The 95,000-nt window shown below is 45.0% G+C and carries 90 protein-coding genes, 4 tRNA genes and 1 other RNA gene (1 of these 95 running past the window's edge); 8 read left to right on the top strand and 87 right to left on the bottom strand.

Annotation, left to right across the window (positions count from 1 at the left end; translation table 11 throughout):
* The 34 genes from lysS to DESDI_RS00305 all read right to left on the bottom strand — a co-directional run.
* Positions 1-236, bottom strand: partial view of a lysine--tRNA ligase gene (gene lysS, locus DESDI_RS00465; RefSeq protein WP_015260675.1) — the 5' portion only. The gene continues 1,231 nt to the left of window position 1, outside the view; 236 of the gene's 1,467 nt are visible here — the first part of the coding sequence; the start codon lies at positions 234-236; its stop codon lies beyond the left edge, outside the window.
* Between the two features lie 326 nt (positions 237-562).
* Positions 563-1,033, bottom strand: coding sequence for a transcription elongation factor GreA (gene greA, locus DESDI_RS00460; RefSeq protein ID WP_015260674.1), 471 nt, complete (start codon positions 1,031-1,033; stop codon positions 563-565).
* A 216-nt stretch (positions 1,034-1,249) separates the two neighbouring features.
* Positions 1,250-2,215: a tRNA dihydrouridine synthase DusB gene (dusB, locus tag DESDI_RS00455; RefSeq protein ID WP_015260673.1), complete on the bottom strand. Its 966-nt coding sequence runs from the start codon at positions 2,213-2,215 to the stop codon at positions 1,250-1,252.
* Between the two features lie 18 nt (positions 2,216-2,233).
* On the bottom strand, positions 2,234-3,010 hold the full coding sequence (locus tag DESDI_RS00450; protein ID WP_015260672.1) for a type III pantothenate kinase: 777 nt from the start codon (positions 3,008-3,010) through the stop codon (positions 2,234-2,236).
* A 93-nt stretch (positions 3,011-3,103) separates the two neighbouring features.
* Positions 3,104-4,084, bottom strand: a complete 981-nt coding sequence (locus DESDI_RS00445; protein ID WP_015260671.1) for a biotin--[acetyl-CoA-carboxylase] ligase — start codon at positions 4,082-4,084, stop codon at positions 3,104-3,106.
* Complete coding sequence (gene nadC / locus DESDI_RS00440) at positions 4,074-4,958, bottom strand: carboxylating nicotinate-nucleotide diphosphorylase (RefSeq protein ID WP_015260670.1); 885 nt, start codon at positions 4,956-4,958, stop codon at positions 4,074-4,076. Before nadC ends, DESDI_RS00445 begins: the two co-directional genes overlap by 11 nt.
* Positions 4,924-6,543, bottom strand: coding sequence for an L-aspartate oxidase (nadB, locus tag DESDI_RS00435; protein WP_015260669.1), 1,620 nt, complete (start codon positions 6,541-6,543; stop codon positions 4,924-4,926). Before nadB ends, nadC begins: the two co-directional genes overlap by 35 nt.
* A gap of 197 nt (positions 6,544-6,740) precedes the next feature.
* Entirely contained in the window at positions 6,741-7,124 is a 384-nt protein-coding gene (gene panD / locus DESDI_RS00430) for an aspartate 1-decarboxylase (RefSeq protein WP_015260668.1), read from the bottom strand.
* Positions 7,125-7,973 (bottom strand): pantoate--beta-alanine ligase, encoded by an 849-nt coding sequence (panC, locus tag DESDI_RS00425; RefSeq protein WP_015260667.1) that lies wholly within the window; start codon positions 7,971-7,973, stop codon positions 7,125-7,127.
* A 21-nt stretch (positions 7,974-7,994) separates the two neighbouring features.
* Positions 7,995-8,873 (bottom strand): Rossmann-like and DUF2520 domain-containing protein, encoded by an 879-nt coding sequence (locus DESDI_RS00420; protein WP_015260666.1) that lies wholly within the window; start codon positions 8,871-8,873, stop codon positions 7,995-7,997.
* Between the two features lie 210 nt (positions 8,874-9,083).
* The gene (folK, locus tag DESDI_RS00415) at positions 9,084-9,566 is read right to left on the bottom strand and encodes a 2-amino-4-hydroxy-6-hydroxymethyldihydropteridine diphosphokinase (protein ID WP_015260665.1); all 483 of its coding nucleotides are present in this window, start codon (positions 9,564-9,566) and stop codon (positions 9,084-9,086) included.
* Positions 9,563-9,931, bottom strand: coding sequence for a dihydroneopterin aldolase (gene folB / locus DESDI_RS00410; RefSeq protein WP_015260664.1), 369 nt, complete (start codon positions 9,929-9,931; stop codon positions 9,563-9,565). The genes folK and folB overlap by 4 nt, the downstream gene beginning before the upstream one ends.
* Entirely contained in the window at positions 9,921-11,144 is a 1,224-nt protein-coding gene (gene folP / locus DESDI_RS00405) for a dihydropteroate synthase (protein ID WP_015260663.1), read from the bottom strand. Before folP ends, folB begins: the two co-directional genes overlap by 11 nt.
* Before the next feature lie 32 nt (positions 11,145-11,176).
* Positions 11,177-11,701, bottom strand: a complete 525-nt coding sequence (locus DESDI_RS00400) for an HD domain-containing protein (RefSeq protein ID WP_015260662.1) — start codon at positions 11,699-11,701, stop codon at positions 11,177-11,179.
* A 130-nt stretch (positions 11,702-11,831) separates the two neighbouring features.
* Positions 11,832-13,502, bottom strand: a complete 1,671-nt coding sequence (locus DESDI_RS00395) for a formate--tetrahydrofolate ligase (RefSeq protein WP_015260661.1) — start codon at positions 13,500-13,502, stop codon at positions 11,832-11,834.
* Between the two features lie 139 nt (positions 13,503-13,641).
* Positions 13,642-14,334, bottom strand: a complete 693-nt coding sequence (locus DESDI_RS00390; RefSeq protein ID WP_015260660.1) for a DUF881 domain-containing protein — start codon at positions 14,332-14,334, stop codon at positions 13,642-13,644.
* Complete coding sequence (locus DESDI_RS00385) at positions 14,334-15,044, bottom strand: DUF881 domain-containing protein (RefSeq protein WP_015260659.1); 711 nt, start codon at positions 15,042-15,044, stop codon at positions 14,334-14,336. Before DESDI_RS00385 ends, DESDI_RS00390 begins: the two co-directional genes overlap by 1 nt.
* A gap of 72 nt (positions 15,045-15,116) precedes the next feature.
* On the bottom strand, positions 15,117-15,566 hold the full coding sequence (ndk, locus tag DESDI_RS00380) for a nucleoside-diphosphate kinase (RefSeq protein ID WP_015260658.1): 450 nt from the start codon (positions 15,564-15,566) through the stop codon (positions 15,117-15,119).
* An 11-nt stretch (positions 15,567-15,577) separates the two neighbouring features.
* Entirely contained in the window at positions 15,578-17,581 is a 2,004-nt protein-coding gene (ftsH, locus tag DESDI_RS00375) for an ATP-dependent zinc metalloprotease FtsH (protein ID WP_015260657.1), read from the bottom strand.
* A 129-nt stretch (positions 17,582-17,710) separates the two neighbouring features.
* Entirely contained in the window at positions 17,711-19,147 is a 1,437-nt protein-coding gene (gene tilS, locus DESDI_RS00370; protein ID WP_015260656.1) for a tRNA lysidine(34) synthetase TilS, read from the bottom strand.
* 59 nt (positions 19,148-19,206) lie between these two features.
* Positions 19,207-21,297 (bottom strand): SpoIIE family protein phosphatase, encoded by a 2,091-nt coding sequence (locus tag DESDI_RS00365; RefSeq protein ID WP_015260655.1) that lies wholly within the window; start codon positions 21,295-21,297, stop codon positions 19,207-19,209.
* A 243-nt stretch (positions 21,298-21,540) separates the two neighbouring features.
* Entirely contained in the window at positions 21,541-21,939 is a 399-nt protein-coding gene (locus DESDI_RS00360) for a S1 RNA-binding domain-containing protein (protein WP_015260654.1), read from the bottom strand.
* Between the two features lie 122 nt (positions 21,940-22,061).
* Positions 22,062-22,388 carry an FtsB family cell division protein gene (locus DESDI_RS00355; protein WP_041219175.1) on the bottom strand — a complete coding sequence of 109 codons (327 nt, stop codon included), beginning with the start codon at positions 22,386-22,388 and terminating at the stop codon, positions 22,062-22,064.
* Positions 22,357-22,596 carry a sigma factor-like helix-turn-helix DNA-binding protein gene (locus tag DESDI_RS00350; RefSeq protein ID WP_015260652.1) on the bottom strand — a complete coding sequence of 80 codons (240 nt, stop codon included), beginning with the start codon at positions 22,594-22,596 and terminating at the stop codon, positions 22,357-22,359. The genes DESDI_RS00355 and DESDI_RS00350 overlap by 32 nt, the downstream gene beginning before the upstream one ends.
* A gap of 209 nt (positions 22,597-22,805) precedes the next feature.
* Positions 22,806-23,315, bottom strand: coding sequence for a spore cortex biosynthesis protein YabQ (yabQ, locus tag DESDI_RS00345; RefSeq protein ID WP_015260651.1), 510 nt, complete (start codon positions 23,313-23,315; stop codon positions 22,806-22,808).
* A gap of 45 nt (positions 23,316-23,360) precedes the next feature.
* Complete coding sequence (gene yabP / locus DESDI_RS00340; RefSeq protein ID WP_015260650.1) at positions 23,361-23,630, bottom strand: sporulation protein YabP; 270 nt, start codon at positions 23,628-23,630, stop codon at positions 23,361-23,363.
* Between the two features lie 176 nt (positions 23,631-23,806).
* Positions 23,807-24,076, bottom strand: a complete 270-nt coding sequence (locus DESDI_RS00335; protein ID WP_015260649.1) for an RNA-binding S4 domain-containing protein — start codon at positions 24,074-24,076, stop codon at positions 23,807-23,809.
* Positions 24,077-24,146: 70 nt separating this feature from the next.
* Complete coding sequence (locus DESDI_RS00330; protein ID WP_015260648.1) at positions 24,147-24,422, bottom strand: HU family DNA-binding protein; 276 nt, start codon at positions 24,420-24,422, stop codon at positions 24,147-24,149.
* Positions 24,423-24,496: 74 nt separating this feature from the next.
* Positions 24,497-25,960 carry a bifunctional methyltransferase/pyrophosphohydrolase YabN gene (gene yabN, locus DESDI_RS00325; RefSeq protein WP_015260647.1) on the bottom strand — a complete coding sequence of 488 codons (1,464 nt, stop codon included), beginning with the start codon at positions 25,958-25,960 and terminating at the stop codon, positions 24,497-24,499.
* A gap of 143 nt (positions 25,961-26,103) precedes the next feature.
* Positions 26,104-26,646 (bottom strand): stage V sporulation protein T, encoded by a 543-nt coding sequence (spoVT, locus tag DESDI_RS00320; RefSeq protein ID WP_015260646.1) that lies wholly within the window; start codon positions 26,644-26,646, stop codon positions 26,104-26,106.
* A 328-nt stretch (positions 26,647-26,974) separates the two neighbouring features.
* On the bottom strand, positions 26,975-27,925 hold the full coding sequence (locus DESDI_RS00315) for a peptidylprolyl isomerase (RefSeq protein WP_015260645.1): 951 nt from the start codon (positions 27,923-27,925) through the stop codon (positions 26,975-26,977).
* 38 nt (positions 27,926-27,963) lie between these two features.
* Entirely contained in the window at positions 27,964-31,500 is a 3,537-nt protein-coding gene (gene mfd, locus DESDI_RS00310; protein WP_041219173.1) for a transcription-repair coupling factor, read from the bottom strand.
* Positions 31,501-31,678: 178 nt separating this feature from the next.
* Positions 31,679-31,855 carry a hypothetical protein gene (locus DESDI_RS17980; protein WP_015260643.1) on the bottom strand — a complete coding sequence of 59 codons (177 nt, stop codon included), beginning with the start codon at positions 31,853-31,855 and terminating at the stop codon, positions 31,679-31,681.
* 59 nt (positions 31,856-31,914) lie between these two features.
* Positions 31,915-32,262, bottom strand: coding sequence for an arsenate reductase family protein (locus tag DESDI_RS00305; RefSeq protein ID WP_041219583.1), 348 nt, complete (start codon positions 32,260-32,262; stop codon positions 31,915-31,917).
* 105 nt (positions 32,263-32,367) lie between these two features.
* Here DESDI_RS00305 and DESDI_RS00300 point away from each other — a divergent pair, with 105 nt between their 5' ends.
* On the top strand, positions 32,368-32,820 hold the full coding sequence (locus tag DESDI_RS00300; protein WP_015260641.1) for a YtoQ family protein: 453 nt from the start codon (positions 32,368-32,370) through the stop codon (positions 32,818-32,820).
* 84 nt (positions 32,821-32,904) lie between these two features.
* Here the strand turns inward: DESDI_RS00300 and DESDI_RS00295 are convergent, their stop codons facing one another.
* The 3 genes from DESDI_RS00295 to pth all read right to left on the bottom strand — a co-directional run bounded on the left by DESDI_RS00295 (position 32,905) and on the right by pth (position 35,492).
* On the bottom strand, positions 32,905-34,323 hold the full coding sequence (locus DESDI_RS00295) for a DUF4179 domain-containing protein (RefSeq protein WP_015260640.1): 1,419 nt from the start codon (positions 34,321-34,323) through the stop codon (positions 32,905-32,907).
* Position 34,324: 1 nt separating this feature from the next.
* Complete coding sequence (locus DESDI_RS00290) at positions 34,325-34,825, bottom strand: sigma-70 family RNA polymerase sigma factor (protein ID WP_015260639.1); 501 nt, start codon at positions 34,823-34,825, stop codon at positions 34,325-34,327.
* Between the two features lie 109 nt (positions 34,826-34,934).
* Positions 34,935-35,492 carry an aminoacyl-tRNA hydrolase gene (gene pth, locus DESDI_RS00285; protein WP_015260638.1) on the bottom strand — a complete coding sequence of 186 codons (558 nt, stop codon included), beginning with the start codon at positions 35,490-35,492 and terminating at the stop codon, positions 34,935-34,937.
* 98 nt (positions 35,493-35,590) lie between these two features.
* Between pth and DESDI_RS00280 the strand changes: the two genes are divergently transcribed.
* Entirely contained in the window at positions 35,591-36,478 is an 888-nt protein-coding gene (locus DESDI_RS00280; protein WP_015260637.1) for a PRC-barrel domain-containing protein, read from the top strand.
* A gap of 22 nt (positions 36,479-36,500) precedes the next feature.
* Here DESDI_RS00280 and DESDI_RS00275 read toward each other — a convergent pair whose 3' ends face one another.
* From DESDI_RS00275 to DESDI_RS00240, 8 genes are all read right to left on the bottom strand, one after another.
* Positions 36,501-37,442 (bottom strand): ribose-phosphate diphosphokinase, encoded by a 942-nt coding sequence (locus tag DESDI_RS00275; RefSeq protein ID WP_015260636.1) that lies wholly within the window; start codon positions 37,440-37,442, stop codon positions 36,501-36,503.
* 16 nt (positions 37,443-37,458) lie between these two features.
* A complete protein-coding gene (glmU, locus tag DESDI_RS00270) occupies positions 37,459-38,817 on the bottom strand; it encodes a bifunctional UDP-N-acetylglucosamine diphosphorylase/glucosamine-1-phosphate N-acetyltransferase GlmU (protein WP_015260635.1) in 1,359 nt (452 codons plus the stop codon).
* A gap of 206 nt (positions 38,818-39,023) precedes the next feature.
* The gene (gene spoVG / locus DESDI_RS00265; RefSeq protein WP_015260634.1) at positions 39,024-39,278 is read right to left on the bottom strand and encodes a septation regulator SpoVG; all 255 of its coding nucleotides are present in this window, start codon (positions 39,276-39,278) and stop codon (positions 39,024-39,026) included.
* Between the two features lie 216 nt (positions 39,279-39,494).
* Positions 39,495-40,313, bottom strand: a complete 819-nt coding sequence (purR, locus tag DESDI_RS00260) for a pur operon repressor (protein ID WP_015260633.1) — start codon at positions 40,311-40,313, stop codon at positions 39,495-39,497.
* Positions 40,314-40,324: 11 nt separating this feature from the next.
* The gene (locus tag DESDI_RS00255) at positions 40,325-41,044 is read right to left on the bottom strand and encodes a GntR family transcriptional regulator (protein WP_015260632.1); all 720 of its coding nucleotides are present in this window, start codon (positions 41,042-41,044) and stop codon (positions 40,325-40,327) included.
* Positions 41,037-41,909: a 4-(cytidine 5'-diphospho)-2-C-methyl-D-erythritol kinase gene (gene ispE / locus DESDI_RS00250; protein WP_015260631.1), complete on the bottom strand. Its 873-nt coding sequence runs from the start codon at positions 41,907-41,909 to the stop codon at positions 41,037-41,039. Before ispE ends, DESDI_RS00255 begins: the two co-directional genes overlap by 8 nt.
* 246 nt (positions 41,910-42,155) lie before the next feature.
* The gene (cphA, locus tag DESDI_RS00245; protein WP_015260630.1) at positions 42,156-44,807 is read right to left on the bottom strand and encodes a cyanophycin synthetase; all 2,652 of its coding nucleotides are present in this window, start codon (positions 44,805-44,807) and stop codon (positions 42,156-42,158) included.
* A gap of 97 nt (positions 44,808-44,904) precedes the next feature.
* Complete coding sequence (locus tag DESDI_RS00240) at positions 44,905-45,714, bottom strand: cyanophycinase (RefSeq protein ID WP_015260629.1); 810 nt, start codon at positions 45,712-45,714, stop codon at positions 44,905-44,907.
* Between the two features lie 135 nt (positions 45,715-45,849).
* Here DESDI_RS00240 and DESDI_RS00235 point away from each other — a divergent pair, with 135 nt between their 5' ends.
* Positions 45,850-46,197: a L,D-transpeptidase gene (locus DESDI_RS00235; protein WP_015260628.1), complete on the top strand. Its 348-nt coding sequence runs from the start codon at positions 45,850-45,852 to the stop codon at positions 46,195-46,197.
* 303 nt (positions 46,198-46,500) lie between these two features.
* Here DESDI_RS00235 and yabG read toward each other — a convergent pair whose 3' ends face one another.
* A complete protein-coding gene (yabG, locus tag DESDI_RS00225; protein ID WP_041219171.1) occupies positions 46,501-47,334 on the bottom strand; it encodes a sporulation peptidase YabG in 834 nt (277 codons plus the stop codon).
* Positions 47,335-47,446: 112 nt separating this feature from the next.
* Between yabG and DESDI_RS00220 the strand changes: the two genes are divergently transcribed.
* Both DESDI_RS00220 and DESDI_RS00215 read left to right on the top strand, forming a co-directional pair.
* Positions 47,447-48,298: a glycosyltransferase gene (locus tag DESDI_RS00220; protein WP_015260626.1), complete on the top strand. Its 852-nt coding sequence runs from the start codon at positions 47,447-47,449 to the stop codon at positions 48,296-48,298.
* Between the two features lie 135 nt (positions 48,299-48,433).
* A complete protein-coding gene (locus tag DESDI_RS00215) occupies positions 48,434-49,132 on the top strand; it encodes a heparan-alpha-glucosaminide N-acetyltransferase (protein WP_015260625.1) in 699 nt (232 codons plus the stop codon).
* An 11-nt stretch (positions 49,133-49,143) separates the two neighbouring features.
* Here DESDI_RS00215 and DESDI_RS00210 read toward each other — a convergent pair whose 3' ends face one another.
* A complete protein-coding gene (locus DESDI_RS00210; RefSeq protein WP_041219170.1) occupies positions 49,144-50,913 on the bottom strand; it encodes a methyl-accepting chemotaxis protein in 1,770 nt (589 codons plus the stop codon).
* Positions 50,914-51,509: 596 nt separating this feature from the next.
* Here DESDI_RS00210 and DESDI_RS00205 point away from each other — a divergent pair.
* Positions 51,510-53,060, top strand: coding sequence for a methylenetetrahydrofolate reductase C-terminal domain-containing protein (locus DESDI_RS00205; protein WP_015260623.1), 1,551 nt, complete (start codon positions 51,510-51,512; stop codon positions 53,058-53,060).
* 92 nt (positions 53,061-53,152) lie between these two features.
* On the opposite strand, the gene rsmA is transcribed toward DESDI_RS00205, so the two are convergent.
* The 8 genes from rsmA to metG form a co-directional block, all read right to left on the bottom strand.
* Positions 53,153-53,995 carry a 16S rRNA (adenine(1518)-N(6)/adenine(1519)-N(6))-dimethyltransferase RsmA gene (gene rsmA, locus DESDI_RS00200; RefSeq protein WP_015260622.1) on the bottom strand — a complete coding sequence of 281 codons (843 nt, stop codon included), beginning with the start codon at positions 53,993-53,995 and terminating at the stop codon, positions 53,153-53,155.
* On the bottom strand, positions 53,979-54,575 hold the full coding sequence (gene rnmV / locus DESDI_RS00195) for a ribonuclease M5 (RefSeq protein WP_015260621.1): 597 nt from the start codon (positions 54,573-54,575) through the stop codon (positions 53,979-53,981). The genes rsmA and rnmV overlap by 17 nt, the downstream gene beginning before the upstream one ends.
* Positions 54,576-54,732: 157 nt before the next feature.
* Complete coding sequence (locus DESDI_RS00190; protein WP_015260620.1) at positions 54,733-55,887, bottom strand: glycosyl hydrolase family 18 protein; 1,155 nt, start codon at positions 55,885-55,887, stop codon at positions 54,733-54,735.
* 301 nt (positions 55,888-56,188) lie between these two features.
* Complete coding sequence (locus DESDI_RS00185) at positions 56,189-56,905, bottom strand: N-acetylmuramoyl-L-alanine amidase family protein (protein WP_015260619.1); 717 nt, start codon at positions 56,903-56,905, stop codon at positions 56,189-56,191.
* A gap of 219 nt (positions 56,906-57,124) precedes the next feature.
* Positions 57,125-58,294 carry a 3D domain-containing protein gene (locus DESDI_RS00180; RefSeq protein WP_015260618.1) on the bottom strand — a complete coding sequence of 390 codons (1,170 nt, stop codon included), beginning with the start codon at positions 58,292-58,294 and terminating at the stop codon, positions 57,125-57,127.
* Positions 58,295-58,396: 102 nt separating this feature from the next.
* Positions 58,397-59,230 (bottom strand): G5 and 3D domain-containing protein, encoded by an 834-nt coding sequence (locus DESDI_RS00175; RefSeq protein WP_015260617.1) that lies wholly within the window; start codon positions 59,228-59,230, stop codon positions 58,397-58,399.
* A 112-nt stretch (positions 59,231-59,342) separates the two neighbouring features.
* The gene (locus DESDI_RS00170; protein ID WP_015260616.1) at positions 59,343-60,104 is read right to left on the bottom strand and encodes a TatD family hydrolase; all 762 of its coding nucleotides are present in this window, start codon (positions 60,102-60,104) and stop codon (positions 59,343-59,345) included.
* The gene (gene metG / locus DESDI_RS00165) at positions 60,101-62,080 is read right to left on the bottom strand and encodes a methionine--tRNA ligase (protein ID WP_015260615.1); all 1,980 of its coding nucleotides are present in this window, start codon (positions 62,078-62,080) and stop codon (positions 60,101-60,103) included. The genes DESDI_RS00170 and metG overlap by 4 nt, the downstream gene beginning before the upstream one ends.
* Before the next feature lie 203 nt (positions 62,081-62,283).
* Between metG and DESDI_RS00160 the strand changes: the two genes are divergently transcribed.
* Entirely contained in the window at positions 62,284-62,550 is a 267-nt protein-coding gene (locus tag DESDI_RS00160; protein ID WP_015260614.1) for an AbrB/MazE/SpoVT family DNA-binding domain-containing protein, read from the top strand.
* A gap of 166 nt (positions 62,551-62,716) precedes the next feature.
* On the opposite strand, the gene rsmI is transcribed toward DESDI_RS00160, so the two are convergent.
* The 32 genes from rsmI to dnaA all read right to left on the bottom strand — a co-directional run bounded on the left by rsmI (position 62,717) and on the right by dnaA (position 94,493).
* Positions 62,717-63,562: a 16S rRNA (cytidine(1402)-2'-O)-methyltransferase gene (gene rsmI / locus DESDI_RS00155; RefSeq protein WP_015260613.1), complete on the bottom strand. Its 846-nt coding sequence runs from the start codon at positions 63,560-63,562 to the stop codon at positions 62,717-62,719.
* Positions 63,563-63,581: 19 nt separating this feature from the next.
* Positions 63,582-63,893: an initiation-control protein YabA gene (locus tag DESDI_RS00150; RefSeq protein WP_015260612.1), complete on the bottom strand. Its 312-nt coding sequence runs from the start codon at positions 63,891-63,893 to the stop codon at positions 63,582-63,584.
* A complete protein-coding gene (locus DESDI_RS00145) occupies positions 63,890-64,741 on the bottom strand; it encodes a PSP1 domain-containing protein (protein WP_015260611.1) in 852 nt (283 codons plus the stop codon). The genes DESDI_RS00150 and DESDI_RS00145 overlap by 4 nt, the downstream gene beginning before the upstream one ends.
* Positions 64,742-65,620 (bottom strand): DNA polymerase III subunit delta', encoded by an 879-nt coding sequence (locus DESDI_RS00140; RefSeq protein ID WP_015260610.1) that lies wholly within the window; start codon positions 65,618-65,620, stop codon positions 64,742-64,744.
* Between the two features lies 1 nt (position 65,621).
* Complete coding sequence (locus DESDI_RS00135) at positions 65,622-67,073, bottom strand: aminotransferase class I/II-fold pyridoxal phosphate-dependent enzyme (protein WP_015260609.1); 1,452 nt, start codon at positions 67,071-67,073, stop codon at positions 65,622-65,624.
* 80 nt (positions 67,074-67,153) lie between these two features.
* Positions 67,154-68,398 carry a Ger(x)C family spore germination protein gene (locus DESDI_RS00130; RefSeq protein ID WP_041219168.1) on the bottom strand — a complete coding sequence of 415 codons (1,245 nt, stop codon included), beginning with the start codon at positions 68,396-68,398 and terminating at the stop codon, positions 67,154-67,156.
* On the bottom strand, positions 68,371-69,465 hold the full coding sequence (locus tag DESDI_RS00125; protein ID WP_015260607.1) for a GerAB/ArcD/ProY family transporter: 1,095 nt from the start codon (positions 69,463-69,465) through the stop codon (positions 68,371-68,373). The genes DESDI_RS00130 and DESDI_RS00125 overlap by 28 nt, the downstream gene beginning before the upstream one ends.
* Positions 69,466-71,016: a spore germination protein gene (locus tag DESDI_RS00120; RefSeq protein ID WP_172635919.1), complete on the bottom strand. Its 1,551-nt coding sequence runs from the start codon at positions 71,014-71,016 to the stop codon at positions 69,466-69,468.
* 185 nt (positions 71,017-71,201) lie between these two features.
* On the bottom strand, positions 71,202-71,678 hold the full coding sequence (locus DESDI_RS00115) for a demethoxyubiquinone hydroxylase family protein (protein WP_015260605.1): 477 nt from the start codon (positions 71,676-71,678) through the stop codon (positions 71,202-71,204).
* Between the two features lie 219 nt (positions 71,679-71,897).
* Positions 71,898-75,428: a pyruvate:ferredoxin (flavodoxin) oxidoreductase gene (gene nifJ, locus DESDI_RS00110; RefSeq protein ID WP_015260604.1), complete on the bottom strand. Its 3,531-nt coding sequence runs from the start codon at positions 75,426-75,428 to the stop codon at positions 71,898-71,900.
* Between the two features lie 362 nt (positions 75,429-75,790).
* Complete coding sequence (locus DESDI_RS00105) at positions 75,791-76,045, bottom strand: pro-sigmaK processing inhibitor BofA family protein (protein WP_015260603.1); 255 nt, start codon at positions 76,043-76,045, stop codon at positions 75,791-75,793.
* An 80-nt stretch (positions 76,046-76,125) separates the two neighbouring features.
* On the bottom strand, positions 76,126-76,722 hold the full coding sequence (gene recR, locus DESDI_RS00100; RefSeq protein WP_015260602.1) for a recombination mediator RecR: 597 nt from the start codon (positions 76,720-76,722) through the stop codon (positions 76,126-76,128).
* Between the two features lie 10 nt (positions 76,723-76,732).
* On the bottom strand, positions 76,733-77,068 hold the full coding sequence (locus DESDI_RS00095) for a YbaB/EbfC family nucleoid-associated protein (RefSeq protein WP_015260601.1): 336 nt from the start codon (positions 77,066-77,068) through the stop codon (positions 76,733-76,735).
* A 137-nt stretch (positions 77,069-77,205) separates the two neighbouring features.
* Complete coding sequence (gene dnaX, locus DESDI_RS00090) at positions 77,206-78,888, bottom strand: DNA polymerase III subunit gamma/tau (protein ID WP_015260600.1); 1,683 nt, start codon at positions 78,886-78,888, stop codon at positions 77,206-77,208.
* A 121-nt stretch (positions 78,889-79,009) separates the two neighbouring features.
* An RNA gene (ffs, locus tag DESDI_RS17440) (signal recognition particle sRNA large type) lies at positions 79,010-79,272 on the bottom strand.
* Positions 79,273-79,362: 90 nt separating this feature from the next.
* A tRNA-Ser gene (locus tag DESDI_RS00085) sits at positions 79,363-79,452 on the bottom strand.
* A 120-nt stretch (positions 79,453-79,572) separates the two neighbouring features.
* Positions 79,573-79,743 (bottom strand): aspartyl-phosphate phosphatase Spo0E family protein, encoded by a 171-nt coding sequence (locus DESDI_RS00080; protein WP_015260599.1) that lies wholly within the window; start codon positions 79,741-79,743, stop codon positions 79,573-79,575.
* Between the two features lie 193 nt (positions 79,744-79,936).
* Positions 79,937-81,274, bottom strand: a complete 1,338-nt coding sequence (locus DESDI_RS00075) for a B12-binding domain-containing radical SAM protein (RefSeq protein ID WP_015260598.1) — start codon at positions 81,272-81,274, stop codon at positions 79,937-79,939.
* A gap of 4 nt (positions 81,275-81,278) precedes the next feature.
* Positions 81,279-81,743, bottom strand: a complete 465-nt coding sequence (locus DESDI_RS00070) for a hypothetical protein (protein ID WP_015260597.1) — start codon at positions 81,741-81,743, stop codon at positions 81,279-81,281.
* Positions 81,740-81,946 (bottom strand): helix-turn-helix transcriptional regulator, encoded by a 207-nt coding sequence (locus tag DESDI_RS00065; protein WP_015260596.1) that lies wholly within the window; start codon positions 81,944-81,946, stop codon positions 81,740-81,742. The genes DESDI_RS00070 and DESDI_RS00065 overlap by 4 nt, the downstream gene beginning before the upstream one ends.
* A 758-nt stretch (positions 81,947-82,704) precedes the next feature.
* Positions 82,705-82,793, bottom strand: a tRNA-Ser gene (locus DESDI_RS00060).
* 98 nt (positions 82,794-82,891) lie between these two features.
* Entirely contained in the window at positions 82,892-83,338 is a 447-nt protein-coding gene (gene tadA, locus DESDI_RS00055; protein ID WP_015260595.1) for a tRNA adenosine(34) deaminase TadA, read from the bottom strand.
* A 137-nt stretch (positions 83,339-83,475) separates the two neighbouring features.
* A tRNA-Arg gene (locus tag DESDI_RS00050) sits at positions 83,476-83,554 on the bottom strand.
* Between the two features lie 64 nt (positions 83,555-83,618).
* Positions 83,619-83,707, bottom strand: a tRNA-Ser gene (locus DESDI_RS00045).
* 73 nt (positions 83,708-83,780) lie between these two features.
* On the bottom strand, positions 83,781-85,046 hold the full coding sequence (gene serS, locus DESDI_RS00040; protein ID WP_015260594.1) for a serine--tRNA ligase: 1,266 nt from the start codon (positions 85,044-85,046) through the stop codon (positions 83,781-83,783).
* 30 nt (positions 85,047-85,076) lie between these two features.
* On the bottom strand, positions 85,077-85,646 hold the full coding sequence (locus DESDI_RS00035) for a type 1 glutamine amidotransferase family protein (RefSeq protein WP_041219167.1): 570 nt from the start codon (positions 85,644-85,646) through the stop codon (positions 85,077-85,079).
* Between the two features lie 84 nt (positions 85,647-85,730).
* Positions 85,731-88,232, bottom strand: a complete 2,502-nt coding sequence (gene gyrA / locus DESDI_RS00030; RefSeq protein WP_015260592.1) for a DNA gyrase subunit A — start codon at positions 88,230-88,232, stop codon at positions 85,731-85,733.
* A gap of 13 nt (positions 88,233-88,245) precedes the next feature.
* Positions 88,246-90,180, bottom strand: a complete 1,935-nt coding sequence (gene gyrB / locus DESDI_RS00025; protein ID WP_015260591.1) for a DNA topoisomerase (ATP-hydrolyzing) subunit B — start codon at positions 90,178-90,180, stop codon at positions 88,246-88,248.
* 233 nt (positions 90,181-90,413) lie between these two features.
* Positions 90,414-90,671, bottom strand: a complete 258-nt coding sequence (gene remB, locus DESDI_RS00020; protein WP_015260590.1) for an extracellular matrix regulator RemB — start codon at positions 90,669-90,671, stop codon at positions 90,414-90,416.
* Positions 90,671-91,759: a DNA replication/repair protein RecF gene (gene recF, locus DESDI_RS00015; RefSeq protein ID WP_015260589.1), complete on the bottom strand. Its 1,089-nt coding sequence runs from the start codon at positions 91,757-91,759 to the stop codon at positions 90,671-90,673. Before recF ends, remB begins: the two co-directional genes overlap by 1 nt.
* A gap of 15 nt (positions 91,760-91,774) precedes the next feature.
* A complete protein-coding gene (gene dnaN, locus DESDI_RS00010) occupies positions 91,775-92,878 on the bottom strand; it encodes a DNA polymerase III subunit beta (RefSeq protein WP_015260588.1) in 1,104 nt (367 codons plus the stop codon).
* 265 nt (positions 92,879-93,143) lie between these two features.
* Positions 93,144-94,493: a chromosomal replication initiator protein DnaA gene (gene dnaA / locus DESDI_RS00005; RefSeq protein WP_015260587.1), complete on the bottom strand. Its 1,350-nt coding sequence runs from the start codon at positions 94,491-94,493 to the stop codon at positions 93,144-93,146.
* 358 nt (positions 94,494-94,851) lie between these two features.
* On the opposite strand from dnaA, the gene rpmH reads away from it, so the two are divergent.
* Positions 94,852-94,986, top strand: coding sequence for a 50S ribosomal protein L34 (gene rpmH / locus DESDI_RS17435; protein ID WP_015260586.1), 135 nt, complete (start codon positions 94,852-94,854; stop codon positions 94,984-94,986).
* Positions 94,987-95,000 lie beyond the last annotated feature (14 nt).

Here is a 95,000-nt window from a genome sequence, read left to right as displayed (position 1 = left end):
TGTATCTGTCCACTAAAATCCTGTACATGCGTAAATATAACTTTACCTTGGTCCCTTTTGGACATCATACGGCCTGCAATCTTGACTTCTTGACCTTCTAGAGCCTCGAAACCATCCAAAATTTCCTGGGCCATATGTGTTCTCTGATATTGATCCGCATAGGGCTCTACTCCATATTCTCTTAACTGAGCAAGCTTGTCCAAGCGTACCCGCCAGAGATCATTCACTTCATCCATCAATCATACCCCCAACAGTAGTTCCTTTTATAATTTTACCAAAACCAAGTGGCAATAAACAACATTTCCAGTCAAAAAGTTTTACTCCGCCACCACTGATGGTAAAACAAAGTGTCGGCAAGAGCTCTTGCCGACTTATCATTATACAAAACTTGGCTGACGCGACGAAAGCACTGCTTTCGCACTTGTTGTCCGGAGACGACGGCGACTGCCCAAGCTGCGATATACTATCAACCGAAGGCACCGCCTTCTGGTGTATTATAAAACATCGGCCTATCAATGGCCTTCACTAAAACCCAGACTCGCGAGAATACATAGCTTACAGATTAACGAATATCAAGAATCTCATAGTGGAGAATACCGGCTGGAACATTAACTTCCACGATAACTCCTTTGGGTTGACCCAAAACAGCTTTTCCTACTGGCGATTCATTGGAAATTTTATTGGAAGTCGGGTCCGCCTCTGCAGACCCGACGATGGTATATTCCTCTTCATCACCGTAATCTTTATCTCTCAGAACCACTGTTGTGCCGAGAGCGACAATTTCACTGCCTTCTAAATCGTCGATGACCCGAGCATTTCTCAACATTTTCTCCAGAGTAATAATACGTCCTTCAATAAAAGCTTGTTCATTTTTGGCGTCATCATACTCTGAGTTTTCGCTGATATCGCCGAACTCGATGGCCTGCTTAATTCGCTCTGCCACTTCGCGTCGCTTTAAAGTCTTTAGAAGTTCTAGTTCTTCTTCTAATCTTTTCAATCCTTCAATGGTTAAAATTACTTCCTTTTCGGCCATTCACAATCCGCTCCCTTTTCTCATCCTACGCATGGCGCTTCTTCTCTTGCGCTTCATTTAAAATTAGGGCCTTAATTCCATAATATGTAAACATAGCTATTTACATTACTCGTATTATATGTTCACTTCAAAATATTGTCAAGGTTCCCGCGAAGTCCCTTTCCGACGATTTTCTGTTACTAATATGCTCTAATATTCTTCCTGATACAATTTTGCTTATACATTTTCTTTTAAAATCCTTTGGAATAAATCCTTCATTGCGCCGGATGTTTTGGTTTGCATGATTTGGTCACGCAATAATGCTGCATTACGAATTCCTTTAATGTACCAGACAGCATGCTTACGCATTTCGTTCAGGCCAACTCGTTCCCCCTTATATTTTAGGACCCGCTCAAAGTGTTCCGAAGCTACCCGAATTTTCTCCTCTAGGGAAGGTTCTTCTCGTAGGATTCCCTGATTTAAAAATTGGTCTATTTGCGGAATAAGCCAAGGATTTCCAAGAGCACCTCTGCCTACCATCACACCATCGCAGCCTGTTTCTCTTAGGATCTTTTGGGCATCCTGAACAGAAAAAATATCCCCATTGGCGATGACAGGGATTTTTACACCTTCTTTTACTTTCCTGATCCAATCGCGATTAGCTGTTCCAGAGTAAAATTGCTCACGGGTTCGGCCATGCACACTGACCATTTGGACGCCGACACTTTCCATACGTTTAGCTAATTCAGGTGCGATAATCTCATCTTCTGTCCATCCCAAACGCATCTTAACCGTCACAGGAACTTCCACTGCTTTAACAACGGCTGCAGCGATCCGTTCAGCTAAGGGAAGGTCCCTCAACAAGGCTGAGCCTTCCCCATTTTTGACAATCTTAAGGGTCGGACATCCCATATTAATATCAATTATGTCGGCATCTCTCGCCACAGCTAAGGTTGCCGCCTTCGCCATGACTTCTGGTTCCGAGCCAAAGAGCTGAACAATCCGTGGGGAATCCTCCCCTGAGAGATCCAACATCTCTAGGGTCCGCGAATTCAGATAGGTTAAGGCTTTATCACTGATCATCTCTGTCCAGACATGACGTCCTCCCACAGAGCGAACTGTCTCTCGAAAGGCCTTATCTGTAACTCCTGCCATCGGAGCAAGAAACACGGGTAATTCAAAATCAAAATTTCCTAAACGCATAGTTCTCCAATCCACCTATCAGGGAAGTTGATTAAAATTCTTTTCGTAGATTAACAGTAAACCCTCCAGGGTCAAGAAGGGATCGACTTGCTCAATTTCCTCTGAATCCTCCTTGATTAATTCCGCCAAACCTCCCGTAGCGATGACTCGTGTATCAGGCCCTAACTCTTCTTTCATGAGGGCCACGACACGATCGACCTGGCCGGTATAACCATAATAAATACCCGACTGCATTCCCGCTACCGTATTCTTAGCAATGACATTTTTGGGCCTTAGAATCTCAATTCGGGGAAGCTTCGATGCTCGTTGAAACAAGGCTTCAGTGGAGATACCTATTCCAGGAGCAATAGCGCCGCCCAAATACTCACCCCGCCTAGAAATAGCGCAGAAGGTTGTCGCGGTACCAAAATCGACAATAACCAAAGGGCCACCGTATTTATGGTAGGCTGCAACGGCATTAACTATTCGGTCCGCCCCGACTTCTCGAGGATTATCGTAAACGATTGGCATACCTGTCTTTACTCCGGGTCCAATCACCAAGGGTTCCACACTGAAGTATTTCCGTGCCAGAGACTCCAGCGTCGGCATCACCGGAGGGACGACGGAAGACATTACAACCGCTTTAATCTGTGAGAGATTTAGCCCATTAAGATCAAAAAGGTTTCTAATGATGACTGCATACTCATCCACTGTTCGGGATTTATCTGTGGAAATGCGCCAATGATGAATGAGCTCTTTCTGATCGTATACTCCCAAAACAATATTTGTGTTTCCTACGTCAAACACTAGAATCATCGTCATTCTCCTTAAAATAAAATCTTATTCCAGACGACTACACCGCTGAATTCACTTCAATTGAAGGGACCTCAAACTATTCCTACGAGCTTGTTAATTAGGACTATACTGTCCCTCCGCTCTTAGGGTCACTTCCCCCGAAGAAAAAGCCATTTCCCGGCCCTCATGGCTAAGGATGAGCTCGCCATTCTCGCGAATCCCCTTAAAAACTCCTGTATAGACAGTCCCAGCTCTGTCAATGCGGACTGGTTGGTTGATGCCTACAGCAAAAGAGGTCCAACGTCGGATAAGGCCCTGAAGATCGCCCTGTTCTAAAGAATGAGTTTCCTTTTCCAGATTGTAAAGAAAGGTGGCCGCCAACCCATTGAGATTGACCTCCTGCCCCACTATTTCCAGTAGCGTCGTCGCGGCTAGCTCAGGGCTAAGCTGTTGCAAGGGGAAATTGGCGTTCACTCCAACCCCCAAAATGAGACTTTGCACCGCATTCCACTCGCCGGCGACTTCCCCAAGAATTCCGGCAATCTTTTTCCCTTCATAAACCAGATCATTGGGCCATTTAATTCCCACTTCTAATCCATAAAGCTCCTTAAAGGTTTGAGCTAAGGCGACCCCGGTACTCAAGGTTAGCTTAGCAGCATCAGCTAAGCTCAGTCTGGGTTTTAGTAAAATGCTCAGCCAAACGCCTCCCTGCGGAGATTCCCACAGGCGCTGCATCCGTCCATGACCAAAATTCTGACGCTTCGCGATAACCACTGTACCATGCTCCGCATCTTGCAAAGCGAGACTCTTGAGCCAGTCGTTAGTAGAAGGTAACTCTTCAAAAAGAAGGAGTCGCCTCCCTAAGGCCTCTGTTCTGAGGTCTTGCTGCAAGGCCCATTCATCCAGGGCCGAAGGAGTCTTCAAGAGTCGATACCCCCGCCTGGTTTGACCCTCTATGTCATACCCCGCTTCCTTCAACCCTTGAATCTGCTTCCAGACAGCTGCCCGAGTGATGTTGAGAGTATCGCTAATGCTCTCTCCCGAAACATATTCACCTTGCTGATGCTTCAATAGGTCCAAAATCTTATTTCGCACAATTCTCTCCATTTTCCCAGCGTTCCTTCGTCTGAGCTTTGATATCACCGATATCTAAGGAAAAGTCCAGCGCTTTGACAGAGTGGGTAATAGCCCCGATGGAGATTACATCCACCCCGGTTTCGGCTACTGCTCGTACGGAGCCCTTCTTGATGCCACCGGAGGCTTCCAGAATAGCCCGACCATTAACTATATTAACCGCCTTGTGCATTTCCTCCAGATTCATATTATCCAACATAATGACCTCAGCTCCCGAAGCTACAGCTTCCTCCACCTGCTGGAGGGTCTCACATTCCACTTCAATCTTCACCATATGTCCAATCTGGTGCCGAGCCGCTTCTACTGCCGGTCGAATTCCTCCGGCTGCCGCAATATGATTATCCTTAAGCATGACGGCATCATAAAGGCCAAAACGATGGTTCTGTCCACCGCCCATCCGCACAGCGTACTTTTGCAACATTCGTAAACCCGGTAGGGTTTTTCTGGTATCTGTAATCCGAGTAGGGAGTCCTTCACATTCCTTCACAGCTTGATAGGTAGCCGAAGCCACACCCGAAAGATGCTGTAGAAAGTTTAAGGCGGTACGCTCCGCACTGAGAATAGATCTTACCGGACCGGTAATCTCAATAACAACGGTCCCCCGCTCGATTTTTTCTCCATCCTTGGCGAGAATTTTGACATCTAATTGCGCATCCACGGTTTTGAAGATTTGCTTCGTCACTTCTAGACCGCAAAGGACGCCTTTTTGTTTAGCATATATCTTAGCCCGAGTCCATGCCGTTTTGGGAAAAATAGCTGCACTTAAATCCCCTGTCCCTAAATCCTCCTGTAAGGCCTGTTCAATCAGCTCTTGATACTGGAATGCTGCCAACATCGTTAATCCCCCTTATTTGAATGGAATGGTTGATAGTATGGGCATAGCCTTCAGGATAATCTGAACGATAATGGCCCCCCCGGCTTTCTTGACGGGCCACCGCGGCCCGAGCAACACAGACTCCTACAGCTAAGAGATTTTTAATCTCTAATTCTTCGATTTCCCTCCCCGGGTGAAAGGTGCTATCCCATTGGTCAAGAAGGTTAATAGCCTTCTCTAGGCCTTCCTTCTCCCGGATGATACCAACATACTCCCACATGACTTCTTGGAGGTTCTCTCGCTCAACATGAGCCTTAGAGTGAGACTCCAACCCATCTTCTGGATCCATGACAACATCCCTTACTTGAGGACTGGGATGAGTAGAAGATTGAGCCCTCTTCACAATATCCTCGACGATGCGTGCGCCAAAGACCAGCCCATCCAGCAAGGAGTTACTGGCCAAGCGATTAGCCCCATGCACCCCATTGCAGGCACACTCACCACAGGCATACAGATAAGGGAGGCTTGTCCTACCCTGTTGATCTGTACGGACCCCGCCCATCATATAGTGAGCGGCGGGAGCTACAGGAAGCAGATCCTCTAACACATTTATCCCATAATCTAGGCAAGTCTGGTAGATTAAAGGGAACCGTTGAGTCACCTTTTCCAGTCCAATAGGGCGAAAATCTAAGAACACCTGACCCTTAGCTCGTTCTCGCCAAATCGCCCGAGCCACCACATCCCGAGGAGCTAATTCCTTACCTGGTACATCCTCCATAAACCGCTCCCCATGAGCGTTCACAAGATGAGCTCCTTCTCCGCGTACGGCTTCAGAAATCAAAAAGCGCTTTGCTCCAGGTATGAAAAGAGCAGTGGGATGGAATTGCACAAATTCCATATCCATCATTTGTGCTCCCGCCCGATAAGCCGCCGCCATACCGTCGCCCGTCGCTACCCCCGGATTTGTAGTATAACAATAAAGTTGCCCTAGGCCACCCGTGGCTAAGACTACTGCTTTAGCTAAATAGATCTCCAACTTGTGATTCTTACCGTTTAGACTCAAGGCGCCAATAACTTCACCTTGACTATTTTTTAAGAGATCCAGAAAAAATTGCTCTTCCCTTACGAGGATTCGCTCTCGGCCAAGGGTTTGAGCTACCAAGGCCTTTTCGATTTCTTCCCCTGTTGCATCACCATTGGCATGGAGAATCCTCCGCCGACTATGGGCCGCTTCTCGGGTGAAGTTCAACCGACCGTTCTTTTGATCGAAATGAGCCCCCATGCGAATCAATTCCTCAACCCGTAGCGGACCGTCTTCAACTAAAGCTCGTACAGCATCGGCTTCACACAATCCAGCTCCGGCATACAAGGTATCCTCATAGTGCAAAGATGGGGAATCCTCCTCCTCCAGAGCTACCGCAATTCCCCCTTGAGCATGCTTGGTATTGCTTTCCGGAAGGCCCTTCTTGGTTAATACCGTCACATCAAAATGCTCACTTGCCTTAAGTGCCGTATATAAGCCAGCGATTCCGCTCCCCAGAACCAATACCCCGGTGGAATGCACGCGTACTTCCTCCAAGTGCCACGGCACTAAAAATCGTCTCATATTTATCCCCCTGCCCAGCCAAATTATCCCTTTATTCTCTGTTTTCTATTATAATACTAAGTTCAAATACAAAACTGAAAACTTTAACACTAATCTCTAACCTTGTAGTAATCATTCCACTTTCATGAAACAACTTGCCATTATGTCATCCTAGGGATAATAAAAAATCCAGATTCGGGCCTAGACCCAAGACCTACTTAAGTCTCACTGCCATGAATCTCTTCGTGGGCAATCTTGACCGGGTCATTATTCTCATCGACAAAAATAACCTTTGGCAGATAGCTCTTCGCAGCTTCATCAGTGAAAATGCCATAGGAAATTATAATGACTTCATCCCCCACTTGTACTAAGCGAGCTGCCGCGCCGTTGAGACAGATCTTACGCCCTCCTCGTGCTCCTGGAATAACATAGGTCTCCAGTCGAGACCCATTGTTATTGTTAACAACCTGCACCTTTTCATTAGGCAAAATATCTGCAGCCTCGAGTAACTCCTCATCAATAGTAATGCTACCCACATACTTTAGATTAGCTTCTGTAACTGTGGCCCGATGAATCTTGGATTTCATCATTGTACGGAACATTTATAACCCCTCCAAAACCTTATTATCGATCAAGCGCGTAGAACCAAAACGCACGGCTAAAGCAATCAGAACCTTTCCTTGGAGTGTTGCTAGAGCACTTAAATCATCTGCCGAACGAATCTCGACATAATCCACTTCTCCAGATGTTTCATTCGTTATCTTGGCTTTAATCTGCTCGGCGATAACCTGAGCACTCCGCTCCCCCTGGTGCACCCACTTTTCTGCTTCTGTCAAGCTCCGCTGGAGCACCAACGCTTCTGTCCTCTGTTCCGGAGTCAAGTAGACATTCCTCGAACTCATGGCCAGCCCATCTTCTTCTCTGACAATAGGTACCGCAATCACTTCCAAGGGGAAATTCAAATCCTGAACCATTTGACGTACAATCAGGTACTGCTGATAATCCTTCTGACCAAAATAAGCCCGATCGGGTTGAACACAATGTAATAGCTTGCTGACCACTGTAGTCACTCCTCGAAAATGTCCTGGACGAGAAGCGCCGCAAAGGGTATCTCCCAGCTCACCAACCTCCACATAGGTTAGGTTTCTCGTGGGGTACATCTCGTCAACTTCAGGGTTGAATATCATATCAACCCCTGCGCCTGCTGCCTTTTGAGCATCTTGCTCCAAATCCCGCGGGTACCGGGCAAAATCCTCATTAGGGCCAAACTGTAAGGGGTTCACAAAAATGCTCATCACCACGAAGGCCCCGCTTTTCTTCGCTTCCTCTACTAGGGTTAAATGCCCTTGATGCAAAAATCCCATCGTAGGCACTAAGGCGATGCTTCTTCCGTTGGCCCGTTGGTCTTTAACGATTTGTCGAACCTCCGAAATGAGTTTGCAGATTATCATCTTCCATACTTCCCTTCCCGACTAGCGCTGTAATTTATCTTGTTCGGCAAATAGCCTATTCATCTCTTCCCACGACTCTTGAGCATAAGCTCCCCCGGTCATTTCCATCTTCCGTCGTCCTATTTCCAAGGTATAAAGCCCTAAGGCTCGGTACACCGAATCGATGTCGGCTGGCATTTGGTCAAGATGCCCTCGAATCACATCCGCATCCCCTCTGGCAATAGGTCCTGTCAGGGCTTGGGGCAGGCCTACATTCTCTAAGTTTTGAATAGCTCCTTTCATTAAGGGGAGCAAGCTTGCCAAGGCTTCCTTTTCATTTATGCCAACCTTTTCAAATAAGCGAACCGCCATACCTGCTAAGGTCACAAGATAATTAGAAGCAACCACTGCCCCGGCATGGTATAGGGGCTTTTGCTGAGGGTCTAGCCGATGTGGAATTCCTCCCAAGTGAGTCACAATCTCAACACCGATATCTTCCTTATCACCCTCGATACCAAAGTGTGTTCCCGGAATCAGATCCACCGCTTGCTCAATCCCTGCAAAGGCTTGTAAGGGATGAAGGGATAAATAATTGATTGGCAAATTTCCATTCACTTGCATCACTCTGGAGCTCGCAGACCCCGAGCAGTGAATCCAGATTTGTCCCTCTTTATAGAGGCTTCTTTGGACTAGCTCCTCGGCGGCGACCCGAATCATTCCATCTTGAGTTGTAATGAAAACAAGATCCGCTTCAGCAATCCATTCCTGCAAAGGACGCTTCTCCCAGTTAAGATGGTGACAAAAACGTTGGTAGGATCTCTCACTTCGTGTATGTACCCCAACCAAACGATATCCCGCTTGTTCCAAGCGAATAGCTATCGCTGTGCCAACGATTCCTGCTCCGATGATGCCAAACTTCATCTGCCTCTCCTCCAATAAATAAAAAGCACCCCACAAACGTGAAGGTGCCTACTCTACTTTCCTTCGCCGTCTCGGTCAAAATGATCCAAGCGGTATTCTCAAAAGCCTTACTTTTATTATCAAATAATCATGGACTATAAGCAAATTCCCGAAACCCTGTCAACCTGTCAACCCTTCCACAGTACAATTCCGTTTAGATATTGTCTGAAGTTAACTATTGTCAGCAGCTCCCAGGCGCCATACGTCTCCATCACCACGAACTTCAGTAACTCTTCGGCCCGAAGGCAAAACGAGCTCCGGTGCAATTTCCCGTAACGGAGCAAGGACAAACTCCCGTTGTTCCATACGAGGGTGTGGGAGAATAAGTCGATGATCATCCCATAGTTTATTATCATAATTTAATAGGTCAATGTCAATGGTTCGAGGCCCCCAATGTATAAGTCTTTCTCTCCCCAAAGAATTCTCCACTTCTTGACAATAATCCAAAAGCGCCAAAGGGGTCAAAGAGGTTTCAATCTCTAGGACTTGATTCCAAAAGTCGGATTGATCTGTTTTCCCCCAAGGCTTCGTCTCGTAAATGCTGGATTTCTTAAGAACCTGTATATCAGGATGAGCCATCAACTTTAAGCAGCTCTTCTCTAAATAATCTCCCCGGTCCCCAAGATTGCTACCCAAACTTAAGTAAGCTTTCATGATTTCTTCTCACGATAAATCTCCACAAAGGCATCATCAAAAATACCCTGTATAGGAGCTTGTGGCTTATGTACAGTGATCGAAATCCCTTCACAGACAAACCCGGCCAAAATAACCTCCGCAATCCGTTCCGCTAGTTTTTCAATCAACTGATACCTTTCTTTTTCGACAATGGTCTTAATTCGGGTGTAGACCTCAGCATAATTAATCGTATCTTCTACTTGATCGCTTCTTCCCGCTTTACTTAGATCAGTAAATAGATCAATATCCACAATAAAGACCTGCCCTAAGCTGTTCTCTTCATTCAGCACCCCATGAAAACCATAAAACCTTAAACCTCGCAAACCGATTCGATCATGCGCCAACAAAGTTCGCTCCTCTCTTTTGCCGATAGATTGCATCGGCCATCTGGACCGCTCTTTTATTCGGCAAAACATCATGGACCCGAAGAATATCGACTCCGGCCGCTACCCCCACTACACTGGTCGCAATCGTTCCCTCGAGGCGTTGATCTAGGGGCAAGTTGAGAGTCTGACCAATCATCGACTTGCGGGATGTCCCCAGCAAAATGGGATGCCCCAGGGACCGGAATTCACTTAATCGGCTCATAATCTCGAGATCCAAGTCTAGATTCTTGCCGAAGGCTGAGCCACCGATTCCCGGATCGATGATGATTTGGTCACCCTTTAAACCCTGCTCTTCTGCAAGATATATGCTTTTCTTTAAGAAAGCTATTATATCTCCGATGACGTGATGGTAGCTGTCCCCTTCTTGATTATGCATAACAACGACTGGAGCTTGGTACTTCCCTACTACCTCAGCCATCCTCGAGTCTCTTTGTAATCCCCAGACATCATTGATGATATGGACACCAATATCCAAGGCCCGCTCCGCCACTTCTGCTTTATAGGTATCTAAGGAAATGGGAATAGAAAGGCGTGGCACGAGAGCCTTTAATACAGCCTCTAAGCGCTCCCACTCCTCCTTGGCACCGACCGGGTCATGGCTTGGGCGAGTAGACTCTGCTCCGATATCCAGGATATCCGCACCCTGCTCCACCAGTATTTCTGCTTGTTTTAATGCTTGATCTAAAGTGACGTATTTCCCCCCATCGGAAAAAGAATCGGGAGTGAGGTTGAGGATCCCCATGATTAGGGTCCGCTCTCCGAGAATCAGTTCCTTACCACGGCAAGAAAGCACCCTTTTTTGAGGGGGTTCAAAGCCTTCTAGAAGACTTCTTAACGTCTTACCTAAGTCTTTTAAGCCAAAGGGCTGAGCTAACAGTTTTTGACTTAACTTCCGAAACTGTTTGACCGTCCCGACCAGCAGCATATCTGTCGCTTCAATCTTATTGACAATCACATTCCGATGGACAGCTGCATCGCCACCGAGTGAAAGCATTTCCTGCTTTAGGATATGCGCGACATGCAGAGGTACATTTTCAATTTTGAGGGCACGCCCCAGCGGCTTACCAGCCATCTGGGCGATCCCTCCTGGGTCTGAGCCGATTATTTCCATAGCCTTTTTGCTCTCTGTCTCATTATCCAGCTTAATCCAACGCAGATGAAAATCTTTCATACCTTATCCTCCTAGCCTAGAATCGAGCCAACCTAAATGATTATTTCCTCCATCGTTTTTGAATATTTATAGCACGTCTCTTGGCTTGGACAGTTTTTGCAGTCCCTAGCCCAGTCATCTGCAAGTGATAAGGCTTGGCCAAGGGGACTGCTTGTCTTATCCGGAGGCAGACGATGTTCTAAGACCCCTAAGGTGATAGTCTCAATCTCCGTCGAGGAAAAACCACAATCCCTCAAAATAGGCAAAGCTATTCTGGCACTCACCAATGCGTGATCTTCTTGAGTTTCGTACTCTACCCAACGTCCAATATCATGTAACAACCCAGCAGCATAAATAGTTTCTTTGTCAATCTCCGATGTCTGCTCTTGACTTCCCCGAGTACCAGCTTCCAGAAGATTTTCCAATAGAAAAATATAAGCAATCCTAGACACCGTCAACCCATGATCCGATCCATGCCGGCAATAAATCCGGTTCTCTTCAGCCTGTGTGTTCTTCCGGCAATGATCTTCATAGCTTTGGTGTTGGATTATGTGATTTACGCGAGGCATGGAGCGCATCCTTGCCATTCCTCCTGTCTATGATTATACCTTGCCCATTTCCATTCGGAAATAATAATCAGTTTCACACCCTTTTACCTAAAAAAAAGCCCCAGAAAATCCTTTCTGGGGCAAATCCAGATCATACATTTTAGAAGAGACCCGTAATGCGCCCTTCAGCATCGATATCCATTCTTAAGGCAGCCGGACGCTTAGGTAGTCCAGGCATCGTCATAATTGCACCCGTGATGGCGACGAGGAAACCTGCTCCTGCAGATAAGCGCAGTTCACGAACTGTGATCGAGAATCCAGTTGGACGACCCAGAATTGTTTGGTCATCTGTTAAGGAGTATTGGGTCTTGGCCATACATATTGGCAGTTGGCCATAGCCTAAGTCTTCATATTTCTTCATGGAGGTTAGCGCTTCTTTGCTAAAATTCACACCGTCTGCACCATAAACCTCTTTACAAATGGTTTCCACTTTCTTGGCAATAGGCTGATCCAAATCGTAGAGCACATGGAAATTAGATTCTTTCTTGTCAAGAATATTGAGAACAGCATTGGCTAGCTCAATACCACCTTCTCCACCCTTGGTGAAGACCTCGGAGAGTGCAAACTCAGCCCCTAATTCACGGCAACGTTGAGCGATAAACTCTAGTTCAGCTTCCGTATCGGTAGGGAATCGATTGATGGCGACGACGGCAGGCACACCAAATTTGCCGATGTTCTCAATATGTTTTTCTAGGTTAACAATTCCACGGGCTAAGGCTTCCAAATTTTCGGGACCTAAATCTTCCTTAGCCACCCCGCCATTCATCTTGAGAGCACGCACCGTAGCTACAATTACCGTAGCCGCCGGCTTCAAGTTAGCAAAACGGCATTTCAGATCGTAAAATTTCTCAGCGCCTAAGTCTGCACCGAATCCGGCTTCAGTAATGACATAGTCAGCCAGCTTAAGAGCCAGCCTAGTGGCCACGACGCTATTGCAACCATGAGCAATATTGGCAAAAGGACCACCGTGAATAAATACCGGTGTATTCTCTAAGGTTTGTACCAAATTCGGCTTAATGGCATCCTTCATCAGCAGAGCCATAGCCCCTTCTGCTTCCAAATCGTGAGCGGTCACAGCCTTACCCTCATAGGTATAGGCAACTACGATCTTACCGAAACGTTCTTTAAGATCCATTAAATCCTTGGCTAAGCAGAGAATAGCCATAATCTCGGAAGCAACTGTAATATCGAAGCCGTTCTCCCGGGGAACTCCCTCTGTCCGTCCCCCTAGGCCGATAATAATCTTACGCAAGGCCCGGTCATTCATATCCATAACACGACGGAACACAACTTGACGCGAATCAATGTTGAGTAAGTTACCTTGTTGAATATGATTATCTAAGAGTGCCGCTAGTAAGTTATGGGTAGATGTTATGGCATGGAAATCGCCAGTGAAGTGCAAGTTGATATCCTCCATGGGCACGACCTGAGCGTATCCACCGCCAGCGGCTCCCCCTTTAATACCAAAGCATGGTCCAAGGGAAGGTTCACGCAAAGCGATCATGGCCTTCTTACCGAGCTTAGCCATTGCTTGCCCTAGTCCAACTGTTGTGGTGGTCTTACCTTCTCCTGCGGGAGTCGGATTAATGGCAGTGACTAAAATGAGTTGTCCATCGTGTCGATCTTTAAGGCGATCCCAGGCACTAAGATTGATCTTGGCTTTATATTTTCCATATAGCTCAATCTCATCGTCTAACAATTCCAAGCCCTGTGCTACATCCATAATGGGTTTCATCGTTGACTCTTGTGCAATTTCGATATCTGTTTTCAATTAAGTTCACTCCTTTTCCACTTGGCTCGGTACTAAAAGCCCTTTTTTCTAGCTCTTACTCCAGTCCTGTTATTTTTATTCGGCGTGAAGATAAGTTTCCCTGCTAATTTCTTACAAGCTTTAAAAAAATACAGAATTTTTAGGATTCGGGCTTCTTCACCGGCGAAACTCCCTTATAAGAAGGAATGCTTACTGTTTTCCGCACGACACTCACGCTCATTCCATATTGCTTCAAGCCAGGCGCTTCAAGATTTGTAAAATAGTCCAAAAGTTGATCCTGATTGCCGCTGGCTAAAATCTCGTAAGGGACTCCATCCGTACGCGTAATAGGGACTTTGTTGACCAGCTGGGTGGAGGTTCCACTCAAAACGATGGAGGTAGAACCGACAATGCGCTGACCATTGACGCTAATTGCCTCTGCCCCGGCCAGCTTGAGGATGTTGATAATTCTCAATAAATCATCGGTGGACAAAGGGAATACTACTTTGTGCTCCTGCTGCCTGTCATCTATAGTAATCATAATTCCCGGACCTTGGACATCCACAGTTCCTTCCATCATTCGATAGCGATCCAATTCAGCAAGAAGGGCCGGACTGGTTCCCCCTTCTTGGCGTGCACCTTCCAGTTGAGCAGTTAATTCTTTATGCTGCTCTTTGAGGACTTTATTTTCCTCTTGGGCTTCGGTAAGAAAATTAGTCACGGAGGCCACCCTTTGGGCCTGTATTTTCTCCAGCTCAAGCACACTTTTCTGAGTTTGCATCTGTAAAGTAAGTAAAAATCCCAGTACAATAGCTACCAGCGTTAAGGGAATAGCAAGAGATAACTTCTTCATTATTTCGCCTCCTTCACAGGTTCTGTATAGCGAAATTGTTGAATCTTACCTGCTGGGATGACTAACGGTTCAGTGGGCACCTCGAGCCTACGAGTAATCCCGTATTGTTCCTGGTATTCGCCTAAGCGGTCCCAGAAGTAGAAGTTCAGGGCAGATTGCAGATAATTTACATCGCCGATGGCCTCGATCACATAAGGTGGCATGTGCTGAGTGCCGTTAATCTGGATAAAGGCACCACTGCAAAAAATTTCTGTATTACCCATAATCCGCTGCCCATTGACGGCAATGGCCTCTGCTTCACCATTCCAAAGCCAATTGACAATCTGGCGAATATATTCCTCATGAATGAGATAATAGGAGATATCCTCTTCGCTATATTCTCGATTGGAAGCATCATCGAGAGTAACCCGTATTCCGGGTCCTGTGACCTTGGATAGCCCGGAGTTACGTTTGGACTTTTCCAATTGCTCTAATACCAGTTTCGAGGCATTCTGTCCCTCTTGGAATTTGCCCATTTCCTCTTGCAACTTCGCAAGATCATTTTTTAGCTGTTCGTTTTCCTGTCCAATTTGCACAAGGGAAGCTAGAGTTGTATCCGCTCTTGTTGCTGGCCCTGTCGTCCCTGTAGCTTTGAGCAGGGAAATAAAAAGCACGCCTAAGATTAGGCTAGCCACTGTCAGCATCATTTTGCCGTTTTTCGGCAGTTCCATTTTACACACCTCAGACCTTTATCGACATAGTGGGAAAAGGACACCGATTTGGTGTCCTTTTAAAATTCTCTATTACTCGCTGAGCCACTCTTCGCCCGCTTTACAATAGTCACATAGCTCTTCCGGTTTAAAATAAAGGGCAACTTCTCGCTCTGCACTAGCCACAGAGTCAGAACCATGAATCACATTACGGCTGATATCCATACCGAAGCTGCCACGAATGGAACCCGGGTTGGCATTTGCAGGATTCGTCGCACCCATGAGCTCACGGGCTATCACCACCACATTTTTGCCCTCCCAAACCATGGCCACCACAGGAGAAGACGTGATATAGGCAACCGTGGGTTCATAAAAGCCTTTTCCCTTGTGTTCAGCATAGTGCTGTTCTGCAAGGGCTTTGTCAACCTTCATGAGTTTCATTCCCACCAGTTTGCATCCCTTCGCTTCAAAGCGTCCAAGGATTTGCCCAACTAGACCGCGCTGTACTGCGTCCGGCTTAAGCATGATGAAGGTCTTTTCCATAGATATCCTCCCTAATCAATCTTGTTTTTTTCTTCTTCTAAGGTTGATCCACTCAATTCCTCGGTGGTTTCAGGGTTCCCTACCCCATCTAATTTCTTTTCTGGAGTTGATGGTTGAATATCTTCACTGCTCGCCATATCGTTTGAACTCTCCTCAGCCTGAGCCTCAGACGGTTCCAAGACAGGTGAGATAGCTTGTGCTCCATCCGCTGGCTCATCGAATTGAGCCATTAAAGCGGCAAATTCTTTGGAATCAATCGTTTCTTGCGCCATCAAGGTGTTAGCAATAGCGTTCAGTTTATGCATGTTCTCTTTAATGAGATTCTGCGCTTTCTGATAACACTCATCGATGATGCGGCGAGCTTCCTTATCGATAGAGTAAGCTACAGCTTCACTATAGTTGCGATCACGGGCAATATCACGACCTAAGAACACTTGACCTTCCTTTTGTCCAAAGGTAAGAGGTCCAAGCTCGTCAGACATCCCCAGCTCTGTAATCATCTTACGGACCAAACCGGTAGCACGCTCTAGGTCATTGGAGGCCCCTGTGCTGATCTCATGAAGAACCAACGCTTCAGCAACTCGTCCCCCTAATAGCATGGTGACTTGATCGAGGAGTTGTGATTTCGTCATGTAATTCCGATCTTCCTTAGGTAACAGGAGGGTGTATCCACCCGCGCGTCCCCGTGGAATAATGGACACTTTATGCAGAGGATCAGTATGCGTGAGCAGCTCTCCAACCAGAGCATGGCCTGCCTCATGATAAGAAACAAGTTTCTTTTCAAAGTCACTGATCACCCGAGCTTTTTTCTCCGGTCCGGCGATAACCCGTTCCACAGAATCCTCAAGGGCATTCATTTTAATCTCCTTCTCATTCCGACGAGCGGAAAGCAGGGCAGCTTCATTCACAAGGTTGGCAAGGTCAGCACCCGTAAAGCCCGGTGTGCGCCGAGCTAAAACACTCAGCTCCACTTCACTGCTCATGGGTTTACCTTTAACATGGACTTTTAGAATCTCCTCACGGCCTTTAACATCAGGAACATCGACCACAACTTGGCGGTCAAAACGTCCTGGTCGCAGTAAGGCTGGATCTAATATATCTGGACGGTTGGTTGCTGCGATAATGATGATTCCCTCATTACCTTCAAATCCATCCATCTCAACAAGCAATTGGTTCAGGGTTTGTTCTCTTTCGTCATGGCCGCCGCCTACCCCGGCACCCCTTTGACGACCTACCGCATCAATCTCGTCAATAAACACAATGCAGGGTGCACTCTTCTTGGCTTGTTCGAATAAGTCACGGACACGAGAAGCCCCGACCCCAACAAACATCTCCACAAAGTCCGAGCCACTGATGCTGAAGAAGGGTACACCCGCTTCCCCGGCTACAGCACGCGCCAGAAGTGTTTTACCCGTTCCGGGAGGGCCAAAGAGCAGTACCCCTTTAGGAATCTTTGCTCCCAGCTCATTGAACTTCTTGGGAAACTTAAGAAACTCCACTACTTCCGCGAGCTCCTCTTTTACCTCATCGGCACCTGCTACATCGGCAAAGGTCACCTTTTTCTTTTCATCGCTGACCAGTTTAGCGCGACTTTTGCCAAACTGCATCACGCGATTGCCCCCACCTTGGGACTGCTGCATCATAAAGAAGAAAAAGCCTACGATTAAGAGAATTGGCAAGAGCGTTGTAATCAAGCCAGCCCACCAAGGTGTTACTGGTGGCGGATTGGTACGCATAACTACGCTATGATTGAGCATCTGCTCAGCCAGTGCATCGTCGTCTGCTTCACCTAAGGCTTTGTATTGTTTGCCATCTTTCGTCGTGACCTCATAGGTATTCACATTGTCATCAGCATTGATTACAACTTCTTGAACCTGATCGTTAACCACCGCGTTATAGAATGTCGTATAATCCATATCCAACGGTTGTGCGGCAGGTGTGCTGGACAATTTGATAAACATAACTGCAATCAAAATAATCAAAAGATATATCGCAGAATTCTTGAAAAACTTCAAAAGTTAGGTCCTCCCCTCTCAAATGGAAAAACTAGGTATATTACGAGACAATATGCAATATTATACCACAGGAAAGGCCTTTTTACAACGAATCCAGCCTTTCTTCTTCTGTGCTATTCCGACCCTTCATTACCCGCAGGAATCCTCCAGACATTTCATCAGGAGTCCGACGGCGCCTTCCTGCTGACCTCGAAAGCGCTCTCCTCCCTTTACCCCCGGAATCCAGAGAATCTCATCGTCTAAGGCGAGTAGAGGTATTGCTTGGCGGTGCGAGGCAGATATCTTGGCATCCTGGAAAACCTTTTTCAAGGATTTATGACCCACCCCAGCAATCCAGAGGCAATCCCCTTCTTGACGGCGGCGCCACTGCAGTTCTGCATAGTGATTTTTTAAAGTGTACAAATCAAAAAAGACTTGGTCTACGCTTTTGTTCTTAAACTCTAGCCAATCTCCTTGGCTCTCCAGATTGAAAAGACCGGCCTGCCACATTTGACCTTGGGCATCCTGCCAATACAACCATTCCCCCCAGTGAACTTCTTGGGGTAATGGCGAAAGATCAAGCTCATTCTTACTTATACCTATATCCTGCCCCAGACCGACACTCAGAAAACACACTCCCTGATAATTTACTACAATCTTTAGTCCAGGCAGATCCTGACTCCAACCGACTTGCCCCAAGGAAGCAATAATCCGGTCCACATAAGAATAGCCTATCCCCCGTGGTTCTCCCGAAACCCTCGAGACGGCCTTGCGAATCAAACGCGATAAGATGGCCTTGGGGAGCTCAAAAGCTTTCACGTGCAAAACAACCCGCTGTTCCGTACTTTCTAAGGCGACCTCTTGCCAAGCCTCTTCAGTTTTCTCTTCTAAGTATTCCTCATCCCAACGCAGAAGCTCCGCCATACGACCTAAAGTCACCATAATCTGAGGATTATACTCTCTCTGCAGCTCGGGCAGAAGCTCTAGCCGTATCTTATTCCTTGTGTAGATTGGGTCAGCGTTTGAACAATCGATAGCATAGGGTAAGTTCTCACTTCGACAATATTGCAAAATCTCCTCTTTCGCGACTCCCAGAAGGGGACGAATGAGTTTCCCTTTTTGCGGATAGATGCCGGCTAACCCCGCTGATCCACTACCACGTAGAAGACGATAAAGCACAGTTTCTGCTTGATCTCCCAAATGGTGCGCTGTTGCCAGAAGCGAGCAGTTCTCCTGCTGCAGATCCTCCTCCCAGCGAGCATAGCGCCATTCACGAGCCGCTGTCTGAAAGGATTTGCCTACAGATTTGGCATAACCCTTCGAGTCGAAACGATGAATAAGACAAGGTATTTTCCAATCCCTTGCCATGCGAGTCACCATCTTCTCTTCCTCATCGGATTCCTTGCGTACACCGTGATGGACATGAGTCAAAACCAAACTTATCTCCTGATGTTGATTTTCCTTCATAAAACGCCATAAGATATGAGCCAGGGCCATGGAGTCCGGCCCACCTGATACGGCTACCAAAATCCTTGACCCAGGAGGAATTTGCTTATGCAAAACATGCTGCTTTAGCTTCTCGTACAAAGCCTCTATCCTCCTTATTTGATTTCATCTATCACCATCATAATAGCCCATTGCTACCCTTAGTCAAGTACGTTCTTCTTTACAACCATGGCAACTCCATCATCCAACATTTCATTGTCGCTCATTCTTCTTGCCTCGCGAATGATAGCGTCCGCGAGTTCTTGCGCCGTACTTGGGTGTTGACTATATAAAAAATCTTTTAACCAATCGGTCCCATCTTTTAGTATATCCTGAATTCCATCAGTAACAAGCACTAAATACTCTTCTGACCGCAATTTTTCTTCAATGACCGGAATCTCCACATGATTAAGTATCCCTACAGGCAAACTGGAGGATTCATATTTACGAATCGCATCCTCGCCGACAATATAGGAAGGACAAGCTCCCACCTTGATGAGCTTGAGTCCATCTGACTCACAATCCATAATCCCAATATCTAAAGTGACAAAGCTTTCCTCTGGGGAACGCAAAACCAAAATAGAGTTCAGGGCTTGTATCGCACTCTCCGGTTCAAAGCCCGTAGTCAATAATTGCTCTAAAAGACTCAGGGCGGTGGAACTCATTTTGTCAGCCCGTTCACCTACTCCCATCCCATCGCTGACCACAAAGGCATGTTGGGTAGGCGAAAAGGCTAGGGAGGCATAATTATCCCCGGATATGGTATTCCCCTTTTTGGTAAAGGTAGCTACTCCCACATCCAAGAACTGTCTGCGCCGTCTGGCAAGGCTGGATGGCTTAACCTGCTCAAGGTTATGTCGAGTATTAAGTTCTTTGGCTAGGTGCCCGATCACTTGGGATACGCTTTGAAACTGGCGGGCTAAGGCTTCTTGATTGGTCGTCAACCTTGATCGCCAAGATTCAATACTCTTTTCATGTTCCATAATGAATTGGACACCGAGAAGCATTTCTTTGAGCTTCCCACAATGACGTTTATACTCCACCGGTAGGTTTTGAACGTTGATCTCTTCTTCCCGTTCCACCCATTCAAATAGATTGAATAAGAGGTGGTAAGTCCGATAGAATTCTCTGGTCCAGCAGGTATCAATGGTCGGGCAATTTTTGCAAACCCTCTCCACCAGAACGTTCATCAGCTCCGGTATTTCCGGTTTGGACTTCCCTACCTCAGCCTCCGCAGCTTGAGCACTGTAGGCAATCTGATCGAAAATCTCCGCTACGGTCTTCACCTTCATTACCGTTGATTCTACTTCCGGCATCGGCTTGTCCTTTAAAAAATCACTTTGCGGAGACGAACTAGGAAATAATAAAAAAAGCAGAAGACCAATGCCCGAGGATAAGAGCTGTGAATAAAGAACCTCTGGCTGGAGATAGGCTGTGAACATCATTGTTATACTCATAAAGGCAACACCCAGCCCAAATTTACCCAGCTTCTGAAAGGCCCCCGTGCCAAACCCTGCCAAGCCATAAATTCCAGCGGTCATAAGATTCTGCGGATTAAATTCCAACTGAGGCAAAAACCCTAACAGCGCCCCTACTCCAGCAGCTGTTCCCGCACCAAAACGCTGGGCAATAAAAAGAACGAAAAAACTGAGGAGAACCACAGAAAAATCAATCCCCTTAAAAGCCACCCCTTGCAAACCGCTTAAAACACCGATCAAGACAAATAACCAAGCCATCCCCTGTTCCCGGGTGAAGCTCCCCCGCCAGATAGCATCCTGATAACGCCAAGCATACCAAAAGACCACAGCTAAGCCACCATTCAGTATACCGAACACTGCAGCCTTCGCTCCGATCATCACTTCAGGTTGACCGAGCCTCATGACGATGAAGGCCACACACCCGGTAACAAGCGCTACCACTAGCCCTAGATAAAGCCCTTCATGCTTACTACCGCGTAGTCGAGGAACAAAAAGACTCAAAACAAGTAACGTCAGCAAAATCTGCAACGAAGTAGCTAAATCCTCCATGAACAAAGAAGCTACTCCTACCGTTACTCCCAACAATCCCACAATAGTGCCCTTGCGCCCATGCAACATCAATGCGGCTCCGAAGCCTATACCAAAGGGGTATAACTCCATAATACTTCCCCGTGCGATTAACATTCCTAATATAAAAGGCCAAAAATGCCCTTCCAGAGTCAACCTTTCCTTCCGTAAACCTTGCTTGGGTTTCAATGTAGCCCATTCAGCCATTCCCTCACCTCTTACCATATAATACCAATATTATAACTGATAGATTTGGCAAAGCTTGTCTAGGGAAGGGGGTAATTCGCATTAATTTTCGACTCTTTTCACGATTCGCACGCGTTTCCTTTACTCTTCTCGCTCAAACTTCAAAATTCTCCATTCATCTGCATCCTGAGGAGCATGGAGGTCCGGAAGAAATGCAAAATGACCGCCCTATGGCGGTCATCTATCTATAGCACTCTTCAGCTTCTAGTAACGGCTTGATCCTCTTCCTCCGCGCTTCGATTCAGTCGCACGTCGGAATTCCAGTTGCCGTTCATCGCTATCCTTTATAAATTTAGCTAATTTATCTTCAAAGGATACGGTTGGTTGACGACGTTCCCGCGGGTTTATGCGCGGTGCTGGGGGCGGGGCCGGATTAGCTTGCTTAATCGATAGTCCGATTTTCCCTTTTTCATCGACGTGAATCACTTTGACTTTCACGTGGTCTTGTTCCTTCAGGTAATCCCTAACATCTTTTACATACGCATCTGCAACTTCTGAGATGTGTACCAGGCCTGTAACTTTCTCGGGCAATTCCACAAAAGCACCAAAATTTGTGATACCCGTAACCACACCTTCAATTATAGTGCCAACCGCAATGGCCATACGAAGTAAACTCCTCCTTGTGATGTTTTAAGTCATTATTTTTATTATATCTTTCTATGAAGAGAACTGTCAAGGCAACAACTCAGGAGTAGCCTTACAAATTTTTACTGAATCATTTATTTTTATTCCATTTTTGGCGCAATGCGGATTTCACCCTTACGCACTAATCCTAATTGCTCCCTGGCTAATTGCTCAATAAAACTGGGTGTGTTCAGCTCCAGAATTTCCTTTTCTAACTGCTTCTGCTCTACGAGCAAAGCTTCCTTCTCAACATTTAGCTGAGCGATACTCTGATTAACCTCTTGACGGAGCTCAACCAACTGATATGCAGAACTAATAAGAGCAAGGGTAATGCACAGGATGATGGCTGTCTGAATAGGCCGAAGGCGACGCTTTCGGGTCTTGGGGCGGGACTCTTTAGCTGTCGGATTCCTCTTCGTCAAAATCATACCCTCCTAGACCAAGTTCAGCCTCTGGAATAATACAAACGATCTGATAGCCCTTCCCTTTGGCCCGATTGAGTAAGGTCGCCACCGAGCTTGGGCTAAGATGCAATTTCTTGGCAATTTGCTCTTGAGATTTTCCGCTTTCCTTTAAGACAACCACTTGTCGCTCTCGAAAGCTCAACTTTTCCAAACCTCGAATCTCTAAATGCACTGCATCCACCTGTCTTATGCGAATTTGTCCGATGACTACCAGCCACTATTCCACTTTGTTTTATTTGTCCACATTCTCAGAAAGTTATCCACAAACTGTGCTTAACTTGTGGACAAAATATGGACAAACCGGGGACAAAGACACTACAAATTGTGGACACCTCCTATTATACATAGGACCGCCCCATTTATCAATCTTCCATGTTAAATTTACCCATTGGTCCTAGGCGGAAAGAGGCGATTCCAAAAATTAATCGCTTTTTTACGGATTTTTACTAGAGACTCTCCCCATAAAGCCTCATTTATACGGAATAGTAAAAGGCTAAACCACCGTAAGATAGCATAAGGCGGTCCCATCAAAGCCCTCACGATTTTAATCGGAATACTTAAAAGACTTAAAATGAGCCCCATAAACCGTTCGATTAGCCAATAGCATTTGAAAAGTAACCATACAACTACAGGGCTCAGGATTCGTGAATAAAGAAAAAGTCCTAAGGCGCTGCCCCACACAATATAAAATCGAAAATCCAAATGATTGGCCTTCAAGAAGAACCTGAATAGCAAATACAAGGCCACAGCAGAGAAAATCAAATCTCCGACAACGGTTAAAAACTTTCCCCACCCCAGCCGTTTGCGCAGGGAGCGATAAAAATCAAAAACTAAGCCGACAGCCGCACCGGCTGCCACGACCCAGATTAAGGCTACAAAGTCGGAAATCATCCATCCCTCCCCTTATCTTCGTCCAGACAGCTTGCAGATGCAGATTTAGCGGAAGACTTTTGCCCAGATATTTTGTCTTGATCCCCCATGGCGGGGATAGACCAAGGCGTCAATTTGTCCCTCAACCTCGACTTGCCCGGCTTTCAGGTCTAGGTGTTTAACCCCTAACTTCTCTCCCTTTATGCTTAATACACCTTGGATAGTTTCCAATAATATCTCCTTAGGATCAAAGGACTGTACCTTAGACACCCCTGTGATCGAAAGAAATTGGCGATTATCCATGGCCAGCCGGTGATTGGATGGACTCTTTTCCATACTTCCCAGCTCCCCCCTTTTACGCTTCTTCTTAAACCATATTCTCAACAGCTTAAATTTAGACATAGCAATCTGAAACTGCCTTGGGCCTGAAATAAAAAAAGACAAGGTTCTTCCTCGCCTCACTTAAAGCGAAAAAAACCTTGTCCTGAGATGAGCTGTTCCCAGTCCTTTTTCTATTCCTCTAGTTGCCCCCGCTTTTCGTCCTTCAAGACCTCATAAAGCAGATGAGCCTCATTAGCTTTCACACTGTTAGGTGTAGAGAGAACGCGCACTTCTAGGAGATGACGAGCCATCTCCATGGTTACGATATCGCCTAGCTTAACTTCAGCGGAGGGTTTGGCAATACGGCCATTCACTTGTATTTTTTCCCCTTCGCAGATATCCTTGGCGACCGTCCTTCTCTTAATTAGACGGGAAACTTTTAAATATTTATCAATCCGCATGTGTATTCCCCTTAAAACTTGACCATAGAGAAAATCAGGCCCATAGGACCTGACCCAATCTCGAGATGTATTATTTTTGAACAGCGTCCTTTAAGGCTTTACCTGCTTTAAATCCAGGAACCTTCGAAGCGGGGATAACAATGGCTTCTTTGGTTTGAGGATTTCTACCAGTACGCTCTGCACGGTCTTTCACTTCGAAAGTTCCGAAACCAACCAATTGTACTTTCTCGTTTTTTGCTAATGCTTCCTCGATTGAAGCAAATACAGCACTGACTGCCTTTTCAGCATCCTTTTTTGATACTTCGGCTTTTTCTGCTACCGCAGCCACTAAATCAGCCTTATTCAAAATGATTCCCTCCCAAATATGTATTGAGTTTCAGCTTATATTTTCGCGATAAATAGTCAAACTCCTGCTTTTATTTATGGATTGTTGCCAATCTCTTCATTTTTTTCTCTCATTTTGGCCATTTCCCAGTACTTATCCATCTGATCTAGGGTTAAATTCAACAAATTCTCCCCTTCATCTTCTGCTAATTTCTTCATTTCTAAAAAACGTCTCTGGAATTTTCCAACAGTCTTACGAACGGCGTCTTCTGGATCCAACTCAAGAAATCGGGATAAATTGACAAGGGCAAAGAGCGTATCTCCGAATTCCTCTTCAATCCCTTTTCCATGGCCCATGGCCTCTTCTAATTCCTGCAGTTCCTCATAAACCTTGGCCAAGGAGCCCTCGGAATCAGGCCAATCAAAACCGAACTTGGCCACTTTCTTTTGGGTTTTCACCGCCAGCATTAAGGACGGCAATCCTTTAGGGAAACTAAACAACTCTTCTGATTCTTGTTCCCCCTTTTCCTTTTGCTTGATTTGATCCCAGTTTCTTAAGACCTCCGTAGAATTGCTCACCTCAACGTCCCCAAAAACATGGGGATGGCGACGAATCATTTTCTCAATAATACTGCGTAGAACATCTTGAAACTGGAACTCCCCCGCCTCTTGCGCTACTTGGGCATGAAATACTACTTGTAGTAATAAGTCTCCCAATTCTTCAGCTAAATTATACATATCCTGGGCTTCAATAGCTTGGAGAACTTCATAGCTTTCCTCAACAAGGTAGGGCTTGAGGGAGACATGTGTCTGCTCTTGGTCCCATGGGCACCCCCCCGGGCTACGTAAGGTCTTCATAATCTCCAAAAGCTTGGCCATGGAGATGCCAGCCTTATGGGGCGGTAGCACAACTGTCGTCAAATGATTAAAGCTTTGATGATCCAACTCAAAGAGTTGGCACTTCAACACCTTTTGCATCTTTGTCCCGAGGGCTTGAACCACATAAGCTTCAGCCTCATCTGCGTACACTTCCATAAGGTCCAACTTCACTTCCGAAGCAATGAGTCCATCATAGACCTGGGGAATAACCAGCCATTCCTTACCGGTTATACCACTTTCCTTGAGCGCATCATAATTACGCAGCAAAAACCCTTCCACAGGATCCATAGAAATCGCCGAAAAAAGTGGGTCGAGAAAGCTCAAGGCCGGATGAACCTGAATCTCCACTTGTTTCGCTAACTTGTCCACCAGCAGTTGAACACTGCGCTCAGCCACCGTCGGATGGCCCGGAACAGCATAGACCACTTCAGGGTATATCTTACACTCTTTCTCCAAGCGTTTAACGATTCCCTCATAGACCTTCTCAAAGGATTCTTCTTGATCATAGAGATCATCAAAAGATTCCACTTGGAGTCCCTCGGTAAGTAACTCCTGAGCGCAAGGATGATTTACAGTTCGAAAAAAAATCCTTTTGGCCTGCTTTATCATTCGATAATCGCCGAGGGTCATAGATTCCAGCCCTGCCGGACCTAAGCCCACCACATGCAATACGTTAATCATCAACATCCTCCTGGGATCATCCATGGCGAGCTGCCACGAAACTCATTATTTTGCCTAAACTTTCCTAATTGATTGTATCACATCTATTCTTGCAATAAAAATGAAGCGGCCAATGCCGCTTCATTCTTACCTCTTTATATGGACTACTGCTCCATTTGCTTGGCTAGAAAGCCTGCAGCCGTCTCTACTAATTTTAACTCTAGGTCGGCCATTTTAACATTAGGATCCTTAGACATCAAGAGAACGGCCCCAATCGGATCACCCTCGGCAATAATTGGTGCAACCACCTGACTGGTCAACCTGCTTTGCTCATCCTCCTCATCTTGTTTGCCCTCTCCCGCTTTAAGTGCGAAGGTCTTGCGATCAGCCATAGCTTGTTCAATGCCGGACCAAATGGGTTTATTTAAGTACTCTTTCTTAGAAGCCCCTGAGACCGCGATGATGACATCTCGATCGGCGATACAGGCAATATGGCCGGTAGCCTCATAGAGGGAATCAGCATATTCCTTGGCGAAATCACCCAATTCACCAATGGGGGAGTACTTCTTGAGAATGACTTCTCCTTCACGATCGACGAAGATTTCCAAGGGGTCGCCCTCTCGAATGCGAAGTGTTCGACGTATTTCTTTTGGAATAACAACACGACCAAGATCATCAATTCTTCTAACAATACCTGTTGCTTTCATGGACGCTCTTCCCTCCTTTTGTCATTACGAGCCGCCGGGTTGGGGCCGTTACAGACACAGCAAGACCACATTTAAGCAACGAATTTCTGACAACTGTCCTGCCTGTGGAAAATTTTGCGTTGTCTTTAACTTCATAGATAGTATATATCTGGTCAATCGCTATTATTCATATTTTTCCATGAAGTTACTAAACTGGATACGGAAAGTTTAGGTACTACTCAATGTAGCAGAGAAGTTAAATGGTATAAAAAAGGAAGCTAGCTTTAGAAAAAATGTCTTTCTAAGTCTAGCTTCCGCGATTTTAACTATTGAGTTCAATGCTAAGGCTTTAGGAAGCCGGCTTAAATTCCGCGGAATACTCGATACTCCCCTTCGCCTTTTCCCTCAGCTCAGTAAAATAGGCTTCGAACTTTTGGGCTTTCGCATCAGCTAAAGCATCCGCAGCGACTTGCTCCTTGGAGGCTTCATAGTCGGCAGTCGTGGCAGCTTTATGATCTTCTACCAAAATAATATGATAACCAAACTCGGATTTAACAGGAGTCGTGGTATAAGTACCGGCTTTTTGTGCGAAAGCAGCAGCTTCAAATTCCGGGACCATTGCTCCGTGTCCAAAAAGGCCTAAGTAACCACCGGATTCCTTTGATCCTGTATCCGTGGATTTTTCTTTAGCCAATGTTGCAAAATCCGCTCCCCCTTGCAGCTGAGCGATAATCGCTTTAGCCTCTTCTTCGGTATCTACCAAGATGTGGCGAGCTTGCACTTGCTCCCCGCTCCCCCCATAGAGATCTTGATTATTTTCAAAGAAAGTCTTCTTTTGCTCATCGGTAACGGTAACATCTTTGGTGATTTCAGCAGATAGGGCGAAGTAATTTCGCACTTCATCATTGGTCATTGCTTGTTGCTTAAGCCATTCTTGGTATTGAGCCTCATCGCCCACGCTCTTCATAATATTCTTTTCTTGCTCTAAGATAGTAGGATCATCAGGATTTAAATTAAGCTTTTTGGCTTCTTGAATCACAAGCTGGGAAGCAATCATCCCCTCAAGGATTTGGCTCTTTACCTGTTTCAATGCCTCTTTACCTTGCTCAGTGCTAAAGTCCATTCCCATCGCTTCATAGGACTTTTGCACATCGGAGATTCTTGATTCAAACGCTTTTTGAGTAATAACTTGTCCATTTACTTTAGCAGCCCATTGCTCCCCACCTAGGGAAGAACAACCTGTCAATAGTAACGCAAAAGTTAACATTCCGGCGATGATTCCCTTCCGGATATTCTTCATGATTACACACCCTTTCGTATCCACTAAAAGCAATTATATCAGGATGGAGTTTTTGAGGCAATACCACTAAATACCATTAATGTCTTATGAATTGCTTCTAACACTTCTTCCTGAACCACAGATCGGAGACGTAGTTTTATCTCTAGGTTAGTATTGGCAGAGGTACCAAATGAAATCGGATAAGAAGATTGGGTGGCCATCGTCATGAGCATCTCTCCGGAAATTCCCGGATCGGTTGCAAAACGGAAGACAACCTGTTGCTTAACTTGTTGGATTTGTTCAATCTTTAGAGCGGAGGCACACCATTTGATGCGCACAATCTTCAAGAGGTTCTCCACTTCTCGCGGAGGGGCTCCGAAGCGGTCAATCAATTCATCAATCATGGAGCTGTGATCCTCTTCGTTATCAATGGAAATCATCCGCTGATAGAGAGCCGCTTTTAATTTGCGCTCCCCAACATAGCTATCCGGCAAATAAGCATCCACCGCAACCTCAATACTGGTCTCAATCCTTTCCTCCACTTTCTCTCCCTTGATCTCTTGAACAGCTTCTTTGAGCATTTGACTATAAAGCTCAAAGCCTAAAGCAGCCAAATGTCCATGCTGTTGGGCACCGACTAAGTTACCCGCCCCGCGAATTTCCAAATCTCGCATGGCAATTTTTAGCCCGGAACCAAACTCAGTAAACTCGCGAATAGCTGCCAGGCGCTTTTCCGCTACCTCCGACAAAATCTTTTGGGGCTTATATAAAAAGTAGGAATAGGCCTTCCTGTTTGAACGTCCGACCCGACCCCGCAGCTGATAAAGCTGACCAAGGCCAAGGCGATCTGCTTCATCAATAATCAAAGTGTTGACATTAGGCATATCCAAGCCTGTCTCGATAATGGTGGTGCATACTAAAACATCGCTTTCCTGTTCTAGAAAATTCAACATTCCTCGCTCTAATTCTTTTTCGCTCATCTGACCATGAGCGATTTCATAGCGAGCTTCGGGTACGAGCTGGCTAAGGAAGCGGACTACCTGGTCCATATCTTCGACCCGATTATGAACGAAAAATACTTGACCGCCCCGTTGAATTTCCCTGCGGATGGCTTCTCGCACCACATCCGGACGGAATTCCGCCACATAAGTTTGCACGGGAAAACGATCTTCAGGCGGGGTATCGATGACACTGAGATCCCTCACCCCTACCAAAGACATATGTAAGGTGCGAGGAATGGGAGTAGCTGACAAGGTCAGAACATCCACATTGGTCTTCAGGGTCTTTAGCTTTTCCTTGTGGGAAACCCCGAACCTCTGCTCTTCATCAACAATAAGAAGTCCGAGATCCTTAAACTTAATGGACTCCGAGACCAGTTTATGGGTCCCTACCACAATGTCAATTGCGCCTTCCTTCAAACCCTGCAGAATCAACTTTTGTTCCTTAGTGGTACGAAAACGACTCAACATCTGAATACTTACGGGGTAGCCCATGAACCGCTCTAAAAAGGTGTTGTAATGCTGCTGGGCAAGAATGGTCGTTGGAACTAACACAGCCACTTGCTTGCTGTCCATAACGGCTTTAAAGGCCGCTCGCAAGGCCACCTCAGTCTTGCCATAGCCCACATCCCCGCAAAGCAAGCGATCCATGGGGCGTGTGCGCATCATATCCTCCTTAACCTCGATGATACATTGCATCTGATCGGGAGTCTCTTGGTAGGGGAACTTCTCTTCAAATTCCTGCTGCCAAACATTGTCCGCCGAAAAAGCATACCCTTGAATGGCTTCTCGCTGGGCATAGAGTTTAACCAAATCAAACGCCATTTCTTTAATGGCATTTTTAGCTTTTGCCTTAACTCTTTTCCAGTCAGAACCGCCCAGCTTATAAAGCTTCGGTAGTGTGTCCGCATCTCCACCCAGATATTTCTGCAAAAGGTTCAGCTGATCAAGTGGCACATAAAGCTTATCTTGGCCCGCGTATTTTACACTAAAATAATCCTTATCGACCCCTCCCACGGCAATTTTTTCGATACCCATAAACTGCCCGATGCCGTGTTGCACATGAACCACGAAGTCTCCTGGCTTTAGATCAGAAAATTGCAAGCGCTGCCCTGTTTTCTCCGGTGCCTTTTTACGTGGGGGAGTACCTTTGCGCTCCCGTTTATAAATCTCAGCTTCACTGAGAACGATTAGCTTACTTAGGGGGAGCTCGAAGCCCTGATCGATGGAGGAGGCATAAACATAGACTCCTCCTTCTTGGACCGCTTCCTGTAGGCCCTGCTTCTTAGCTAAAGCACCTCGATCCCTTAGGCCTTGTAGCATCCGCTCCGCATGCTCTTCATCCCCGACGAAAAGAGAGATGATGTGCCCGGATTTTTGCCAAAGATCGATTTCATCGGCCAAGACACCCGTTTTACCCATGAAACCGGTCAAGGGACGGGCCGTCAAGTTATAGATTCGTTTCGGGGTAACCCCAGGAATTTGCCGAGGCAAAGTGGAAAGCACAAGCAATGGATGACCTTCTCCGTACTTTAAGAGCTGCTCATAAGTTACGAATTGAGCCTCCGGACTCAAGAACTCCTCCCCTTTTGCTAAAGCCCGCGTAAATTCCTCCAGTCTTTCCTTCTGTTGAAACTCAAGCTGTTCCTTCAGTCGCAACGGTTCATCTAAAATTAGATAACAATCCTTAGAAAGCAAAGAGAAAAATGACTCCAGAGGTTCCTCAAGAAGACTGAGATAGGGATAGATTGATTCATCTAAGTGGCCGAGCATTAAGCGCTCTTCAATCTTCTGGGCCTGCTTCATAACCAGCTCAGCTACCTCAGCCCGACCGTTCCGATTCAAGCGTCCTGCTGCCTTCCTAGCCTGAGCACGCACCTCCCAGATGAGCTTATCAAACTCCTCAGGGTGAATCACCATCTCCATAGCAGGTGGGATTCTGACACTTCTTAAAGTTTCAGTGGATTTTTGAGTCTCGAGATCAAAGACACGTATGGAGTCTACTTCGTCATCAAAAAACTCAATCCGTAAGGGCTCCCCATCCAGAGGAGCAATGTCCATGATGCCACCCCGGATAGCAAACTGACCCTTGCCATCCACCACATCAAGGCGTTCATACCCTGCGGTGATTAATTTATGTGTGAGCTCCTGTAAATTATAGGAGACTCCTTCTTTTAACTCCTGGGTATACTCCTGCCAGCGTGTGGCAGAAAACATCCTCTGCTCCACGGCTAATACTGGGGCAACGACCGTACATTGATTATCCTCGGCTAAACGATTTAAAACCTTAATTCTCTCAATTGTGGTTTCACGGCTTTTGCCAAGGACCTCAAAGGGCAGCCAATCCGTCGCCGGAAAATAAAGGACAGATTCCTCAGGAAGCCAAGTACGCAAATCATTAACCCACTTTTGCGCAAGATCCTCCGAATAGGTGAGAATCAAGCCAGGCTTACCCTTCTTTAATAGCTGAGAAGCGAAGGCAGGCTTCTGGCTTCCTGTTAAGTTATATATCATTTGCGGCCATTCCTGATAGGGAATCGCCTTTTCCACTGCCTCAATATCGAAGCCTAAACGCAAATAGTGGCTGAGGGTTTTCAAATAATCCTTCCTTTCAGGGGCAAAGCAAAACCATGGACGTCCGCTCGGGGGACCCCCATAGTGCCTAGTTATAAATATGTTCGTCTGAGAGTGAACAAAGTCAGCAACAAGCTGATTCCGCTCTCCATAGAGCATTAACGCTTAGGCTAGACAGTCTCAGTGAAACTTTGTGAACAGTCTAGTTTAACCGCCGATAGTCCTGGACTTCTAGTTCGCTCATACAATCTGGGCAAAGAGCGTAGGCCACATTCCCAGTGATATTTATTATAGAGTCCTGCTGTCCCGAGGTCAAGTCATCCAGCTCTAACTCCCCCAAGACTTGATCACAGACCTGACAAACTCTCATAACCAACATGAAAACACCTCCTAGGGATAGGTTTGCCTGGGAGGTGCAGGGTTATTCATAGGAACTTATTACATTAAAGACGCCCATTCTTCCTCTTTAAAGCCAACTCTTACAAAATCCTTATCTACCAAAATTGGACGCTTTACTAACATCCCATCGGAGGCTAAAAGAGCAAACTGCTCGTCTTCGCTCATGGTGGCAAGACGGTCTTTAAGATTCAGAGCTTTATACTGCTGACCGCTGGTATTGAAGAAACGTTTCAAGGGCAAGCCACTCGCAGCATGCCACTGACGTAATTCCTCTAAGGTCGGATTGTCACCCTTAATATCTCGCACTTCGAAGGTGATACCCTTTTCCTCCAGCCATTTCTTCGCCTTCTGACAGGTCGTGCAGCGCGTATAACATATAAATACCATCATATTATCTCCCTTCTGTATAGATGATAATCGAACCAAACTTTACTTTTAAGCTTAAGTGAGCTAAATTGGATAGGAAATAATTAACCTAGGGGGTACATTAGAATGAACCTTGTAGTTTACCTAGCCGGTGAAATCCACACACAATGGCGTGAAGAGCTTAAGGAAAAGGCTACTGCACTTGATCTACCCATCGAATTTGTCGGTCCAATGCAGGATCATGACTATTCAGATATAATCGGTGAACAAGTTCTCGGAACCCAACCCAATCCTATCCTTCGCGATGAAGCCGCTTCCAAGATTAACAACCTAAGAACCCAGGTTCTCTTAGGTAAATCCGATTTGGTCATTGCCCATTTCGGAGAGAATAAATATCGCCAATGGAATACAGCTATGGATGCAAGCACTGCCCTTGCGCTGAATAAACCTCTTATTATCATTCGTCCCGAAGCACTTCATCACCCTATAAAAGAGCTTTCCCAAAAGGCAAACGTAACCGTTGAATCCATCGATCAAGCCATAAAGGTAATTTCCTATATTTTCGAGACAAAGGCTTAAGACCGATTATGTCTATACATGGCCTCGCCGATTCGTTCAAAACAGTCGGCGAGGTCCTCTTTATTTGTCAAAACCCTTAAGAGATTATCGCTGAGGAAGCTTAATTCTAATTGGCTCTTCCAGAGTGAGCATAGGGGTTAATGTTCTTTGTAAAATAACTTTACCGCTCTCCGGATATTCTACAGTAATTCTTGTTTCCATCCAAGAATCTTGAGGCGATGAGGTACCCTCGCTTTTCAGCAAATAGGTATTCCCTCCTTCATCCCGATACTCGAAATCAAATACTCCAAAGCCATCATCTTCCCTGACCTTTGTTGCAAAAACTAAGCTTGCTTTTCCTTCTACTTTCCTGACTTCTTTAAGCTCCATTCCCTCAATAGCCGGGGTTATAGTCTTCTTCTCCATATCTACAGTAATAAATTCGTCTTCCTTATCCAATAGGCGCAGCCCTCGAATCAAAAGCTCCTGTTCCTTTGGCTTATTGAAATAACTCGACTCGATAAAGACACTCATTCCGCTATAATCTTCTTTATGCATAGCACTAATCCCATGACTTCCTTTGATCACTATTTCTCGATCTTCCTCGACAGCCAAGTTCAACCCTTTGACCCAGGCTGTATTCTCGTCGGCAAAAGTAAAGGACACTTCAGTTCCAGTAGGGTAAACTTTCATTTCTTCAAGCGTTATTGTCTGCCCGTGTATGCTGAAATTCTCTTGAAATTCATATACGATTGGCTCAGCAAGCTCCTCAAACTTGACCTGGAAGGCAAATGTCCCCACTTCTTTCATATCTCGCTCATGACCATCATCTTCAAATTCTCCAACCTGCACAGCGTTCTCTTCGTTAGGAAGGATTTCAATCTCCAAGAGCACGTTAAGAGAAATTGATTCAGGTACTTTGCCTTCTGCAAAGTGATACTGCTGCATGATGAAACCATGGTTTTCGGCTTTCCCCTCTTGGGACAAACTAGATGTAGAGTAACTAAAGCCTTCGACTTTATCTCCGGTGCTTTCATCAATTATATCCCTTAGGATTATATTAGCCCACTCATTGTCTGCCAGTTCAAAGTCATCTGGAAGTTGAAAAAAGAGCACCATATTTTTTTCATCAGCAAGCACATAAGGTAGCGATAACTGCTCTACTCCATCCCAGGCGGTCAGCGCCACCTCCTGAATATATTCGTTTTCAATGGCTTGGCTAAGGCTTTTATCAAACTGAATATACTCAACTAATTGGCCGATAATCGGGATATTTGACATTGTATGTGCAAATGCAGAATTAGTATTGACCAAAAAGATAAGCAATAGTGCCGTTGCAGCTGTCGAGAGAGTGCTATATAACGCTCTCTTTTTCCTCCTGCCTTGACCCATTCTTTTCTCCAATCTATCTTCCACAAATCCTAAACCATCAGGCTCCACATTTGCTTCTGCTATAAAAGCCTGCCATTCTTGCTCCACGTCGTGCCTGCCCCTTTTTAAATTCTCCTGGTCATTATCTGTCAAACTACTCTCCCCCTTCCTGCTCACTCAGCTCTACTCTTAAGAGCTTCAAAGCGTTTCGTGTACGAGTGGCTACCGTCCCTTCAGGGATTGCCAATATAGCGGCAGTATCTGCAATGGTATATCCACCAAAATAGCGAAGCACAATGACCTTTCTAAGATCTTCCGGCAGGACTTGTACAGCCATCTTGATCGTTAACGTGCCCTCCGAGTAAGATTGCCCTTGCTCTGGCAGGACATCCATGGTCACTTCTCTCTTCATCTTTCTCAAGATGCGATAGCATTCATTGATTAGGATGCGAGTAAGCCATGTCTTGAGAAAACTGGTCTCTCTCAATTCTTTTCTGTGAACATATCCAAGATAAACGGCTTCATCTATTGCGTCTAGGGCCTTTGTTTCATCTCCGAGATATCCAAAAGCAATGCGATACATAATGCTTTTATATTCTGTGATAAAAGCCACATAAGCCGTTTTATTAACTCCTTGTGCTCCAAAGATACTCATGTCTGCCCCCCTTCCTATCTATTAGAGAAACTCGCGTACCGTTTTCATTTCACTTTTATAAATTAAAAATTATCTTATAAAAATGAGACAAGGGATTTGACCCCTTGTCTCACCGGTTATACTCATTCATGGCCTTATCTCCTTCGCCCTTAGCCCACAGGGTTACCGCCTTCATCCCCTTGTCCAACACTTCCTCAAGCACCGGTATTTCCTCCTTGGCAAAGCTCGCCAGCACATAACGTGCCGAATCCCAACCGGTCGGGGGTCTACCGATACCCACCTTTAGCCGCCAAAAGTCCTCCGATCCCAGCTCGGCAATCGTGGACTTAATCCCGTTATGTCCGCCGGCACTTCCCGAACTCCTTAAGCGCAAACGGCCTACGGCCAAATCCATGTCATCATAGATTACTAAGATGTCCTGGGGCGCGATCTTATAGAACTGGACCACTTCCCGGATCGAACGGCCACTCAAATTCATAAAAGTCTGGGGTTTAAGCAGATAGATTTTCTCCCCTCCAATTTGGGTTTCTGAGACCAAGCCTTGAAACTTGGAACGAAAATCTAAGTTTAATTCTTCGGCTAAGCAATCCAGCAGGAGAAAACCCGCATTATGCCGGGTTTCTGCATACTGCACTCCTGGATTACCGAGACCTACGATGAGCTTCATGAATCTCCACTCCTCTAAGCATATTGTAGACATCCCGTGAATACATTGATGATAGCATGATTCTTATGTTCTTGCACATAAATAAGGGGGTATTACGATTGAAACCGAGTAAACAATTTCTATCCCTACCGATCGTCTCCCTAAGCGAAGGACAGCATATCGGATATGTAAAAAGCCTGGTCATTGATTCCCATTCCAAATCCCTAGCCGCCTTAGTCATCGATCCCAAGGGATTTTTCAAGGACCAGCGCATCATTCCTTATGCCAAAGTCGTTAGCGTGGGGGAAGATGCCATTACCATCGACAAGGGCGTTTATGTCGAAAAATCAGCCAGCTTACCTGAGATTCTAAGCCTCATCAAGGAAAAACTAACCATCATCGGTACCCGCGTCATTACGCAAAGCGGCAAAACCCTCGGGGTCGTAGAAGAATTCTATGTCGATCCGGAAACTGGCCAAATCACTCAGCTGGAAATCTCCGGCGGCAAACTGGAAGGACTCTTCAGTGGCAAAGGCCTACTGGATGCCGACTATGTCCTTACCATCGGTCAAGATGCCATCGTGGCTCAAAAAGGCTGTGAAAGCAACTTAATGGTCGCTGACAAAGGAATCAGCGACACCTTTAAATCCATTCTGCACTCTACATCTAACTTAGCTACGGGTACAACCAATACAATCAGTAAGATATTCAGCAAAGATAAAGAAAAAGTCAGAAACAAAAGTAAGAACAAAGGGAAAAACAAAGGTAAGGATATCGTCGATGCTGTAGCCACGGCTCCGGTTGAGGATGAAAATGCAGACTCCCTACCGGAAGCCATTCGCGCCGATGACCCTATTACTCTGGTCATGGAGCCCTCCCCTGTGGCCGAGTCGGATTCCTCTGATCCCTGCACGAATGACTTTGGGATGGCGGCATCCCAAGAAATCTGCTCGGATTCAACCCAAGTGGCGGATCAAGTCCCGACCACAAAAGAACCCCTGGGATAAGACCCAGGGGATAGGGATTGGCTTAACTAAATAATTTACTTACGGAAAGATCCTCATGAATTCGTACGATGGCTGCACCCAACAAGGGGGCAACGGAGAGCGTTTTAATCTTGGGGATCATTTTTTCTGGATGTACGGGGATAGTATTCGTGATAATAACTTCTTTAATCACTGATTTCTCCAAGCGTTCGAAGGCTGGGCCGGATAATACCGGGTGAGTACAGCAGGCATAGACTTCAATGGCCCCGCGATCCATCAGCACTTGAGCTCCCTGGGTGATGGTCCCAGCTGTATCGATGATATCATCGATCATAATCACGCGCTTGCCTTCAATATCACCAATAACATTCATAATCTCTGATACATTAGGCTCCGGTCTGCGTTTATCAATAATAGCCAAGGGCGCTCCGATTCGTTCGGCCAGATTTCGTGCCCGTTGCACCCCGCCATGATCCGGAGAGACGACGACCACATTATCCAGTCCTTTGACCTTAAAATATTCCGCGAGGATGGGCACACCCGGCAGATGATCTACCGGAATATCAAAGAAGCCTTGAATAGCCGGGGCATGTAGGTCCATGGTAACCACCCGATCGGCTCCTGCTGTGGTAATCAGATTGGCCACCAGCTTCGCTGTGATGGGATCCCGGGCCTTGGATTTGCGTTCTTGTCGTGCATATCCATAATAAGGAATAACCGGAGTGATGCGGCTGGCTGAAGCCCTCTTGAGAGCATCAATCATGATCAAGAGTTCCATGATGTTATCATTGGTTGGATTACAGGTAGGCTGTACCACAAAGACATCGGCTCCACGGACGCTTTCATCAATGGCGATGGTTGTTTCTCCGTCCTGAAAGCGTTTCACTTTCGCCTCTCCCAGCGGAACCCCCAGATAATCAACAATTTCTTCCGCTAATGCTCGGTTGGCATTCCCGCAAAAGATTTTTAACTCTTTGACTGACATCCCAAATATCCCCCTATTATTTCTTATTTCGAACCCAATTTTCGATATGTCTTTGGGTACTGCGTTCTACCGCTAAGGTATGAGCCGGTACATCTTTGGCTATGGTCGATCCGGCTCCGGTTACAGCCCCTTCACCAATTTCTACGGGGGCCACCAGGTTAGTATTGCTCCCAATGAAAGCCTTATCCCTAATGATGGTCTTTGATTTATTCACCCCATCATAATTACAGGTAATGGTTCCTGCTCCTATGTTCACAGATTTACCAACCTGTGAATCTCCCACATAGCTCAGATGAGGTATCTTTGAGCCTTCGCCAATCCTGCTGTTCTTAATCTCTACGAAATCTCCAACCTTGACTTTGTCCTCTAAAATGGTTCCAGGACGAAGATAAGCAAAGGGCCCGATAGTGCAACGGTTGCCGATGATGGCCTGATTGCCCACCGTATGGGACACTTCCGATCCTACGCCGACGGTACAATCCGTTAGAGTGGTATGGGGTCCAATCACTGCATCCTCTTCAATATGGGTCTTCCCTTTAAGAATAGTAAAGGGCTGGATGATAATGTCTCGGTTAAGTACAACTCCGGTTTCAATAAAGGTTGAAGGAGGGTCAATGAGAGTCACCCCTTCCTCCATCCAATATGTCAGAATGCGTTGGCGAATCACATCTTCTGCTATGGCCAACTGAGCTCGACTATTGATGCCAAGAGCTTCATGAACATCCTCGGTGCAGTAGGTCCGAATCAGTTCTCCCTGCGCATGGAATAGGGCAAAAACATCTGTCAAATAATATTCCCCTTGAGCATTTTTCGGGGTTATATTATTTAAAGCTTCTTTAAGCTTGGCAACATTAAAGCAATAGGTTCCTGTATTGATTTCTTTAATCTGTCGCTCCTCGGCAGTAGCATCCTTTTCTTCTACCACCCGCAAGAACGCATCACCCTCTTTGATAATCCGGCCTAAGCCAAAAGGATTCGCAAAGGAAGCCGTCAATATGGTAGCCGCCGCCTGACTTGAGCGATGAATTTCCATCAACCTTTCAAGGGTTTCCGGACGAATTAAAGGTTGGTCGCCGCTTAAAACAATAATATGATCAACCTCATGACAATGGGGGATAGCTTGCATAATAGCATGTCCAGTTCCTAATTGCTCCTCCTGAACAACAATCTCTACCTCTCTGTCCAAAGCAGTTTCTATCTGTTCCCGACCATGGCCGAGAATCACCATCGTCCTTGGTATTTGAACAGAACGTACACTATCTATGACATGTTGGAGCATTGGTTTTCCGGCAAGCAAATGCATGACCTTTGGCAACTTAGACTTCATTCGCGTCCCTTTGCCCGCAGCCATGATTACTGCAGCCCAATGTGGCATCCATCTTCGCCTCCACTCATAGTTTACCCTAATTATACATTATATTATATTGAACTCCCCAAAAAACTTTTATTCGTCAAAAAGCATCAAATTCCTCTTTTTATTTCGCCTTGCTTCCTTTCCATAACCCAAGAGGCCAATAATCTTTGAATATGTGCAAAAGAGACCCTAAGATAGGATCTCTTTCTTCCCAAGGCTGATTATCTTTACATTGCTTCTTGATAAGCTTTTAATACTGCAGTTTGTATCACTTCTCGAGCAGCTGAAGAGATAGGGTGTGCTATATCACGGAATTCTCCCTCCGGAGTTTTTCTGCTTGGCATAGCGACAAACAGTCCATTTGTCCCTTCCACAACTTTTACATCGTGGACGACAAACGAATTGTCGAAAGTAACAGAAACAACGGCTTTCATCTTACCTTCAACATTCACCTTCCGGACACGTACATCAGTAATGTTCATTATGAATCACCACCCTTCTCATCCCGGTGACCAACGATATACTTACAAAACATATTCTCTATATGGTAAAAAACTCCTTCTTTTAAGCGAAAAATTCTTATTTTCTAACATTTGGGGCGAAATTTGGACAAAATCCAACCTATATCCCGAGTCATCCTCATTATTATGCGTTTTTACACAAATATCTTTTAGATCTCCTCTATGGGAAATCTAACCTCACATAATCTCCTGAGGAATGACTCGAACGACTCCCTTGTAGGGATCGAGCTCCCGCAATTGAAGAAGGGATAAGTAATGATCCACCAGCTTCGGCTCGCTTTCCCGAGGGGTCTCCATGAGGACGCCGAAACCAACCACATCAGCTCCAAATTCCTTCAATAAATTCATCATCCCTAAGGCAGTCCCACCAGCCTTCATAAAGTCATCAATCAGCAAAACTTTCCGACCCGGCTCCAAGGCTCTTCGCCCTAAGGACATGGACTGAATTCTTCTTGAAGAACCGGAGACATAATTGATACTCACCGCTGTTCCTTCTGTGACCTTATTGCCATGTCGAATAATGATCATGGGTAGGCCTAAAGCTTCAGCGGTAACCAACGCTAAGGGAATCCCTTTCGTCTCGATGGTAACTACCACTTCCGGTTTTTTCTCGCGGAATGCTCCCGCAAAAATTAGCCCTAGGGGACGCAGAATCGCGGGATCATAGAGAAGATCGGTCATGTACAAGAATCCCCCCGCTAAGACGCGGTCTGGTGAACTTAGCCGATCAGCTAGGCCCACTAGGAATTCGTTCGCATCCTCTGAGTTAATCTCGGGAATATAGCGTACCCCACCGGCAGCACCGGACACCGTCTCTAAACGTCCTTGGCCTGTATAACGCATGCTCTCTTTCACAGCCAGCAGATCTTCACTGATGGTTGACTTTGCGGCACCAAATCGTTCCGCCAACAAGGTTAACGGGACCAGCATATTTGGTTTTGACATGAGCACCTGCATCACAGCGACCATACGCTCAGCACGTTTCATCTTATCCACGAGCCTAACCTCTATTCTTTCTCAGGATGAGCTTGAGCAGCCTCCAGAGCTTTTTCTTGTTCACGAGAGAGCCGCAAGGCTTCAAACATAACATTCTCTGCTGTCACGATATGAGCATTAGCTAACACCTGGGCTTCCTCCACATCATGGCGAGCTAGAGCTTCGACAATCCCGCGGTGCTCATCGATAGCATCCTTCAGACGCCCGGGGACAGAAAGAGAGGTAGCGCGAAAGCGCTGAATTTGCTCTCTTAAATTGTCGAGGATCTGAACCAAACGCTCATTACGGCTCGCTTTATAGACTAATGCATGAAAACCAGTGTCAGAGGTCACAATCTGCTCTAAGCTCATTTCCTCCCCTTCATGATAAAGAAGGAAGCGCTCCATCTGTTCAATCTCTTCATCTGTAGCACGTTCTGCCGCAAGCCCCGCCGCTAAACCTTCTAGTGCTGAGCGTATCTCGAAAACATCGGCTACGTCCTTATGGGACACTCCTGCCACATAAGCCCCTTTGCGAGGAATCATGACCACAAAATTCTCCAGTTCCAATTTTCGAATAGCCTCTCTGACAGGAGTACGGCTGACTCCCATCTCATCAGCTAATTGGATTTCCATCAAGCGTTCACCGGGCTCAAGAACTCCATTGATAATAGCCTCCCGTAATGATTCAAACACAATCTCTCTTAAGGGCTTGTAACTATCAAGCTTAACCGGTACAAGTTTTCTACCCATGACAATGTCCCCTTTCCACAGTATGCGTTACCCAAACCTTGCATTCTTTATCTTGCCACGAACCGACAACTCTTTGTGCCTGTTCAGAGGATTGAAACATCCCGAATACCGCTGAGCCGCTGCCGGACATTAAAGCGCCCAGACACCCTTCTTCCTTCTGTAAATCTTCTTTGATGCGAGCTATTTCCGGGAGAAGCTTCATGGAGGCAGGCTCCATATCATTATAAAGCAATGGTGCCAGGGCTTCCGCTTGCTTCAATGCTAAAGCCTTCCGCCACTCTTCGTAAGATAAGTGTGTAAACTTACTTTCCTGATCAAAAGTGCGATAAGCTAGGGCTGTATTCACCCCTTGCCACGGTTTAACGATTACCAAATGGATTCGAGGTGCTAGGGGTAAATCCTTTAATACATCACCGACCCCGGTGGCCCATTGGGTCCCACCTTGTAAGCAAAAGGCCACATCTGCACCCAAGCCGGCGGCCAGACTCTTAAGTTGTTCCAAGGAATACGGTTCTTGAAACAGATGATTGAGAGCATATAGAGTTGCAGCTGCGTCTGCGCTGCCTCCCCCTAACCCTGCTTGAACAGGGATATTTTTCTCTATTTCTATTTTTATACCGGAGGTTGTGTTCAATCCAGCCAGAAAAACCCGTGCTGCCTGATAAGCGAGGTTTTCAGGTCCACTCCACTCACCACAGGAGCACTCTATACCCCTCTCGGTTAGGGTGATCCGAATCCGATCAGACAAGCCAATGGATTGCATAACGCTTTCCAATTCATGATAGCCATCAGAGCGACGCCCCGTAACGGCTAGGGCGAGATTAATTTTGGCATAAGCGAACAATTCAACCTGATTCTGACTCATCATGCCTTCCTTTCCGAACGTTCGATAACTATTTTTACTTATTATACCCCAAAAATCCGGCATTCTTCTAGTCTCTTGCCAAATTTTTGTGGATTTAAGGTCTTTTAGTATCCACAAATGTAAAAATATGCTCCACCTTAGCCGGATCGACCTCGATCCGTCGCCAAGGGGAGCATACTTATTACCTTTTAGCAGTCTTTCAACTGTTTAGCACTGTTTAGTAACTCAGTTTATTCAAAGCTTGCTTTAAAAACCTCCTATATTAGCCAGTTCCAAAAACCCTTCATCAGTTAGTTTACTGCATTTCAACCTCTGGGTGATTTCCTCTTCAATCGACTCTAAATGCTCATAAAACATCACGAAAATCTCACCTGCTGCACAGGTGTCTAAACCATGGCAAAAGGCCTCTCGCTCAGGGAGAACGACAGAAATTTTGCGAGGATCCATTCCTGAAGCGATGGCTTCCTCCATAAGAATCCCGGCAATTTCCCCCGGTCGGCGTCCGCGTAAATCTCGATCCTCGCGAATGATTAAACGATGAAAGCCACGGGCAGCCACTCTTGCCACCTCACGAATAGAAGCATCCGGTCGATCCCCAGGCACTGTGATACAACCAACAACTGCCGGTGCCTTGAACTTTCGCAGGGTTTCTGAGATCGCTTTAATCCCAGATGCATTATGGCCATAATCGATAAAGACTTGAATATCGTTAAGCACATAAGAATTTAACCGTCCCCGGTTGCACTCCGAATCCGAGGTGAACGCCATGAGAGATGTGCGAATTCCCTCGGCCTTAAGGCCTAAGGCCCAGCCTACCGCAATAGCTGCCAAGGCATTCTGGATATTATGGTGGGCTCGGCCATTCCAGGTGACCGGCAAATCTTTAATTCCGCAAATACGATGGGATTGATCCCCTTGACATAGCAGGATATTCCCCCGTCTAACGAAAACACCAATCCCCCCCACAGCTAAGTGCTTGCGCAGGGTAAGATTATCTTTTTCTGTACTAAAGAAAATGACCTTACCTTTCGTCTTTCGAGCAAATGAGACCACTCGTGGATCATCAGCATTCAAGACCACATAGCTATGAGGACGAACAACTTCCGCAATGAGGCTTTTCACGTGGGCAATATCCTCAAGGCTCTCCATCCCATACTGACCGAGGTGGTCATTGGCGACATTCGTAATGACCGCCACATCCGCGTAATCATAGGCCAGCCCAGCTCTGAGGATCCCGCCGCGAGCAGTTTCTAAAAGGGCAACTTGTACATCCGGATGTCTAAGAACAATCCGTGCACTTTCCGGACCGGTGGTATCCCCCTTCAGAAGCAGCTTGCCCCCTACATAAATCCCATCAGTCGTGGTCATACCCACACTTAGGCTGCGGTCCTTAAGCATTTTCCCTATCATTCGGGTAGTTGTGGTCTTGCCATTGGTTCCGGTAATAGCGATAATAGGAATTCTCCCATTTCCTGCAGGCATCACATGATCGACAATCATTTCCCCCACATCGAGGGGTTTCCCGACTGTCGGTGATTGATGCATCCTCAGCCCGGGCGCCGCATTCACCTCAATAATCGCTCCGCTTTGCTCCCTATAAGACTGCGCTATGTCCTCAAGAACCAGATCGACTCCGGCAATATCTAACCCGACGATACGTGCCGCATACTCTGCCAGAGCTGCATTATCGGGATGAACACGATCCGTTACATCGACAGAGATTCCTCCTGTACTCAAGTTGGCGCTATCCCGTAGATAGACAACCTCGCCTTCAGTAGGTATTGTGGCAAGGGTAAGGTTCTTCTGGGTTAAGGTCATTAAGACAACCGGATCAATTTTTATTTTGGTGAGAGCTTTCTCATGATCTTCTCCCCGTTTCGGGTCAGCATTAGCCTGCCGAACGAGCTCCTCTATCGTAGAAGCTCCATCCCCCAGCACATGAGCTGGGATTCGCTCTGCTGCAGCCACCATCTTACCATCGACAATGAGAAGCCGATAATTTTTTCCTTCAATATATTCTTCAATGACTACCCGATCCCCATAGGTTTGAGCTACTCGAAAGGCCGCTCGAACTTCTGCCTCAGTCTTGAGCTTCAGCGTTACTCCCTTTCCCTGATTTCCATTATAGGGTTTAACGACGACAAGCTGCGCTAAGCGCCGATACCCTTCCACTGCTTCATCCTCGGTCTCGGCAATAATACCCTGTGGGACGGGGATCCCCCCTTCATACAGGAGCTTTTTGGTTAAACCTTTATCACATGCAATATCGACACCGATGCAGCTGGTCTGATGGCTCATAGCCGCTTGGACTCTCCTCTGATTACGACCGTAACCCAGCTGCAATAGACTACTATCATTTAAGCGCATGACCGGGATGTCTCTTCCCTTAGCCGCCTCCATAATTGCTCGGGTGGATGAGCCTATCTCATGCTGCAGGATCACCTTCATGATTCTTTCCACCCGCAGGGTAACATTGGGATTTGATCCAGACAGCAGTTCTAGTACAAGCTCATAACCTTGCTTAAATGCTTCTACTCCTCCTTCCAAGGAGTCATAATTGAAAATAATCTCATATTGACCCGGATTCTCCGGTAAGCATAGGGTTTTCCCATAAGGAATATTCTGTCCTGCTCGTGTGAGCAGCTCTATGGTCACATGCTCGATAATATGTCCGACTAAAGTTCCTTCTTTCAACCGTTCCAGAAATCCTCCTGGTTTGCCTCGGGAACAATAATGCTCGTATAACGTGGGTAAACATTGAACTAGACGGGTATTAAAGTCGCCAAGGGTGTCGCTTGTTCGTTCTGTCCATTCCTGGAGATCCACAACGGCCCGGATTACCGGTCGATAGCTATACACATTCGCACCCGGGATCGCTTGGATTTTCAGTATCTCCATTGTGCTATTTGTCCTCCTTCAGCCCATGGGAAAAGTACATCTTTAATATTTTTACCTTTTTCCTGTACAATATTCCTCTTCATAGCTTTTTCAGCTTTTAAACAGGAGTCATGCTTGAAATACGCCGTTTTAAGTCAAAACTATACCCATCAGCTAAGACATGCATAAGAACCGGAGTAAGTACGAGGGCCTGTCCCGGAGACACTTCTGATACATTGCTGGCGATGGAGGGTGAAGCATCCACTACAGTCACCGTCTGACTGCCCACCACAGTAAAGTGTCCATCGGCATAGACAAGGATTGAGGTATCTTCATCAATACCAATACCTAGGACGTAGGGATTTTGGGCAATTGCTGTCAGCAAGCGTCCAATGCGACCTCTTTGGGCAAAATGCTGGTCCACAACGACGGAATGGAGCAGCCCTAGACCGGGGGCCATGGTCAGGGTGTCCTTTTTGGCCGTACCGGCTTCGCCACCGACAATCATGGTATCGGACATTACCGAGGCCCCTGCACTTGTCCCAGCAATAATTACCCCACGTTCATAAAGGCGATGCAGGGTTTTCCCCAGGCGGGTTCCTCCCAAAACCCCGGTAATGCGCAGCTGATCACCCCCGGTGAAGAAAACCCCGGTGGCTTTTTGTAGTTCCTGGGATATAGATTCCCCGTTGGCCGCAAGACGTTCAGGTATATCGAGTACCTCAACCTCCGCTGCTCCTAAACCTAGAAGGATCTCCTTATATTCCGCACCTACCTGTTCCGGTAATTCAGTAGCCGCAGTCAAGACCACCAAGTGACTTTCCTTGCCACCGGCCTCTTGTATGAATCGCTTCAGAATTTTGCACTCTCCTTTTTTATCTTCGGCACCACCGATAATCAAAAGTTTACCCTCCACATAATGTTTCATGGAATTCCTCCCTTTTTTATCTCATGCGATCTTAATCTTTAGTTATTCTCCGCCACAAGTGACTAAGATTATACAAATTAACCTTTACTCTCGCTAGTCATAAACTATTTTAAGAAACGAGAAGGAGGTACATCCATGAATCCAATACCCCAACGAAAAATTATTATTCGTCGCTCTTCACGACAGTTGGAGCTCTATGACGGGAACCGGCTCTTAGCGAGCTATCCCTGCGCTGTAGGTAAAAATGCCACACCCACCCCAATCGGTAGTTATGCGGTTGCCACAAAAATCATGAACCCCGGAGGAGCCTTTGGATCCCGTTGGCTTGGCCTATCTCTCCCGGACTATGGGATTCACGGCACCAACAAGCCTTCTAGCATTGGTACTCAGGCATCCTTAGGCTGTATTCGTATGCATAATCATCAAGTGGAGGCTCTTTATAATCAGGTGGGGGTAGGAACGCCGGTAATTATTACTGAGTAGGGAAGCTTGAGAGCTTGTCTCCAGGATTTTGTTTACATCGTTCGCTAAGAAAGCTGCGCGGTGCCAAACTAATCGCTCAAGCACTCCGCTCTGTCGAATGCCCAGCTAAATCGCCTCCTGGCTCGTAGCTGGTTGGAAACGTCCTGTTTCCAATTCGACTCCGCTGCATGCTTTTCGCGAAGTTTGGCATCCTGCTCGCTTTGAAGTCGCTCTCTTTTGTAAATCAAAATCCTTGGGTCATGTTTTTCAAGTTTTAACTTGCATGTAAAAGCGCCTGCATTTTTCAATGCAGGCGCCATTTGATTAGTACGGGCTTCTCGGATATCCTTTGCGGAGCTGACCCCGGGTTTCTATTCCACCCAGACCATCCGTTCCAGTGACTGTGTGCTGGATGATTTCTTTAAGGGACACCATACGATCGATGGGAGTGAATGCGATTCTCTCAACGATAAAGACAGGGTCAAAGGCGTGAATCAAGGTGCGTTTGGGGGAGGAGGCAAAGTTTGCTCCTGCGCTTATAATGGCCTCGTAATTGGATTGGCAAGCCCCCGCAAAGATAACCAGAGCATCCCGATTCGGCTGAAAGCGGCGAGCCTCGAGGACGGATTGCACAAAATGGCGTGAACTCCGATAACTATCAAGGCTCCTAAAATCCTTTTTACCCTTTAAAAACCCGTCGTGCCCTGTGAGCACCACAATATCCGTGGGATTTTCTTGGAGTATATGCCTAATTTTTTTCGGTTGCTCTGCTTCGGAGATACAGATTCCCTTAGCTTCCAGTCCCAGCTGCTGATATGTCTTAATGCATTGACTCAGATAGTCCTCATCGCCATCAAGATGAAGAATCCGACCTGGGATTTCGTAGAATTCATCCTGTGCTTCCTGAACATATTTACGCTGATTAACTACAAACCTCAGTTTGTTATATATATCCTGGTCATCCTTGCGCTGGTAATGTGCAACCTCAGTAGGATTCTTCTCGACCAAATCGTGAAGAGGGGCATCAGCAATCAGCCGAAGATTAATCCCCTTTAAAATAGCAACCCGTTCCCCCTTGACCAACATGATCTGCTCAATGCGGAAAAACAAATCTTGTTTATGGGACTGTCTAGCCACAATGTCGCCAACTTTCAAAATTTGCGACCTCCTTCCTGACTCTTCTCTATATCCTATGACCGAACATAAAAAACGGCATATAAATATAGAGAAAACGTCTTAAATCAGTAAAGCTTCCCTAAGGAGGGATAGCATGTATGATGTAGTCATACCCGCTCACAATGAAGAAAAAAGCATTCTCGCGGTCCTGGCTACGGTATTGAGATTGCCCATTCAACGCATTATTTTGGTCCTGAATGGTTGTACGGATCGGACCCTTGATTTGACCCGCACTATCCCCGATCAACGAATTCATACCATTTATTTTGCTGAGCCACTGGGCATTGATGTGCCTCGTGCGATTGGTGCCCTTTATGCCCGCTCCACAAACTCTCCCGGTGTCCTTTTTGTGGATGGGGATATTTCAGGAAATGTTTATGCAGAGCTTCTGGACTTGCTAACCGCTCTAGATGAAGGCACGGATGTGGCCTTAACCAATTGCTATCCCTACATCACAAACCGCGCCAAGCTTGCTAAGCTTGTCCTCCGCTTTCGAGGCAACTTGAATAAGGAGTTAGGGTATTTTCAGACCTTAGGCAATGCCACACCCACCCATGGCCCCCATGCTTTATCCGCTAAAGCCCTTGGACTGATTACTCCTGAAGCTATTGCTATTCCTCCCCTTACCTTAGTATTTGCAAAGCGTTATAATCTCAATGTTAAGGTGGCCACCTCGATCCGCCATCAGGATCTCAAATCGCCCCGTAAACACCGCTGTCATGCTCGTCTTATTGCCGAGACTATTATTGGGGATTGCGTCATGGGTTTGACTCTTGCCCGAGACCAAGAGGTCACACGCTCCCTAGAGAAGCACAAAATGTTAGGCTATCACCCCGATCGACGGTTCGATCTACTCCAGCTTTGGGCAGAATCTTTAAACGCCTCTCATTCCTATTGTGAAAAGCATCTAATTATTCCGAGAAATTCCGACTGGATTAGTGGTTGACTACTATTGATTCTGTTTCTTGGTGTTCGTCATATTACCTGATATAATAGAGAAAAACCCGAAGACATTGTCTTCGCAAAATAAGGCCTGTCAAAGAGTTGACAGGCCTTACTTATCTATTCAAGTTTTGAAGTGATGGTGAAGAAATTGACCCAAAAACGCGTTCTGGAAATTGACTACCTACGAACCTTAGCCCTTGCATTAATGATTCTTTATCATTTGGTTTATGATTTAGATCAGTGGACCACCCTTAATCTAGATGTGGATGCTCCCTTTTGGTTTATAGTCGGTAAAACTGCGGCTCTTCTGTTTATGTTCCTCTCCGGACTGAGCGGTGGTTTTAGCCACCGACCCATAAAGAATGGGCTTCGCGTGCTTTTTTGGGGAATGATCATTTCCTTGGTGACTTATATCATATTTCCAGAGCAGTATGTCCGCTTTGGGATTCTTCACTTCTTAGGGGTAATGATGCTCCTCTACCCGCTGTTACGAAAACTAGCACCTTCTTTTCTCATTCTAGCCACTGTTCTCGCTTTTGCTGTAGGGGTTTACTTCTCAGGTCTAGTTGTAGATACGCACTTACTGCTTCCCTTAGGCCTAATGTATCCTGGTTTTTCCACTATGGATTATTATCCTTTGTTTCCCTATAGCGGGGCAACCTTCCTAGGAATTCTAGGTTATCGTTATCTGATCCTTCCATCTACCCAAACCTCTGTTAGAAAAAGAGCGGCAGACCCAATCTTTACTTGGATCAGCCGCCACTCCTTAGAAATCTATTTAATTCATCAACCCATTTTGCTTGCCATTATTCTCGGCATTGGGTTTTTATTCTAACTCAATAACTTTTATAGCTTGAATTTCCTTAGGGCTTGTTCCATTTCCTCAGACATTCTGGCTAGAACTTGGCTGGAAGAAGCGATTTCCTCTACCGATGCGGATTGTTCTTCCGTAGAGGCAGAAACATTTTGAGTTTGTTCTGCAATCGACTTGCTGATTTGGTCTACTTCACGGACGGAGGAAACAATCTGCTCGCTACCTTGTGAAATATGTGCAATCTCCTGAGACATTCCTCTAACCTTCTCAGTGACTTCTTGAATAAGCTGGGCAATTTCTTCAAAGGCACTCCCCGCCTGTGTTACCACCTTAGCCCCTGTCTCTACCTCTTGGGTTCCATACTTCATTGCTTCTACAGCTTTATCAGTATCGCTTTGAATTCCCCCAATCAAATCAGCGATTTGTTTGGCAGCTGTTTGGGATTGCTCAGCTAACTTACGAACCTCCTCAGCTACCACAGAAAATCCTCGTCCCTGTTCGCCGGCTCTCGCGGCTTCGATAGCTGCATTGAGGGATAAAAGATTCGTTTGATCGGCAATCGCGGCAATGGTCTCCACAATCTGACCAATTTCTTGAGAACGGACTCCGAGCTGTTCCACTAGAGAAGCACTATTGTTAACCGCTTTTTGGATATGATCCATCTGATCGATGGTCGTATGAATTGATTCTTGGCCTTTTTTCGCTGCTTGGGCTGTGCCCTCAGCGGAACGAACAACATATTCAGTATTGGTCAAAACTTGATCCATTCCTGCTGCCATTTCTTCCACGACTGCTGCCACTTGATTCACAGCATTCATCTGGTTTTCAGTACCCTGGGCAACCTCAGTAATTGCTGCGGCAACCTCGTTCGATGCTTGAGCAGATTGTTCGGCTCCTGCAGATAATTGTTGGGATGAAGAAGCCACGTGTTCTGCCGCCTGGGAAATCTGCTTTACTAAGTCCGTGAGATTCTCAGTCATTGAGTTGAAATCTTGAGCCAGCTGGCCTAATTCATCCTGAGAACCGACTGCAATCTTATCAATCTTTAGATTTCCTTGAGCAATCTCTTTGGCCCCAAGAGCGACCCGTTGAATTTGCTTCGCAATCTTTTGACTCATCCAAAACGCAAAAACAACGACAATCAAAAGGCCAATAATCATGACCACTCCTGTTTTCGTTATATCCTTTGTCAATTGCTCTTGATATACTAGCTCTCTTTCAGTAACTTTTATATTAATATCATCCACCCAATTACCTGTACCCACAACCCAACCATAGGGTTTAAATACCAGGGTATAGCCTCTTTTGGGAGTAGGCTCGGTTTCATTAGGTTTGGCAAATTCATAATCAGAATAGCCTCCGCCCTCTAGAATTCCGTTTTTAATGAAACCATCTTTTACATAAGCAAACCCATTAGGATCTTTTGCCTCAATCCGGCTTTTACCTTCTGTATCCCTACCTAGAAGAACCACGTTAACGCCCTCTGTGGTATCAATCCAGAAGTAATTTTCTCCTTCAAAGCGTAGCTCCCTTACTAGGTCAGCGGCCTTAGCCTTGGCTTCTTCCTCGGTGAGCAGAAATGCTTGTTGTTCCTTATATACCTTATCGATTAGGCTTATGGCAATCTCGACATCCGTTTTAATTCCTCGGTCATACTCCGCAAATAGGGTATCTCGATAGGCCTGCAGATTCTTTTCGGAGTTTGTCATTTGGCTGTATATATTGTAGCCACCTATGACCACGGCCATCAACACCGTTGCCATGAGAAATGCGATGATTAAACGTGTTCTGATACTTTTCACTCTTCTTACCTCTTTCTTAGTTTCGTCTCTAAGGATGGTATCCACCCCTCTTGGCACTCCATTCCTCACTCTGATCTAAAAAACTAATAGTATAGAGGATAACCCACTTTGATTATAGGGTGTCTAATGGCCAGACCATTAGACACGACTATCTCCTTTGTCTATTTGCAATACAAGACTCGCTATTTATCCCTAAGATATTACAAATATTACTATTAGATTCTTCAATTCTAAATATATTAACACTTTATTATCTTAAATGTCTATAGCCCTAAAGTCCTATGGTATTATTAAAATGTGGTTGATGGGCGATTGCCTACTTGATTCTGATTGAAAAGATAATGTAAGTAGTGTAATATTTTGGATAGAGATTTAAATCTGGATGCTTGCATCTCTACTAGATTAATTCTTTGTGATAATTTTATTTTGTACTCTGAAATTTGGCCGATAATTTTTTAATTGAAAGAATAGTCCAAATTGTTATACAATTAGGATGGCCTATTTTTATCGCTCGTTTATTCTGCTCGGAAGGAGGAGTAAAAGTTAGTTTTCTATGGTTATGGTGGAAAAGTAGATAGAGAAGGGATAGGGATAGTATGGATAACCGTTTTAAGCAATCTTTATTGGACCCTAATACTCTCTCCATTACATGGGAATTGGTTCCGGGGAGAGGAGCACGGGAAAAGGCTCAAGAAAATGCTTTGCTCGCGGCTGAGCAGGCAGCCCAGGGTGGTAAGGTGCACGCCCTAACCATTACGGACAATCCTGGGGGAAACCCCGCCATTCTCGCTGATTATCTAGGACAAGAGATTCTCAAGCTGGGAATTGAACCTCTGGTACACTTTACCTGCAAGGATAAGAACCGTAATCAGATGGAAAGTCAACTCTATGCACTTGATCGAGCTGGGGTCCGCAATCTTCTTGTGATGACTGGGGATTATACTGTCTCAGGCTTTCAAGGTCGTCCCAAGCCGGTCTTTGACCTTGATCCCACTCACACCCTAGAACTCATCACCCAGATGAATGAAGGTTTAGGCGTTCCGGGACCTAAAGGGATGTCTTATCACCAACCTAGTGATTTCTTTTCCGGTGCTGCTGTTTCTCCCTTTAAAGCAACCGAGGCAGAGCTCATGGTCCAATATTATAAATTGAAAAAGAAAGTAGCTAGCGGGGCGCAATTCATCGTCACCCAGCTTGGCTATGACGTCCGTAAAATTCACGAAGTTTTGCAGTTTATGAAGCTTAATAATTTGAATGTTCCCTTGGTCGGTAACATCTATGTTCTTCCCTTCGGTGCAGCCAGAATCATGAACCAGAATCAGCTACCCGGCTGCGTGGTGACGGACAAACTCCTAGCTGAAATAGACAAGGAACGCGGTGCCGAGGATAAAGGCCTTAGCGCCCGCTTGCTAAGAGCTGCCAAGATGTACGCCCTCATGAAAGGTATGGGCTTTAGCGGGGTGCATATCGGTGGACATAATCTTAAATACGAGCAAGTGGAATATATCATTACTAAGGGTGAGGAACTTAGCAAGGAGTGGATGGCCCTCATTCCAGAGTTTGATTACCCCATGCCTAATGGTTTCTACTATTATGAAAAGGACCCCCAGACCGGTCTTAACACCTCTACCCCTGTCAATCGAAAGAGTTTACCTCTTGATGCCCCTGTTGGGGTAGCCTACAGCGGTATGCGTATGATGCACAGCATGCTCTTCACCCCCAATAAGAACCTCTTCCCTGTCATGCGGAAGATTTATAAAGGACGAAAAGACAATCGCAAGCATAGCCTTGAACATCTCGCCAAAGTTATCACTAATGACTGTAAAGACTGTGGTGACTGTGCCATGTTTGAATTAGCCTATCTTTGCCCCATGTCCCAATGTCCTAAAAACCAACGCAATGGTGCCTGTGGAGGTAGCTATCAAGGCTGGTGTGAAGTCTATCCCAACGAAAAGCAATGTGTTTATGTCAGGGCCTATGCCCGCTTAAAGAAATATGGTGAAGAAGGAGACCTAGATTCTCACCATATTCCTCCTGCTAATTGGGATCTCTACCAGACCTCCTCTTGGTCAAACTTCTTCTTAGGCAAAGACCATTCCGGAAAGATTCTGGGCATTCCCACTCCCGAAGAAGAAGCACAGAAATAATTAGAATAAGAGAAAAAGCGCCTGCGTTGCACTTCACTTCATTGCTTACGTAGGCGCTTTTATATTATTGAACTAACCCTTATATCTTAAACTTAGGTATGACCTGATTTATTTAAAACGGCTTCCGTCACCGCCTGAAATTCCTCAATGCTCAGGGTCTCCGCTCTCCGTTGCTGATCGATGCCAGCCTCAGCTAGAATCTCAATCACCACTTTTTTATCCAAGCTAAGCCCGCCGGCTAAGGAATTTCCTAAGGTCTTGCGCCGCTGGCTAAAGGAGGCTTTAACCACTCGGAAGAAATCCTTTTCTGACACGTGTAAGCCCGGATAAGGACGAAGATTAAAACGAACTACTGCCGAAGTAACTTTCGGGGCCGGCCAAAATGCCTGGGGCGGAACCTCAAAAAGCTTCTCTCCTTGGGCAGAGATCTGCGCCGCCACGGAAAGGATTCCATAGTCCTTGCCCCCAGGCTTTGCGATCAAGCGATCAGCTACTTCCTTTTGTACCATAACCACCATACTCTGCAGAGAGTCTTTCTGCTCAAGAAAATGCATGAGAAGGGGACTCGTAATGTAATAGGGGAGGTTGCCGACGAGAACTCCTTTTTGATCACCCCAAATTGTCGTTAAATCCAGCTTTAGGGCATCCATATTCAAGATATCCACAGGTAAGCCTTGCAGCTCTCGCTGGAGAAGGGTCACTTTTTCCCGATCGAGCTCCACTGCCCATATCTTTTCAGCCTTCCTTGCCAAGACGCGGGTCAGTACACCTAACCCCGGTCCAATCTCTACGATCGGTTGCTCAGGATCCCCAACACTTACTGCGGCGATTTCCTCGATAATCCGATCGTCGATCAGAAAGTTTTGACCTAAGGATTTGCGGGCCTTCGCTCCGCTCTTCTGTAGACGCCGAGTATAATTAGCTGCGTTCTCCATGTCTTGCCTCCTTTACTGCCTTAGCAAACTCCTCACGGGTAATGCCAAAAAGATTTAACCGCCGCAGAAACTGCTTGCCATTAGCATCCCCTATCCCCAATAACTTGCCTACTGCCAAGCGTCGCTGATTGGAGTCCTTTGACCCAACCAGACCAGCCTCCCACAGATCATTCGCTTGAAAGGTGATCTGTGCCATTTGTATATCTTTCTGACCGCTCTTCTCCTGCCCAGACTCGGGGGAACCACTTCTGATCTTATTAAAAGCCTGACGGATATCCTCAGGCCGCGCATTTTCAACCCCGATATCATCATCATTTTTCGAGCGAGCATCTTTCTTAGCGAGATAGACATGCTTGGCACTCGGGACTCTCTGACTAATCCGTTCGCGGATTTGCTCCCCAACGGAATCAGGGTCTGTAAAGACGATAACTCCGCGCCGTTGCGCCGCCTCTGCAATAAAATGCAATTTTTCCTGGGTTAACCCATAACCATCTGTCCACAGGATATCCACAGCCCCTAAAGCCCTTCGCACAGCATGGGCATCATTTTTCCCTTCGACCACTATCAATTCCTCAATCATGATGAACGCAATCCCTCTCTAAGACTATAAATCAATTTTCCCGTATTATCCACAGCTTTTCTATATTACCCTATGTCAGGCGATTTCACAAATACTAATGTTTTTACAACAAAGATGGGGAACAGGCTTTAACTCCTGCTCCCCATCTGAATTTGCTTTACTTCTTATTTTTATTGGTGCCGTAGGTCTTAATTAGGCTATCCCAGATGGCGGGATCTTCCATGCCTAATCTCCAGATTGCTACGCCATGTAGCTTATGCTCTCTAGCATATTCCATCTTCGGTTGTAAGCTCTGTTTGTTCTCGAAATATACCTCATGACGTACACCATTAGCCGTGTAAGTATACCAAGGAACCTTATGCTCATCGTCATACCCTACCTGTACTCCATGTTTCTTTGCACGAGCCATGCTTTGTCCAAAGGATAAGTAATCAGGCATGGTCGGTTTGTTGGACCCCCAGTCGAAGGAGTAGACAGGAAGTCCTAAGACAATCTTCTCTCTAGGGATTTTCGTTACCGCATAGGAGATAACTTTATTTACCCAGGCATGAGAAGAAATCGGTCCATGACTTGTTCCCAGTCCATGCTCATCATAGGTCATCAAGACGATTTGGTCTGCGTTTTTACCGATTGATGCATAGTCATAAGCTCCAGACCATAGGTCGGATGGATAATCAATAAACTTAGCAGGAATGGAAACGTTGAGTACTTTGTCTTTTGCTTTTAAGACACCATGGAGCTCACCTAAAAAGGCTATGAAGTTTTTGCGGTCGGCTGGGGGGGTTTTTTCGATATCGATAGCCACACCATCCCATTTTTCATTCAGGGTCAGTTGAAGAATGTTGTTGACGAACTTGGAACGCGTCTGAGGATTGGCAAATACACTGTGAGCCAGATTAGCATCAAAAAGGCCACCGCGCATGTTATGGATTAAAGCATAAGCTTTTGCTCCATTTTTCTGAGCTGCTTCTTTGATACTTAAATCTTTCTTCCCCGTGGTCATAATCTTTCCGTTGGCATCAAAAGAATACCAAAAGAAGGAGACCTCATCAAGTAATTTGATGTTCTTCATCATAGCTTCTTTTGAACCGGGAATTTCACCTTCAGGATCCGTATAGAATCCCATGACAACGCGTTTTTCCTCCCCAAGAACATCCTTACGAGTCTCTGCCTCAGCTTTTGGTGGCTCACCACTTTCCGTAGCGATCTGATTAGGGGCTTGGGTGTTTTGCTGTTGGGCCGTATTACACCCCACTAAGCTAAGACTCATAACCAAAACAGCAATTAAATTTAAAGTCAGAAACCGCTTCATTCAGAAATCAACTCCTTCATCTTGATTCGGTCACCTGACTTTATTGTCCCCTCTTCAATTCTCCTTATGTATAAGGATGGCAAGAATGCGAATCCACTATTTTACATTAGCTTGACTTAAATCCCAAAAAAGCACAAAAAGTCTATCCTTTTTATACTATTACTTCTATCTAAACCATCAGTTCATCATATCAAGGCACTTAATTTTCATTTCTACCTCTATATTCTGCTATCCAATTGATATTATCCAGGAAAATTGGCATACATGAAAATTGATCTGACTCCTTTTTCACTTTTTCCACTTAAGGCAAGCCAAAATAATTAGCCACCCCTTTTGCAACGGCTTGTGCCAACTGATCCTGATACCAAGGTTGCTGTAGCTTAGCAAACTCTTTCGGATTACTGATATACCCTAATTCCACAATCACTGCCGGCATCGGAGAATTCTTAATTAGATAAAACTCTCCCGGTTTGGCAATGCGACGATTCATCCCCGGGACTTTAATAAGCTCTTGCTGAATGGTCTCGGCCAGCATTTTGCCCGGTTCGGATTGAAAATGATAAAAGGTCTCCGCGCCTGTATTTTTTCCCGAGGGCGTGGCATTCAAGTGTAAGCTGATCAACGCGTCCGCCTCCGCTTTAGTGGCAAGAGAAATACGATGATTAAGATCAGCTTGTTTTTTTGACTGTCTACCCCGTACCCCTTCAGGAACATAATCGATATCCTCTTCTCGAGTCAGGGTTATCTCGATTCCTGCAGGTCCAAGCAGTTCCTTAATCCGCTTAGCCATTTCTAGGTTAATTTCTTTTTCATAGACCCCTTGCTTGGTAATGGCACCCGGATCATAACCGCCGTGTCCGGCATCCAACACAACCTTATACTTTGTCTCCTGTGGACCAAGCACTGCCGCAGATCCCTGATGGAATACTGATATGACTAAGCCAAGCATAAGAGTAATCACGATAATTATCGCCATGCCCTGGGTTCGTTTGCCAGGAATCACTACGGGTTTACGCATTTTGCTCACCCCTCGATTCTTTCATTCGTCAGCAAAGCTCTTTGCATTCTCTATGTTTACTGCATTCTTTACCAAGATATGATGGAAGCAGTAAAAAAATGAGGCCCTCCATGATTTGGAGAACCTCATTTTCCTTTATTTCCATAGTCTTCTTGTCGATGTACCATGAAAGTAATGTAGGTCACTTTCATTTAAATCCATGGCTTACATAAAATAATCCTACTTTACATAAACCACAACGGAACGAACACCCCAAGTCCAGGCTGCCGCCTCCGTATTCATATATAAATCAACCCGGTTCCCTTTAATCGCACCACCGGTGTCCAGTGCAGTTGCCTCACCATATCCTTCAACATAAACTTCTGTGCCTAAAGGAATTACTCGCGGGTCAACAGCGATTACCCCATAGCGAACATTATGACCTGTGGCTGTTATGCCACCTCCAGAATAGGCGGTTGCTCTCATTAAATAAGCTCTTTTAAATTCAAAGGTTTGACCACCACGAGAAACTTTCGTCTGAGATCCACGGGAAACCACTTGAGTGACAGGAGCCCGTAAAACTTCCTGTCTCAATACTTGTCGCGAAACCTCTTTACCATCTTCGAGAGTGATCTTTACCACCTGCTCATGTTCACCGCTTGCCCCTCTTGTCACAATGCGGTCGGGCAATCCTACTGGAAAATCCGCCGTCTGAGCAACGGTCTGAAAGGGGACCTCGCTCTTAATCGTTTCCACTTTTTCCTCTACCCGAACCACTCGGATCTCATCCTCTGCCTCTAATACATGGTTCATGGGAAGGGATACCTTATCTTTTTCACCTAATACGATCTCAAGTTTTTCTAAGGCCTCTTCAACTGTACGAGGCGCCAAGTATGTATCAATTTCTTGAGCATCGACTTGGACTTTAATCGGTACTGCCCGACGAACTTCTAGTTTGGCATCGGCTACCATAATAGATTCACGATCGATATTAACCTCATCCGTTACTTTGAGATTCAACCCTAAACGATTCGACAAATCCTCTAATGATGCACCCACGGTGGGTGCCGTTGTTCTTACAGAATACAGCTGCCCGTCAACTGTTAGCTCGATTGGAATACTTCGCGTGATTTTAACCTCGAGTCCTTTGCTAACTAATGTATCGCGATTCGGTTCCACAATATCCTCTGGATAGATACCAAGCTTTGAACGCTCAAGAGCTTTACCAACTGACGAATGGAGGGTTGTGAGGCTTTGTTTTCCTCCATCGATTTCAACGGTAATCGTCTCGGCTTTCAATAAAAATACTGATGCTACGATGAAAGCTACAGTCAGTAATGTAACGGAGATTTGGGCTTTACGGGAGCTACGAACTAAGGAAAAGACCGAAGTTCGTGTCTTCTCTAACATCTCATCCCTCCAATATAACTCTGACCTACATTGGGATTTTAACCTAAACATCGCAACATGTCAATAAATTATGGATATATATTACATCATTTCTATTTCCTGTTATTTATTTGCCAGAATGTGGATGGTTACCGGTCTTCTCCCCCATTCGATACAGCGCTGAAAGCTGGGAAAAAAAACATCGATGATGTTGCCCTTAATAGCTCCTCCCGTGTCAGCTGCAATGGCGTACCCATATCCTTCCACATAGACTTCAGTCCCCAAGGCAATGATTCGTGGGTCCACCGCAATTAGACCCTCTCTGGGCCAAACTCCCGTTGCTGTCGGATTACCTGTATAGGTATAGGCGGTAGCCTCTACTTCAAAAGTATTTACAACATTAAACTGGCTTAAATCTACCGGAAGGGGTACAACCGGTTTTGTGTTTTGGATGACAACTCTCTTCTTCGGAGCATTAAGAGTAAACTGATGAATCATTTGTTCATCAGTCAGCTCACCTCCTACAGTTGTGGTGCGTATAACGTGGCGTTCAATGCCTACTTGACCTTCTTCACTTATCTGGGAGTTTCCCGGCAGAATTTTATCTGACTCAATATATTCTGTACCCATAGGAATCTCCACATCTTCAATCCGATAGGTCATAGCCACCTGCCCGTTAATACTAGGAAAGGCCGGCACAGCATTAGCACTATCGATGGTAGAGCTTTCAATCCCTGATATCCCTTCTTCAATCGGGATGGCTGGCCTCTGCGTGGTCAATGCTACATCCTCGAACTCTAATATCGGTAACCTCCACTCAATTTTCTCCGGAAAAGTATCAGGCGGCACAGCCATCAAAGTACTCCCGGCTAAAACCAAGGTTCCACCCATAGTCAAACTACGATTCTTTGCGGAACGCCAATAATCGGTATAGGTAGCTATAGGTAATGAATACATACTATTCCCCCCCGCTAAAAAGGTATGTTAGAGGCATAAAAAAAAGAACACCCAGTCCCACATTGCAGAACTGGAGTCCTTGTAGCTACCCTTTATTCATCGTTGCAAAGGCCTATAACCCAAACAACCTATTCCCATTTTCAAAGGCCAACTGAGCAACTTCGTCAATCTCCATGCCCCGTATCTCCCCCAACCGGGCAACCACTTCCCGAACCCGGGCAGGCTCGTTCCGCTTGCCTCGATAAGGCTCCGGAGTCAAGTAGGGCGAATCTGTCTCCACTAGGAAACGGTCGAGTGGGACTTGCTTGGCCACCTCTACCGTATTCCGATTATTCTTAAAGGTAAGGGGGCCGGCAAAGGAAAGATAAAATCCCAGCTTTAGGAGGATTTTAGCCATTTCCCAAGATCCCGAATAACAATGGAACACCCCTCCCTTTTTAGGGTTGTGGGCTTTCACGATGTTTAAGAGATCTTGATGGGCATCCCGATTATGAATAATGATGGGAAGCCCCGCTTGGTCAGCCAGTTCAATCTGGTGAATAAACACCTCTTGCTGAATCTTACGGGGGGATAAATCACGATAGTAATCCAGCCCGATCTCCCCCCAGGCAATCACCTTATCTTCTTGAGCCAATTGGCTGAGACGTTCCCAGGTAGCGTCAGTAGCCCCTTGGGCATCATGTGGATGAACTCCAATGGCCGCATATATGGATTCATGCTGGTGGGCAAGGCGTACTGACCGTTCGGAGGAGGGTAAATCGAAACCCACATTCGTAACTCGAGTGATTTGCGCTAGCCTCATATTTTCAAGAATCTGCTGGAAGTCTCCCTCAAAGCGAGGATCGTCCAAATGGGCATGCGTGTCCCAAATCATTTAACTCTCGCTCCCCCAGGAATATCTTTGTCCAAGGTTAGCACTTCCAAGATACCTTCATGGGAAGCCGCCAGAATCATCCCTTCAGACAGAATTCCCCTTAGTTTAGCTGGTTTTAGGTTGGCCACAATCACCACATGCTTACCTACTAGATCTTCCGGCGCATAATGTTGGGCAATTCCAGAGACGATGGTTCGAGGTTTTCCCGCTACTTCGATTTCAAGCTTTAAGAGCTTATCGGTTTTCTCAACTTTTTCAGCATGAAGAACTTTAGCCACACGAAAATCTAATTTCGCAAAGTCATCGATAGAGACTTCCTCTTTAATTGGCTCAAAATCTTCTTTCTCTGGTACAACTCCCTCGGATGGAACCATTTTAACAGACTCTTCAGCATTTTTATTTACATTCACTTCATTCACTGCTATTTTCTCCTCTTCAACTGTAAATTGTGACACATCAATTCTTGGGAATAAGGCTTCTCCTCTTGCCACCTGAATCCCTTCTCCTAAGGCATCCCAACACTGGGCCTCTTCCCAAAGGAGCAAATCCTCAGAGATTCCTAACTGCTGAAACATCTTTGGAGTCAGCTTGGGCATAAAGGGAGAACAGAGAATACCGAGGATGCGAATAGCCTCAGCGAAGGTATGGAGAACCGTATCTAAGCGAGCTTGTTGATCTTCCTGTTTTGCGAGGGTCCACGGTGCTGTTTCATCCACATATTTATTTAGGCGAGCGACTAGGCGCCAGAGGTTTTCTAAGGCACCCGCCGGATCATGAGCCTCTAATCGCTCCTCCAGCTTAACAATAACTTCTTGACTCAAGGCGACCAGTTCCTCTTCCAAGTTCGTTGAGGACCCGCCCTTAGGAATAACACCACCACGGTATTTCACGATCATCGCCAAACTTCGCGAAACAAAATTTCCTAAGTCATTGGCTAAATCACTATTTAACCGCTCTACTAAATTATCTTCTGAATACGCACCATCAGCTCCGGCCTGCATATCGCGCAGGAGAAAATAACGGATGGCATCTGACCCATAACGCCTAATTAGCTCGAAGGAGTCCTGAACATTACCCCGTGACTTGGAGATTTTACCCCCTTCTTTACTTAGATACCAGCCGTGACCATAGACAAGCTTGGGTAAAGGAATATCTAAAGCCATCAAAATAATTGGCCAAATCACCGCATGGAAACGGACGATATCCTTCCCCATTAAGTGCACTTCAGCAGGCCAATAGCGTTTATACAAATCCCCATCCGGATAATCCAAAGCGGAGATATAGTTAATGAGCGCATCTAACCAGACATAGACTACATGCTTCGGGTTAAAGGGAACTTGAATCCCCCATTGGAAGGTTGTACGGGATACACAAAGATCCTCTAAACCCCCTTCGATAAATTTAATCATCTCATTGCGGCGAGATGAAGGCTGAATGAAATCCGGGTTGTTCTTAATGTATTGCAAAAGGGCATCTTGATATTTAGAAAGCCTGAAGAAATAACTTTCTTCCTTGAGCAGCTCAACCTCACGCCCGCAATCGGGGTTAGGACATTTCCCATCAACCAGCTTGTTTTCTGTCCAGAAGGTCTCACAAGGAGTGCAGTACCAGCCTTCATACTCCGATTTATAGATATCCCCTTGCTCATAGAGCTTCGTAAAAATCTTCTGCACCACCCGATGGTGGCGTTCTTCCGTCGTCCGGATAAAGTCATCATAGGAAATATCCAACTCATCCCACAAGGCCTTAAACCGCTCCACAATTCCATCCACATAGACTCTCGGTTCTAAGCCCTTGCTTTCCGCTGACCGGACAATCTTCTGAGCGTTCTCATCGGTACCCGTTAGGAAATATACATCATCCCCTTTGAGGCGATGATAACGAGCAAAGGTATCGGCAGCTACAGTGGTATAGGCAGTCCCAATGTGGGGGCTGGCATTGGGGTAAAAAATCGGTGTCGTAATATAATATTTCAAGTTGGACCATCCTCTCTTCTAGACGTTTCCCCTATTTTATCACTTTTATATCATATAATAAAAAATCATTCTCTTTAGCATGATAATATTAGCTGAAAAAAATTCCATTTTACTTGAAAAAATCCGTTGACTTTAAATGGTATGATTGGTATCATAAGGTTGTTGCATTGTGTCGAAAGATGTAAGATCGAGGAGGACTTATGATGAAATCAACCGGAATTGTAAGAAAAGTAGACGAATTAGGTCGTGTTGTATTACCTATCGAACTGCGTAGAACCCTGGGAATCGACGAAAAAGACGCTCTAGAGATCTATGTTGATCAAGAGAAAATCATTCTCAAAAAATATGAGCCTGCATGTGTGTTTTGTAATAATGCTGCAGATATTCAAGTATTCCGTGGCAAAAATGTTTGTCGCGAATGCGCGGCCGCTATGGGCGAAGCCGCCTCTGGCCAATCTGAAGCTGTTTAATACAACACTGGCACTTAATTAGAAGCCATTCCCACCCAAAAAAGAATAATCTACATATAGAAGGCATCAAGCCTTCTATTTTTTTATACCTATCAGAAATCCATCAGTTGTATCGGTTGATAGTATAACGCAACTAGGGCACCTGCCAAGTTTGTCGTCCTTTTCTTTAGCTATTTTTATACTTAAGAACTGCCTGATAGATTTCGCGCTTGCTTACCCCATACTTTTGCGCAACCTCTTTCATCGCCTCATTGGGCTTCATTCCCTGCTCTTTAAGACCTTCCACTTCCTCACTCCATTCCTCTGCCCCACCGACCGGCAAAGTGGGAATATAGGGTGCGATCAATAAACAGATCTCTCCTCGAGGGCTGTTGGTTTGAAACTCCTCAATGAGCGCGCTTAAATTCCCCTTATGCACATTTTGATGGAGCTTGGTGATTTCTCTCACCACAGCAGCCTCCCGCTCACCAAAAACCATGAGGATATCCCCCAAGGTTGCTAACAAGCGATGTGGAGCTTCATAAAAAATCTGCGTGAAGGGCAGCTGCGCATAATTTTGCAATTCTTTCTTGCGAGCACTAGATTGAGAGGGCAAAAAACCATGGAATAAAAAATGGTCATTAGGCATACCTGAGAGTAACAGAGCAGTAAGCCCCGCATTGGCCCCCGGTAATACATCCAAGGAAAGTCCCCTTGCTAAACAAAGCTGAATGATCTCTTGACCCGGGTCCGATATCCCCGGCATTCCAGCATCAGAAATCAACGCAATAGTCGCTCCTTGCTCTAAGCGCTTGACCAGTTCTAAGGCCTTTCCTTTTTCATTATGTTCATGATAACTGGTCAGGGGGGTAGTGATGCCGTAATGATCCAATAATTTTCGAGAATGACGGGTATCCTCCGCTGCAATGAGGTCTACACTCTTCAGTACCTCTAAAGCTCTTAAGGTGATATCCCCCAAATTTCCAATGGGAGTTGCACAGATATAAAGGGTTCCCCCTTGAACCGTTGCCAAAAGAACCGCTCCAATCTCACTAATCTTTGCGTAGGAAGCCCATGCAGAAGAGACAATCTCCCTCTTCTAAAGGCTGCCCAAAATGCAAATGGCAGACATGGAACCCTTCACTATAAAGCCGCTCCAAGTTGTCATGAGCAACACCCTGTATCCGCTCAGCATTAGCGATCACCCGCTCTGTCTCCTGCTCCGGCAGGGAACAAAGCTCTCGCTTCAACCTGGCATTTTCTTCTTCCAGGCTTGTCACATAAGGCCGCAAACGCTGCACTTCTTCAATCAAGGAGTTTAGTTTCTCCTCCACTTCTGTTAAGGCCTGGGTCAATTGACTCATACTTTCTCACTCTTTCCTTTGTACTTTTCCCCTTTCTTATAGCGTCCTTCTTGACGGCCTTTACCACCAACCGGTACAGCAGGTCCCCGTTCCGGCTTATTCTCCTCTTCTAACTTAAGAACATCATCGTCCAGTCCAATAACCTCTTCATCGCCCTTCTGGCAATGCTTCCCACAGCGTTCCCTACCCTGAGCCGCTCTTTTTAATTCATCGTAATCTCCACTCTCATATTTAAGGCAACACATGAGTCGTCCACAAATTCCCGAAATCTTGGTTGGATTCAAGGAAAGCTTTTGATCCTTAGCCATTCGAATGGATACGGGTTCAAAATCCCCTAGAAAGCTAGAGCAGCATAAGACTCTACCGCAGGAACCGATGCCCCCCAGCATTTTAGCCTCATCTCGAACACCGATCTGACGAAGTTCAATGCGCGTCCGGAAGACCGAAGCCAGATCCTTGACAAGCTCCCGAAAATCCACCCGCCCTTCAGCAGTGAAAGAAAAAATAATCTTATTCCCGTCAAAAGTATACTCCACATCCACTAGTTTCATAGGTAGCTGATGCTCTGTAATCTTCTTTAAGCAAACGTCAAAGGCTTCCTTCTCCTTGATGTCATTAGCCTGAACAATCAGTTCATCTTCAGGTGTAGCCTTGCGAATCACTGGCTTTAAAGGCATAACTACTTCTTCTTCAGACACCTGGCGGGGTGCCATAACGCTCTCCCCATACTCAACTCCCCGAGCCGTTTCCACAATCACTTTGTCATTGGCACTCAAGGCCAAATCTCCAGTGGAAAAATAATATATTTTACCTGCTCGCTTAAAGCGAACCCCCACGACCTCAACCACTCAGATTCCCTCCTCACGGAATAATTCTAGGGCTAATCCCTCCATAACCAAGCGGGGATTACCCTGCCTTTGGATCTGCTCTATCGCCTTCCCCACGGCTAAAATAGCCCGGGGATTGACTTCCTTTTGACGTCCTAACCTCATGGCTAAGATCTGAAGATAAATTTCAGTTTCTTTTTTTTCAATGGCTTTATTACCAGAAAAGAGGGGAAACAGCTGGAGAAAATCCCGCTCCTCTATGGCCTGCTGAAATCCACGGACCCATTCCCTGGCCTTTTCTACCCCTACTGCCAAAATCCCATAGGCTAATTCAGGATTTTGGCTGCCCATTTGAAATGCCTCTTTGGCCTCTTGAGCATCGATAGATTCATCAAGTGATTCTAGCCATTCCCTCTCCCCACGTACTGGGAAATAAACAGCCTGAGCCCTACTTTGGATGGTCGGTAAGAGGACTTCGGCATTTTGGGCGCTGAGAATAATCAACGTCCTTTCCGGGGGCTCCTCAATAACCTTTAACAAGGCATTAGCCGCTGGAATCGTTAACTTATCAACTTCTTCCAGGATAAATACTTTATATCTACCCTCATAATGTTTGCGGTATACTCGCTCCTGCCAAGCTAAAACCTGTTCTATTCCTAGGGAAAGCTTGGCGGGCTTCATAACCTCGACATCCGGGTGATTCCCGGAAATGATCTTCCTACAAGAGGTGCAATGCTGACAAGGCACTTCCCCCTCCTGATTGGAAGTACAGTTCAATCTCTGGGCAATCGCTAAACCCGCTTGGCGTCGCTCAGGAGCACTCCCACCATGAAAAAGAAGCAGGTGAGCCAGCCGCCCTTCCTGAGCTGCTTTTTCGACGAGCTGAAGTGCAACGTTCACGTTAAACCTCCTCAATAACCCAGACCCCTCGGCCACTATCTTCCCAGCCCTGCCACCGTCCTTGGTGTCTGGTCAGGAGCTCTAAGATATCACAATTCATCTCTTCCCCCATGACAATCAAGGGAATCCCCGGTGGGTAAGGAGAAATACTTTCACCTAGTATCTTGCCCACGCTGTCCCGCAGGGGGATTTGACGTTTCTTGGCAAAATAAGCTTGGCGTGGAGTGAGTCTCCTGGTTGGTAAGGGCATTTCCCCTATTAATAGGGTGGGGTCCTCGGCTTGTCCTTGCTTAAGTAGGCAGCCTTCCCCTAGGGTGATTTTCTTTCTAAGTTCTTCTAAACTCAATAAACCTTCTGTAAGTATCTTAATCTCTTCAGGAGTATTGCCAATCCCCAATAAAAACAAAATATTTTCTTCGTCCCACAGCTCTGGATCAATACCATAATTCTTACGTAAGTGCTCCACGCAAGCCTGAGCCGAAATTCCCAGTTCCCGAGTATTCACAAGGATCTTCGACCAATCCAGTTGTGTAATCCCGTACGTCCCAATATCCCGCGGGTTTAAAAGTCGTAAACTCCCCCCGACGCAATCATGTAATTCCTGAACCGCTTCATAAAGTCGCTCCCAACGCGTACTATCTAAAGCATATTCTACCGCCCTCTCCAAGGACGCCATCAGTAAGTAACTCGGGCTGGAGGATTGCAGTAGTTCAAGGGCTCTCTTGACTGCAGATAGGGTTATCCGCGGTCCCTTTACATGAAGCATAGCCCCTTGGGTTAAAGCACTTAAGGTTTTATGGGTACTATGTAAGACCATATCCGCCCCAAGCTCTAAGGCTCCTGGAGGGAATAGAGGGTTCAAGTAATGAGCACCATGAGCCTGATCCACGAGAATCCTTTTCCGGGGGGCCTTTTCATCTCTCTGGGCAATGATCTTACCCAAATCCGGCAATGAACCATAATAACTAGGATAGGTTAGATGAATCCCCAGAACCTCGTCCATAGCTACATCCACCGGCATTAGTCCCAAGGGCAACCTGAACTCCGGATGGATGATACCGGGAATATATTCAGGCTCTAATCCGGATAAAACTAACCCAGACATCACCGAACGATGGGACTGTCTCTCCACCAAAACCTTAGCTTGTACCAGACCAACTTCTTGCATCCCAATACTGGCTAAGGTCATGAGCATCCCCTGATTTCCCACCGTGGCTCCATTGACCAGGAAAAAACTGGAATCGCTTTGGTATACTTCTGCCGCTCGCTTTTGGGCTTCATCAATCACCCCTTGAGGAGAGTGCAGCATATCCAATCCCGGGAGCTCTGTAAGGTCCTGCTCAGGAAAATGCAAATCCTTGAAGAATTCTTCTTTCCCTTTATGCCCAGGTGTATGAAACGAAATCATCCCCTGCTTTTGGTACTGAAGCATTTTACCGCTTAGATGCAACACATTTTCTTCCTCCGTGAGGATATACACTATAGAAACTTAGGTAATACTCATCATTATATCATAATTTTTCCATAGAATCACTACTGGGGGGTTTTGCTCCCTTCTTTTGATTCGCTTTTTTGAGGGCTTACCGGAGAATTTCGAGCCAATCCTGAATGTTCGATACTCACTTCAATGCTATAAGCAACCGGGGTATCTGAGACGCAGTGGGGCCAAGTACTCTTCACCTGTTTCCAGTACTTGGGCTCTTTGATCTCTATTTTTCGGCCAATCCCGATAAAGTCCAATCCTAACTCCCTGTTTTTAGCTACTGCGGCTTCACATTCTTCTTGAATCGCTTGTTCTAAAATGGGGCCCAAACTCTCCATAAAATCTCTCCATTTTTTAGTATCCATCTCTTCGTGTTTTCCACTGATTTCATTGATCGCGACTCGGGCTTTGATTTTGAAGGTGATCCCCATTTTCCCGTCGATTTCTTCGATTTTATACTTTGTTTTTGAGTTTAAGACCCAGGCAGTTATCCCTATACCATTTTCATCCTTCTTATATAAATAACGGCTATAGATCTCATCATCCAACCACAAAAAACCGTTCGTCTCTTGGTCATTGAGGGTGGCGACCAATTTGCCGTCTTCAAACACACAGGATTTGTGAATTAATAGCTCTTCCCCTTCATCATTGGGAAGGTAAAGATCCTTGTCCCCAGATTTTACCTTTTCCACAGTGGGTATGATGGGATTTTGGCTTTCCCTACCCAAAATTGTCAGGTAGTGTCCCAGGCGGGTAGTAGGGAAGGCCGATTGCCTTTTCTGACTTTCGATGGTGCTAATCAAGTTATGGGAAGGAATCTTTTTTGTGCGCAGCTCAGTCTCTAGAAGATCCTTAGCATCGCCTTTAGCGACCAAGAGATAGATAGATCTCCGAAATTCATAAAAACGTTGAAAAAAGTCTAAGGTCTCATTAATACCTGATTTAGAGAGCTCTTCACCGAGAACGATTACTCGCGCCGTTCCAGCGAAGGGGTATTTATTAAACGTCTCAGCCACCCTCTCTACCATGATGGCAAGGCTGGGCGCTTCCATACTGATCGTTCGATTTTCGAGTTCAGCTGCTCCACCCCCACCGCTGGGCTTGGGTTGGGCCATCTGCATGGTAATTAGATAGGTTCCTTCTTCCTTTCCTAAATCGATTCCCATACCTAACACAAAGGCTAGCTCATCCACTTCACGCTTCCCTCCGCAACCCCCCATAAGCACGAGACAAGTTATGAGCAGAATTACAATCGGGAAGCGATGCATTAGGAACTTTTCTTGCGACGTTTCCATCGATCCACCCCCCATACCACAACCACCCATGTCATCATAAATGGGAGCATAAAGTAGCCATCTAGCAACTCTATTTCCACTACCACATTCATTCCTCTGACGGAGTATAACGGGATAAAAACATACATAAGTCCCACAAAGCCAATTACTTTACGGCCTTTCAATTTAAAAACACTTCGTAATCCCCAGGCTACTACGAAGAACATAGCTGCCACTTTTAGAGTCAAGACCCCCATCCAAATTAGAGTAAAGATGGCCTCGACTCCAGCTACAGTTCGTGAGATCTCTATCATATTGCCCAAAACTAAAAGCCCGTAGGTCAGGCGCGCCGTTTCGAAGGGCCCGAAAGTCATAATCTGAACAATGACCATGATTGTACTGATGGCGATGACCAACACAAACGCTTTGAGGGCATTCTTCTTTAACACCTTTAAGTCCTTGGCTTTACGAGGCAAAAAGGGTAAAAGTCCTGCGAGGAATAGTAAGTATTCCATAGGCCAAGGCGCTACTTTCCAACTAGCTAAGGCCAAAGGCTTAATACCATTGTCGAGGATAGGGAAAAGCTCACCTCTCTCAAAGCGCTGTATGCTAAAAGCAGCTATAAAAAGTAACGAAAAGAAGGTGATAGGAAAAACCACTTCTGAAAAGCGGCTTAACACTTCAATTCCACTGACATAAAGATACGCTACCACAATAAATGTTCCAAAAACCAGTACATAATGAGACATTAGGGGTAGAACGGTTCGCGAGTACATATCCAACCCTTGGCCCATTAATAAGGCGCCAAAGTAAAAGGCAATAAGAACTTGCAAAAGTCCAATCCCTTTCCCTAGCCATTTCCCTAGAACTTGTTCTGTTATCTCGATTAGATTTTTATTAGGAAACTTTGGAATCAGAGAAAAGACCATAAATACAAAGGGAATTCCCAGTGCAAATCCTGGCAGGATTGCCAACCAGCCATCTCGTCCTGCCGCACCTGAAACAATTGCACCCGAATTCATGAAGGTTGTCCCCAAAATAATTGCTGCACTTAAAACTGTAAATTGATGGGTAGATATTCGCTCCACTTATTTCTTTCCCCCTGACTTTGGGTCATGGGTATCCACTAACTCCGGAATTTTACGGGAGGCCCACCAAGGAGCCCTGACAAAGGTGTCCTGCAAAAAGGCCCGGATCCGTAGAGGCGCAATCGGGCTGAGATACGGTGTCCCAAAGGAACGTAAGCCCAGTACATGAATAAGAACGAGATAAAGCCCAACACCTAAGCCAAAAAAGCCCATAGTACCCGCTAATATCATCAAGGGGAGGCGAATTAACCGTATCCCCATCGCCAAATCATAGGAAGGAATCGTATAACTGGACACAGCGGTCAGTCCAATCACAATGACCATAATAGGGCTGATTAAGCTCGCTTTAACAGCAGCATCACCAATGATGAGGGCCCCAACGATACCGATGGTTTGACCAATCGGCTTGGGCAACCGTAACCCCGCCTCCTGAAGAATTTCCAAGGCTAGCAACATTAACAAGGCCTCCCCGAGGGCAGAAAAAGGCACAGCATCCCTACCAGCAGAAATACTCAAGGCCAAAGAGGTAGGAATTAGCTCTTGGTGAAAGGTGGTTACAGCAATATACAGACTTGGAGCCAGCACCGCGATAAATGCTCCCCAATATCGAACGGAACGAATAAGAACAACAATCATCGCTCTCTCATAATAATCTTCATTGACTTGCATAAACTTTGCCATAGTTACCGGCACAATGAGTACGGAAGGTGTCCCATCCACTATAATGGCCACGCGCCCCTCTAATAGGTCAGAAGCAACGATATCCGGCCGCTCCGTATTATAGACCTGCGGAAAAGGGGAATAAGGATGATCCTCGATGAGTTCCTCGAGAATATCCCCTGAAATCACACCGTTGATTTGAATGCGCCCTATGCGCCGCAATACTTCCGCAACCACATCAGCTCTCGCTACATTTTCTATGTAAGCAATCACCACATCTGTCTTGGAAAGGTCGCCGATTTTCATGGAGACCAGACGCAGCGAGGGATGTTTAATCCGCCGTCGCAGTAAGGAAGTATTAGTACGTAGAGTCTCGTTAAATCCCTCTTTTGGTCCTCGGATGGAGGATTCATTCTGAGGTGCAGTAACTCCTCGATTTTCCCAGCCCCGGGCACTGATCACAAGAGCTTCTTGGCTCTCTTCGATGAAAAGCACCGCATCCCCGGATAGCATGGCATCAATTGCCTCTCCCATGCGACTAACCTTCTTTACCTCATTGGCTGGGGTAAAGAGCTCCAAAAGACGATCATGGATAGTGTCCATAGTTATGGCACGAAAAGCCGGATCATTAATGGCATCCACCATAATTACCCGTAGCACATAAGAGTCCAATAAATGCTTATCCACCAAACCATCGACGACACCAAGAACGCAGGGTATCTCCTCTTTTCCACGCAAAATGAAATTACGAAAGACAATATCACTGCTTCTGGACAAATCTTCTTTGATTCGAGTAAAAGAGATAGGTTTTTCCCATTCTTTATCGATGGGAATTCCTTCAACTTTGCGAATCTCTTTCTTATAAGGGCGTTGAGTCAGCTCCTTGATCATGGTGAAAAAGCTTTTCGACAATAGAAGCACCCCCCTCCTTATTTGCTTATTGTCCGCGGAAAGCTTTCCCCTTATACATCGAACAATGCTCGGTGATGAAACGACAGCAATGAAAAGGAGGCAGAGCCATAGTTCGTGGCCTGTCTCCTTTGAAAAAACCTCATGCATTGTTCAGTGATAAATCCTTAGATGGTCTCGATCTTATCTTCCATTAAATTTCCTCTCAGCATATCGAATAGCGCTGTATGGAGATGCTCATCAATAAAATTGGATTTTAATAATGTACAGATTTCTTCTTCCGAGTCCTCTCCGCTTGACACTAAATCTTCCACAAGTTTTTTATAATCACTCATGGCCTTTCTCTCAATTTCAGCATTTAATTGCAAAGCTCTTTCCAGCCCGGTCAAGGACATTAAGCTTCCTAAGGACATACCGATAATGGGCGAAATCACTTCCCCTAAGGTGGTAGGCTCGCCTCCTAAGCTTGTAATTTGATTGGCGATATTGTCGACATGGGACTGTTCTATCGAGGCCACATGTTTAAATACTTTCCCTGCATAGAAGTCTTTAAACTGGTTAGCTTGCACCTTATAGAGCTCGACTTGGTTAATCTCCAGGCTATAAAACCAATTTAGCCGACGAAGCAAATCCTCCCGGTCCATACTATCTTCCTTCCTTGAATACCCTAATAATTTAAGATCCTTGTCTAGGTCAGGTAGCTATAGGTTAATACTTTTAAGGTAAAATTTCGTTCTGCGTTATCTTAACTCATTGAAGGCAAAAATATGTAATTTCACCGATAAAAAGGAAAAGAGCGGGACAAGCCCGCTCTTCATTGTATCTGAGAATCTAAACTATATTGAGTTAATAATGAACCGCTCTTATTCGTATTTTTGATCCGCTAAGCGCTTATAAGAGTTCAAGCGCACTTGAGCGTATTTCTCAGCACCTTGGAAGAGTTCTTCCGCAGTTTCTGGGAAGGTGGTAAGCAAGGAAGTGTAACGTACTTCGCCCATGAGGAAGTCACGGAAGGAAGCTGTGGGCTCTTTGGAGTCAAGGGAGAATGGATTCTTCCCTTGATCCTCAAGATCTGGGTTGAAACGATAGAGATGCCAGTAGCCAGATTCGACAGCTTTTTTAGCTTCAGTAACACTCTTAGCCATTCCGGACTTAAGTCCATGGTTGATACATGGCGCATAAGCAATAATCAAAGATGGTCCGTTATAAGCTTCCGCCTCTTTGATGGCTCTGATCGTTTGTGCCATGTTAGCACCGAGGGCAATTTGAGCTACATAAACGTAGCCATAACTCATAGCCATCATACCCAGGTCTTTCTTACGAATCTTCTTACCGGCAGCTGCGAACTTAGCAACAGCAGCGCGTGGGGTAGATTTGGAAGATTGACCGCCAGTGTTGGAGTAAACTTCGGTATCAAGCACTAGGATGTTGACATTGTCACCAGAAGCTAAGACATGGTCTAAACCGCCATATCCGATATCGTAAGCCCAACCGTCGCCACCAATAATCCATTGGGATTTCTTGACGAGGTGATCTTTACTAGCTTTGATTTCGCTCACCAAAGCATTATCACCGGTATAAGCGTCCAGGAGAGGTCGGATTTTAGCGGCTGCAGCCTTGGAAGCATCTGCGTCATCCATACCCACAATCCACTCTTGGAAAGCTTCTTTTAGTTCGCTACTGATTGCAGTTTCCAAGGCTTCTTTCATTAAGAGAGCAACCTTCGCACGTTGTTGACCCACCCCAAGGTACATCCCATAACCAAACTCCGCATTATCTTCGAAGAGGGAGTTAGCCCAGCTAGGTCCTTGACCCTTTTCATTCACAGTGTAAGGAACGGAAGGAGCACTTCCTCCCCAGATAGAGCTACAACCAGTGGCGTTAGCAATCATCATGCGATCACCAAAGAGTTGAGTGACTAGCTTAACATAAGCAGTTTCTCCACATCCTGGGCAAGCGCCGTTAAACTCGAGGAGGGGTTGCGCATATTGGCTACCTTTTACGGTGGTAATATCAAAAAGATTACTCTTGTTAGAAACAGTCATCGCAAATTCCCAGTTAGCGGCTTGCTGAGCAGTCTGCTCTGCAGAATCCTTCATCACGAGAGCTTTACCCTTAGCAGGGCAAACTTCGGCGCAGTTTCCGCAACCGGTGCAATCCAACGGACTGACTTGTACGCGAGCTTGAAGTCCTTCTGAACCCTTGCCGAGAGCTTTCTTGGTGACGAAGCTTGCAGGTGCCTTAGCAACTTCTTCTTCATTCAACAAGATTGGGCGAATACAAGCATGGGGGCAAACATAAGAACATTGGTTACATTGGATACATTTTTCAACATCCCATTCAGGAACAACCACTGCAATACCGCGTTTTTCATAAGCTGTTGTTCCGACGGGGACAGTACCATCTTCACGACCTTTGAAAGCACTGACTGGGAGACTGTCTCCTTCTTGTGCATTCATGATGTTCTGAATTTTTTCAACATAATCAGGAAGCTCAACCGTGGCTGCTGCTTCTGCTTGTGCATTGGTAGCAGTAGCCCAAGAAGCGGGAACGTTTACTTGAACTACAGAATCCACTCCACGATCAATTGCTGCATTGTTCATATCCACAATATTTTGACCTTTTTTACCGTAAGCTTTGACTACGGAATCTTTCAGGTAGCCGATCGCTTGTTCTTCAGGAATGACATTAGCCAGCTTGAAGAAAGCAGCTTGCATGATCATGTTAATGCGGGAACCTAAGCCGATTTCACGACCAATGCGTACAGCATCGATGATGTAGAATTTAATATCATTTTTAGCGATGAAGTTTTTCATAGCTACTGGAATTTTTGCTTCTAACTCTTCAGGTTTCCACTGGCAATTTAGAACGAAAGTACCACCTTTTTTCAGGCCCTTCGTCAAGTCATATTGACCAACATAGGATTGGTTATGACAAGCGACGTAATTCGCACCGGTAACATAGTAGGGGGATTTGATGGGCTTTTTACCAAAACGAACGTGAGAAATGGTGATACCACCTGATTTCTTAGAGTCATATTGGAAATAAGCTTGAGCATACATGTTGGTGTGATCACCGATGATCTTAATGGCTTGTTTGTTTGCACCAACAGTACCGTCAGAACCTAATCCCCAGAATTTACAAGCGATGGTACCTTCAGGAGCAGTCTCAATCACTTCGTCTTCTGGTAAGGATTTGAAGGTTACATCGTCTACGATACCGATGGTAAAGCCATTCTTAGGCTCTTTAGCAGCAAGATTCTTGTAGACGGATAGAACTTGTGAAGGGGTAGTATCCTTAGAACCTAAGCCATATCGGCCGCCAACAATGACGGGTTTCAGGTCATTGGTGTAGAATACATCTTTCACATCGAGATAGAGAGGTTCGCCATTAGCACCAGGCTCTTTAGTCCGGTCGAGGACAGCGATGTTCTTAACTGTCTTAGGAAGAACCTTAAGTAGATAGTCAGCAGAGAAAGGACGATAGAGATGAACTTTAATAACACCGACTTTTTCCCCTCTAGCTACTAAATAATCTACAGTTTCTTCGATCGTATCACAGATGGAACCCATAGCAATGATCACTCGATCTGCATCTTCTGCGCCGTAGTATTGGAATGGTTGATATTCACGGCCAGTAATCTTTGCATATTCCTTCATATAATGAGCAACAATGTCAGGAACAGCATCATAGAAACGATTCGATGCTTCACGACCTTGGAAGTACACGTCAGGGTTTTGAGCAGTACCACGGAGTACGGGACGCTCAGGGTTAAGTCCATTATTGCGGAACTCTTGAAGTGCATCGCGGTCTAAAAGCTTTGCTACATCTTCATAGTCTGTAACTTCGATTTTTTGAATTTCATGGGATGTACGGAAACCATCGAAGAAATGGACAAAAGGAATTCTTGATTTAACCGTTGCTAAATGCGCAATAAAGCCAAGGTCCAGAGCTTCTTGGACGTTATGGGAAGACAATTGTGCAAATCCAGTCGCCCGTACGGACATAACATCTTGATGATCACCGAAGATAGAAAGGGCATGAGTTGCTAAAGCACGTGCACTGACGTGGAATACGCTAGGCAGCAACTCTCCGGCAATTTTATACATATTCGGAATCATTAAGAGCAGCCCTTGTGAAGCTGTATAGGTGGTGGTAAGAGCGCCCGACTGGAGAGATCCGTGAACTGCACCAGCAGCTCCAGCCTCCGATTGCATCTCAACAACTTTTACAGGTTGGCCGAAAATGTTCTTCTTATCATGGGCAGCCCATTCATCTACGAATTCAGCCATTGTTGAAGAGGGAGTGATCGGGAAGATAGTTGCTACCTCTGTAAACGCATACGACGCGTGAGCAGCAGCTTCATTACCATCCATAGTCTTCATTTTTGCCATTTGGTACATCCTCCTAAATGAAAATTTTAATTTAATAATAAGGGTTTAAGATTTCGTTCTCTCACCCAAATTACACGAATTAAGAAAAAACCCCTGATCCTTTTGCGAAAAAAGTAATTAAGTAAATATATAAGCTCTCATCCAAACGCTTTTATATTTCGGATATCAAAAGATTCAATTTTCGCAAAAATCCCGTGAAAATACGTCGAGGGAACTATTTCGGCTAATAAAGCCGAAATGTCCCCCTGTAGTCAGTATCAGTATACTCTTCGTTTCATAACTTAGTCAAGTCGTAAAATGGAGCATGGGCGAAAGTTCTCTGGAAAAGCGCCATGAATGAGATAAAAATCAAGTGAGACCCCTTATATGCCCATGATTTGTAGACCCACTAAAGCCACAGCCCCAGGGAAGCCTAAAAATCCCACCAGAAAAATCGTAAATACATTAATAGGAACCCCGATGCCGGCAACACTCAGCATAAGGTCGAAAATCCATAAACCCACTATTCCTCCGAGAATGTGAATTGTCGTCTTTAAAAATAAGTTGGGTTTACCTAAGGTGCTTTTAACCACCAAGGCGATAAGCAAAATAAACAATGCCAAAAAAATTAAGGTCATAGGACATCCCTCCCTTACCACTACTAGTCCTATGCACAAAGTGGACAAAGAAGAACGTTTATGACCTTAATTTAATTAATTTAGATTTGACGACGGCCCTCGAGAGCGCGGGCTATGGTAATCTCATCCGCGTACTCCAGATCACCACCTACCGGTAATCCATGGGCTATCCGTGTCACTCTTATTCCCAAGGGCTTCAACAGCTTAGCTAAGTACATGGCAGTTGCTTCACCTTCCACGGTAGGGTTCACAGCCATGACTACTTCCTTGACTTCCTCCAGGCGCGTCAAGAGTTTGGAAATCGTGAGTTGCTCTGGGCCAATTCCTTCCAAGGGAGAGATCACACCATGTAACACATGGTAGCGACCTTTAAACTCTCTCGTCTTTTCTAAAGACACAACATCTCTGGGCTGTTCAACAATGCATAAGAGGGAGCGATCCCTTTTCTCCCCCTCACAGATCGGGCAAGGATCCTGATCTGTATAATTACAGCAAAGGGAGCATTGTTTAATTTCCCTTTGGGCCTTGATGATCGTTTCTGCCAAGTTCTCTGCTACTTGAGGCTGTTGCAAAAGATAGAATGCCAATCTCCCTGCGGTTTTCGGCCCAATCCCCGGCAAACGGGATAAACCGGCAATCAAATCCGCTAGGGGCTGTGGATAGCTTAAAAAATCCATAGCTCCTCGCTTAGAAGAGGCCGGGAATTTTAAAGCCCTGGGTTAATTTACCCATTTCAGAGGAGGTCATCTCTTCCACTTTTCGCAGACCCTCATTGACGGCAGCTTTAATCAAATCTTCCAGCATCTCTACATCATCAGGATCTACAGCTTCCGGTTTGATTTTCAACTCAAGCAGCTCATTTTTTCCATTAACTACGACTTGAACGGCTCCCCCGCCAACGGATGCCTCAACTGTACGTGTTTTTAGCTCTTCTTGAGCTCTTGCCATTTCTTCTTGGAGCTTCTGAGCTTGCTTTAACATATTGTTCATATTACCCATACCACCGCCGCCTTTAAATGCCATATCATTACACTCCTTACACTTTAATTAATAGGATAAGCTTTATTTATTCTTCAAATCATTCTGATCCAAGAGTCGGATCTAGCCAAGAGACCTTAAGATTTAATTCCTCAGGCCCTTCAGAATGACAGAATAACTCTCTATTCTTTAATGACTACTAAATCTGATCCAAACAAATCAGCAGCCTTTTTGAGTAGGGGATTTTCTAAAGAATCATCCCCTGCTTCAGGGTTGGCCGAAGACTCTCCTTTTCCATACTCCCCTTCCAACACACATTGCAAGGTTAACGAACAGCCAAATAGGCTCTTAAGGACCTGTTCGATAGTTTCCCGATTTTCCTTCTGTTTAACTTTATCTCGATGAAACGACAGGCCATCTTTAAATACAATAACCAAACCATCCCCGTCTAATTCAACAGGCTTTCCTTCCATTAAAAAAGCATGAGTTGATTTCTTTTCTTTTCGCACCTGTTCCAACACATCATTCCAGCGTCCTTGAATCTGCTGGATGGATTGGGGAGAGTGAGATTGTCTTTCGCTGTCGTTGTGATCCAGAGGCTGTGTCGTTGACTTAGCATGGGACTCCTTCTTTGAGGGAGTAGGTCCCAAAGCTGCTTCCTTGAGTTTAGGAGCCGAGTCTTGCCTACTTTCTTTTTGGATAACGTGTCCCTTAGAAAGATTCTTAATTTCCTCCTCTATCTCCTGCAATCTTTGCAGCACTTGCGGAGAATCCTGTGAACCATCCTTTTCAGAGTCATAAATCACTTGAACTAAAAGCAGTTCAGCTGCTAAGCGTGCATTTGCAGCATATTTTAACTGACTTTCTCCTTGTAGCAAAATTCCAATCCACTGCAATAAGGTTTTTAATCCAATCTTTTCACACTGAAAAGCTAATTTCTCCTTCAAATGAGGGGCAATCTGAGGAAAGGCTTGCGTTGCAGCATAGAGCAGAGCTTGACGCAAATACTCCAGCAACTCGCGAATGATCTGACGCGGATCCATTCCTTGATTAATTCCATCCCCCAGTCGAGCCAAAGTCGCCGCATAATTTCCTTCGGCAAGCTGATCCACCAGTTGGGCACTAAACTCTTCGCCAACCATCCCTAATACTTGGTAGACTTGGACAACTCCAAGCTTCCCATCGAGCAAAAGGCATTGATCGAGAATACTCAGGGCATCTCTAAGCCCACCTTCCGATTTTTGGGCAATGACCTGCAAAGCCTCTTCATCCACATCCCGACCGATGGCTTGGCACACCTTCTCTAAATGGTTTTGAATCTGTTCCAGAGGGATTCGATGGAATTCAAATCGCTGCACCCGTGAGAGAATGGTCAAGGGTATTTTATGTACTTCAGTAGTGGCCAGGATGAATACAACCCGTTCAGGAGGTTCCTCTAGAGTTTTAAGAAGGGCATTAAAGGCCTCCGTGGTCAACATATGTACTTCATCAATGATGTACACTTTGGTCTTGCTTTCTCCGGCACTTAAGCGAACTTTATCCCTTAAATCGCGGATTTCATCAATCCCTCGATTCGAAGCAGCATCAATCTCATAGACTTCCATAGCACTTCCCTGATCAATACTCAGACAGGAAGCGCACTGATTACAGGGTTCAACTCCATCCCGATGCTCACAGTTCAAAGCCTTAGCTAAAACCTTCGCCGTGGTGGTTTTACCCGTTCCTCTTGGACCACTAAATAAATAAGCATGGGCTACTTTATTCTGCGCGAGAGCATTGATTAAGGTCTTTGTCACATGCTCTTGCCCTACCATATCCCTAAAATTCTTCGGTCTCCATTCACGGTATAAGGCCAAATAAGCCATTGGACTCCCACCTTACCTTTGATACCTTTAAGCACCTTGCACTCCTGGAAGGCGCTCATAAGCATTGTACCATATACCAAAAAAAGATGGTACAAAACCACCTTTATATAAATATTATAGGCCGTGCACCTTTACTCGAACAGACGCTTCCGGACGAATCCAGGATTCATTGCTCAACCTAGGCAACCTTACGGCACACAGAGTTTACTCCTTAGTGCTGCTTCCGTCAGGACCTGACACAGTTCGAAGTGCTCTGTTGCGTAAGACCCAGACCTCATCACAATTAGCCCTAGCCGCTCCACAAACGCTGCCCTCATGCAGGAATTCCACCTCGCTAAAGCGGGTTGCGAGTACAAGGATCCGCTACCTCCCCGTCTAGCACGGCCAAATCAATTATAACAAAATAAAAAGCCTAAGTCGAATACGGAACGATCAAACTTGGCTAAAGTATACTTATGATAAATAAAATAATTATGGCGGAGAGAGAGGGATTTGAACCCTCGACACAGTTGCCCATGTACTCGCTTTCCAGGCGAGCGCCTTCGACCACTCAGCCACCTCTCCGTGCTTGTCTAAAAAAAAGACTTATGAAATTCGTGACGAAGCTTATTATAAGCCAAACATGGGGAATATGTCAATGAAAGTCGTAAAAATATTATTTCCTCCATTGGCATAAGCTGCTTTTTACCAAAAGGACATCTGCTTATTCGTGACGATACGTTGATATTCGTTTAATAGGCGATCCAACTCTTGACTCATGGCTACAACACGTGCATCCGTCAAGCAATAGGTTGTCCCATTTTGATATAAAACTTTGCGAAGGGCTTCTATTTTCCTTAATAGTCTTTCTTCCACTCTAATTCCTCCTGAAAACACATCAAGAAGATTTTAATAGATATAGCGGTTAATTACAACGGTGTTTAATCCATAAAAAGGGAAACTAATGTCGGAAAATAGATTATATCGACATCCTCTTGGATTTCATACTGGATCATCCGCATATAGCAACGGTTTATTGCTCATAGTTACAGTTTATCGCTCATAGCAACTATTTTATCTTGTAGGAAATTTGGGCTGCCAACCTCCCGACCAAACGCATTGGAATAACCCGTGCCAGCAGGGCAGTCACTCGCCCGAATTTACGGTAGAGTAGATTAAACAAAAAATAAGATTTTCGCTGCGCTTTATGATGTGGCATACGGCTTACTATGTTACGAAGGGTGTAAAACTCCCTGTAAATCCAAAGGTAGCCCTCATATAGTTCTGCTGCTGACATCCCTTTCGGCTGAAAAACTACGTGCGCTGTATTATACTTGGCTAGTTCATGGTCGATAATACGCCCTTCCCTCTTTATGCGTCGATACAATTCTGTCCCGGGGTAAGGGGTGAGAATATGGGAAGTTAAGGTTTCAATTTTATTCTTGACCAACCATTCCAGAGTTCTTGCAAAAACATCCCGCTCATCCCCGTCCAGACCAAAGACCATACTGGCATTAATCATAATACCCCGTCGATGGATTTCGGCAGCCAGCCTTTCATATTTTTCAAAATGGTTGTCTTTGTTCACCCCGTGCAGTGAAGAGTTATTGATCGACTCAAAGCCGATAAAAAGGCTTTGACAGCCTGTCTCGGCCATCAGGTCCAGCAAGTCGAGATGGTCGGCTATCTTGGTGGTTACTGCAGCACTCCATTTTAGATTCATGCCCCTTAGATTATTAAGGAGTTCACGGGTGTAAGCAGGCGCGCCGATAAAATTATCATCAATAAACAGCACATGCCGTGTGCCAAGGGATTCAATATCCTTGATCACATCCTCTAGTGGGCGACGGGCATAAATTTTGTTTTGACAGCTATTGTAGCAGAAATCACATCTGTTTGGACAACCTCGACTTGTGAGTATAACATTCGTATAGAGATAGCGACTTTTATCAATCTTATGATACGCCGGGGAGACAATCTCCTCCCCTCGAAAATCAGACATGTCGTGATAGATTTGCTGCAACCTACCTTGTTCCACGTCTTCGATCATGCCTGCCCATACCCTCTCAGCAGCGCCGATACAAATGGCGTCAAAATGTTGAAGGCACTCCTCTGGACTGCTCGTGATATGGATTCCGCCCGCAACTACTGGAATCCCCAACCGGCGGAATCTTTGGGCGATCTCCACAGCCCTGGGCATAACATCTAAGGTTATGGTGATGCCAACCAACTCTATATCCATAGGATACTGTATTTCCTCCATATTCTCGTTGACCATGATAACCTCGTGACACTCAGGGGTGAGACTCACCAAAGTCAAGAGGGCCAATGAGGGAGACATCCGTGTTTTTAAGTCGGTATCCATGGGTCGCTTATTCATTTTCGGCTGAATCAGCATAATTCTCATATCGTTATCTCCATCTACACACGAGCACATAAACTAAATCGGCAAGCACCACCGTCGCCCAATGTATCACAATAAAAAGAGTAAATTTCTCAACAATACCGTTGGCATTGCTCAAAACCATAAGATAAAATATCGCAATCGCAGCCAGGGTAAGTATAGTTGCTACCGCCAGACATTGGATAAGAACGTCCGCGTGATACTCATCATAGGGATGTCTACGCAAGAGCAGCATCAGCACAACCACGATCGATAGGGCAATGAGGGCATAGGCAATATAGGCATGATACCCGGAAGCTAGGAAATCGCTCCAGCCTGTCCAAAAGGGCTCAACGGTAGTCGCCCGGTTGTAGTACAACAAATTCTCGAACTCCATATGCCCCGGAGTGATAATAAATATTAATCCGTAGAAGGCCGTAAAGATACATAGTCCTATGGCGTTGATTGCTGGATTCCTAATTAGGTGCTTCATTTCCGATCCTCCTCTTTGAAAAGAAATAATGCCTCAATTGATATCCCGAAATAGTGTGCTAGATCATAGGCAAGCCAAATCGAAGGATCAAACTTGCCCATTTCAATGGCGTTGATTGCTTGGCGAGAAACGCCCACTTTTTCACCAAGTTCTTTTTGAGTCAGCCCACGCTCTTCCCGGAGACGCTTAACATGGTTTTTCACGGCATTACCTCCTTTTATGTAAGGTTTACCTTACATAAATATAACAACATCACCCTTTAATGTCAAGTAAACCTGACACCAATAAATACAGCAAAGGGCAAGCTTACTGATTCCTTTTCTGGAACCCTGCTTACCCTTTGCCGTCTAGGATGTGCAACTTAAGCACTCCTCCTTTTGAAGTTCCCCTGAATTTCGCTTGCATTAGCTCAAAGTCTCTACTTATCTCATCTACCTCATTACTCGAAGCTTAGGCTTTCTTACTCTTAACTCTAGTTTTCAGTTTCCCTAATCACTACGTCTTTCAGCTAGCCTGATTACTTACTTTAGCCTAGGCTTTTTCAGTAATTCGCCAACAAAGCTTATGTCTTCAGTAGATCACTTCTTACTATTGCACACATTTTTCAGGGTTGTATCTAATACTTTAACCTCCTTGAAGGTTATTTCTTAGATTAATCATAGCATAACCTAGAAAAATTTGCTTGTCAATACTATTGTCAGAAAATTTATATAATTCTATGTAGTTTTGAATAATGTCGTGAATATAAAAAAACCGCATAAATATTATCTTTATGCGGATCTATTACTTATGGCGGAGGAGGTGGGATTCGCTCCGCTCGGATTCCCTCGCTATCACGCCGGGTCGGAAAATGCTTCCTAAGGTCGCATTTTTATCCCCTCCCGTTCGAATCCCACCTCTTCTACTGTCGTGAATATAGAAAAACCGCATAAATATTATCTTTATGCGGATCTATTACTTATGGCGGAGGAGGTGGGATTCGAACCCACGGACGGTTGCCCGTCAACTGATTTCGAGTCAGCCCCGTTATGACCACTTCGATACTCCTCCGTATATAAGCTCAAATGATATGACGATGTTCACTTCATTTAAGCAAAACCTACTCAAGTAAATTTATACCGTGCTAACTCAAGCTTGGTGCTTAGCTATCAGCGCAGCTTCTTGAAAAAATCCTTCAGAATCTGGGCGCATTCGTCCTCGAGAATCCCCGCTACAACCTCCACACGATGATTCCAGCGGTTCACGTCTAGGACATTCGTTACTGAACCTACGGCTCCACCCTTGAGATCAGCTGCTCCAAAAACAAGAGATTTCAGCCGAGCTTGAACTAGAGCCCCTGCACACATGGGACAGGGCTCGAGGGTGACATAAAGGGTGGCCTCAGAAAGACGCCAAACTCCTAAGGCTTGGGTAGCCCTTTGCACTGCCAACACTTCGGCATGTGCCGTGGGATCCTGCCTTAACTCCTTTTCATTATGGGCTTTGGCAATGACTTGATTATTATGCACAACTACCGCCCCGATCGGGACTTCCCCTTGCTCAAAGGCAAGCTGTGCTTCCTCAAGTGCTAAACTCATCCACTTTTGATGACTCATAGTACCTCAGCTTTATACCGGACTAACCTGCCCTATGTCTCCCGCTTCTATAGCTAGGTCAAACGGCGGTTAAGTCCAGTATGGACTCTGCTAAAATTCAGTAGGGTCTATACCCTCCTGAATTAAGTCTCGTTCAATGGTGGCCCCGGGAGGACTCGAACCCCCGCAAGACAGGGTTTAGGAAACCCCCGCTCTATCCACCTGAGCTACGAGGCCAAATTAGTAAAAAGGTTCGAAACTCGTGCCTCGAACCTCGAACATCGCTAATGGTAGAAATGAATGGCGGAGGGGGTGGGATTCGAACCCACGGCCCCTTGCGGAGTCACCGGTTTTCAAGACCGGCTCCTTAAACCACTCGGACACCCCTCCAGATGTGACGAAAGTTAGTATATCATAATTTTTTACCGCTGTAAATGTTCAATTTTGCTTTGTTCTATTTTGCTTAGCCAATATACTCTACACCCATATATGGCTGAAGTACTTTGGGTACTCTTACTCTTCCATCAGCTTCTTGATAGTTTTCAAGAATAGCTGATACCGTACGGCCAATTGCTAAACCGCTACCATTGAGAGTATGAAGGTACTCGGGCTTCGCTTTCGGTGCTCGACGGAAACGTATATTAGCACGACGTGCTTGGAAATCTTCAAAATTACTACAAGATGAAATCTCCCGATATGTATTGAAGCTGGGAAGCCATACTTCTAAATCATAGGTTTTAGCAGAACTAAAACCTATATCTCCTGTGGATAGCGCCATGACACGATATGGCAGTTCTAGCTCCTGGAGGATACTTTCAGCATCACGGGTTAAGGCTTCCAACTCCTCATAGGAATTGTCTGGCAAAGTAAACTTCACCAATTCTACTTTGTTGAATTGATGCTGACGAATCAAACCCCGAGTGTCCCTACCTGCAGACCCGGCTTCTGCCCGGAAACAAGCGCTATAGGCACAATGGTGAATTGGCAGCTGATCTGCTTCCAGAATTTCTTCCCTGTACATATTGGTTACCGGCACCTCTGCTGTCGGAATTAAGAAATATTCCGTACCCGCCACCTTAAAAGCATCTTCCTCAAATTTGGGAAGCTGTCCGGTACCTATCATGGAGTTACGATGGACCATAAAAGGAGGAAGTACTTCTACATATCCTTTAGCGGTATGTCGATCTAGCATAAAACTAATCAAAGATCTTTCCAGCCTGGCCCCTAATCCTTTATAAAAGGTAAAGCGAGCTCCTGTGACCTTCCCCGCCCTTGCAAAATCCAGAATATCCAAATTCTCGCCAATCTCATAGTGGGCCAAGGGTTGATAATCGAAACGACCTGGAGTTCCCCAGGAACGCACTTGGACATTGAATGATTCATCAGTCCCCACGGGCACAGATGCATGGGGAATATTTGGAATACCATAAAGTACGGTTTCCATATCATTTTCTATTTTAGTGAGTTGTTCCTCAAGACTCTTGATATCTTGACCAACTTCCCGCATTTCTAAAATGAGCTGTTCGGCATCCTCACCGCTCTTTTTCCGCCGTCCTACTTCTTCAGAAACTGTATTGCGTTTAGCCTTTAAAGTTTCTACATCAAAAAGAAGCTTACGTCGTTCTTCTTCTTGGTTTAAAAACTCGTCCAAGCTGACATTTGAATTCCTTTTTTGGAGCGCTTCCTTTACTACCTCAGGGTTTGTGCGTACAAATTTTAGATCAAGCATCTGAAATCCTCCATATCTGAACACTTACTTTTAGATTTTGCCATTGACAATATCTAGAAAATAGCGGTAAACACGATCATCTGCACTGCTGTCGGGATGGAAGGCACTGGCCAACAGATTACCCTGTCTCACAAACACTATTTTACCATTATATTCTGATAAAATCCCTACGTTTGGAGCAACTTCTTGGATATAATGTGACTCGTCAAAAACTGCCTTCACTGGTTTTGTTCCTAAGGCAGGAATGGATAGATACGTTTCAATCTTACTCGCCATAAGCTCACCGGCGACGGTGACATCCATCAACCCAAGTCGATTATTCCCTTGCTCCGGAGAACCTTTACTCATCAGGACCATTCCAGCACATATTCCATAAATAGGGAAATCCAGCCCAGCTAATTCCTTTATTCTTTCTCCTATTTCCTCTGGAAAATGGATAGCTTCCGGTAAGTTTTCGCTGCCAACAATCAACAATCCATGAATACTATCACAATTCTCTCTTGTCCGAACCTCAATCACTTGAAAGCCTGGGTCTAGATATGACAGACAAGGACGATTAAAGGTTCTATCGAGAGACAACACCCCTATCCGCGTTTTCATGAATTTTCAGCCCCGTTCTTGTCTGTCTGGGAGATTTTTACACACTGAATATTCAATGTTGCACACTGTCATTATATTATATTGTTATTCTTCGTTAGATTCTATTTCTGTGGCTTCTATTTCTTCGTTTTCTAACTCTTCATTATCCTCTTTATTGGCAACTTTGGCGATGGCAACCACTTTGCTTTCGCCGGTTCGCATGGCCATAACGCCTTGGGCAGAACGTCCTTGCTTTGATATCCCGGTGACTTCTTGGCGGATAATAATACCGTCATCAGTAATAATCATGATGTCATCATCCGGTACGATCACTTTTAGTCCGACCAAAAGACCAGTTTTCTCTGTTAACCTCGAAGCGATGATACCCTTACCACCCCGTCCTTGAACTCTATATTCTGATGGATTGGTACGTTTCGAGAAACCATGCTCCGTCATGGATAGTATTTCCGCGTCTTCTTCATATATTACATCCATACTGACCACTGTATCTTTTTCGCTGAGTGAAATTCCTTTGACGCCATGGGCTGTGCGTCCCATCTGACGGACATCCGATTCTGCGAAGCGGATACACAGACCCTTTTGAGTAGCCATGATGATATGTTCATCCGCTTTCGTTAAGCGGACGCCGATCAGTTCATCATCCTCATGTAAGCTGATGGCTATTAAGCCATCCTTACGGGAGGAGTTGTATTCCCTTAACAAGGTTTTTTTCACGATACCATGCTTGGTAGCCATGAAGAGATGAAAATCATCATTATATTCTCTTATACATAAAGCCGTGGTAATCTGTTCCTCACTTGGGTTAATGTTCAAGAGATTGACGATTGCTGTCCCTTTGCCGGTACGGCCTGCTTCGGGTATTTCATAGGCTTTCAAACGATATACTTTCCCACGGGTCGTAAAGAAGAGAATATATTGATGTGCTGTGGTGGTAAATAGATGTTCCACAAAATCCTCTTCTCGGGTGGCCATTCCTTGAACGCCTCGGCCACCGCGGCGTTGGCTTTTATAGGTACTCAAGGGGATTCTCTTGATATAACCTCGATGAGACATGGTCACGACCACTTCCTCATCATCAATTAAATCTTCAATATTCATATGTGACACATCAAAGGAAATCTCAGTGCGCCTCTCATCCCCGAATTTTTCTTTGACTTCTTGAAGCTCTTGTTTGATGATATCAAGAACCATTTTTTCCGAATCGAGAACAGCCTTTAAAAAAGCAATGGTTTCTTGAAGTTTTTTATACTGTTCTTCGATTTTCTCCCGCTCTAATCCAGTAAGTCTCTTCAGACGCATGTCCACAATAGCCTGAGATTGCTTATCACTGAGCCCAAAGCGTGTCATTAATTTATCTTTCGCATTTTGCTCATCAGAAGAAGTTCTAATAATACTTATGACTTCGTCAATATAGTCTAAAGCAATTCTCAAGCCCTCTAAAATATGAGCTTCAGCTTCAGCCTTATTTAACTCAAAACGGGTTCTCCTAGTAATAACATCTTTTTGATGCTCGATAAAATAATGAATGATCTGCTTAAGATTGAGTACTTTGGGTTGGCCATCCACTAAGGCTAAAAGATTAACTCCAAAGCTGTCTTCCATCTGGGTATGCTTATATAGCTGATTTAGAAGGACCTGGGGGTTAATATCCCGGCGCAGTTCCATCACAACCCGCATACCTGTACGGTCGGATTCATCCCGTAGATCAGTGATACCTTCGATTCTTTTCTCTCTTACCAACTCGGCTATTTTTTCCACGAGTCTGGCTTTATTGACCATATAAGGAAGCTCGGTAACAATAATCCTCATTTTCCCGGACTTTTCCATTTCCTCAATATGGGCTTTTGCCCGTATTTTAAAACTTCCTTTACCAGTATTGTAGGCAGAGATAATTCCTTCGGTTCCCATTATGGTAGCACCTGTAGGAAAATCAGGTCCCTTTATATAGGTCATCAGTTCTTTAATTTCAATATCAGGATTATCCATCTGCGCAATAGTTCCATCGATCACTTCGACAAAATTATGTGGAGGGATATTGGTGGCCATTCCTACCGCGATTCCAGAGGAACCATTGACCAAAAGATTGGGAAATTTCGCTGGTAAAACCTTGGGTTCTTCTAGTCTTTCATCATAGTTAGGTTGAAAATCCACCGTATCCTTTTCAATGTCTGCCAGCATATACTGAGTTATTTTAGACATTCTGGCCTCGGTATAACGCATAGCTGCAGCTGAGTCACCATCAACAGAGCCAAAATTACCATGTCCTTCGACTAAAGGATAACGAGTGGAAAAATCTTGGGCTAATCGTACGACTGCATCATATATGGAGCTATCTCCATGGGGATGGAATTTCCCCATGCAATCTCCAACAAGCCTAGCGCATTTGCTGAAAGGCTTATTGGGAGTCATACCTAATTCATGTAGTGTATAGATAATGCGCCGATGAACAGGCTTTAAGCCATCTCGTACATCGGGCAAAGCTCGGCTGACGATAACACTCATAGAATAATCAATAAATGATTTCCTAAGCTCCTCCGATATTTCTCTCGGGAGAACTTTCCCTCCCTGGATTTCTTCAGTTGACATGTGCTATCCCCCCTTAAACATCCAGATTCCGAACATATTTGGCATTTTCATGGATGAATTCGCGTCTTGGTTCCACCATATCTCCCATGAGAATCGTAAATAGCTCGTCAGCTCTAATAGCATCATCCATGGTCACTTGAAGGATTGTTCTTTTCGCTGGATCCATGGTGGTATCCCATAGCTGGTCTGCGTTCATTTCCCCTAAACCTTTATAGCGTTGAATTTCTACTTTATCGCGGCCAATTTTATCTTGAATCTTTGCTAATTCTTCATCGCTATAGGCATAGTAAACATCCTTCCCCTTCTTGATCTTAAAGAGAGGAGGCTGGGCGATATAGATATAATTATTTTCGATTAAGGGTTTCATAAAACGGAAAAAGAAAGTGAGCAGTAATATTCTTATATGGGCACCATCCACATCCGCATCAGTCATGATCACAAGTTTATGATAACGTGCTTTGGTAATATCAAAATCCTCAGAAATCCCCGTACCCATGGCCGTAACCATAGCCCTTATCTCGGCATTACCTAAAATCCGATCCAAGCGGGCCTTCTCGACATTGAGAATTTTACCCCGTATGGGCAAAATAGCTTGGAAACGACGATCTCGGCCTGATTTTGCCGAGCCACCGGCACTATCTCCTTCTACGATGTACATTTCGCAGAGCTCCGCTTCCTTCCAAGAACAGTCGGCTAATTTACCGGGTAAAGCGCTGACTTCTAAAGCGCTTTTTCTCCGGGTTAACTCTCTAGCCTTGCGAGCCGCTTCTCGGGCACGAGATGCTTGCAGGGATTTTTCGATGACTTTCTTACCTGTAGCAGGATTTTCTGCTAGGAAAACAGATAACCCTTCACCTGTAATTGAATCGACAATAGAGCGAATTTCCGAATTCCCCAGCTTGGTCTTGGTTTGTCCCTCAAATTGGGGTTCCGGTACTTTAACCGAGATCACAACCGTTAGTCCTTCCCGGATATCTTCTCCTGTCAGGTTGGCATCATTTTCTTTAAGAATTTTATTCTTGCGGGAATAATCATTGACCACCCGCGTCAAAGCTGCCTTAAACCCGGATTCGTGAGTACCCCCTTCTTGTGTATGAATATTATTGGCATAAGAAAAAAGATTTTCTATATAACCATCATTATATTGCATACATATTTCAACCTGGACTCCATCCTTTTCCGCTTCAAAATAAATAGGTTCAGGATGAAGAACTTCTTTTGAACGGTTAATATATTTGACAAAGTCAAAGATACCACCAGTGTGGTAGTAAAGTTCTTTCTTGTCCTCTCTTTCATCAATGAGGGTAATGGCGACTTTCTTGTTCAAAAAAGAAAGCTCGCGCAGGCGATGGGCAAGAATATCAAATTGGAAGACTATCTCTTCAAAAATCTCCGGATCAGGCGCAAAGGAAATTTTTGTCCCTGTTTTTCCTGAATCAGCTTCACCGATAATCGTGAGCTCCGATGTCGTTTTACCACGCATAAATTCTTGGTGATAAACCTTGCCATCCTTTTTAACCTCAACATGCAGCCAAGTAGATAAAGCATTAACAACGCTCATCCCGACACCATGGAGTCCGCCTGATACCTTATAAGCACTGCCGCTGAATTTCCCACCGGCATGAAGCACAGTTAAGGCAACTTCCACAGCGGGCTTACCGATTTTTGGATGTATATCCACCGGGATACCCCGTCCATTATCTACCACTGATATACTATTGTCTGAATGAATCGTAACATCAATCGTATCGCAATAACCGGCTAATGCTTCATCGATACTGTTGTCAACAATTTCATACACTAAGTGATGTAAACCACGGCTACTCGTGGAACCGATATACATGCCAGGACGTTTACGAACGGCTTCTAGCCCTTCAAGTACTTCAATCTGCCCTGCATTATAATCATCATTTGGCATATTTACCTTTAATTCAGCATTTTCTTGCAAAGCTGATCCCTCCCAAAAATAATCACCATAAAATGAATTTTATCTTATGTATTTTCACAACTGTTCCGATTAAATAAACACTTAACCTTTTAATTATACAACTATTTTACGCTTTATACAAATATAGGATTATTCCTATCTAAATTATAGATGCACTCAGTATGACCTCTCCACTATTGGAAATCGAAGAAACCTCTCCTTATTATTCAGGGAGGTTTCTTCTTATCTCAGACTTATTCATCATACAAATCCTTTGAATTCGATCGCTTGAGTAAGGTACTTGATGATATAGGAGAAAAGAAATTACCTTGACTCGTAATGACTAAAGATTTTTCTTTTCCCTGTTCAGAAATATAGTTTATCTTTTTATTTTCTTTAATTTCCTTTAAAAAGATTTCCGAAGTAGCATTTTGCATAGCTGTTTCGAGATCCAATATAGCAATAATTCTATCTTGGCTAATTAATACATCTCCACCTAAGTGTAAAAACATCAATCAAACCTCCTAATTTGGCCATTTTCTACTTTCAGCATTAATGATGCTCTAGGGGTTAGCGTTTCCGCACTTGTTATGGTAATTATAGTCTGCTGTAAATCTTTAACATAATCTAATAAATAGTCTCTCCTTAATTCATCTAATTCAGACAGGACATCATCCAAAAGCAGCAAAGGATATTCACCCTTATTCTGACGAATAACCTCCAATTCAGCTAATTTGGTGCTTAAGACGATAGATCGTTGCTGTCCTTGTGATCCATAAAGACGTGCTGAACGATCATTTAATTTAAATAGAATATCATCACGATGAGGCCCGACTAAAATCATTTTTCTTTCCATTTCCAGAGCCATTTTTTCTTCCATAAGCTTTGGGAAAACTTCTAAGGCCTCAGACAGGTTCTCTTTGCCTAAGGAATGATACTCCATGGTAAGTTTTTCTCTCCCTGAGGAAATTTGCCCATAAACTTCTTGGCTTTTTTGGGAGAGTAAGTCTGTGAATTCCCAGCGATTCTTGATTATTTCCGAGCCAATGCGTACCATTTGTTCATTCCATAGTTCAAGTTGACTCTTTACTCCATTCTGGCCACGCTTAAGGAGGGCGTTTTTTTGCTGAATCACCTTGTTATAAGCATTAAGTAATTGTATATGCTTAGAATGATGCTGAGCAATATGTAAGTCTAAGAAGCGTCTCCGTTCAGCGGGCCCCCCTTTGACCATTGCTAAATCATCAGGTGAAAAAAAAACAACATTGACAGTGCCTACGTACTCAGATAATTTCCGACAGGGAACTTGATTGATTTTAATGATTTTTCTTTTCTCTTTATAATGACTTTCTAAGCGGAGCTTTCTCTTCTGAACAAGAAAGTCTCCATGAAGATGAAACTCATTTTCCCCCCAGCTCATCAACTCCTGTTCGCGATGAACTCGGTACGATTTCCCTGTCAAAAGATAGTAGATTCCTTCAAGGATATTGGTCTTGCCTTGGCCATTTTCCCCTTGCAATATGTTCAATCCGGACTGAAAAAGCACTTCTTGGTCCAGATAATTTCGAAAAAATTTTAGATGTAGCCATTGTATTTCCATTCTTTTGTTGCCAGCTTAAGAGGTACGTACAGGTAAAGCAAGATAAAGATAATCGGGGTCATCCACAGGTCGAATAATACCTGGGCTATAGGGCCCGGATAATTCAAAGATGATCTCTTCTGAATCAATAATTTTAAGGACATCCAACAAAAATTTGGAATTAAATGCTATTTTGACGTCATTACCTTCTTTGCGAATTTCCATTTGCTCAGTAATCTTGCCTAAATCTGAGGCTTGATCAATGGATAAGTGTTCAGTGTCAATCGTAAGCTTGATAATGCTTGTATGACTCCCGTCCCGTGCTAACAAAGACGCTCTTTCCACTGATTCTTGGAAAAGCTTCGTAGGAAGTATAACTTTAGTTTGACAGGATTGAGGAATGACTTGCTTATAATTAGGAAATTGCCCTTCAATTAAGCGAGAGAGGAGATAGACAGAGCCAAACTGAAAGACGATTTGAGAGGGGTTAAAGCGGATAATCAGATTCTCATCTTCTTCTCTAAGTAGACGATAGATCTCCCCTAAAGTTTTCGCTGGAATAATACCTTGAAACTTAAATTGATCGGTGTTAGGAATTTCTGCAAATCGATAAGCTAAGCGATGGGTATCGGTTGCAATTAACCGAATTGTATTATCCTCTATTTGCAAAAGGCAGCCTGTAAAGACAGGACGGCTTTCTTCAGTCGAACAAGTAAAAATTGTTTGCTTAATCATAGTTTTAAAAAGGGACACAGGTAAATCGAAGGTTTCTGCATCCAAGAGATCCGGTAATAAAGGAAATTCTTCAGGATCGTAGCCTCTCAGGGATAAATCCGATTCATAATATTTAATCGTTATAATATCGTTTTCTAGTTCTAAAATGATGGCTGCATCTGGTAGTTTGCGAACAAGGTCGGAAAAAATTCTGGATGGCAGTACTGCGACCCCTTCCTCTTCAACCTGAGCAGGAACAACACAACGAATTCCTATTTCTAAATCGGTGGCTTCAAATATTAAAGACTGTCCCTCCGCTTTAATCATAATACCTTGTAAAACAGGTAAAGTATTTTTACTCGATACCGCTTTTTGGACAGTATTTACACCTGTCAATAAGGAATCCTTTGAACAATATACTTTCATTTGGCAGCCTCCTATTAAAAACTTGGAAAAAACAAATAGTTTAGGAATATTTTTAGGGGAATAATAATAAGATATTAATTTAGTAGTATTAGTTATATAGCTTGTCTCTATGTGGATAATTGCCTTAAGGCCTAGGGAGAGTAAGTTTTAAAAAGAGTAAAAACATGTGAATTAATTCGGAATTTTATCCACATGTTAACATCCTCAATTTTCTATAAAATTTATCCCACTTTTATTGACAGCCTATACACAGTATTGTACCACATTAGATGCTTTGAATGATTTTTATAATTTCATTGATTTTCCTATCGAACAATTGATCATTGCGACGCGCTTCCGAAATTTTATCATGTGCGTGAAGGACTGTGGTGTGATCTCTTCCTCCAAATTCATCACCTATTCTCGGTAAAGAGCTATCTGTGAGTTCTCTAGATAGATACATAGCAATTTGACGAGGAAAAGCTACCGCCCTTGTTCTCTTTTTCGCTTTGAATTCTGATAATGATAAATGATAGTAATCAGATACTGCTTGCTGAATCATTTCTATGGTTATTTCTTTGGGTGTGTTAACTGGAATAATATCTTTTAGAGCTTCGGCAGCTGTTTCGATGGTAATGGGATTAGAGGTAAGAGATCCAAAGGCCATAACTCGAATTAAAGCTCCCTCTAGTTCCCTTATGTTGGAGTGGATTTTATCAGCAATATAGACCATGACTTCGTTTGCCACTTGCAGATTCTCTAATTTAGCTTTTTTGCGAAGAATGGCGACACGGGTTTCTAAATCCGGTGGTTGGATGTCTGTAATTAGCCCCCATTCGAAGCGGGAGCGCAAGCGGTCTTCTAAGGTAGGAATTTCTTTAGGAGGACGATCAGAAGAAATGATAATTTGTTTGTTGGCGTCATGGAGGGCATTAAAAGTATGGAAGAACTCTTCCTGGGTACCCTCCTTACCGGCAAGAAACTGAATATCGTCAATAAGTAAAATATCCACATTCCGGTAATGGTTACGGAATTCAATGGGATTTTGATCCCGGATGGATTCAATAAGTTCGTTGGTAAATTTCTCACTGGATACATAAAGAACTCGTGTACCAGGTGAGCGTTGAATAACTGCGTTACCAATCGCGTGCATTAAGTGGGTTTTGCCTAGACCAACGCCACCATATATAAATAAGGGATTATAAGCAAGTGCTGGCGATTCAGCCACCGCTAAGGCTGCGGCATGGGCAAAGCGATTACTGTTACCAATTACAAAGGTATCAAAGGTGTATTTAGAATTTAAGGTCCGATTAGGGGGAGATTCCTCTTTGGAATCAATTGAAGATATAGGCGGATCTTCGATTTTGCGCGCAACTTCTTGTAGCTGAGTGACAATAAAGCGCAAATTCATGGATTGGCCAAGGATCGATTGAACTGTAGAACGAATTAGGGGTGCGTAACGACTTTCCAGCCAATCCTTCGCAAATTCATTGGGCACACTTACAATAAGTGTGTCTCCTTCAATGTCGAGAAGATGCGTCGAACTAAGCCAGGTCTCAAAACTGGGTTTAGATAGTTCAGTTTCTAATTTAGCTAGAGTTTCTTTCCAAAGAACATGAAGAGTACGGGGTGGCATTTAGTGATCCTCCCTTGTCGAATAAAAGTAGAAAATATGACAATAAAAAAGTTATACACAAACTTATACACATTTGTGGATAACTTAATAAAATTATTGCTGTGAATAATAAATTTAAGTAAGTACTACTCATGTAAAGATACTGTAAAAATATAATACCAAGTTTTACGAGGGTTATCAACAGGAAGTTAGTCCTAAAAATAATTTATTCACAGGTGGATAACTTTTTCTTTCCATAAGTTATCCACATATTATTTATATTGTCTGCTTGACAGAGCCAAAAAACTTAGAGTATAATCTCAAGAGATATGCAATTTTTAACGGTCTTTTACCTTTTAAAGGAGGTGCAATAAAAGTTATGAAACGTACTTGGCAACCAAAAAATCGTCGCCATCAGAGAGTACATGGTTTTTTAAGCAGAATGAGTAGCTCAACCGGTAGAAACGTGCTTAAACGCCGTCGTGCTAAAGGGCGGAAGAAATTATCAGCTTAAGGCCGCAATCTTGT

Source organism: Desulfitobacterium dichloroeliminans LMG P-21439 (genome assembly GCF_000243135.2).
Lineage (GTDB): Bacteria > Bacillota > Desulfitobacteriia > Desulfitobacteriales > Desulfitobacteriaceae > Desulfitobacterium > Desulfitobacterium dichloroeliminans.
This window is presented reverse-complemented; position numbering and strand designations above follow the sequence as displayed.

Bases quoted from the DNA above. Each gene is read 5' to 3' on its own strand.
- folP (WP_015260663.1), bottom strand. From the start codon at position 11,144: ATGAAAGATTTTCATCTGCGTTGGATTAAGCTGGATAATGAGACAGAG.
- DESDI_RS00240 (WP_015260629.1), bottom strand. From the start codon at position 45,714: ATGAAACATTATGTGGAGGGTAAACTTTTGATTATCGGTGGTGCCGAA.
- rpmH (WP_015260586.1), top strand. From the start codon at position 94,852: ATGAAACGTACTTGGCAACCAAAAAATCGTCGCCATCAGAGAGTACAT.
- yabN (WP_015260647.1), bottom strand. From the start codon at position 25,960: ATGATTAACGTATTGCATGTGGTGGGCTTAGGTCCGGCAGGGCTGGAA.
- cphA (WP_015260630.1), bottom strand. From the start codon at position 44,807: ATGGAGATACTGAAAATCCAAGCGATCCCGGGTGCGAATGTGTATAGC.
- DESDI_RS00355 (WP_041219175.1), bottom strand. From the start codon at position 22,388: ATGATTTTGACGAAGAGGAATCCGACAGCTAAAGAGTCCCGCCCCAAG.
- greA (WP_015260674.1), bottom strand. From the start codon at position 1,033: ATGGCCGAAAAGGAAGTAATTTTAACCATTGAAGGATTGAAAAGATTA.
- nifJ (WP_015260604.1), bottom strand. From the start codon at position 75,428: ATGGCAAAAATGAAGACTATGGATGGTAATGAAGCTGCTGCTCACGCG.
- DESDI_RS00190 (WP_015260620.1), bottom strand. From the start codon at position 55,887: ATGAAGCGGTTTCTGACTTTAAATTTAATTGCTGTTTTGGTTATGAGT.
- DESDI_RS00385 (WP_015260659.1), bottom strand. From the start codon at position 15,044: ATGGAACTGCCGAAAAACGGCAAAATGATGCTGACAGTGGCTAGCCTA.
- ispE (WP_015260631.1), bottom strand. From the start codon at position 41,909: ATGAGTCAGAATCAGGTTGAATTGTTCGCTTATGCCAAAATTAATCTC.
- DESDI_RS00360 (WP_015260654.1), bottom strand. From the start codon at position 21,939: ATGGCCATTGCGGTTGGCACTATAATTGAAGGTGTGGTTACGGGTATC.
- DESDI_RS17980 (WP_015260643.1), bottom strand. From the start codon at position 31,855: ATGTTGGTTATGAGAGTTTGTCAGGTCTGTGATCAAGTCTTGGGGGAG.
- rnmV (WP_015260621.1), bottom strand. From the start codon at position 54,575: ATGATTGAGGAATTGATAGTGGTCGAAGGGAAAAATGATGCCCATGCT.
- yabQ (WP_015260651.1), bottom strand. From the start codon at position 23,315: ATGATTTCCGACTTTGTAGCCTTAATCTGGGTCGTGGCAGCCGGTGCG.
- DESDI_RS00400 (WP_015260662.1), bottom strand. From the start codon at position 11,701: ATGCGCTCCATGCCTCGCGTAAATCACATAATCCAACACCAAAGCTAT.
- tadA (WP_015260595.1), bottom strand. From the start codon at position 83,338: ATGAGTCATCAAAAGTGGATGAGTTTAGCACTTGAGGAAGCACAGCTT.
- DESDI_RS00035 (WP_041219167.1), bottom strand. From the start codon at position 85,646: ATGAAAACGCGGATAGGGGTGTTGTCTCTCGATAGAACCTTTAATCGT.
- recF (WP_015260589.1), bottom strand. From the start codon at position 91,759: ATGGAAATACAATGGCTACATCTAAAATTTTTTCGAAATTATCTGGAC.
- DESDI_RS00315 (WP_015260645.1), bottom strand. From the start codon at position 27,925: ATGAAGAATATCCGGAAGGGAATCATCGCCGGAATGTTAACTTTTGCG.
- DESDI_RS00170 (WP_015260616.1), bottom strand. From the start codon at position 60,104: ATGATTTGGGACACGCATGCCCATTTGGACGATCCTCGCTTTGAGGGA.
- dnaA (WP_015260587.1), bottom strand. From the start codon at position 94,493: ATGCCACCCCGTACTCTTCATGTTCTTTGGAAAGAAACTCTAGCTAAA.
- panD (WP_015260668.1), bottom strand. From the start codon at position 7,124: ATGTTCCGTACAATGATGAAATCCAAGATTCATCGGGCCACAGTTACA.
- spoVT (WP_015260646.1), bottom strand. From the start codon at position 26,646: ATGAAAGCAACAGGTATTGTTAGAAGAATTGATGATCTTGGTCGTGTT.
- rsmA (WP_015260622.1), bottom strand. From the start codon at position 53,995: ATGGAGAACGCAGCTAATTATACTCGGCGTCTACAGAAGAGCGGAGCG.
- nadC (WP_015260670.1), bottom strand. From the start codon at position 4,958: ATGTTGGCAGCATTCCAGTATCAAGAGCTGATTGAACAGGCCTTACAG.
- DESDI_RS00215 (WP_015260625.1), top strand. From the start codon at position 48,434: ATGGTGAAGAAATTGACCCAAAAACGCGTTCTGGAAATTGACTACCTA.
- DESDI_RS00070 (WP_015260597.1), bottom strand. From the start codon at position 81,743: ATGAAGCACCTAATTAGGAATCCAGCAATCAACGCCATAGGACTATGT.
- dnaN (WP_015260588.1), bottom strand. From the start codon at position 92,878: ATGAAAGTATATTGTTCAAAGGATTCCTTATTGACAGGTGTAAATACT.
- DESDI_RS00185 (WP_015260619.1), bottom strand. From the start codon at position 56,905: ATGCGTAAACCCGTAGTGATTCCTGGCAAACGAACCCAGGGCATGGCG.
- DESDI_RS00205 (WP_015260623.1), top strand. From the start codon at position 51,510: ATGGATAACCGTTTTAAGCAATCTTTATTGGACCCTAATACTCTCTCC.
- DESDI_RS00160 (WP_015260614.1), top strand. From the start codon at position 62,284: ATGAAATCAACCGGAATTGTAAGAAAAGTAGACGAATTAGGTCGTGTT.
- DESDI_RS00300 (WP_015260641.1), top strand. From the start codon at position 32,368: ATGAACCTTGTAGTTTACCTAGCCGGTGAAATCCACACACAATGGCGT.
- glmU (WP_015260635.1), bottom strand. From the start codon at position 38,817: ATGCCACATTGGGCTGCAGTAATCATGGCTGCGGGCAAAGGGACGCGA.
- DESDI_RS00175 (WP_015260617.1), bottom strand. From the start codon at position 59,230: ATGTATTCATTACCTATAGCTACCTATACCGATTATTGGCGTTCCGCA.
- DESDI_RS00120 (WP_172635919.1), bottom strand. From the start codon at position 71,016: ATGATCAAGGAGCTGACTCAACGCCCTTATAAGAAAGAGATTCGCAAA.
- DESDI_RS00150 (WP_015260612.1), bottom strand. From the start codon at position 63,893: ATGAGTCAATTGACCCAGGCCTTAACAGAAGTGGAGGAGAAACTAAAC.
- DESDI_RS00075 (WP_015260598.1), bottom strand. From the start codon at position 81,274: ATGAGAATTATGCTGATTCAGCCGAAAATGAATAAGCGACCCATGGAT.
- DESDI_RS00180 (WP_015260618.1), bottom strand. From the start codon at position 58,294: ATGTTAGAGAAGACACGAACTTCGGTCTTTTCCTTAGTTCGTAGCTCC.
- pth (WP_015260638.1), bottom strand. From the start codon at position 35,492: ATGAAGCTCATCGTAGGTCTCGGTAATCCAGGAGTGCAGTATGCAGAA.
- DESDI_RS00130 (WP_041219168.1), bottom strand. From the start codon at position 68,398: ATGGAAACGTCGCAAGAAAAGTTCCTAATGCATCGCTTCCCGATTGTA.
- panC (WP_015260667.1), bottom strand. From the start codon at position 7,973: ATGATAATCTGCAAACTCATTTCGGAGGTTCGACAAATCGTTAAAGAC.
- spoVG (WP_015260634.1), bottom strand. From the start codon at position 39,278: ATGAACATTACTGATGTACGTGTCCGGAAGGTGAATGTTGAAGGTAAG.
- DESDI_RS00390 (WP_015260660.1), bottom strand. From the start codon at position 14,334: ATGAAGAAGTTATCTCTTGCTATTCCCTTAACGCTGGTAGCTATTGTA.
- DESDI_RS00105 (WP_015260603.1), bottom strand. From the start codon at position 76,045: ATGACCTTAATTTTTTTGGCATTGTTTATTTTGCTTATCGCCTTGGTG.
- DESDI_RS00365 (WP_015260655.1), bottom strand. From the start codon at position 21,297: ATGGCTGAATGGGCTACATTGAAACCCAAGCAAGGTTTACGGAAGGAA.
- DESDI_RS00235 (WP_015260628.1), top strand. From the start codon at position 45,850: ATGAATCCAATACCCCAACGAAAAATTATTATTCGTCGCTCTTCACGA.
- DESDI_RS00115 (WP_015260605.1), bottom strand. From the start codon at position 71,678: ATGGACCGGGAGGATTTGCTTCGTCGGCTAAATTGGTTTTATAGCCTG.
- DESDI_RS00275 (WP_015260636.1), bottom strand. From the start codon at position 37,442: ATGTCAGTCAAAGAGTTAAAAATCTTTTGCGGGAATGCCAACCGAGCA.
- yabP (WP_015260650.1), bottom strand. From the start codon at position 23,630: ATGGAAAAGAGTCCATCCAATCACCGGCTGGCCATGGATAATCGCCAA.
- DESDI_RS00420 (WP_015260666.1), bottom strand. From the start codon at position 8,873: ATGAAGTTTGGCATCATCGGAGCAGGAATCGTTGGCACAGCGATAGCT.
- recR (WP_015260602.1), bottom strand. From the start codon at position 76,722: ATGGATTTTTTAAGCTATCCACAGCCCCTAGCGGATTTGATTGCCGGT.
- DESDI_RS00220 (WP_015260626.1), top strand. From the start codon at position 47,447: ATGTATGATGTAGTCATACCCGCTCACAATGAAGAAAAAAGCATTCTC.
- DESDI_RS00290 (WP_015260639.1), bottom strand. From the start codon at position 34,825: ATGAGTATCTTTGGAGCACAAGGAGTTAATAAAACGGCTTATGTGGCT.
- gyrA (WP_015260592.1), bottom strand. From the start codon at position 88,232: ATGTCAACTGAAGAAATCCAGGGAGGGAAAGTTCTCCCGAGAGAAATA.
- dnaX (WP_015260600.1), bottom strand. From the start codon at position 78,888: ATGGCTTATTTGGCCTTATACCGTGAATGGAGACCGAAGAATTTTAGG.
- DESDI_RS00255 (WP_015260632.1), bottom strand. From the start codon at position 41,044: ATGGGTAGAAAACTTGTACCGGTTAAGCTTGATAGTTACAAGCCCTTA.
- DESDI_RS00335 (WP_015260649.1), bottom strand. From the start codon at position 24,076: ATGCGGATTGATAAATATTTAAAAGTTTCCCGTCTAATTAAGAGAAGG.
- serS (WP_015260594.1), bottom strand. From the start codon at position 85,046: ATGCTTGATCTAAAATTTGTACGCACAAACCCTGAGGTAGTAAAGGAA.
- DESDI_RS00450 (WP_015260672.1), bottom strand. From the start codon at position 3,010: ATGATTCTAGTGTTTGACGTAGGAAACACAAATATTGTTTTGGGAGTA.
- ndk (WP_015260658.1), bottom strand. From the start codon at position 15,566: ATGGAAAAGACCTTCATCATGCTTAAGCCGGACGCAGTACAGCGCGGT.
- DESDI_RS00305 (WP_041219583.1), bottom strand. From the start codon at position 32,262: ATGGTATTTATATGTTATACGCGCTGCACGACCTGTCAGAAGGCGAAG.
- folK (WP_015260665.1), bottom strand. From the start codon at position 9,566: ATGAAAGCTTACTTAAGTTTGGGTAGCAATCTTGGGGACCGGGGAGAT.
- dusB (WP_015260673.1), bottom strand. From the start codon at position 2,215: ATGCGTTTAGGAAATTTTGATTTTGAATTACCCGTGTTTCTTGCTCCG.
- nadB (WP_015260669.1), bottom strand. From the start codon at position 6,543: ATGAGACGATTTTTAGTGCCGTGGCACTTGGAGGAAGTACGCGTGCAT.
- DESDI_RS00095 (WP_015260601.1), bottom strand. From the start codon at position 77,068: ATGGCATTTAAAGGCGGCGGTGGTATGGGTAATATGAACAATATGTTA.
- remB (WP_015260590.1), bottom strand. From the start codon at position 90,671: ATGTTTTTACACTTAGGTGGAGATGTATTAATTAGCCAAGATAGAATT.